This window comes from Enterobacter sp. C4G1 (assembly GCF_052886895.1).
The window spans coordinates 1,650,173-1,765,515 of the sequence record NZ_JBQVVV010000002.1 but is presented as its reverse complement, the minus strand read 5'-3'; the positions used below and the strand labels follow the sequence as shown (position 1 = coordinate 1,765,515).

The window sequence follows — 115,343 nt, the reverse complement described above, 5'->3', positions numbered from 1 at the left end:
CCATGAATATGGTAATGGCTCGGCGATCTTCACCCGTGACGGCGGCTGTGCGCGCCGCTTCTGCGAAGAAGTGCAGGCGGGCATGGTGGGGGTCAACGTGCCGATCCCGGTGCCGATGGCATTCCACAGTTTCGGTGGCTGGAAACGCTCTATCTTTGGTGCGCTCAACGTCCACGGCAACGACGGCGTGCGTTTCTACACCCGAATGAAAACCATCACCGCGCGCTGGCCGGAAATGCAGCAGGAGACAGGCGCTGCGTTCTCCATGCCAACGCTGGGCTGACAGGAGGTTTTATGCAAACCGAACGTATGACCATGGCTCAGGCGCTGGTCCGGTTCCTTAATCAACAGTACGTCAGCGTTGACGGCGACGAAACGCCCTTCGTGGAGGGCATCGCCACAATTTTCGGGCATGGCAACGTGCTCGGTATTGGCCAGGCGCTGGAGCAGGACCCCGGCCATTTGCAGGTGATGCAGGGCTGCAATGAGCAGGGGATCGCCCATATGGCGACGGGATTCGCCAAACAGCACCGCCGTCAGCGTATTTTTGCCGTCACCTCTTCCGTCGGGCCGGGCGCCGCCAATATGGTGACCGCTGCGGCAACCGCCACGGCGAACCGCATCCCGCTGTTGCTGCTGCCCGGTGATATCTACGCCAGCCGCCAGCCGGACCCGGTGCTACAGCAGATCGAGCAATATCACGATCTCAGCATCAGCACCAACGACTGCTTCCGCCCGGTCTCCCGCTACTGGGACCGCATCAACCGGCCGGAGCAGCTGATGAGTGCAATGTTAAGCGCGATGCGAACGCTTACTGACCCCGCCAATACCGGGGCGGTGACCATCTGCCTGCCGCAGGACGTGCAGGGCGAAGCCTGGGATTATCCCCTGAGCTTCTTCGCGCGTCGTGTGCATCACATCGAACGTCGTCCGCCTGACCCGCTGCGTCTGGCGCAGGCTCAGGCGCTGATCGCCCGCAAGCGTCGTCCGCTGGTAGTGTGCGGCGGCGGCGTACGATACTCCGGCGCGCATGAGGCGTTTCGTGAATTTGTCGAGACGTTACAACTGCCGTTTGCCGAAACCCAGGCCGGAAAGGGGGCGCTGGTAAGTGACCACCCACTTAATCTGGGCGGGTTGGGTGTGACGGGCGGAATGGCTGCCAACCAGCTTGCACCGCAGGCGGATTTAGTGATTGGCATCGGTACGCGCCTCACGGATTTTACCACCGGCTCCAAGGCGCTCTTTTCCCATCCTGACGTCGAATTTCTGCTGCTGAACGTGGCCGAATTTGACGCCCTGAAGCTCGACGCCACCGCGCTGATTGCTGATGCCCGGACCGGGCTGAAGGCCCTGAACCATGCGCTCAGGAATTACCGCAGCGGCTGGGGAGAAGAGATTGCCCAGGCGCAATCTGCCTGGCGCGATGAGTGCCGCCGTCTGTGGGATCGCCAGTGGCATCCGGCAGATATACCCGAAGTGGCGGGGCACCTGGATGCGCAACTGACGGAATACGGCGAGACGCTTAACACCCGCCTGACCCAGACGCGGGTGCTGGGGCTGATCAACCAGCATATTGAAGATAACGCCATTGTGGTGGGCGCGGCCGGTTCGCTGCCGGGAGATTTACAGCGTCTCTGGCAGGTCAAAACGCCGGACAGCTATCACCTGGAGTACGGCTATTCCTGCATGGGCTACGAGATTGCGGCCGCCATTGGTGCCAGGCTCGCCAGGCCAGAGCAGCCGGTGTACGCCATGGTGGGGGACGGCTCCTACATGATGCTGCACTCCGAGCTGCAAACCGCGGTGCAGGAGGGGATTAAGGTCACCATTTTGCTGTTTGATAACGCCAGCTTTGGCTGCATTAACAACCTGCAAATGGGGCACGGGATGGGCAGCTTTGGCACGGAAAACCGCCAGCGCAATCCAAAAACCGGGCGGCTTGACGGGCCGCTGGTGAAGGTCGATTTTGCGCAAAACGCGGAAAGCTACGGCTGCCGCGCGTGGCGGGTAAACGATGAGCAAAGCCTGCTGGCGGCGCTTGAGGCGTCACGCGCGCATCCTGGACCGACGCTGCTGGACATCAAAGTGCTGCCGAAAACCATGACCCACGATTACGCCGCGTGGTGGCGAACCGGCGATGCGCAGGTGGCAGAGTCATCTGCTGTGCGCGAAGCTGCTCTGCAAACGCAGGCGCAGGTGAAAAAAGCCCGTCAGTATTAAGTTTTCCCTCCTTAACGAAATTTTCATTTCATTTCCCCTCACCCTAACCCTCTCCCCAAAGGGGAGAGGGGATGGTTCGGTGCGGCCTTTTCTCCCTGGCCCACTTGGGGAGAGGGGGCGGCTCGGGGCTGTCTTTTCTCCCTCGCCCCTTTGGGGAGAGGGCCGGGGTGAGGGGAAGATGCCCTCCCTTCTATGTTGTGAGATTGATAACAGAATTTATCTCATTCATCTCAAAAGTGTTAACTCGCACTCAAAAACATAATTTTCACTATTTATAAAAATGAAATAAATGTTTTATTTATAGGGTCGTTAGTTCACAGCATTCACCAACACCGGGAGCCGTTATGTTTAACATTGCTTTACTGGGCGCTGGCCGAATTGGCCAGGTACATGCAGCTAACATCGCCAGCCACAGCGCGACCACGCTCTGGTCCGTGGTTGACCCAAATCAGGAATTTGCCACTCGCCTCGCGACGCAGTATCAGGCCCGCCAGCAGAGCCTTGACGAAGCGATGACCGACCCTAACGTTCACGCCGTGCTGATCGCCTCCGCGACCGATACTCACGCAGACCTGATTGAAATGGCCGCCTGCCACGGCAAGGCCATTTTCTGTGAAAAGCCGGTACACCTTGACCTCGCCCGCGTGCGCGACTGCCTGAAAGTGGTCAAAGAGTACGACGTGCCGTTGTTCATCGGCTTTAACCGTCGCTTTGACCCGCAGTTCCGCCGTGTGAAAACCGACGTCCAGGCCGGGCGCATCGGCAAACCGGAATCACTGCTGATCATCTCACGCGATCCGTCTCCGCCACCTGCAGAGTACGTGCGCGTCTCCGGCGGTATGTTCCGCGATATGACCATTCACGACTTTGATATGGCGCGCTTCATCATGGGTGAAGAGCCGGTATCGGTATATGCCCAGGGCAGCAACCTGGTGGATCCGGCGATTGGCGAGGCGGGGGATATCGATACCGCGTTTATCGTTCTGAAATATGCCTCCGGCGCGATGGCCACCATTGTTAACAGCCGCCGCTCCTCTTATGGCTATGACCAGCGCCTTGAACTGCACGGCTCCGAAGGGCTGCTGTGCGCGGGCAACATTCTTGAAAACCAGGTGCAGCACTACGGCCAACAGGGCTGCACCAGCGCGCTGCCGGAACACTTCTTCCTGCAACGCTACAAATCCGCTTACGCCGCGGAATGGGAACACTTTGTTGCGGTTCTGCGCGGCGAAGCGGTGCCTGATTGCAGCGGCGATGATGGTGAACGTGCGCTGTACCTTGCGGATAAAGCGCTGGAATCGCTGCGTAGCCAGCGCGAGATCGTCCTCTAAACACAACAACCCTACACAGAGAGACATAATAATGAAAAAACTGATCTTAGCCGCCCTCATCGCCATGACGTCCGGGGCCGCTCTCGCCGAAAACGAGCAAATTGTTTTCAGCACGCCAAACCTGGCCATGCCGTTTGAAGTTCACATGCAGCGCACGGCGGTGAAAGCCGCAAAAGAGATGGGCGTGAAGCTTCAGGTGCTGGACGGGCAGGGCAGCTCACCGAAACAGGTGGCTGACCTGGAAAACGCCATCACTCGTGGGGCGCAAGGTTTTATCGTCTCCCCGAACGACGTGAACGCGGTCTCCAGTGCGGTGGATGAAATTCAGGATGCGAAGCTGCCGGTCGTTACGCTTGACCGCTCCGTCGACAGCCAGAAAAAAGTGCCGCACTTTGGCGCCAACAATTACAAAGGCGGCCAGGCGGTTGGCGACTTCGTCAAAACCAAATTCCCCAATGGCGCGGACATTATTCTGCTCACCGGTCAGCCAGGCTCTTCTTCCAATATTGAACGCACTAAAGGGATCCGCGACAGCCTGAAGGCGGGCGGGGATAAGTACAAGATCGTCGCCGATCAGACCGGCAACTGGATGCGTTCAGAAGGGATGCGCATTGTTGAAAGCGTCCTGCCTTCACTGCCGAAACGTCCGCAGGTGATCCTCTCCGCCAACGACGATATGGCGCTGGGGGCGATTGAAGCCCTTCAGAGCCAGGGCGTGAAACCGGGCGAAATTCTGGTCACTGGTTTTGATGCCGTTCCTGAGGCGCTGGCCCGCGTGCGCGACGGCTGGCTGGCGGTAACGGCGGATCAGCGTCCGGGCTTTGCGGTGCAGACGGCGATGAGCCAGCTGGTGGCCAGCGTGCGTGAGAAGAAAGCGATAACCGGGGCAGACTACCCGCCGACGCTTATCACCAAAGAGAACCTGCAACAGGCTGAGCGTATCGGCGAAGCTGGCAATTGATATGTCCGCAGCCGCCGCGCAAGCGGCGGCTCACTCTAAAGGAGGAGCAGACTGATGTCGCAACCCTTACTGAAAGTGACCGACCTGGCCAAAAGCTTTTCCGGCGTCTGGGCGCTGAGCAGCGCTCAACTGACCGTCGGCAGCGGAGAAATTCACGCCCTGCTGGGGGAAAACGGGGCAGGAAAATCCACGCTGCTGAAAGCGCTCGCGGGCGCGCAGCCGCAAACGCGCGGCGATATCTGGTTTAACGGCGAAACGCTGCCGGTGGACGATTCCCCGGTGGCACGGCAGAACAAGGGCATTATCACCATCTATCAGGAATTTAACCTGCTGCCCAACATGACCGTCGCGGAAAACATGTTTCTCGGGCGTGAGCCGCGCAGGCGTAACCTGATCGTCGACGAAAAGGCGGTAAATCAGGAGGCGCAGGTCATTCTCGATTACCTGCAGCTGAACGTCGCCCCAACCACGCCTGTCGCCCGTCTGAGCGTGGCCCAGCAGCAGATGGTGGAGATCGCCCGGGCGCTGACCCTCAACGCCAGGTTAATCATTATGGATGAACCTTCCGCCGCGCTGAGCGACAGCGAGGTGGAAAGCCTGCACCGCGTGGTGCGTGAGCTTAAAAACCGCGGTGTGAGCATTATTTATGTTACCCACCGTCTGCACGAAGTTTTCCAGCTCTGCGATCGCTTCACCGTTTTCCAGGACGGCCGTTTCACCGGCACCGGCGCGGTGGCAGAGACCAACGTTGAACAGCTGATCCGCCTGATGGTCGGGCGCGACGTGGCCTTTAATCGCCGTCCGGCCAGCGAAACCCATCATGAAGATAAACCCATCCGCCTGGCGGTGAAGGGGCTGAGCCGCGAAAAACCGCCGCTGGATCCGCACGGCATTGCCCTGCACGACATCAGCTTCCACGTTCACGCCGGGGAAGTCTTAGGCATTGCCGGGCTGGTGGGCGCAGGGCGCACCGAGGTGGCGCGCTGCCTGTTTGGCGCAGACGCCTTTACCTCGGGCAGCTTTGAGCTGGACGGCGTGCCGTACCAGCCGCGCGACCCGCTTAATGCCCTTGATCAGGGCGTGGCGCTGGTACCGGAAGACCGCAAAAAAGAGGGGGCGGTGCTGGGGCTGTCGATTCGCGACAACCTGTCGCTCTCCTGCCTCTCCTCGCTCCTGCAGTGGCGCTGGTTCGTGAACACCCGCAAAGAGGACGACCTGATTGAGTCCTACCGCAAAGCGCTGCAGATCAAAATGGTCAACAGCGAGCAGGAAGTGCGCAAGCTCTCCGGCGGCAACCAGCAAAAAGTGATCCTCGCGCGCTGCATGGCGCTCAACCCGCGGGTGCTGATCGTCGATGAACCGACGCGCGGCATCGACGTGGGGACCAAATCAGAAGTGCACCAGGTGCTGTTTGATATGGCGAAAAAGGGCGTGGCGGTGATCGTGATCTCCTCCGATCTGCCTGAAGTGATGGCGGTGTCTGACCGGATCATCACGCTCAGTGAAGGCCGGGTGACCGGCGAGATCCACGGCGACGACGCTAATGAAGAACGGTTGATGACGATGATGGCCATCAACCACAACGCCCTGAACGCGGCATAACGGAGTTTCTCATGACGCAGATGATTTCTAAAACACAGGCCCCGGTCAAACGCGCCGGACGCATCGATCCCATCGCCTTCTTTGAGCGCTTCGGGGTACTGATTTTCATGATCCTGCTGCTGATTTTCTTCCAGTCGCAGAACAGTAATTTTTTCTCTGAACGCAATATTTTCAACATCCTGACCGAAGTCTCTATCTACGGAATCATGGCTGTGGGGATGACCTTCGTCATCCTGACTGCCGGGATAGACCTTTCCGTGGGCTCCATTCTGGCGGTGTGCGCCATGACCGCGGCGTACGTGATTAAGGGCGACAACTTCACCACCGTCGACCCGAACGCCTGGGGCGGCATGAGCTGGCTGATTGGGCTGGGGATTTGTCTGGCCATGGGTACGGCGATTGGCTTCCTGCACGGTCTGGGCGTGACTCGCCTGCGCCTGCCGCCGTTCATCGTGACCCTTGGCGGGATGACCATCTGGCGCGGCCTCACGCTGGTGATTAACGACGGCGCGCCGATTGCTGGTTTTGATCCTGGCTACCGCTGGTGGGGACGCGGGGAGCTGCTCGGCATCTCCATTCCTATCTGGATCTTCGCCATCGTTGCCATCGGCGGGTATCTGGCGCTGCATAAAACCCGCTGGGGTCGCTTCGTCTACGCCATTGGCGGTAACCCGGAGGCGGCACGCCTGGCGGGGGTGAACGTCAAACGCGTGCTGGTCAGCGTGTATGTATTGATTGGCTGTCTGGCGGGGCTGGCGGGCTTCATTCTGAGCGCGCGTCTGGGGAGCGCCGAGGCGGTCGCCGGGATCTCCTTTGAGCTGCGCGTCATCGCTTCGGTGGTGATTGGCGGCACCTCGTTGATGGGCGGTTACGGGCGCATTGGCGGCACCATTATCGGCTCCATCATCATGGGTATTCTGATTAACGGCCTGGTGCTGATGAACGTCTCGGCCTACTACCAGCAAATTATCACCGGATTAATTATCGTTCTGGCGGTGGCGTTTGATACCTACGCCAAAAGCCGTCGCGGCGCACTGTGAGGATCACGATGAAAGAGGTTCGTATTGGATTGATTGGCACCGGGTATATCGGCAAGGCACATGCCATCGCCTATGCCCAGGCTCCGACGGTATTCAACCTGCGCGGTAAGCTGGTGCGCGAGATGGTAGCCGAAGTGAACCCGACGCTGGCGGCAGAGCGTGCGCAGGCGTTTGGCTTCAACCGTTCAACCGGGGACTGGCGGGCGCTGGTGGCCGACCCGGCCATTGACGTGGTGGATATTTGTTCGCCTAACCATCTGCATAAAGAGATGGCGCTGGAGGCAATCCGCCACGGCAAGCACGTCTACTCGGAGAAGCCGCTGGCGCTGAATGCCCACGACGCGCGCGAGATGGTCGACGCCGCGAAGCGGGCAGGGGTGAAAACGCTGGTGGGGTTCAACTACATGAAGAACCCGACGGCGCAGCTGGCGAAAGAGATTATTGCGCGTGGCGAGATTGGCGAGGTGATCCATTTCTACGGCACCCACAACGAAGACTATATGGCCGACCCGCTTTCGCCCATTCACTGGCACTGCTTTAAAGAGACTGCCGGGCTGGGGGCGCTGGGCGATCTGGCGGCGCATATCGTCAATATGGCGCAGTACCTGGTGGGGGAGATTGAGCAGGTCTGCGGCGACCTGAAGATCGTGGTCCCGGAACGCCCGGCAAAGGCCGGATCGTCGGAGATGATTTCCGTCGAAAACGAGGATCAGGCCCACGCGATGGTGCGTTTTGCCGGTGGGGCGCAGGGGGTTATTGAAACCTCACGCGTTGCCTGCGGCCGCAAGATGGGGCTGTCGTACGTCATCACCGGGACCAAAGGCGCTATCAGTTTCACCCAGGAGCGCATGGCTGAGCTGAAGCTCTATCTGCATGACGATCCGGTGAACCGTCAGGGGTTCCGCACGCTGCTCGTTGGCCCGTCACACCCGGACTACGCCGCGTTCTGCATGGGCGCGGGCCACGGTATTGGCTTTAACGATCAAAAAACGGTGGAGGTGCGCGACCTGGTTGACGGGATTGCCGCCGACGCGCCGATGTGGCCGGACTTCGAAGAGGGCTGGAAAGTGTCTCGCGTGCTGGACGCGATTGCACTCTCGCATCTACAGGGCCGCTGGCTGAACGTGAACGACATTGTCTGATGAGGTATCAACGTGGAAAAGCAGTTTGATGTGATATGCATGGGCCGCGTGGCGGTAGACCTCTACAGTCAGCAGATTGGTGCCCGCCTGGAGGATGTGTCAAGCTTCGCCAAATATCTCGGCGGATCGTCCGGCAACGTGGCGTACGGCACCGCGCGTCAGGGTTTACGTTCGTCGATGCTGGCGCGCGTGGGCGATGAACATATGGGCCGCTTCCTGCGCGAAGAGCTCAACCAGGTGGGCTGCGATACCAGTCATCTGATTACCGATAAAGACCGCCTCACGGCGCTGGTGTTACTCGGCATTAAAGACCGGGACACTTTTCCTCTGATTTTTTATCGCGATAACTGCGCGGATATGGCGATTACCGCCAGCGATGTGGATGAAAGCTACATTGCCTCCGCACGTTGTCTTGCCATCACCGGGACTCACCTTTCTCACCCACAGACCCGCGAGGCGGTGCTAACGGCGCTGGGCTATGCCCGCCGTCACGGCGTTCGCACGGTGCTGGACATCGACTACCGTCCGGTACTGTGGGGGTTGACCGCCTTAGGCGATGGCGAAACGCGCTTTATCGCTGCCGATAAGGTCACCCGCGAATTGCAGGAGGTGCTGCACCTCTTCGACGTCATTGTCGGCACCGAAGAGGAGTTCCACATTGCGGGCGGCAGCACGGATACCCTACAGGCGCTGGGGCAGGTGCGTGGTGTGAGTCAGGCCTCGCTGGTCTGCAAACGTGGTGCGCTTGGCTGTTCGGTCTATACCGACGCCATTCCGCCCCGACTGGACGACGGCCTGACGGTGACCGGCGTGCGCGTGGAGGTGCTGAACGTTCTCGGCGCGGGGGATGCGTTTATGTCCGGTCTGCTGCGCGGCTACCTGAACGACGAGGGCTGGGAGCAGGCGTGTCGCTATGCCAACGCCTGCGGCGCGCTGGTGGTCTCGCGCCACGGTTGCGCCCCGGCGATGCCGAGCAAAATTGAACTGGATGATTATCTTTCCCGCGCCACCCTCGTTCCGCGCCCGGATCTTGACTCGCATCTTAACCATCTCCACCGCGTCACGACCCGCCGCCGCGAATGGCCGGAGTTGTGCGTGATGGCCTTTGACCACCGTAGCCAGCTGGAAGATATGGCAATGCAGTGTGGCGCGTCGCTCAAGCGCATTTCGGCGCTGAAACAGCTGATCCTGCAAGCCAGCCGTGAGGCGGCGAGCCGCGCCGGGCTGGAGGGCAAAGCTGGTCTGCTGTGCGACGGCACCTTTGGTCAGGACGCGCTGAACGCGATAACCGGCGAAGGGTGGTGGATTGGTCGCCCCATTGAGCTGCCGGGCTCCCGGCCGCTGGAGATGGAGCATGGCAACATCGGCACCCAGCTTATCAGCTGGCCGCAGGAGCATGTGGTGAAGTGCCTGGTCTTCTTCCACCCGGAAGACGCCCACGGCCTGCGCCTGGAGCAGGAGCAGAAAATCGCCGAGGTGTACCACGCTTGCTGTCAGTCCGGGCATGAGCTGCTGCTGGAGGTGATATTGCCCGCGACCATGCCGCGCAGTGACGAACTTTACCTGCGTGCTATCTCCCGTTTCTACAACCTGGGCATTTACCCCGACTGGTGGAAACTGCCGCCGCTCTCAGCCGAGGGCTGGACGGCATTGAGCGAAATCATCGAACGTCGTGACCCGCACTGCCGTGGGGTGGTGATCCTGGGTCTGGACGCCCCGGCAGAACAGCTGCGCGCCGACTTCAAAGCGGCCTCGGGGCAGGCGCTGGTCAAAGGCTTCGCCGTGGGACGCACGCTGTTTGGCGATGCCTCGCGCGCATGGCTGAAACACGATATTGACGATGCGCAGCTTGTGGCGCGCATTCGGGACAACTACCTGCAGCTTATCGCCTGGTGGCGCGAGCGCGGACACGCATAATGGAGACGACAATGAGTGTACAACTGGGCATTAACCCGCTGACGTGGACGAACGACGATCTGCCTTCACTCGGCGCGGAGACGTCGCTGGAAACTTGCCTGAGCGAAGGTAAAGAGGCCGGTTTCGCCGGTTTTGAACTGGGCAATAAATTCCCGCGCGAAGCACGTCTGCTCGGCCCCATCTTGCAGCGCCATGACCTGCAACTGGTCTCCGGCTGGTATTCTGGCCGCCTGCTGGAGCGCAGCGTGGAGGAGGAGATCGCCGCCGTGCAGCCGCACCTGACGCTGCTGCGCGAACTGGGCGCGAAGGTGCTGGTCTTTGCGGAAGTGAGCGGCTGCATTCACGGCGAGCAGCAGACCCCGGTGCATTTGCGCCCGCGTTTCCCGCAGGAGCGCTGGAAAGAGTATGGCGAGAAACTCACCGAATTTGCCCGCTATACGCAGCAGCAGGGAGTGCAGATTGCCTACCATCACCATATGGGCACGGTGATTGAGTCCGCTGACGACGTGGACAACCTGATGACCCACACCGGCGACGCGGTGGGGTTACTGCTGGATACCGGGCATCTGACCTTTGCCGGGGCCGATCCGCTGGCGGTGGCGCAGCGCTGGGCGTCGCGTATCGACCACGTTCATTGCAAAGACGTGCGTGCCGACATACTGGCGGACGTGAAAAACCGTAAAACCAGCTTCCTCGATGCGGTGCTGAGCGGCGTGTTTACCGTGCCGGGCGACGGCTGCGTGGATTACCCGCCGATCATGCGGCTGCTGAAAGCACAGGACTATCACGGCTGGCTGGTGGTGGAGGCCGAACAGGATCCGGCGATAGCCCATCCGCTGACCTACGCCCGTCTGGGGTATAACAATCTGAGCCGCCTGGCGCGCGACGCCGGACTTATTTGAGGAGGTGACATGTCACGTCTGTTATCACGCTGGCAGCAGCCGAACGGCGAGGGGCGCACCCAGTCGGTCACGCCGGAAAGCGCAGGTTGGGGGTATGTCGGCTTTGAGGCGTATGAACTACAGGAGGGGCAGCAGCTGACGCTGCCCGCCGTGAGCGAAGAGCGCTGTCTGGTGCTGGTGGCCGGACGCGCTTCCATCAGTACGCCTTCCGCGCAGTTTAACGACATCGGCGAGCGGATGAGCCCGTTCGAACGCATCAAGCCGTGGTCGGTTTACGTCACCCCGCAGGAGACGGTGCAGGTGAAGGCGCTGACAAAACTGGAGCTGGCGGTCTGCGCCGCTCCCGGCAAAGGCACGTACCCTACGCGGCTGATTGCCCCGCAGGATATCGACGGCGAAGCGCGCGGCAAGGGTAATAACCAGCGCTACGTGCATAATATTCTTCCGGAAGACAAACTGGCCGACAGCCTGCTGGTGGTGGAGGTCTGGACCAACGAAGGTTGTACCAGCTCGTACCCGAGCCATAAGCACGACACGGATAATCCGCCGAACGAAACCTATCTTGAGGAGACGTACTATCACCGTCTGAACCCGGAGCAGGGGTTTTGTATACAGCGCGTTTACACCGACGACAGAACGCTGGATGAGTGTATGGCGGTCTACAACCGTGATGTGGTCATGGTGCCGAAGGGCTATCACCCGGTGGCGACGATGGCCGGGTATGACAGCTATTACCTCAACGTGATGGCCGGGCCGGTGCGAAAATGGATGTTCACCTGGGAAGACGATCACGCGTGGATTAATCACGATTATCCCGCAGAGAGTGGGCGCTGAAGCGGGTTAACAACCAGAACACCAGCGCCAGCAGGCTGACCGAGGCGCCAAGCAGGCAGACGCCCGGCCAGCCGGCAAAGGCATACATCATCGTCGTGCCGAGCGCGCCGAGTCCACTGCCGACGGCATAAAACAGCATGTAAATCCCGACCAGTCGGCTGTGCGCCTCGGGACGGGTGCGAAAAATCATGCTCTGGTTGGTGACGTGCAGTGCCTGTCCGCCCAAATCGAGCAGGATGATGCCGATAAGCAGGATCCCGAGTGAACGGTCCATAAGCGACAACGGCCACCATGCCAACAGCAGAATCACCAGTGCCGCCGCGCTGGTGCGTTGAGCATAGCCCCGATCGGCCCATCGTCCTGCCCGGCCAGCCGCCAGTGCCCCCACCGCGCCAGCCAGTCCAAACGCGCCAATCGCGGTATGCGAGAAGCTAAAGGGCGGGGCGCTCAGCGGCAGCACCAGCGCGCTCCAGAAAATGTTGAACGACGCAAACATCAGCAGCGCCAGCACGCCGCGTATCTGCAGGATTTTTTCCTGGCGCAGCAGCGTCAACATTGAGCCCATCAGGCGCGGATAGCTTATCCTGGCAGAGACGGCTGGCAGAGCGGGAAGTCTCCACCACAGTGGTAATGCAATGATGAGCATCAGCGCGGCGGCACACAGATAGACCCCACGCCAGCCAGCGATATCGCTGATGCCGCCAGCAAAGACGCGCGCGAGCAACAGACCCATGAACACGCCCCCCTGCGCCGCACCGACAACACGCCCTTGTTCATGCGGCGACGCGGCGCTGGCGGCATAGGCAATCAGCCCTTGCGTCATTGCCGTACCCAGCATGCCGGTCGCAAGCATACCTGCGAGCAGGGCGGAGGAGGTCTGCGCCATGCTGACGTAAAACAGCGCGACTACCAGCCCCACCAGTTGTATTGCCATTAGTCGCCGGCGATCAACGTTGTCACCCAAAGGAACCACAAGCAACAGAGCCAGTGCGCAGCCCATTTGCGTCGCGGTCACCACGCCACCCACCGCCGCATGGCTGATACCGAAATCGCTCGCCAGCGCATCAAGCAAAGGCTGCGCGTAATAGACGTTAGCCACGCTTAAACCGCTGGCGATGGCGAACAGCCAGACCATGCTGCGCGGCATATCGGCTGAAAGAGGGGCTGATGTCAGTGACATATTTACTATTCCTCGCCTGAGTTAACCTGGTTTTAAAATGAAACTGGTTGAATGCTAGGTTATGTGGTTTTAAAATGCAACTGGTTATGGCTGGCCTTTGCGAGGAAAAAACGAGATGTCCCAAAAGACGGTTAAACAGGAATATTGTCCCGTTGCCCGCAGCGTCGAGGCGATCGGGGATCGCTGGTCGCTGCTTATTGTGCGTAATGCGTTTGACGGCATGACGCGCTTCGGGGATTTTCAGCGGAGCCTCGGAGTGGCGCGCAACATTCTTTCTGACCGGCTTCGCAAGCTGGTTGATGCGGGCATCCTGACGTTACAGGGGGCATCAGATGGCACGGCGTATCAGGAATATGTGCTGACCGATAAAGGTGAGAGTCTTTTCCCCGTGGTCGTGGCGCTGCGTCAGTGGGGAGAACAGCATCTTTTTGCGCAGGGCGAGCGCCACTCGCAGCTGGTCGACAGGCGGACGGGCAAGCCGGTTCCCTTTATGGCGCCAGCAGCGCAGGACGGCACTGCTCTGCTGCCGGGGGATACGGAAGTGCAGAAAGTCAAATGAGCCGCCTTTTCAGCAAACCATCGGTTCTGAATGATGTCGGACACAGATAACCGTATTTATGTATCAGAGAGATTTGCCGGAGGCGCCGTTTTGTACCCGTTAGTCAGCGTGGCGCGCTGGATACAGTGCGATGCAGTTAGCCTGCCGGGAAGACGGACAATCGCTATCGCCAGCCCGGTAATCACCAGCGTCAGGCCCGCTGAGACCCACATTGCGCCGACAACCCCCAGCGTTTTATTCAGCCACGCATAGGCAAACGGCGACACCGCCGCCATCAGTTGACCGGGAATAAGCAGTATGCCGGTACGGGCCGCATAGCTTTCGGGACTAAACAGTTCTAGCGGCAGGGTGGCTTTGACGAGGGTGACCAGCCCGTTTATCGCACCGTATCCCAGCACGAACCCGGCGGCGCACCAGACAAAAAGGGCGCTGCTTAACCCGACGAGAAAGCAGATCGGCATAGCGATCGCGGTGAAAAGGGTCAGATTGAACGGCGTTACGCGGGTGCCCGCCATCACTTCCATCGCGCGCGCGCCGGTCTGGCCGAATCCCCACAGCATGCCAACGGCCACCGGCAGCCCAAAGTGGGTGATAAACTCTGGCAGGTGGGTGGACGTTCCGTTAGAGACGAAGGTGATAAGGGCAATAAAGACAGCATAAAGCCAGCCGTTACGCCGCTCGTTATTCAGCGGCGGCGCGCTGACCTTTGTCGTCACCGTCAGCCGCTGCCGGGGAAGCGTACGTATCAGTGCCACGCTCAGCAGACCAAAGAGGGCATAGACGCGCAGCACGTCCTGCCAGCCCATGATGTGAAGCAGGCCATCACCCAGCGGCCAGAAGATGGCTGAGGCCAGCCCGCCCGCCAGCGTGACGCGCGAGATCGTTCTTCGCGCCTGCTGCCCGTACAGGTTCACCAGCGCGGCGAACAGCGCATCGTACAGCGACAGGCGCATCCCGACGCCGGTGACCAGCCAGGCACAGTACCAGCCAAAAAGCGTCTGGGTATACGCCATCACCGCGCAGCTTATGGCGATCAGTAACGTGCCGCCCATCACCACCTTCTGACCGCCAAAGCGTGCCAGCAGGCGGGCGACAAACGGAGAAACCGCCGCCATCACCAGCATCGCCAGCGTCAGGCCGAGGTAAATCTGTGGTGATGACCAACCCCGGTCAGCTGAAATCGATCGCGCAAGGGTGCCGGGCATATAAAACGAAATTCCCCAGTTGATGAGTTGATTGCATCCCGCCGTCAGGGCGAGTCGGCGAGGCAGAACAGGTGTTTCCATTATTTTTCATTCCGTTATGCAGTTGTCCTCAGCATAACGGGCGCGGTATTGTGCAGGCAGGCTCGCGACCTTATGACCTGTATAAGAGAAACTTTGAATGACGACGCTAAATCTGGGCAATCTGGCGACTTTTCGCCTGGTGGTACAGCGGGGCAGCTTTTCCGCCGCTGCGGATGTGCTTGGTATTTCTCAGCCTGCGGTTAGCCTGCAAATCCGCCAGCTAGAGCAATTTCTCCAGACGCGATTAATTGAGCGCACTGGGCGCGGCATTAAAGCCACTGCAGCCGGGCTGGCGTTGTTAAGCCACGGGGAGCGTATCGAACAAGTGGTGGATGAGGCCATTCGTTCCGTCAGCGAGTTTAACCGCGAGGTGAGCGGCACAATCACGCTCGGGACTGGGGCAACGGCCTGTATCCATCTTTTGCCTTCGCTGTTGCAGCAGCTACGAAACGACTACCCGTTGTTAAAGGTGGGCGTCACCACCGGAAATACGCTCGATATTGCGCGCGCGATTGAAGAAAATCGTCTGGACATGGGGCTGGTCACGCTGCCTGTCAGCGGGCGCGCGCTGGATGTTATGCCGGTGATGAACGAAGAATTCGTCTTTATTGTTTCTCAGGAGCAGCCCGGCGCGTGGGATTTGCTGACACCAGAGGTTCTGCACGCTCAGCCCCTGATTGCTTTCGAATCGGGAAGCGGTACACGCGCGTTGATTGACAGCTGGTTTGAGGCCTGCGGGATCGCGATAGCACCGGTCATGCAGCTCGGAAGCATTGAGGCTATCAAACGTATGGTGCGTGCAGGGCTTGGATACAGCATCGTGCCGCGAATGGCGGTGGAAAACCCAGCCGATTGCGAAGGGTTAAGCGTGCATTCGCTGACGCCGGTTTTGCAGCGCCAACTGGCTGTAGTGATGCGCCAGGATAAAATCCTGAGCAAAGGGATCTCTGCCATTATACGGATGCTGCAAAATAAGCCGCTGGTTTAGCGTTCGGAAGTATAGACGGACAGACTGGTTTGCTGAGATTGCATTTTATCCTGATGGTGATACCAGGCACCGATGGAAGAATAAACAAAGCGGCCAAAGAAAAAGAGAAAACTGATAAGCAGTATGATGCGGGTCATCCGAGTGTTAAATCGATGTCGTTTGTGCATACGCGTGGCCTGACTCACTGTGTTTATCCTGGGCATACCCTTTTGGGCGATACGGATATTAAGGCACAGTGGGAAGAGGGGGTCAATTCTGGAATGTGTAAAAAACCGTCAACGTTTACATTAACTAATGTTATTAAACATGGTTTATGCATTTACCGCTTTGATAAAATAAATAAAACGAGTTCCGAATTTCGTAAGAAAGCATTATTCGAATAAATTAGTTTGATTTAAGTCAACGGATTCCCTGGGCCTCGAACTAAAATCCATCCTCCAATATGCCCGCGCAGAAATTGACTGGCGGCATCTTCGTCAGGTTGGATGCCTGTCTTAATTTACCCACAGGAGCGAATGGGTTTTAAATCGGGCATCTATGAACATTCTCCTCTTCCTGAAAAACAACAAAGATCGCTGGTGGGCGCTTCCGCTCATTTTACCCAGCCTGTTGTTGCCGTTGCTGAGTGTGGCGAATACCTTTTCGCAACTGGGCGATGGACTGGCTGCGCTCTACTATCTCCCGCTCTTTTTCCTGCTGGCCATGATGTTGTTTTTTGGCCTGGCGGCGATCCCCGGGATTATTCTGGCGCTGTTTTTCCGCTACTACCCTTCGGTCGGGTTGTTTGAAACCGGCGCAGGTATTCTGCATTTTATCGTCCCGCTGGTGCTGAGCTGGGGAGGGTATCGCGTATTTACCCCCAGACGTAATATGACGGCCTACGGGGATGTGCGCCTGATGGCGCAGCGCATTTTCTGGCAGGTCTTTTGCCCGGCTACGCTGTTTCTGTCGCTGTTTCAGTTTGCGGTGTATCTGGGGGTGTATGAAAGTCGTCAGAGCATGGCAGGCCTGAATCCCCTGAATATCCGGACGCTTATCAATTATCAGGCGCTGCTGGTCAGTGGGCTGACGGGCGTACCGTTGAGCTATCTGTTGATTCGCCTTATCCGTAACCCGCGCTACATCAAAGCGTTGATCTCTCAGGTACGTGCGCAGATAGATAAGAAAGTCAGCGTCATGGAGTTCCTGATCTGGGCTGCGATGTTAGGTGGCTTGCTCTCTTTGCTGTTGCTCCCGATGAACGAAAACAGCTCCATTTTCAGTACCAACTACACCTTATCGCTGCTGATGCCGGTAATGCTCTGGGGCGCAATGCGGTTTGGCTATAAGCTGATGTCGATTATCTGGACGCCGGTACTGCTGGTATCCATTCACTACTATTACCGCTACATTCCACTGCATCAGGGATATGACGTGCAGCTGGCAATTACTTCGTCCAGTTATCTGGTCTTTTCGTTTGTGGTGACTTACATGTCCATGCTGGCGACACGCCAGCGGGCTATTAATATCCGCTCGCGCAGGCTGGCGCTACTCGACCCGGTGGTGCATATGCCAAACCTGCGGGCGTTGTCGCGCGATTTGGCCAAAAATCCGTGGTCGGCGCTTTGTTTGTTGCGTATCCCTGAACTTGAAGTATTAGGGCGTAACTATGGCGTGCTGCTGCGTATTCAGTACAAACAAAAGCTGGCGGAATGGATTAATGGCACGCTCCAGCCCAATGAACGGGTCTACCATCTTACCGGCTACGATCTGGCTGTGCGTCTGAATACCGAGTCGCACCAGCAGCGCATTGACACGCTGGATGAGCATATTAAACAGTTCCGGTTTATCTGGGATGGAATGCCGTTGCAGCCCCAGGTGGGCGTCAGTTACTGCTTTGTCCGATCGCCGGTCAATCATCTCTATCTCGTTCTGGGTGAACTGGGGGTCATTTCGGACCTGTCGCTGTCAACCAACCATCCTGAAAATCTTCAGCAGCGCGGCGCTGTGAATTTACAGCGGGATCTGAAGGGCAAAGTGGCCATGATGAATCGCCTCCAGCGCGCGCTGGAGCAGGATGAATTTACCCTGATGGTCCAGCCAGTGCGGGGACTGCGTGGCGATCATTACCATGAAGTGTTGCTGAGGATGCCCGATGAGCGGGGTGAGCTCATCTCGCCTGATCTGTTCCTGCCGGTGGCTCAGGAGTTTGGCTTGTCGTCGCGCGTTGATTTGTGGGTACTGGAACGTACGCTGCGTTTTCTTACTGAGCATCGCGACAAACTGCCAGGCAAGCGTTTTGCCATTAATCTGGCGCCGTCGACGGTGTGCCGGGCGCAACTGCCGCTGGAGGTCAACCGCCTGCTGAGGAAGTACAGCGTTGAGGCCTGGCAGTTAGTGTTTGAAATCACCGAAAGCAGTAGCTTCGGCAACTCGCCGCTGGCAGCGCAAACTCTCAGGCAGTTGCAGCAGATGGGCGTGCGCATTGCCATTGATGACTTTGGTACGGGATATGCCAGCTATGCGCGTCTGAAAAGCGTCGATGCCGATATTCTGAAGATTGATGGCAGCTTTATTCGCAATATTGTGAGCAACAGTCTGGATTATCAGATTGTGGCGTCAATTTGCCATCTGGCCCGGATGAAGAAAATGCTGGTGGTGGCGGAATATGTGGAAAGCGAAGAGATACGTAGCGCTGTGCACGCGTTAGGTATCGATTATGTTCAGGGATATCTGATAGGTAAACCGGTGGCGCTGGAATCATTACTCGAAGAGGAGGCGCCCTGTGAGGGCGCCTGAATCATTAGGCCGCAACGTTCGCGTCGGGCGAGTTCTCTTCTTCAATTTTAAGTAGCCAGCCGGTCACCGCTTCCCAGTACTGTTGCTCGCGTTCCAAATCCAGCAGCACCAGCGCATTCTGGCTAAACCAGTCATGCGGGAAGCTCAGCGTCCAGTGATGATCGTCCGTTTTCAGACGTAACGTTGGCGGCGTGGTGGTCGCCTGACGCTGGTTATTCAGCAGCACGCTTAAACGCAGTAGCTGAATCAACGGCAGGAACTGCTTTTTCTTAAACAGCGTAAAGCGCGGCAGCTCATCAAGCTTAATGGCTTTGCGATGGTAACGCACAAGCGTCGCCATCATGGTCTGTTGTTCCTGGTTGAAACCAGGTAAATCACTGTTTTGCAAAATATAAGCAGAATGGCGATGCATTCCGCTGTGGTTAATATTCAGGCCCACTTCGTGCAGCATGGCGGCCCATTTCAGCAGCGCGGCCAGCTGCGGGTGCGCAAGCTTAGGATTCTGCTCTTGCCACTGGTCATACATTTGGGTCGTGGTATCCAGCACGCGTTTGGCCTGTTCACGGTCAATGTTGTACTGGTTGGCCAGGCTTTGTGCCGTGCGGCTGCGGATATCCTGATGACGGAAGCGGCCTTCCATTTCATACAGAACACCTTCACGCAGCGCGCCATCGGAAAGACGCAGCTCCTTAATGGCCAGCGCATCAAACACGCCGCACAGGATAGCAAGGCCCGGCACAAACACCGCTTTTCGCTCTTCAGAAAGCCCCGGCAGGCTTAGTGCATTAAAGCTTTTATGCTTGAGCACCTCTTCGGTGAGCATTGTCAGGCGTTCCGGGGTAATAAAACCGTCTTTTTCACCCAAAGCCAGCAGCACTTCGTGAGCCGCTTTAATGCTGCCGGATGCCCCGAGTGCAACGTTCCAGCCCTGAATGCGATACTGCCAGGAAAGCGTTTCCAGCTTTTGAATAGCTGCCATGCGCGCGCGCTGGAAGTTTTCGCGGGTGATTGCCCCACCAGGGAAGTAGATCTGCGCGAAGCTGACACACCCCATGCGGCGGCTTTCCACCAGGCGGGGTTCAAAGTCTTCGCCAATCACCAGCTCCGTCGAGCCGCCGCCGATATCAATCACCAGCTTGCGGCCTTTTTCGGGCTGCGTGTGCTCTACGCCCATAAAAATCAGACGTGCTTCTTCGTTACCCGAGATGATTTCAATCGGGTAGGGGATCACTTTTTCAGCACGCTTGAGAAATTCCGGCGCATTCAGCGCCTGGCGCAAGGTATGTGTTCCCACAATACAAACGCTGGACGGAGAAAAGCCTTGCAGGCGTTCAGCGAACAGAGACAGGCAGTTTAGGCCGCGCTCTATCGCTTCTTCGCTGAGCATACTTCTCTCATCCAGACCGTCCGCCAGATGTACACGCTGCTTCAGACGACCGATTATCTGCAACGCGCCATCCACCTCACGGGCGATGACCATGTGGAAACTGTTAGAGCCAAGATCGACTGCGGCAAATTCCTGCGGTCGTGGGGTCTGATCATTTATCGGCATAGGTTAATCGGGTTGCTCGAGTGATTTGATATAGTCGTAAATCGCCAGCTGTGACCGCACTTTGCGGCGATTGCCGCGCGGCACATAGCGGTTACTGAGTTCTTTATCGATATGGCGTGCTTTCACCGTATCGCTAAACAAAATCTCGATAATGTCGAGGATCTGCTGCTTCAGTCGAGGATCAAGCAGCGGAGCCGCTACTTCAATTCTGTAATCAATATTGCGTGTCATCCAGTCCGCAGATGAAAGATAAACTTGTTTATCTCCCGCATTATCGAAAATGTAGATCCTGTCGTGTTCCAGATAGCGGTCAACGATGCTGATTACGCGGATATTTTCGCTAATGCCTTCCAGTTCCGGGATCAGGGAACACATGCCGCGAATGAGCAGATTGACCGGTACGCCCGAGCTGGATGCAGCGTAAAGTCTGTCAACCAGTCCTTTATCCACCAGGTTGTTAAGCTTCAGCGTGATGCCGGAAGACAACCCTTTTTGCGCATTGGCGATCTCTTTGTCGATCATCTCGTACAGCAGGCGGCGCGAGTTCTGCGGTGACACCAGCAGATAATCGAAGCTGACCGGACGGTACGGGTTCTCAATGAAGTTAAACACCCGGCGCACTTCGTTGGTGATGCGTGCATCGGCGGTCAGTAGCGAGTAGTCGGTATAAATGCGTGCGGTCTTCTCGTTAAAGTTACCGGTACCGATATGGGCATAACGCACCACGTCGTCACCCTCTTTACGGGAAACAAGGAACAGCTTGGCGTGAATTTTCAGGCCTGGAGCCGAGAAGATAACGTGCACACCCGCTTCCGTCAGACGACGAGCCCAGTGAATGTTGGCTTCTTCGTCGAAACGCGCCTGCAACTCAACGACCACGGTCACTTTCTTGCCGTTGTGCGCGGCATGGATCATGGCATCGATGATGCGTGAATCTTTGGCCACGCGGTAGATGTTGATCTTGATGGCCAGTACGTTCGGGTCGAAAGAGGCCTGGCGCAGCAGTTCCAGCACGTGTTCAAACGTGTGGTACGGATAATAAAGCAGCACATCGCGTTCGCGGATGGCATCGAATCCGTTACGGAATTTATCGAACCAGATATGGCGTAAACGCGGCAGCGGTTTGTTGACCAGGTTGGCTTTGCCGACGTTCGGGAAGCCAATAAAGTCTTTAAAGTTGTGGTAGCGACCACCCGGTACGATGGAGTCATAGCGGGAAATCGTCAGTTTTTCGCGCAGCATTTCAACCATGGCGTCTGGCATGTCACGCTGATAAACGAAGCGCACCGGCTCTGCCGTCAGACGCTGTTTCAGGCTGGATGACATCAGCTCCATCAGGCTGGCTTCCATCTCGTGCACCAGGTCATATTCGGCGTCACGGGTCATCTTCATGGAATAGGCGTTTAACGCATCGTAATCGAAGAAGCCTTTGAAGATATCATCCAGGCAATAGCGCAGAATGTTGTCGAGCAAGATCATCGGTTTGCGTCGGCGCGGCGTTTCCGGCGGCAGGTTCACAAAACGTGGCACCTTATCAGACGGGATTTCCAGCAGCGCGTAGCGAATAGATTCACCGCGAATGATCTCAACCGCCAGATAGGTGTAATCATCTTTCAGGAACTGCACCAGGTCAGTTTCGCGGTTAATCAGAATCGGGGTAATGTGCTGGCGCAGATATTGCTTGAAGTAGTGACGTAACCAGTTTTGCTGGTTGACGGAGAGCTGGCGTTCATTAATCAGGAAGATTTGGTTGCGTGCCATTTCCAGCAGCAGTTCGTTGTACAGACCGTCAAATTCCTGATCGGCTTTCAACACGCGGGCCTGGATTTTGCCAAGCAGATGCCGCGAGTGCGAGTTTAAGCCTTGCTCTTCACTGATGATGATTCGGCGCTTCAGCTCTGCAAAGCGAACTTTATAGAATTCATCCAGGTTGTTGGAATAAATACCCAAAAAACGCATACGCTCAATCAGCGGGTTACCTTTATCTGCCGCTTCCTGAAGGACACGCTCGTTGAATGCTAACCAGCTCAGCTCTTTCTCGATATATAACTTTTCCTGACCCATTACAGCTCACACTCCAGTTCAATCACAGGACGTGGTAAATCCGTCTCGTCCTTATTATGGCGAGCATTTCCACGATATGTCCAACAGTGCCAGAAAAGTATGACAGTTATTTTTTTTCTGGGGGATTTTAGAGGGTTGAGGGAAGGGAATATCGGGTAATGCAATGTGTAGGTCGGGTAAGCGCAGCGCCACCCGACATAACAAACTACTCGTCAGCCGCATAACCTTGTGCAGGAAGCTGAACGCCGTCCAGCCAGGCCGTGCCGTCGCGCATCTCCAGACGCCCGTCAACAAACCAGCTCACCACCAGCGGGTAAATAGCGTGTTCCTGCGCCTGCACGCGCTCAGTGACATCTTCTTCGGTGTCGCCGTCAAATACCGGAACCTTCGCCTGTAAAATAACAGGCCCGCCGTCGAGTTCGTCGGTGACGAAGTGTACGGATGTCCCATGCTCTTCATCGCCATTTTCCAGCACCTGGCGATGAGTATGCAGGCCTGGGTATTTAGGCAGAAGAGAAGGGTGGATATTGAGCAGACGCCCGGAATAGTGGGAAACAAACGCCGGGCTGAGAATACGCATATAACCTGCCAGCACCACAACATCCGGCGCATAAGCGTCTATTTCTTGCACCAGTTCGCGGTCAAAGGCTTCACGCCCTGAGAACTGGCTGGCTTCCAGCGCGTGCGCCGGGATATTTGCATCGCGGGCACGCTCAAGGCCGAATGCATCGGCCTTGTTGCTGAAAACTGCACGTATGGTGCCATTTATCTTCTTCTGTTTGCAGGCGTCAATGACCGCCTGCAAATTGCTTCCGTTACCGGAAATGAGCACCACGATGTTTTTCATTCAATGACCACACGCTGTTCGGAATCAGATGCTTTGATGATACCGATTTTCCACGCGTTTTCACCTTTCTCATTCAGAAGCGTAATGGCCTTATCAGCTTCGCTTGCAGGCAGTGCGATGACCATACCCACGCCGCAGTTGAAGGTACGATACATTTCATGAGAGCTGACGTTGCCTGCGGTTTGCAGCCAGTTAAATACGGACGGCCACTGCCAGGAAGATTCGTCGATCACGGCCTGGGTATTATCCGGCAGTACGCGCGGAATGTTTTCCCAGAAGCCGCCACCGGTCAGGTGGGCAATCGCGTGAACGTCGACGTTCTCGATAAGCTCCAGCACGTTTTTCACGTAGATGCGGGTAGGTGCCAGCAGGTGATCGGCCAGAGGTTTGCCATCCAGCTCAGTGGTCAGTGGGTCAGAACCGCTGACTTCAAGGATTTTTCGCACCAGAGAATAACCGTTGGAATGCGGGCCGCTGGAAGCCAGCGCAACCAGCACATCGCCGTCAGCCACTTTACTGCCGTCGATAATTTCTGATTTTTCTACCACGCCGACGCAGAAACCGGCGACGTCATAATCTTCACCGTGATACATACCCGGCATTTCAGCCGTTTCGCCACCAACCAGGGAACAGCCGGATTGCAGGCAGCCTTCGGCAATGCCGTTAATCACGCTGGCTGCGGTATCCACATCCAGTTTGCCGGTTGCGTAGTAGTCAAGGAAGAACAGCGGCTCTGCGCCCTGAACCACCAGGTCGTTTACACACATCGCCACCAGATCGATACCGATCGTGTCATGACGTTTAAGATCCATCGCCAGGCGCAGTTTCGTACCCACACCGTCAGTACCCGAGACCAGAACAGGTTCACGATATTTTTGCGGCAGCGCGCACAGTGCGCCGAATCCACCCAGACCACCCATCACTTCCGGGCGGCGGGTTTTTTTCACCACACCTTTGATTCGGTCAACCAGCGCATTACCTGCGTCAATATCAACACCGGCATCTTTGTAGCTGAGAGAAGTTTTGTTGGTCACGGCTTAAATCCCCACGCGATTGCATAGCTAGTAAGAAAAATCGGCGCAATTCTAACAGTCCAGGCAAACGTTTGCGAGCCTATTCTGCAACAGAAATGTGCACAGGGATTTTTTTAGCGCTGTGGTGATTGTTCACGCTCAAACTTGACTCTGTTCACGAAAATGAAACCGGTTTCGGGAAGTTGCTTGCAAGCGGTTTGTTGAATGAACATCATGAAACTGAAACCGGTTTCAGTTTCATTCAGGAGGGATGAACGTCATGAACATTGCCGCATTCGACATTGGTGGCACCGCATTAAAAATGGGCATCGTAACCACGCAGGGCGAGCTGTTGCACAGGGATAAAGCCGCTATTAAGAACAGCGACGGTGATGCCATTCTTTCAGAAATGCTGCAATGGGTGGCGTTACACCCGGACCTTGAGGGTATTGCCATCAGCGCGCCGGGCTACGTCAATCCCCATACCGGTTATATCGAAATGGGCGGGGCGATTCGCCGCTTCGATAACTTTGCGATGCAGGAGTGGCTGAGCGCGCAAACGGGTTTACCGGTCACCGTTGAAAATGACGCTAACTGTGTGCTTCTGGCCGAACGCTGGCAGGGGAAAGCGGCCGGTACTGATAATTTTCTGGTGCTGACCATCGGCACCGGGATAGGCGGCGCGATTTTCTGCAACGGCAAGCTGGTTCACGGTGCGCGTTTTCGTGCCGGGGAATTCGGCTACATGCTTACCGAGCGCGCAGACTCCAGAAAAGTCGCCCGTCACTCCATGAATGAAAACTGCACCCTGCGTACGCTTCGCAAGCGCTATGCCGACTATCACGGCCAGGGGCTTGATGATGTCACGGGGGAGACCATTTTTGATGGTTACGATGCGGGCGATGTGGTTTGCCGTCGTCTGGTCGATGACTTTCTTAACGGCATTGCAACAGGGCTTTACAACCTGGCAAATGTCTTCGATCCACAAACCATTTTTATCGGCGGCGGTATCGCAGAACGCCCAGGGTTCATGGATTTACTTCGTACGCATCTTACGTGGTTTGGCATCGCAGATATTGCCGATGTCGTGAGCCACGGCAACAGCGCCGGCCTGATTGGCGCGGTTTACCATTTCAGACAGCAGTATCCGTCAGCAATCAGCAACATCGAATGAGGGAAAGAGTATGTCAGGATTCAAAGAAGGTTTTCTGTGGGGCGGTGCGGTTGCAGCGCATCAGCTGGAAGGCGGCTGGAAAGAGGGCGGCAAAGGCGTCAGCGTCGCCGACGTAATGACCGCAGGGGCGCACGGCGTACCGCGTGAAATCACCAACGGCGTGTTGCAGGGAAAAAATTACCCGAACCATGAAGCCATCGACTTCTACCATCGTTATAAAGAAGACATCCGACTCTTTGCCGAAATGGGGTTCAAATGTTTCCGAACCTCTATCGCCTGGACGCGTATTTTCCCGAAAGGGGATGAACTGGAGCCTAACGAGGCTGGCCTGAAATTCTACGACGACCTGTTCGACGAGTGCCTGAAGTACGGCATCGAACCGGTCATCACACTCTCGCACTTCGAGATGCCTTTCCATCTGGTCACCGAATACGGCGGCTGGCGTAACCGCAAGCTGATCGATTTCTTTGTGCGTTTCTCAAAAGTGGTCTTCCAGCGCTATCAGCATAAAGTGAAGTACTGGATGACCTTTAACGAGATCAACAACCAGGCAAACTTCCACGAAGACTTCGCACCGTTTACCAACTCCGGGCTGAAGTACGAGCCGGGCGAAGACCGCGAACCGGTAATGTTCCAGGCGGCGCACTACGAGCTGGTGGCCAGCGCGCTGGCAGTAAAAGCCGGGCGCGAAATTAATCCGTCTTTGCAGATTGGCTGCATGATTGCCATGTGCCCAATTTATCCGCTGACCTGTGCGCCAGACGACATGATGATGGCGATGAATGCAATGCACCGTCGCTACTGGTTTACCGATGTGCACGTACGCGGCAAGTACCCGCAACACCTGCTCAACTACTTTGAGCGTCGTGGCTTCGCGCTGGATATTACCGCCGAAGACAAAGCTGCGCTGAAACAAGGCTGCGTGGATTACATCGGTTTCAGCTATTACATGTCATTCGCCACCAAAGCCACAGCAGACAACCCACAACTGGATTACGACGAGAGCAAGAGCCTGGTGTCCAATCCATATGTGCAAAAATCTGACTGGGGCTGGCAGATTGACCCGGTTGGCCTGCGTTATTCCCTGAACTGGTTCTGGGATCACTACCAGCTGCCGCTGTTTATCGTGGAGAACGGTTTCGGCGCAATCGACGTGCAGGAGAGTGACGGTACGGTGAACGATCAGTACCGCATTGATTATCTCGCGGCGCACATCAGCGAGATGAAAAAGGCGGTGGTGGAAGATGGCGTTGATCTGATGGGTTACACCCCGTGGGGCTGTATCGACCTCGTTTCCGCCGGTACCGGCGAGATGAAAAAACGCTACGGTTTTATCTTTGTCGATAAAGACAATGAAGGCAACGGTACGCTGAACCGCAGTAAGAAGAAGTCGTTCGAGTGGTATCAGCAGGTTATTGCCAGTAACGGGGAAAACCTTTAGTTGCCGGGTGGCGCTTACGCTTACCCAGCCTACACTTTGCGTAGGCCCGTGTAGCGTAGCGCCACCGGACAGAACCCCGTACCAAAGCCGGAGCTTGCCTCCGGTTTTTTTATCTCTAAATCATTTTGATTGATCGTAGTCAAGCAAGAGGGTGTGGCGCAATCCGAAAAAAGCGGTATAATCCCGCGATTTTTTTGCGGTTGCCACCTCAGAGGAGAAAGAGAATGAAGATTGTGGAAGTGAAACACCCACTCGTTAAACACAAGCTGGGCCTGATGCGTGAGCATGACATCAGCACGAAGCGTTTTCGCGAACTGGCATCGGAAGTGGGTAGCCTGCTGACTTACGAAGCAACCTCTGACCTGGCAACTGAAAAAGTGACCATCGAAGGCTGGAACGGTCCGGTTCAGGTCGAGCAGATCAAAGGTAAGAAAATTACTGTTGTGCCAATCCTGCGTGCTGGCCTTGGCATGATGGAAGGTGTGCTGGAGCACGTACCGAGCGCGCGTATCAGCGTGGTGGGTATCTACCGTAATGAAGAGACGCTGGAGCCGGTTCCGTATTTCCAGAAGCTGGTGTCTAACATCGACGAGCGTATGGCGCTGGTTGTTGACCCAATGCTGGCGACTGGCGGTTCTATGATCGCTACCATCGACCTGCTGAAAAAAGCGGGCTGTAGCAGCATTAAGGTTCTGGTTCTGGTTGCGGCACCTGAAGGTATCGCCGCGCTGGAAAAAGCGCACCCGGATGTTGAGCTGTACACCGCATCTATCGACCAGGGGCTGAACGAGCACGGGTACATTATCCCTGGGCTTGGCGATGCCGGCGATAAGATTTTTGGTACTAAATAATCGAATAACAAATGAAAAGCCGACTTTGATAGTCGGCTTTTTTTTGAATAAAACGTCCCACAACAAACAACACTTGAGGAAAACACTATGACGCGCCGTGCTATCGGGGTGAGTGAAAGACCGCCGCTTTTACAGACAATCCCGCTTAGTTTGCAGCACCTGTTCGCCATGTTTGGCGCAACCGTGCTGGTGCCAATCCTGTTTCACATTAACCCGGCTACCGTGCTGCTGTTTAACGGTGTCGGTACGCTGCTTTACCTCTTTATCTGTAAAGGTAAAATCCCGGCGTATCTGGGGTCGAGCTTTGCCTTTATTTCGCCCGTGTTGCTACTGCTGCCGTTAGGTTATGAAGTGGCGCTGGGTGGTTTTATCATGTGTGGCGTGCTGTTCTGTCTGGTTTCCTTCATTGTGAAAAAAGCGGGTACGGGCTGGCTGGATGTGATGTTCCCTCCTGCGGCGATGGGCGCAATCGTTGCCGTCATCGGTCTTGAACTGGCGGGTGTTGCGGCAAATATGGCGGGTCTGCTGCCTGCTGACGGCCAGTCACCGGATTCCAAAACCATCATTATCTCGATGGTAACACTGGGTGTGACGGTCTTCGGCTCTGTGTTGTTCCGTGGGTTTATGGCCATTATCCCTATCCTTATCGGCGTGCTGGCGGGCTATGCGCTCTCCTTCGTGATGGGGGTTGTGGATACTGCACCTATCGCTCAGGCGCACTGGTTCGCGCTGCCAACCTTCTACACGCCGCGATTCGAATGGTTTGCCATTTTCACCATTCTGCCTGCGGCACTGGTAGTTATCGCGGAACACGTGGGTCACCTGGTGGTGACGGCCAACATCGTTAAGCGTGACCTGATCCGCGACCCGGGTCTGCACCGTTCGATGTTTGCTAACGGCCTCTCTACGATTATCTCCGGTTTCTTCGGCTCTACGCCTAACACCACTTACGGTGAGAATATCGGCGTAATGGCGATCACCCGCGTATACAGCACCTGGGTTATCGGTGGTGCGGCGATTATCGCTATCCTGCTCTCCTGTGTGGGTAAACTGGCTGCGGCCATTCAGATTATCCCGGTCCCGGTCATGGGCGGTGTCTCTCTGCTGTTGTACGGGGTGATCGGTGCATCCGGTATTCGCGTACTGATTGAGTCCAAAGTGGATTACAGCAAAGCGCAAAACCTGATCCTGACCTCCGTTATCCTGATCATCGGCGTGAGCGGTGCGAAGGTCCACATTGGTGCGGCAGAGTTGAAAGGCATGGCGCTGGCGACCATCGTTGGTGTGGCGCTGAGCCTTATCTTCAAATTGATCTCTGTGATCCGCCCGGAAGAAGAGATACTGGACGCTGACGAAAGCGGAAAAGCGTCACACTGATCGTTTAACCGGGCGAAGGATCGCCCGGTTCTCTCCTTGCAGGTTCCGTGTTAAACTTCATGCCGATTATATGTAGGATCTCTGGTTGAGGTATTTCTGAACGGACCGGCACAGCTCTCTCTGCCACTTTATCTACCTGACGACGAAACTTTCGCGAGTTTCTGGCCGGGTGATAACCCCTCTTTACTGGCCGCACTGCAAAACGTGTTGCGCCAGGAACACAGCGGATACATCTATATCTGGTCACGCGAAGGCGCGGGGCGCAGCCATCTTTTGCACGCTGCCTGCGCGGAGCTGTCTGCGCGTGGTGATGCAGTAGGCTATGTGCCGCTGGATAAGCGTACCTGGTTCGTACCTGAAGTGCTGGAGGGAATGGAACACCTCTCTTTGGTCTGCATCGACAATATCGAATGCGTTGCGGGAGATGAGCCGTGGGAAATGGCGATGTTTAATCTCTACAACCGGATCCTGGAATCGGGCAAAACCCGGCTGCTGATCACCGGCGATCGCCCCCCGCGTCAGCTCAATCTGGGGCTGCCGGATCTGGCTTCACGCCTGGACTGGGGGCAAATCTACAAATTGCAGCCGCTGTCTGATGAAGACAAACTCCAGGCGCTGCAATTGCGGGCAAGACTGCGTGGATTTGAACTCCCGGAAGACGTAGGGCGCTTCCTGCTCAAGCGCCTGGACCGCGAAATGCGCACGCTGTTTGATACGCTCGACCAGCTCGATCGCGCCTCCATTACTGCCCAGCGCAAGCTGACCATTCCGTTTGTGAAAGATATTCTCAAGCTTTGAGTTTGTTCGCCCGGTGGCGCTGCGCTTACCGGGCCTACGAAAACCCGCCACGATCTGTAGGCCGGGTAAGGCGCAGCCGCCACCCGGCAACACATTCAGGCATCATCCCCCATCAGGTGCTCCATCAGCAGCGGAATCGGTCTGCCCGACGCCACGCTCCGTCCATTCTCACGCCACAATGCCGTACCGCTAATATCCAGATGTGCCCACGGGATCGTCGGTGGGCAGAAGTGATGCAGTAGCCAGGCTGCCGACGCGCTAATCGCCGCGTTGTTGGTGGGCGTGTTGCACAGATCGGCGATAGCGCTGTCGGTCTGTTTTTTCAGCCGCGCATCCAGAGGCAGTGACCACACTTCGTCGCCGCTCTGTTGGCCTGCCCGGGTAAGCGCATGGCGTAATGGCTCATCCTGGGTCATCAGTCCGCTTAGCTCATACCCCAGTGCTTTCACCACTGCACCGGTTAACGTCGCCATATCAATAATATAGCGCGCCTGCGGATGGCGCTTGCTGGCCCAGGCGATAGCGTCTGCCAGCACCAGCCGCCCTTCAGCATCGGTATTGTTGATTTCAACCGTGGTCCCGTTGCAGGCCGTCGCCACTGTGCCTGGCTGCATGGCATCCGGGCCAATCGCATTCTCTGCCAGGGCCAGCACACCCATGATCCGAACGGGCAGACCCTGCTCTGCAACGCTGAGCATCAAACCCAGCACGTTTGCCGCACCGCACATGTCATATTTCATGGTGTACATGCCCGCGCCTTCTTTCAGCCACAGACCGCCGGTATCAAACGTAATGCCTTTGCCCACGTAGCAGCGCACCGGGCCATCAGGTACACCGTTATAGTGGATGGCCAGCAGGCGCGGTGGGCAGGTGGCACCTTTGCCAACGGCGTGCAGCAGCCCCAGACCTTGCGCCACGATCTGCCGTTCATCAAGCACCTCGCAGTGCAGGGCAGGGAATGCGGCACACAGTTTTTGCGCCTCTTCGACCACAAACTGTGGGGTACAACGATCGGAAGGGAGATCGGCAAGGCGTCTTGCGGCGACCATGCCCTGTGCAATGGCCTGCTGCTGGCGGAAGAATGTTTCCAGTCGTGCCTGCTGTTCCGGCCGACAGAGAGCGGTAATGTGGCAAAGCCGGACGGCGGTTTCGTCGGTTTTCTTCAGCTGTAAATCGCTCAGGGAATGGGCCTGATTAAAGAGAAACCGCAGCACCTGTACCAGGACCGTATCGTGGATGTTCGTCACATCAAGTATGACCTCATGGCTGACGTGGGCGGCGAACAGGGCGCGCAGTGCGGCAAGTAAGCCCCCGGTCAGCGTCTCGTGCCAAAAAGGCTCTGGCAGCAGGGTTATCCGGGAAAACGGGGCGCAGCCAAAACGGGTATCGGCAACGGTTTTGTGTTCACGCATTTCAGCGATAAGCGCGGTGTCCGGCAGCTGTGAGCAGGATGTACAGGCAATCAGGTGACTCTGCGGCTTAGCCTGTGAAAGGGTGGTTATGAGTTGCCAGGTAATCATCATTATTCCTCAATCGGGGCGCGAATACGTGCGGCATAAGCCTGCATCCAGTCATCATCGACGGCCTGATAATGGGTTTTCTCCCGCAACCGCTCAGTGCGAAACACCGTGAGCGGCTGACGGGCGGTGGCCACCACGAACGAGAAGGTTTTGATGTTAGTCGCCGCGCCGAATTCGCCTTTGTTATTCATACAGACAACGGAGAGATCCCCCACGCGGCCAAAGCGGGACATCAGCTTATCTTCCAGCTCAAAAACCACCGAGTCAGCCGCCTGTTGCGGTGACATTCCCTGTGCCATCCGGCGCACAATTTCGTAGCTGGTGCAGCCTTTCATCAGATCTTCACCCACGCCGGTGGCGGTGGCTGCGCCGGTTTCACTGTCACAGTAAAAGCCGGAGCCAATGATGGGCGAATCACCAATGCGGCCACGCTTTTTCATAAACAGGCCGCTGGTAGAGGTCGCCACGCTCATCGAGCCCTGTTTATCCAGGCCGATAACGCCGACGGTATCGTGGCCATCGTACGGACTTAAGCCCTTATCTAGCGTTTCGCGGCAGCGTTTGCGGTAATGCTGCATGGCGCGGTCGGTCAGCATGGTTTTGTCGGCAAAGCCCTGGCTCAGCGCCCACTCGCGCGCGCCCTGGCCAACCAGCAGGCTGTTATAGCGCTGGCGGCTTAATGCGTGGGCAACACGCACCGGGTTGGCAATATCCACCAGATTACCCACGGCGCCAAAGGCCAGCGAATCGCCGTCCATGTAAGCGGCGTCGAGTTCGACTTCGCCATTCTCCGTGGGTAGCCCGCCATAGCCGACGGATTTATACAACGGGAAGTCCTCTACGGTGGCGACAGCATCCACAACTGCTGTTGCCACCGGTTTCCCCGCAGCCAGTGCAGACGCAGACTCCGTTACCCCTTCAAGCGCCATTCGCCAGGTCGCGATAATTCCCCACATGCTTTACTCCTGTTTAGCCAGTGTGGTTTCGGTTTGCGTAAGGGTGGCAATTTCCGCCGCGCGGTACTGTTTATCCACGATACGCATGAAAGGCAGGTACAGCATCGCGCCGATCAACAAATTGATAAGCTGCATGACGCTACCGCTGAGGTGTCCGGTGACGATGAAACCGCTGATGACGGGAGGCAGCGTCCAGGGAATAAAGACCCCGGTGGTGACAGCAACCGCACCGATTTTCATCGCCGCATACTGCACGGTGACCAGCACCAGCGGGACAAGATTGAAGGGGATAAGCATGATGGGGTTCATAATAACTGGCAGGCCAAACAGGATCGGCTCGTTAATGTTGAACACCGATGCTCCTGCGCCAAGCCGGGCCACTTCGCGCATATTTTTACTGCGGGCGAAAATCAGCATGGCTATCACCAGCGACAGGGTTGCACCTGCGCCACCCATCCAGATCATGTCAAAAAACTGTTCAGTGATAATGTGCGGCGGGGTTGTACCCGCCTGGATAGCGGCGATGTTATCGGTCTGGTTCTCCATCCACAGCGGGCGGATAATGCCGTTGATCATCGAGCCGGAGTTAATGCCCACTGACCACAGAATGGTAATACTGAACACCGTCATCAGCGCGCCAAAATAGGACGTGCCATAGTGGCGCACCGGCGTGGCGACGACCTCGTAAATAAACTGGTGAATGGTGTGGTAGTGGGTGTTTTCGAAGACAATGCGTATAACCAGCACCAGAATCATGACCAGCAGCGCCGGGATCAGCGCCGCAAACGACTCCTGCACCGCAGGCGGTACGCCATCCGGCATTTTGATGACCAGATTTTTGCGCTTCAGCCAGCAGAACAGCTCTGTCCACAGCAGCGAGCCAATCATCGCCACAAACAGCCCCTTACTGCCTATCCATTCTACCGGCATCACGGTAATACCCCCGTTTTCGGCCACCTTGATAAACGGGGTCAGGATCAAGAATGCCACCAGCGCAAGAATGCCGCAGGAGATGCGGTCTTCACCGTAATGTTCGGCCAGGCGGAAGGCGACCAGGAAGCTAATGAACAACGACATGGTCGAGAACACCGCATTGAACGGGATTTCGATAATTGAGCTCCAGCTCTCGCCAAAGGCTTGCGCCATAAAGTGCTGATAGGTTTGATTCGGGAACGACGAGATCACCAGCAGTATCGAGCCAACGATGATAAATGGCATGAATGAAACGTAGGCACCGCGAATGGCTCCAAGATGACGCTGTTGCGCCGTTTTCGCTGCCAGCGGCATCAGTTTTGCTTCAAGAAATCCCAGAACATTGTTCATTGTGAACTCCGTACAAGATTGAGTGGTGTTGTTTATGTTATGTCTGTGGATTATCAGTGAAGCGGGGTGGCTGAAAGGTGAAATTGGTCACATTGTATTCGCTTAGGTACTATAAATCTCATAAGATTGGTTATAAGAAAATTAACTGGAACACTCGCGATGGAAATCAAACTGCACGCCAACGCTACAACCACGCCGCGTATTCGTCGCTATCTTCAGCAGTCTGATAAGAGCGACAGGGAGCTGGCTATAGAGCTTGGTATCTCTGTGACAACCGTCAGGCGCTGGCGCAATCGCGAACAGGTTTCAGATAATCACACCACGCCAAAAATGATACACAAAGCGATGAGACAAGAGCAGGTTTCACTGGTGAATCACCTTCGCGATACCACTGGCGCGCCGCTGGATGAATTACTCCTGCTGGTCAATGAAGGGCTGGACATTGCCGTTTCACGCGCTACGCTGAACCGCTACCTGAAACCTGCGTCTGCAAAAACCAGAAACGCACCAGTGCAGGGTAAAAAGGCGTTAAAGGCAGGTGTTGTGCCCCGCCAGCTTGCGTTGCACCATCAGCCGTTATCACTGCATATGGATGATGGCGGAGAGCAACATCTGCTGTGGGCGCGTGAGCCTGTAAGCGGATGGCTGTATGCCCGTCTTTATGCCGGTGTTTCACCCCAGCTGCTGACGAACTGGACGCAGGCGCTGCTGGATGCCTGTCCGGCTGATATACAATCTCTTGAGACTTTTGGTTTTGACGTCGCTCTGCCAGGGCGCGATATCGCGGTGAAGGTCCATGCTGCTAAACACAATGCCGTCCAGGTGGCTGTTCCATTAGGGGAGATTATTCCGCGTGTGAATGTTGAACCTGCCGGGCAGCTTCTGATCCAGATGTGTGATTTCTACAACCAGGGAAAAACGCAGAAAAAGCTGGGGGATTGTACGCCGCAGGCCTTTCTCGAAGCGCTGCGGCGTAAGGATTAGAGGATTTCGAGCACGTCTTCCGGCGGGCGACCAATACGCGCCTGGCCGTTAGCCACGACTATCGGGCGCTCAATCAGCTTTGGATTTTCAACCATCGCCTGAACCAACTGATCTTCAGTAAGATGTGAATCATCCAGATTGAGCGACTTATACAGGTCTTCTTTCTGGCGCATCAGTTCTCTTGCGCTGCCCATTCCCAGCATGTGCAGCAGCTGGCGGATAGTCTGTGCATCCGGCGGTGTCTCCAGATACAACACCACGTCCGGGTCCAGACCGTTAGCCTTCAGCAGGCTGAGGGTGTCGCGGCTCTTGGAGCAGCGAGGGTTGTGGTAGATTTTTACCGCGTCTGTCATGACCTGATCTCTCCTTTATTACATCTTTTCATACGGCTTGAAGCGCTGCTGCAAACCGCGCAGCTGATCGATTCTGGCATCGTAGCGAGCCTGTTGCAGGCTGCCGAGCTTAACCTGCGAGCTAGCATTGCTTAACAGCGAAATCGCCTGATCGAGACGGCCGACCAGTGCAAAACCTTCAGCACGCGCAGCCAGCTCCTGATCGCGGTTGCCCAGCTGTGCTTCCGCTTGTGCCAGTAAATCCCAGCCGTTCTGGTCGTCTTTATTATTAAAGGTGTAGCGGTTAAGAATGTTTGCTGCTTCGTTTGGCTGGCCGCCCTGTAAGTAAGCATTCGCCAGGTTTAATTGCAGTACCGGGTTGGTACGCACATCTTTTGCGCCCTTCAGGCGATTAATGGCATCGGTGGCTTTCTTCTGCCCCAGGTCGATATCGGTGGCAAGGTCGAGATACCACGCATTATTCGGGTCTGCCGACAGAAGAGGTTGCAGTGCTTTGCGCGCCTCATCATATTTGTCGGCTTCCATCGCCTGCAACGCCTGGCCATACTGCGCCGCGTTTTTCTCGCGGACGTTGCCTTTGGCCAGCGCATCCAGCAGATCGCTGGTAAGCATATTACGCCCGGATTTGTACATCCCCAGCGTTCTGATTTTCGCCATGTAGAAATCCTGCGACGACTGTACTACCACCGGACGCATCTGGTTGGCACGGTTACGCGCATCTGACAGGCGGCTTTCCGGCAGGGGGTGAGTCAGTAAGATTTCAGGTGGTCGTGTTGAATAGCGTGCCTGATCGAGCAGTTTTTCCAGGAAGGTTGGCATGGCCTGGGGATCGAAGCCTGCACGTTGCAACACCTGAATACCGATTCGGTCCGCTTCTTGTTCGTTCTGCTGAGTAAAACTGATCATGCCCTGGCGCGTGCCGGCCAGCGTACCGGTTAACGCTGCCATCCCGGCCTGCGGGCTGGCCATTGCCAGCAAAATAGAGCCCAGTGCGCCAACCCAGGTGAGTGGGGCATTACGTTTCTGGTCTTCCATCGCGCGCGCCAGGTGGCGCTGCGTTACGTGGGAGATTTCGTGCGCCATTACCGAAGCGAGCTGGCTTTCGTTATCGGAGTAGCGGAATAACGCCGAATGCAGCACCACGTTGCCGCCGAAGAAGGCGAAGGCGTTGATTTCGTCGTTATTAATTAAATAGAAGTGGAACGGGGTTTTCACCGAGTTGGCGTGCGCGACAAGGCGCATCCCCAGGCCGTTGATGTATTGCACCAGCAGCGGGTCATTAATGAGCGGAGCACTGCCACGCAACTGGCGAACGTAGTAATCACCCATTTGCATCTCCTGTCCAATGGAGAGCGTGCTTCCTGCTGAGGTGCCCATATCCGGCAAAGTATCGGCAGAGTCAGCAAAAGCAGGCATGACCTGACCGACTGTCAGTGCGGCGATAAGTGTCGCAACCAGTGTTTTTCTCAACTGCCTGAACATAACCACTGTCCTGTATTTTGGGTGTGCTAATTTGACCGACGAACCCGTACTTCGTTCATCACCACTGCCCTGCGAGTGTAGCCGTGTTGCAGCGTGAAGAAAATCCCATTCATCAGGCTTTTGCGGATCGTTACCGTGATACAAAAAGCGAAAGTCTTTTTTGTGACAGTTAGATACAATTCACATTCTCACTCCCGCCATTCGATTCAGGGAAGGGTTGTATGCTCGAAATGTTAATGCAGTGGTACCGGCGTCGTTTTAGCGACCCGGAAGCCATTGCTTTGCTCGTCATTCTGGTTGCCGGATTCGGTATTCTGTTCTTCTTTAGCGGCCTGCTGGCTCCGCTGCTGGTGGCCATCGTTCTGGCGTATCTGCTGGAGTGGCCAACGGTGCGCCTGGAAAATATCGGCTGCTCACGTCGCTGGGCGACCAGCATCGTGCTGGTGCTGTTTGTCGGTATTCTGTTGCTGATGTCTTTTGTGGTGATGCCGGTTGCCTGGCAGCAGGGCATTAACCTTATCCGCGATATGCCCGGCATGTTGAATAAACTCTCCGATTTTGCCGCCACGCTACCGCGTCGTTATCCCGCGTTGATGGACGCCGGGATTATCGATGCGATGGCCGAAAATATGCGCGCCCGGATAATGACGATGGGGGATTCCGTAGTGAAATATTCCCTGGCGTCTCTGGTCGGGCTGCTGACGCTGGCGGTGTATCTGGTGCTGGTTCCGTTAATGGTTTTCTTCCTGGTTAAAGATAAAGAGCAGATGCTGAATGCGGTGCGGCGCATTCTTCCGCGCAATCGTGGTCTGGCCGGGCAGGTCTGGGAAGAGATGAATCAGCAAATCACCAACTACATTCGCGGCAAAGTGCTGGAGATGATTGTGGTGGGTGTGGCGACCTGGATTGGCTTCCTGATCTTCGGCCTTAACTACTCGCTGCTGTTGGCGGTGCTGGTAGGGTTTTCGGTGCTCATCCCGTATATCGGCGCTTTTGTGGTGACGATCCCGGTGGTGGGCGTTGCGCTGTTCCAGTTTGGTCTGGGCACCGAGTTCTGGAGCTGTTTCGCGGTGTACCTGATCATTCAGGGGCTGGATGGTAATCTGCTGGTGCCGGTGCTGTTCTCTGAGGCCGTGAACCTGCATCCGCTGGTGATTATCTTATCGGTGGTGATTTTTGGCGGGCTGTGGGGATTCTGGGGCGTGTTTTTTGCCATTCCGCTGGCGACGCTGATTAAGGCGGTGGTTCACGCATGGCCGGATGTGCCGGCGGTGGAAGAGACGTAGTTTTTGTGCGGCCTGATGCCCTCACCCCGGCCCTCTCCCACGGGGAGAGGGGGAAAACACTAAAAACGGCAACCAGGTTGCCGTTTTACATTTATCTTGTAGGTCGGGTAAGGCGAAGCCGCCACCCGACACTCACTTTCAGGCACTTTGTTTCAGCCAGTTCAACACCACATCGTGGTGGTTGCTGGTTTTGAAGTCATCAAACACATGCTCAACTTTACCGTCAGCGTCGACTAGGAAGCTGATGCGATGAATACCGTCGTAGGTTTTACCCATAAAGGTTTTCTCGCCCCAGACACCAAACTGCTCGCACACCTGGTGTTCTTCGTCGGAAAGCAGCGTGAAGTTCAGCAGCTCTTTCTCAGCAAAACGTGACAGTTTTTCTGGTTTGTCGGTGCTGATCCCCAGCACTTCCACACCGACTTTTTTCAACTCGTCCATGTTGTCACGTAAACCGCAGGCCTGTACGGTACAGCCCGGCGTCATGGCTTTCGGGTAGAAATAGACCAGAACACGCTGTCCCTGGAAGTCGGTTAAATTTACTTGCTCGCCGTCTTGATCTGGCAGGCTAAATTTCGGTGCGATGTCACCGGCTTTCAGTGGATTCATTAATCAACTCCATCTTGTTCATGCTGCGAATAATTGACGACGCTTATACTGCCTTGCGCGTGTAATTCTGTACAGAGGGCTTTAAACGCTTGCTCAATATTTGACGCATCCTGCGAAGCAGGGCAGTGCGCCGTAATCTGAATAAACAGCATTGGAAGGGCGCTGTCATCGCCGGTCTGGGTACGGGAAACCAGCTCAGCAATGTTCATCTGATGGCTGTCAAAAAGCGCGGTAAAGCGTTCAATAAGATGTGGTGAGTCAGGTACTTCAACCTGCACCCACACGGTCGCAGGCATAGCAGGACGCGGGCGTGCCGTGGTGCGTTTCATCACGATCAATAAATCCAGCTCCGCACCTTTTAGCGGCAGGGTCGATTCAATTAACGTGATGGCGTTCCATGTCCCTGAAAGCAACATAATAAATGTGAACTCTTCGCCCAGCATCGCCAGGCGGCTGTCTTCGATATTACAGCCGCAGCTGCTTACGTGGCGGGTGATGGTGTTCACGATACCCGGCCTGTCAGCACCCAGCGCAGTGATAACCAGGTAATGTTGTGATGAGGTTGTCAAACCCGTTCTTCCTTTGCTTGGTTAAGTCTTCCTAAGGAAAGCATAAAAAAAACATGCATACAACCGCCTGAGAGCCTCAGGTCGCTTGCTTTTATTACAGTTCCAAACGTAACATTGAGGCTCTTGTTCGCACAGAGGATGGCTCATGTTCACGGGAAGTATTGTCGCGCTTGTTACACCGATGGATGAAAAAGGTAATGTCTGCCGGTCAAGCATGAAGAAGCTCATTGATTACCATGTCGCCAATGGAACCTCGGCGATCGTTTCGGTAGGGACTACCGGTGAATCTGCAACGCTGAGCCATGAAGAGCACGGCGATGTGGTTATGCTGACCCTGGAGCTGGCCGATGGACGTATTCCGGTCATCGCAGGAACGGGCGCTAATGCAACCGCAGAAGCTATCAGCCTGACCAAACGTTTTAACGACAGCGGCATTGTTGGCTGTCTGACGGTAACGCCATATTACAACCGTCCTACTCAGGAAGGTTTGTTCCAGCATTTCAAAGCCATCGCTGAACATACTGACTTGCCACAAATTCTGTATAATGTGCCGTCCCGTACCGGGTGCGATATGCTGCCGGAAACAGTTGGCCGCCTCTCGAAAGTAAAAAATATTATCGGGATTAAAGAAGCGACCGGGAACTTAAGTCGCGTTCACCAGATCAAAGAGCTGGTTTCAGATGACTTTATCCTGCTGAGCGGTGATGATGCGACCGCGCTGGACTTTATGCAGCTGGGTGGCCATGGCGTGATTTCCGTAACCGCTAACGTTGCGGCTCGTGATATGGCCGAAATGTGCAAACTGGCTGCGGCCGGTCATTTCGATGAAGCTCGCGTGATTAACCAGCGTCTGATGCCGTTGCACAATAAATTATTTGTCGAACCCAATCCGATCCCAGTGAAATGGGCTTGTAAGGAATTGGGACTTGTAGCGACCGACACGTTGCGTCTGCCAATGACACCGATTACCGACCACGGTCGTGAAATCGTTGCAGCAGCGCTGAAACATGCCGGTTTGCTGTAAAGTTTAGGGAGATTTGATGGCTTATTCAGTACAGAAGTCGCGCCTGGCGAAGGTTGCGAGTGTTTCGCTTGTTATGCTGCTCGCTGCCTGTAGCTCAGATTCACGCTACAAGCGCCAGGTGAGCGGTGATGAATCCTATCTGGAAGCGACACCGCTTGCTGAACTTCACGCACCCGCGGGAATGATCCTGCCGATTCAGAACGGCGATTATAATATCCCCGTGACCAACGGTAGTGGTCAGGTTGGTAAAGCGCTTGATATTCGTCCGCCAGCTCAGCCTCTGGCTCTGGTGAATGGGGCGCGTACCCAGTTTACTGGTGATACGGCCTCTCTGATGGTTGAAAACAGTCGTAACAATACGTTGTGGCCGCAGGTTGTTAGCGTGATCCAGTCGAAGAACTACACGATTGCGAAACGCGATGACGCCAGCCAGACGTTAACCACTGACTGGGTTGACTGGAACCGCCTGGATGAAGATCAGCAGTACCGTGGTCGTTATCAAGTCTCCGTTAAACCTCAGGGTTACCAGCAGGCTGTTACCGTTAAACTGCTGAACCTGGAGCAGGCTGGTAAGCCGGTTGCCGATCCTTCCTCAATGCAGCGTTACAGCACTGAAATGCTGAACGTCATCGCTTCAGGGCTGGACAAAAATGCGACTGACGCTGCAAACGCTGCGCAGAGCCGCAACGGTGCAACCTTCGACGTTCAAAGCGCCGCAGATGATACCGGTCTGCCAATGCTGGTGGTGCGTGCACCGTTTAACCAGACCTGGCAGCGCCTGCCAGCAACACTTGAAAAAGTGGGCATGAAAGTGACCGACAGCACCCGTTCAACGGGTAGCATGACGGCAACCTACAAGCCGCTGTCTGATAGCGCATGGCAGGAACTGGGAGCACACGATCCAGATCTGGCCTCGGGCGACTACAAAATTCAGGTTGGCGACCTCGATAACCGCAGTAGCTTGCAGTTTATTGATCCGAAAGGTCACACGCTGACCCAGTCGCAGAATGATGCGCTGGTCGCGGTCTTCCAGGCTGCATTCAGCAAATAAAAAAGAGGGCTGGTTAATCCAGCCCTTTTTATTTTAGTGCCACGCAAACGTGTGCGTGGCATAATATCCCCAGTTTTGAACACAAATCATCACACCAGGAGTAATGAAGATGCAGAAGCAAGCTGAGTTGTATCGTGGCAAAGCGAAAACCGTATACAGCACGGAAAACCCGGATCTGTTGGTGCTCGAATTCCGCAATGATACGTCAGCAGGGGATGGCGCGCGCATTGAGCAGTTCGACCGTAAAGGCATGGTAAACAACAAGTTCAACCATTTCATTATGACCAAACTGGCCGAAGCGGGCATTCCGACTCAGATGGAAGCGTTGCTGTCCGACACGGAATGTCTGGTGAAAAAACTGGATATGGTTCCGGTTGAGTGTGTTGTACGTAACCGTGCCGCGGGCTCCCTGGTGAAGCGTCTTGGCATTGAAGAAGGTATCGAGTTGAACCCGCCGTTGTTTGACCTGTTCCTGAAAAACGATGCAATGCACGACCCGATGGTTAACGACTCTTACTGCGAAACCTTCGGCTGGGTGAACAAAGAGAACCTGGCTCGCATGAAAGAGCTGACCTACAAAGCCAACGACGTGCTGAAAAAACTGTTTGATGATGCCGGTCTGATCCTGGTCGACTTCAAACTGGAATTCGGTCTGTTCAAAGGTGAAGTGGTGCTCGGCGATGAGTTCTCTCCGGACGGCAGCCGTCTGTGGGACAAAGAAACGCTGGATAAAATGGACAAAGACCGTTTCCGTCAGAGCCTGGGTGGCCTGATTGAAGCCTATGAAGCGGTTGCTCGTCGTTTAGGCGTTAAGCTCGACTAAGTCCAGCCTCTGCCAAAGGATGTACGCATCCTTTGGCGTCTTACCTTTGTTTCCTATGGTAATCTTGCCGTTAACCGCCTACGATCATATCTATTGTTAATGGAATAGTTCGAGGTAGTTATGCGCTGGCAAGGGCGTCGTGAAAGTGACAATGTAGAAGACAGGCGCAGCAGCGGCGGCGGCCCTATGATGGGCGGCCCCGGTTTCCGTTTACCGGGCGGGAAGGGCGGCATTATTTTGCTGGTCATCGTGCTGATCGCGGGCTACTACGGCGTCGATCTAACCGGTTTAATGACCGGAGAACCGTTACAACAGCAGCAACAAACTCAGCGCTCCATCAGCCCGAATGAAGATGAAGCCGCTAAATTCACCTCTGTTATTCTGGCGACCACGGAAGATACCTGGGGCCAGCTTTTCGACAAGATGGGGCGAACCTATCAACAGCCAAAACTGGTGATGTACCGCGGTGCGACCCGCACCGGATGTGGCACCGGCCAGTCAGTGATGGGGCCTTTCTACTGCCCGGCTGATGGCACCGTCTATATTGACCTCTCTTTCTACGATGACATGAAACGCAAACTGGGCGCGGATGGCGATTTTGCCCAGGGCTATGTCATTGCCCACGAAGTGGGGCATCACGTGCAAAAATTGCTGGGAATTGAACCGAAAGTACGCCAGCTGCAACAAAATGCCTCTCAGGCAGAAGTGAACCGTCTCTCCGTCCGTATGGAACTGCAGGCAGACTGCTTTGCGGGCGTCTGGGGCCACAGTATGCAGCAGCAAGGTGTGCTGGAAACCGGTGATTTGGAAGAGGCATTAAACGCCGCGCAGGCTATTGGTGACGATCGTCTCCAGCAGCAAAGCCAGGGCCGCGTCGTGCCGGACAGCTTCACGCACGGAACATCCGAACAACGCTACACTTGGTTTAAACGCGGTTTCGCCAGCGGCGATCCGGCGCAATGTAACACCTTCGGCAAAGCACTGTAAGACATGCCTTTTGAACGTCTGACTGGCCAGTTACAGCGCAGAGGGCATCGTCATCTGGTGGTATTGAGCGGTGATGGACGCTGGGCGAAGGAGCAGGCGCTGGCCTTACGCGAACAGCTGCGAGGAGACTGGCTGTGGGTGGGGGAGCACGCTCCCGTTGAGCCACACAGCGCACCCAAGGCGTTAAGCGGGCTGTTGGGGCGTGAGTTCCTTCATGCCATCTTTGATGCCCGCAGTGGCTTTGACGTATCGGCTTTTGCCGCGCTGAGCGGCACGTTACGTGCCGGCAGCCTGCTGGTATTGCTTCTTCCTCCGCTTTCCAACTGGGCTAATCAACCTGACGCCGACTCCCTGCGCTGGAGCGACAGCGCAGAGCCTATTACCACTCCGCATTTTGTTCACCATTTTTGCCGTGTTATCGCGGCCGACCCGGATGTGGTGTTATGGCAGCAGCACTCGCCATTGCATCTCAGGCCACTTCCCCCATCGCACGACTGGCAGCCCGCTAACGGAGAGCCGCAGCGTGAACAGGCTGCGATCCTTGCGCAGCTTCTGGCTATGCAAGAGGGGGGCGCTGCCGTAACGGCAGCGCGCGGGCGCGGGAAATCCGCCCTTGCGGGGATGCTTCTGAATAGCATAGATGGCAGCGCCGTTGTAACCGCACCAGCCAAAGGGGCAACGGATGTCATTGCCCGTTTTGCCGGTGAAAATTATCGCTTTATGGCCCCGGATGCACTGCTGGCGTCTAGCGTTCAGGCTGACTGGCTGATCGTTGATGAAGCAGCGGCCATCCCGGGTCCACTACTTGAAAAGCTGGTGAGACGTTTCCCCCGTGTATTGCTCACCACCACCGTTCAGGGCTACGAAGGGACGGGCAGGGGCTTTTTACTGAAATTCTGCGCCCGGTTTAGCGGGTTGCAGCGCTTTACGTTATCCGCCCCGATCCGCTGGGCGGCAGGCTGCCCACTGGAGCGAGTCGTCGCGAAAGCGTTGCTGTTTGATGATGCGCTTATTGATTGTATTCCCAAAGGCGAGATACGTATCAGGGCGTTAGAGCCTCAGGCGTGGGAAAGCCACCCGGAATTAACCGCCAGTGTGTATGAGCTATTATGCGCGGCACATTACCGCACCTCTCCGCTTGATTTACGCCGCATGATGGACGCGCCAGGCCAGCATTTTTCAGTGGCAGAAACCGATGATGCCATCGCCGGGGCGCTGTGGCTGGTGGAGGAGGGCGGGTTAACGGCTGGGCTGAGCCAGGCCGTCTGGGCGGGATATCGTCGCCCACGCGGTAACCTTGTCGCCCAGTCTCTTGCCGCACATGGGGGCTCTCCTCTGGCCGCCACGCTCACGGGCAGAAGAGTCACCCGTATTGCCGTCCATCCGGCTCGCCAGCGCGAAGGTACAGGACATGCGCTCATTCACAGCGCAAAACAGTACACGCAACAGGATTACCTGTCGGTGAGTTTTGGTTATACCGATGAGCTTTGGCATTTCTGGCGGCAGTGCGGTTTTGTACTGGTACGAATGGGCAGCCATCGCGAGGCCAGCAGCGGCTGTTATACGGCGATGGCATTACTGCCATTAAGTGATGCGGGGCATCAGCTTTGCGCGCAGGCGCACCAGCAGCTTTGCCGGGATGCGCGCGTGTTGTCGGCCTGGAATACAGAAAAGATCCCAGTGGAAGATAGCTGGGAAGCTACCCTTAATAATGACGACTGGCTTGAGCTGGCAGGGTTCGCCTTTGCACATCGGCCATTTTCCACATCAGTGGCCGCGTTAACACGTCTGTTGCTGACGGTGGAGGCTCCGCTCCCGGCACTGCGCGGCAAAATCGAAGGGTATAAGGATGACACAACGCTCAGCGCTGAACTGGCGCTCGGCGGGCGAAAAGCACTGCTGGTCATGCTTCGTGCTGAAACGGCGCAGATGCTGGAATATCTGGACTCCGACCGCTGTCAGCGGCTGAAGCGCGACATTTTGCAATGGCAATTTTTTCAATGACTTCTTCAGTAAAGTGGCATGGTCATTACCCCAGAGAGGCGTAGAATCCAGGTCATCAATTAAGGAGACCGCCATGAAACACGACCATTTTGTTGTTCAACGTCCTGACAAACCGGCTAAACAGTTACTGCTTCTGTTTCATGGTGTTGGTGATAATGCCGTCAATATGGGTCAGATTGGCAGCTGGTTCGCGCCGCTTTTCCCGGACGCGATGATTGTCAGTGTCGGTGGTGTAGAGCCGTGCGGCCCGAACGGACGGCAGTGGTTTTCCGTGCAGGGCGTGACCGAAGAGAATCGTCAGGCGCGTATTGATGCCATTATGCCAACCTTTATTGAAACGGTTCGCTACTGGCAGCAAGAGAGCGGCGTGGGCGCGGAGGCCACTGCGCTTATCGGTTTCTCCCAGGGCTCGATTATGTCCCTTGAAAGCGTCAAAGCGCAGCCCGGGCTGGTATCCCGCGTGATAGCCTTTAACGGCCGCTTTGCCACCTTACCGCAAAGTGCAACCACGCAGACCACCATCCACCTTATTCACGGTGGTGAAGACCGGGTGATTGAGCTTTCTCATGCGGTTGCCGCTCAGGAAGCCCTGATTCGCGGTGGTGGTGATGTGACGCTGGATATTGTTGATGATCTGGGACACGCCATCGACGATCGCAGTATGCAGTTTGCGCTTGACCATTTGCGCTATACCGTGCCGAAGCACTACTTCGATGAAGCGCTAAGCGGCGGTAAGCCGAATGACGATAATATTGTCGAGTTTATGTGATGAAATTCAGCCCTCTCCCCACGGGGAAGAGGGCTGAGATAGAGAGGATTACTTCTTCTGGTCTTTCTTCGGCCAGTTGTCGTCATCGTCCCATTTGTCGTTAAAATCACGGTGTGGCGGGAGTTCCGGTTTGTTGGCAAGGAACTTTTTATGGTCAACACGTTTCAGATCTTTAATGACGTTGAGCAACACGCCGACCAAAAAAACCAACACCAGAATCCACCAATATTTCGCCAGCCAATCCATTCGCTATTCCTTCTCAGAGCATTCGTCAGGCGACGAGTTGCTCCATGATACGTTGATACATGCGGGCCAACAGCTGCAAATCTGCTGCATTTACACATTCATTAATTTTATGAATGGTGGCATTCACCGGGCCCAGTTCTACAACCTGCGCACCCATACGAGCGATAAAGCGCCCGTCTGATGTTCCGCCGGTCGTCAACAGTTGTGGCTTTATTTCATTATAGTGCGCGATAGCATTCACCACCGCGTCCACCAGTTTCCCGCGCTGCGTCAGGAATGGCTGACCCGAAAGCCACCAGTCGACGGTGTAGCGCAGTGAATATTTTTCCAGCAGCGCCACAACGCGGGCTTTGATCATCTCGTCGGTCAACTCGGTGCTGAAACGGAAGTTGAACTGCACGTAAAAATCACCCGGAATGACGTTATTGCTGCCCGTGCCAGCCTGCACGTTGGCGATCTGCATACTGGTCGGCGGGAAGAATTCATTGCCTTTATCCCACTCAATCGCGACCAGCTCATTCAGCATCGGTGCGGCACGGTGAACAGGGTTATCTGCAAGGTGCGGATAGGCAACGTGCCCCTGGACGCCATGAATGGTCAGATTACAGGTCAGCGAGCCACGACGGCCATTTTTCACCACATCACCGACCACTTCGGTGCTGGATGGTTCGCCCACCAGGCAGTAATCCAGGCGCTCGTTACGCGCCATCAGCGCTTCAACGACCTTCACGGTACCATTGTGCGCGCTGGCTTCTTCATCAGAGGTGATCAGAAACGCGAGGCGGTTTTTATGGTTCGGGTGTTGGGCAACAAAGCGCTCAGCTGCAACGACCATTGCCGCCAGCGAGCCTTTCATGTCTGCCGCGCCACGGCCAAACAGCATTCCGTCGCGGATAGTCGGTTCGAACGGTGGGTTGATCCAGCGGTCTGCATCCCCGGCGGGAACCACGTCGGTATGCCCGGCAAAGGCCAGCGTTTCACCCTGACCACGCCAGGCCCAGAAGTTCTGTGTATCGCCAAAATCCATACGTTCGACGGTAAAACCGATCGCACGCAGGCGCTCAATCATTAATGCCTGACAACCTGCGTCGTCCGGGCTGAGGGAAGGACGGCGAATAAGCTGCTGAGTCAGCTCAATGACCGGGCATGACATAGACTACACCTCAACGAAAAAAGTCTGATAAAGAGAATCACTAAAGCCCAGCAGCATAGGCTGCCCGGGCGCGCAGAGCAATGGGCGTTTGATAATTGCTGGCATTTCCAGCATCAGTTTAGCTGCGCTGGTCGCGTCGTTGATACTGGCGCGAAGCGATTCGTCCAGTTTTCTCCAGGTGGTGCCCCGGGTATTCAGCAGCGCTTCCCAGCCCAGTTCTGCGATAGCAGTATGCAGAAATTCTGCATCAAGACCGTCGGCGCGGTAATCATGAAAACGATACTCTACACCGTGCGTTTCCAGCCAGCGACGCGCTTTTTTGATGGTGTCGCAATTTTTAATGCCGTACATCACAACCATGTTGAATCCTTTTGTTCTTATGATGGTTAAACATTCAATTATTTCGAAGATATATCCTTAAATGGAATATAACACATTCAGGGAATCGCTGATTTACAATTCTTCTTAATTCAACGCACACCTGTAAGCTGAATATTCTTTCATCTTTTAAGCATAGATGTCCATATTGTTTAAATTCCTAATAAAGTCAGTGTTTAATTTAAATCTCATTCGCCCGCATGGTTATTTCAAAATATTGCTATTGGTCACATAAAATTTAAGAGTCTGCGCCCATATTTAGTTTAAATCCCGATGAGAAGCGGGCCTAATCACAGTAATTGGTTAAAATGTCTTCACAGTGATGATGGGTTTACGTAGAATGCGCATAATAATAAGAGAGGTCGTTATGATTGAACGTGAACTGGGGAACTGGAAAGATTTTATCGAAGGTATGCTTCGTAAATGACTTTCAGTAGAAATTGCAAGAGCACTAAAATAACTAAAATAATCATAGTGTGAATTAATCACACAATAAAAAGGCGGCCTTAAGAGCCGCCTTTTTTATACCTTTCATAAGCCAGATAGCCAGGGCGATGGCCTAACCTACGCACCGCCCGTCATACAACCCGAATTATTTCGGCTATATTTCATTGTGTTATTCAGGACGCTCCTTCAGCGGGAAGCGCCGACGCACCAGCACAAAGAACAGCGGAACAAAATAGATGGCCAGAATGGTGGCTGAAATCATACCCCCCATTACGCCTGTACCAACCGCATGTTGGCTACTTGAACCTGCGCCTGAGCTGGTCGCCATCGGCAAGACGCCGAACACAAACGCCAGTGACGTCATCAGGATCGGGCGTAAGCGCTGACGGCAGGCGTGCAGCGTGGCCGACATCAGATCGTGACCTTTGGCATTCATCTCGTTGGCAAACTCAACAATCAGAATGGCATTTTTCGCTGACAAGCCAATCACGGTGAGCAACCCGACCTGGAAGTAGACATCGTTTTCCAGCCCTCGCATCCAGGTCGCCAGCAGCGCACCGATCACGCCAAGCGGCACAACCAGCATGACGGAGAACGGCACTGACCAGCTTTCATAAAGCGCAGCAAGGCAAAGGAAGACCACCAGCAGTGAGAGGGCATAAAGGGCAGGAGCCTGGGCGCCAGAGAGCCGTTCCTGGTAAGACATTGCCGTCCATTCGAGGCCAAATCCGTTCGGCAACTGCTGCACCAGTTTTTCCATGGTGTCCATCGCGGTCCCTGTACTGACGCCCGGTGCGGCTTCACCGACGATTTCTACCGCAGAATAGCCATCGTAACGCTCCAGACGTGGAGAACCACTTTCCCAGTGCGAGCTAGCGAAAGCAGAGAAGGGCACCATGCTGCCCGCATTGTTACGCACAAACCAGCGGTTGATATCATCCGGCAGCATTCGGAACTGTGCATCGGACTGGACGTAAACCTTTTTCACACGCCCCCGGTCCATAAAGTCATTCACATAGCTGGAGCCCCACGCCGTTTGCAACGTGTCGTTAATATCATCGATAGAAACGCCCAACGCCTGCGCCTTGCGCTGGTCAATATCGACCTGTAGCTGTGGGCTGTCATCAAGGCCGTTATGACGAACACGGGTCAGAGTGGCGTCTTTGCTTGTCAGGTCAAGCAGCTGGTCGCGCGCCGCCATTAAGGCCGTGTGTCCGGCACCGGCATGGTCCTGAAGCTCCATATCAAAACCGGCGGAGCTACCCAGCCCGCTGATGGCCGGCGGACTGCTGGCAAAGACGCGCGCTTCCTTAATTTTGTTAAACGCTTTGGTGGCGCGTTCGATAATGGCAAACGAGGTGCCCGTTTTCGTGTCGCGCTCATCCCAGTCTTTCAGGCGCACGAACATGCGCGCCACGTTTTGACCGTTGCCGCCAGGCCCGGAACCGACGGTTGAAAACACCGACACCACGTTGTCTTTCTCTTTGGTGAAGAAGTAGTGCTCAACTTTCTCGACCACTTTCAGCGTCTGCTGTTGCGTTGCCCCGCTGGGCAACTGCACGGATGTGGTGAACATACCGCGGTCTTCCATCGGCAGGAATGACGTAGGCAGATGCAGGAACAGCCATACCATTCCGCCCAGCAGCACAACGTAAATCATCATCCAGCGCAGGCTTCGGTGCAGCACCCGGCCAACACCCGCTTCATAACGCGCCGCGTTACGATTAAACATGCGGTTAAACCAGCCGAAGAAACCTTTCTGGCCGTGCTGTTCACCTTTATGCAGCGGTTTAAGGATCGTGGAACATAAGGCCGGGGTGAGGATCATCGCCACCAGCACCGAAAGCACCATTGCCGACACAATGGTGATGGAGAACTGGCGATAGATTGCACCGGTTGTGCCGCCAAAGAACGCCATCGGAATGAATACCGCCGAGAGCACCATCGCGATACCCACCAGCGCGCCCTGAATTTGCCCCATCGATTTACGCGTGGCGTCACGCGGCGAAAGCCCTTCCTCGCTCATGATTCGCTCGACGTTTTCGACCACCACGATGGCATCATCCACCAGCAGGCCTATCGCCAGCACCATCGCAAACATGGTCAGGGTGTTGATACTGTAGCCAAACGTGTAAAGCACCGCGAAGGTACCCAGCAGCACCACCGGCACTGCAATGGTCGGGATAAGCGTGGCGCGAAAGTTTTGCAGGAACAAATACATCACCAGGAACACCAGCGCGATGGCTTCGAGCAGGGTTTTCACCACGTCCTCAATTGAGGCCTTCACGAAGGAAGTGGTTTCGTAGGCGACTTTGTACTCCAGCCCGTGCGGGAAATACTGCGAAAGCTCGTCCAGACGATCCAGCACCAGCTTCGCGGTGGCCATTTCGTTCGCCCCGGACGCCAGTTTAATCCCCAGACCGGACGCCTGATTGCCGTTAAAGCGGCTCAGGTAGTCATATTTTTCCGCCCCCATTTCTACCGTGGCGACATCCCCCAGGCGTACTTCAGAGCCGTCCTGATTCACGCGCAGCGTAATATTGCGGAACTGATCAGGCGTTTGCAGCAGCGACTGTGAGTTGATGGTGGCATTCAGCGCCTGCTTATCAACGGAAGGGGTACCGCCCAGTTGCCCGACGGCGATTTGGGCGTTCTGGGATTTGATGGCGTCGGTGACGTCTGTCGCGGTCATCTGGACGCTGTTCAGCTTATTGGGATCCAGCCAGATGCGCATGGAATATTGCGAGCCGTAGGCATCGATATCGCCGACACCGTTGATACGGCTAATAGGATCCTGAATATTACTGGCAACGTAGTCCGCAATATCCTGCTTATCCATTGAACCATCGGTGGAAACAAACGCAATGGTCAGAATGTTGGTATCACCGGTTTTACGTACTGTGACCCCTTGGTTCTGGACCGCCTGAGGCAGCTTACGCATGGCCGATTGCAGCTGGTTTTGCACCTGCTGTACAGCTTCATCCGGGTTAGTACCGGCGGTAAAACTCAGGGTGACCGTCGCCTGCCCGGTGGCGCTACTTTGCGAGGACATGTACATCAGGTTATCGAGCCCGGTCATGTTCTGCTCGACGACCTGCGTTACCGTATTTTCCAGCGTCTGTGCCGACGCACCAGGGTAGTTTGCCGTGATACGTACGTTTGGCGGTGCCAGGTCGGGATATTGCTCAACAGGAAGTGAAGTAATAGCCAGGACGCCAGTCAGACACAAAATAATTGCTAGCACCCAGGCAAAAATGGGGCGATCGATAAAGAAATTCGCCATGAAAATGTGACCTCTTTTTGCAGCACGTCATTATTGTATATTGCCCGCATCACTCTAGCGGTAAGGCGAGGGCCAAACGTGGAGAAATAAAGGAGATATTGTAAATTATCATGCCCTTTTACAGCGTTCCTCCCCGCAGGCGTAACGGGAAGTATCACGCATGGCAGTGGCGTGAGGGTGACATTAGTCGTTAATTTACCGTTATTTACCCGCAAGGCTCATCGGCGTTCTGAATGTCACGCTGACCTGGGTTCCGCCATTCGGCGGCTGAGAAAAGTGCAGAGTGCCGCCCAGCCTGCCTGCGCGCTCGCGCATAATGTTCAGCCCGTAGTGTCCTGGCGGCTCGCTTGCCTCGCCAATACCAATCCCGTTATCGCGAATATTCACGCTGTGCGTCCCGTCAGTAGAGGTAATACAGCTGACGGTTATCTCACTCGCCTGGGCATGTTTAATGGCATTCAGTACCGCCTCACGGACTATCTGTAACAGGTGCACCTGCTTTTGCGCATCCAGCGCCAGCGAAGAAAGACGGCAGTCGAGGATCAGTCTGGCCTGCGTCTGGCTTTGTAAGCTATCCAGCGACTCCTGTAACGCCCCCGGCAGGTTGGCGTGGTTAAGCGTCAGACGGAAGGTGGTAAGCAGCTCGCGCAGCTGATGCCACGCATTGTTAAGCTCACGGGAAAAGTCAGAAATAATGGTTTGCGCCGCAGCGTTCTCTTCCGGCACGGCATGTTTGAGCAACGTCAGCTGGATACGTAAATACGAGAGCACCTGCGCCAGCGAATCGTGCAGCTCGCGAGCGATGGTGGCGCGCTCTTCCATTAACAGCAGTTGTTGATAATGTTTTTGTGCCTGGTTGAAGTAAAGCCCGCGCCCCAGCATCGTGGCCACGCTTTTCATTAGCGGAACCGGAACCGTCCCCGTTTCACTTTGCCAGCGCAGCTCGCCGTAAAGCGTGTCCTGCATCAGTACCGGCAGGTTTTGCATTTTTAGTACGTCCTGCTCACTGCCTTCGCAAAGCTGCCAGTCGTCGCTGGTGCGCAACTCCAGATAACTCATCTGCGTGTACTCATGCACAATCTGCAAAATATGGCGGAAGCAGTGGCTGTCTATCTGCCCGGTATTCAGCGCCTGCGAGCACTTGAATAACATTTCGAGCTGCTGGTGGGCTTCATTCAGATGTTGGGTTTTTTCCGCAACAGAGTGCTCAAGAGAACGATACAGCGAGTGCAGCTCTGCCGACATATGGTTGAACGCGCGGGATAATTGGCCCAGTTCATTAGGCAGGTGGGTATTTGGGACCGGGGTACTAAAATCGCCCTGTTCAATACGCTCACTTGCCTCAACCAGATGGTTCAGCGGTGCCACAACCTGACGGCGGATGCCCCGCAAGGTAATGAGGGCGAGCAGTAAAATACCCAGCCCACCGGCGAGCGAAATCAGGATAACCAACTGGATCTTGTGTTCCGTATAGTGCTGAAGCGCCAGCACAAAGGCGTCGATACGGCCGACAAAGTCCTGAATATGTGTCTGATACCAGGCGATGTCCCCTTTTGCTATCTGCCTGTCCATCTCTTGCCAGGCAAGGTGTAGCTGTTGGTAGCGCTGTTTAACGTTGTCCGGTACATACCAACGGTCAAGCTTTTGCAGCGCGGGTGCGCTCAGGGTTTGCTGCCAGGTCTGGCGGTGTTTTTGCAGCTCCGGGCTTGCCCGCTGCATCTCGTAGCCCAGGCGATAGCTCTGCATTCGCAGGGAGCCTGCAATGTTAATGGCCTCAGCGTCACGCTGGCTGCTGGCGAGCGTCAGCAGCGCGATAGCGCTGGTGAAAACGGACAACAACACTATCGAAAAAAAAGCCCGAGCCAGGCTTCTGGAAACAGGTCGTTTAACGGTCACAAAACAGCTTCCTGAAAATAAAGGTAATCAGATGAAACGCAATTTCATCCCGAATGAAATAAATTGATCTGCCACAGGTTCACTGTAAATAGTTTGGCTTCCTGGGCATTTGAACATTGCCTGATAACACCGCACTCGGTAAATACAATATTCATATAAAGAATAAGGTTATTGAAGCCAAAACAGGTGTAGTTATGAATCGTTTTATTATGGCCAACAGCCAGCAATGTATCGGATGTCGTGCTTGCGAAGTCGCCTGTGTCATGGCGCACAACGACGAGCAACATGTCCTGAGCGAGCGCCATTTTCATCCCCGCATTACGGTACTCCGGTCGGGTGCCAGAAAAAGCCCCGTCACCTGCCATCATTGTGAGAATGCGCCTTGTGCGCAGAGCTGCCCTAACGGCGCTATCAGCAAAAACCATGACAGCGTACAGGTGAATCAACAAAAATGCATTGGTTGCAAAGCCTGCGTGGTGGCCTGCCCGTTTGGCACGATGGAAATCATCGTTACGCCACTGAACAACGGTAGCGTGAAGGCCACGGCCCACAAGTGCGATCTCTGTGTGCAGCGCCCGCAAGGCCCGGCCTGCATCGAAAACTGCCCGGCGGAAGTCCTGACGCTCGCCACGCCCGGGGTGTTGGATAACCTGGCAAAATCACGCCGCCAGCGCACCGCAAGGCTTGAAGCGCAGCCCTGGCATAGCGAGGCGGCACCGCGCCAAACGCCACCAACAAAATTGCAGCAGATGCAGGCGCTGGTACCCCGCGGTGAGCCGGACAAGCTTAGCCCTGAAGCCCGCGCCTGCCATTTTAACGAGATCTACCTGCCATTCCGGGCAGAGCAGGCGCATCGCGAGGCATCACGCTGCCTGAAATGCGGCGAACACAGCATCTGCGAATGGACATGCCCGCTGCATAACCACATCCCTCAGTGGATTGAGCGCGTGAAAGAGGGGGACATCGCCGGTGCGGTGGCGCTCTCTCATCAGACCAACTGTTTACCTGAAATTACCGGTCGCGTTTGCCCGCAGGACCGATTATGTGAGGGTGCCTGCACGGTGCGGGATGAATCTGGTGCAGTGACGATTGGCAATATCGAACGCTATATTTCCGATCAGGCGCTGGCCATGGGCTGGACACCAGATATGACTGGGGTCGTCCCGGTAGATAAACGCATCGCCATTATTGGCGCAGGCCCGGCCGGGCTTGCCTGTGCAGACGTGCTGGTGCGCCACGGGGTGAACGTCACCGTGTATGACCGACACCCGGAAATTGGCGGGCTGCTAACCTTTGGTATCCCGGCCTTCAAGCTGGACAAATCACTGCTGGCACGCCGCCGGGAGATATTTACCGCCATGGGGATCCACTTCGAGCTGAACTGCGAGGTGGGCAAAGACGTGTCGATGTCTCAGTTGCTGACTGACTACGATGCCCTGTTTATCGGCGTGGGCACCTATCGTTCGATGAAAGCGGGTATTCCTCATGAGGATGCACCTGGTGTGTACGATGCCCTGCCGTTTTTAGTGGCCAACACGCGTCAGGTGATGGGGCTTGAGCCGACAACCGCCGAGCCATACATCAACACGCAGGGGCTGAACGTGGTGGTGCTTGGCGGGGGCGATACGGCGATGGACTGCGTGCGTACTGCATTACGTCATGGTGCGGCGAAAGTGACCTGCGCCTACCGCCGTGATGAGGCCAATATGCCTGGCTCGAAAAAAGAGGTGAAAAATGCGAAGGAAGAGGGCGCCGGGTTTGAATTTAACGTGCAGCCGGTTGAGCTGACGCTGGCGAAAAACGGACAGGTGAACGGGATCAGAATGCTGCGCACTGAACTGGGCGAGCCTGACGCTCAGGGGCGGCGTCGGCCAGTTGCGGTTGCGGGCAGTGAGTTCGTGATGCCTGCGGATGCGGTCATCATGGCGTTTGGGTTTAACCCGCACGCGATGCCGTGGTTGCAGGCCCACGGCGTCAACACCGACGACTGGGGGCGCATTGTGGCTTCTGTTGACAGTCCTTATCGCTACCAGACAACCAACCCGCAAATTTTCGCCGGTGGCGATGCGGTGCGCGGTGCGGATTTGGTGGTCACTGCGATGGCGGAAGGGCGTCATGCGGCGCAAGGGATGATGGACTGGCTTGGGGTTCGCGCACCCAAAACGCACTAAATCAGGCGGGCGACAAAGCGGGTTTCGCGGCGTAGTATAAGTGCATTCATTGCGCCGTGGAGCCCGTATGACCCTGAAAATAGACGTTATCAAAGACAAAATTCTTTCTGAAAATTACTTTGTCCTGCGTAACATTACTTATGATTTAACACGTAAAAACGGTGAGGTGATCCGTCACAAGCGTGAGGTCTACGATCGCGGTAACGGTGCGACCATCCTGCTGTATAACCGTGAAAAACAGAGCGTGGTGTTAATTCGCCAGTTCCGGGTTGCGACATGGGTAAACGGCAATCCGGACGGACGACTCATCGAAACCTGTGCGGGTCTGCTTGATGACGACGAGCCAGAAGTCTGTATCCGCAAAGAAGCCATCGAAGAGACGGGCTTTGAAGTGGGCAAGGTGAAAAAAGTCTTTGAGTTATTTATGTCGCCAGGCGGCGTAACGGAATTAGTGCACTTCTTTATTGCGGAATACAGCGATGCGCAGCGCACTCACCGGGGCGGCGGCGTGGATGACGAAGATATTGAAGTGCTGGAAATCCCTTTTTCTCAGGCATTAGCAATGCTGCGTTCAGGGGAGATCAAGGACGGTAAAGCGGTGATCTTATTGCAGTATTTGCAAACAACCGGGTTAATGAACGGTTCTTTCGAACGGTAGTCTGATGACTTTCGGATAAATCTATCCGATAAATCCGATTGAGCCCGCCTGGTTGTAACACGAAGATACTGCCCAGATTTACGTTTTTGTTTCCGGGATTGTGCCATCCATGCGCTATTGCGTTTTTATTCTCTCGTTATGTTGCGTGCTACGTGCGCCTCTGGTGTGGGCTGCGCCTGCACAGCAGTCTTTCTCTGACTGGCAGGTAACCTGTAACAACCAAAACTTTTGCGTTGCACGCAATACCGGTGAACATCATGGGCTGGTGATGACGCTCAGCCGCAGTGCCGGTGCGAAAACAGACGCCACGCTGCGTATCGACCTGGGAGGGCTTGATTCCCCGTCGGTTAAAGAGCCTGATATCGCGCCGCGCCTTCTGCTGGATAACGCCCCGTTAAAGCTGGATCCACTGCACTGGCAGGTCACTGCGTGGCATTTAATGACGGATGACGCCACGACTATTACCGCCTTTTTGAAAAGCATTCAGGAAGGCAAAGCGCTTACCCTGAAAGGGGGAAGACAGATTATCTCCCTGGACGGGCTGAAGGCCGCTTTGCTGTTTATTGATGCCCAGCAAAAGCGCGTGGGCAGCGAAACCGCGTGGATTAAAAAAGGCGGCGAGCCGCCGTTAAGCGTGCCGCCTGCACCTGCCCTGAAAGAGGTGGCGGTCGTGAACCCCACGCCGACGCCGCTTTCCCATGATGAACTCAACGATCTGCTGGATTACGGCAGCTGGCGGATGAACAATAGCCAGTGCTCTCTTGATCCTAATCGCCGGGAAGTGCGGGTAACGGCATTAACCGACGACAAGGCGCTGTTGATGATCAGCTGTGAAGCTGGAGCCTACAACACCGTCGACCTGGCATGGCTGGTGTCACGTAAAAAGCCCTTTGCCGCCAGAAGCGTCAGGCTGCGACTGCCGTTTACGCCATCGAGCGACAGCAGTGAAATGGAGCTGATGAATGCCAGCTTTGATGAGAAAACCCGGGAGCTGAGCACGCTGTCGTTAGGGCGGGGGATTGCGGATTGCGGCATTCAGACCCGCTGGCGTTTTGACGGCCAGCATTTTCGCCTGGTGCGGTATGCAGAAGAGCCAAGCTGCGATAACTGGCATGGGCCAGATGCCTGGCCCACGCTGTGGATCACGCGTTAATCTTTACGGAAAAAGTCGTTATACAGCATGTACAGATGCGCCGCGCTCCACGAGAAGTTAGGTGCGCCTTGCTGTGCCCCTGTCAGTGGATTGTAGTTTTCCTGAATCGGGCCGTCTGACGTGAGCCCTTTCGCATGAGTAAAGAACGCCTGCGCCAGATGCTGCGCCTGCTGGCGATAACCGTAGCGCTCCATCCCTTTTAAACCAAACCAGAACTGATCTACCCAGACGCGACCACGCCAGTAAATATCCGGGCCGAACGCCGGGTTTGTCAGCGCGGCAGTCCCGAGCGGCACGTAAGTGTTGAACTCCTTTTCATCCAGCATCACTTTCACCACGGCATCAGCATGTTGCTGCGTTGCCGCGCCGTTAAACAGCGGTGACCAGCCTTCCGGCCCTTTACCACGCTCGACGATAGGTTTCCCCGCGCAGCCGTTTGCCAGCGGTTTGTCTTCGATACGAATGTCATAGTAAAAGCCGCTGGCGGCGTCGAACATGCAGGTATTGATATAGTTCGCGAGCTTATCTGCCAGCTGGCGATAGTGAGTTGCGTCCTGGGTTTTGCCAAGCACGGTCGCCATTTGCGCCAGATAGTGATTGTCGCTGTACATATAGCTCGCTTGATCGACCGACTCCTGCAACAGGGAATAGCCCAGCAGTGTCCCTTCTTTACTGCGGTTCTCTGCGAATTTCACCGTCCAGTCGCTGCGCTTCCCGCCGTTTTTCACGTATGCATCCAGCTGTTCTTTATCAATAAAGCCGAATACGGCGGCGTCATCGCGCCCGGATTCCCAGGACGCGGCCACCTGTGCCGGAATTTCAAGGCTGTCGTAATGGCCGCTGCTGACCACACTTTCGTACTTATCCAGTCCTGAAAGCGACGCTTCTTTTTGGCCTTTTTTGACCATAAACAGCATCTCACCGCCCGGCGTGTTATGGGCTTTGTCCCTGGTTGCGCCATATTCCGGCACACCGTTGCCGTTATGATCACGGTTACGCAGCCACCAGTCATGATACGCCGTCAGTTTTGGGTACATCTCGGCAAGCCAGGTTTTGTCGTGAGTGACGTTGTAAACCTCCATCACTGACCATGCCGCCAGGCTCGGTTTGGTGTTGCGTTCGTTCCAGTTACCGCCATCGCCGCCGCGTTCCGGGCTCAGGTTCCAGGCAATAAGGTCGGGCACAAAACCGGCGTCCTGCGGGCGTACCGGATCGTCGGGTTTGATTTGCCAGGAGAAGACCGCACGGATGTTCTCTTTAGCAATGTCTGGGTTGAAGTGCGACATGGCAAAGGCCTGTTTCCAGGTATCCCACGGCCAGGTCTGGTTGCCAGAGAACCAGCGCCCGGTGACGGACGGCGTAACCGTGTTGTAGCGCACTGCACCGCCCGGTGAGCGCCAGTTGCCGTTGAGGGTTTCAATAGCTTTTACCGCCACGCGAGTCTGCTCCTGCGTGGCGTTCGGATTGCTTAATCCTTTGCGCAGATACTCTTCCCAGCGCGTTTTTGAGGCGCTCATAAAGACGGCGGGGCGCGCCAGAATATCGCGGATTTGCGGCTGTTCGCGTTTCACTTCATCGGCATTCAGCAGATGGGAATAGGTGGTGTAGAGTGTGGTGCTGCCGGAAATGTGTGCCTTGCTGATAAAGCGGTGGCCATTCACGGTGGTCTGTGTGGCTATCGATTTATGGACCTGATATTCCGAACTGCCGGAGGTCAGCAGATCCCAGGTTGAACGCACTTTGCCGAAGGTGACTTTCAGCCCATCGCGGGTCGGGACAATCTGGCGCTGATAATCCGGGAACGCGCCGTCGATGGTTTTATCTGAGAGCGGCTTGCCACTTTTGGCTTCCAGTTTTTCCAGCAGTTCGCCGTCCCACACCAGGTCGAGTGGGGTGCTGCTGGTGATTCGGGTTTCCAGCACCGAGGTACGCGAAGAGGCGAAGCGCAGCGTCATCTCAATCTGCACGTCTTTGGCTGTGAGCTTTTGCACCAGCGCGCCGGGGAGACTGTAAGCCTCAAGCGTAAAGTCCACTTTCTTGCCGTTTTGCCAGACGGTCAGGCGGTCAAAATTGGTCGCCATAAAATTGATGTACTCTTCGGTGAGCAGCGCGACGCCGGGAAATCCCCCCTGGGTCTGCGGCCCGTCCGGCAACAGATGACCATGCCAGGCACCCAAATCGAAAAAGGGGTTAAAACGCTGGTGGTCATCATCATCGAAATCGTGCATGTATGCCGGCGCGCCGGTACGGTTTATGACATTTTTAAACGCGTCAGCCGTGGCGGCGTGTGCGGAGAGACTCAACGCGAGCACGCAGGCCAGCGGGGTCAGACAGGTCGATATTTTCATTGGCGGTGGTTCTCTTTTTACCAGTAGAAATATTGCATCAGGAAGACCCGGTCACTCGGATCGCCTGAGGCATTTTTCATATAGAAGCGGCTATCGGCAGCGGTGGCGAAGCGCCCGCCGCCGTATTCGTACCAGATACCAAACTGCATAAACGACGTAGTTTCGTCGGCCGCGTTGTCCGGGCGATGCCGGGCGTAGCTGTAGGCAGTGGAGAGATAGACACCCTTAAGCGCCTCTACCATGGCGCTGACCATGTACCCCGATTCCGTACCGGAGGTGTCCTTGCCGCTGGCGCGCCCGGTATGGTGCCAGGCGCGAGCGGCCAGGTTCGGGGACAAAATGCCGGTCAGAAAGAGCTGGCCGGTGCCATCGGTAAGTTCCAGTCCATTCATCCAGGTGACGTCTTTAACGATGTCATACTGGATATAGCCGTTCGCCATTGCCGGGTAGGTGTACTTATCGTCATAGCGATCGTATTTGCCAAAATGCAGCCAGGCCTTGCTTTCGTCATGGTGCCCCGCAGGCGTGGCGGTCACGCTGTAGCGCAGGTTACCCGAACGATTCTGCACCTTGAGGGCGTACATGATGTCGCGCGTATTGGGGATCACATACCCCATGTCCGGCGTGAAGTCGCCCCACCATTGCAGGTCATCAAGCGAGGAGTCCTGCCGCACGCTGAGCATGATTTCGGTGTCGTTATCGGTTTTATAACCGCCGTATAAACGGTTAAGCCCGCCTTCAAAACCGCCCCAGCTGTGATCGGGGACCCAGGCATTGCCCTGGCTGTCGGCCTGCACCGTCCAGCCTTCGCCGTAAATCAGCCCAAACCAATTGCCCTGTTTTATTTCCAGACCGCCCTCAATATAGGTCCCGTCGCTGTATTTGTGTTTTTCCTTGCCTTCCAGGTCCATATATCCGCCGATACCCAGCTCGCCATAAAAGCGGTATGACGGAGAACTTATCTGCGGTGTTTTCGTGTCATCGTGCTCTGCCGGCCGCGCGTCCTCTGCGGCAAATGACGGGCAGCAGAAAGAGAGGGCAGCGAGTGCCCCAGCATAATTTGCTTTAATTTTCATAAACTCATCCCAAAGAAATAAAATCCCTGCCTGCTGTATCAGGTAATATTTGAGGCGGGTGATGCTTCAACTTCTTGTTGTTCTTTTGATAATCCCTTTACGTATTTGCTGTATTTCCACCAGGCAAAGCCGAGGAATAAAACAATACCGCCGACGTTATAGAAAATAATGGTCAGTATATTGCCGCCGGTCGGGAAGGTTGAGGCAACAAAGCCGATGGCGAAAATAACAATCAGCATCGACACCACCACCATGCCCGTGGTACGTGACCCCATTTTGAAATCGCGCGGCAGATGATCGAGCTTACGCCGCAGGTTCAGGTACGCCAGCATGATGAACAGCGGTGGCAGCATAGAGGCTGCGGCGGTCATATTAATGACGGTGTTCATCAGATCCTGCGCGGTATTCGAGCCCATAGTCGGGATAATCATCAGCGGGATGACAATCAGAAATTGTATCCAGGCCGCGCGAGCCGGTACGCCGTTCTGGTTCAGGGCCACGGTTTTCGGGCCAAAAATCCCGGTTGGAATTTCAGAGAAGAAGATTTTTACCGGCGTGGCAGTCCACATCAGCAGCGAGCCAAACATCGCAGTAAAGGAGACCAGGCCCACAAAACGGTTCATCAGCACTTCAGGCAGACCAAACCAGACCGCCAGGCCGTGAAACACCTGCACTGAACCACCGGTAAATTTCAGCTCTTTGCTGCTGATAAAGACGTTAATCAGCACAGAAGTGATGGAGTACAGTACGCCGATAAAGATCCCCGCCAGGATGATGACCTTAACGAAAGATTTTGAGCCGCCCTTCACGTCGTTAACGTATACCGCAACGGACTCAGCGCCCCCGGCGGCCATAAAGATCCAGGTGGTAATGCCGAGGAATGCCCAGTTGAAATGGGGAATCATCGCATCGACGGTAATCGGATCGGCAGGCTGCACGCCGCCCATCAGCGCCGCACCGGCCAGCAGGATATAGGAGAGCGTCAGCAACAACATCAGCGTGGAGGTCACAGAGGTAATAGGCCCCAGCATTTTCGCCCCGTTAGTGGACACCCAGGTTGAGAAGGCGAAGAGCACCATGCTCAGTACCGTGGTGGCAAACGGCGTAAGAATGTACTCATAGCCCAGAAAGGCGTAAGAGGCGTAAGCGATAACGCGCGGTAATAATGAGGTGAAAAAGAACAGGTTAACAAACCAGTAGGTGTAGGCGGTGATAAATGCCCAGCGTCCGCCAAGCGAACTTTTCACCCAGGCATACACCCCGGCTTCGGAGTTTTTATTCAGCGACACAAACTCCGCGATGATTAAACAAAACGGAATGAAGTAGAACAGCGTGGCTAAAAAGAACATCGGGGCCGAGGCGAGCCCCAGTTCGATATTATTGTTGATAACGTTGTTAAAACTAAAAACGGCGGCAAACGTCAGCGACAGCAGGCCGAATTTGCCGATGGTATTGCGCTTGGTTGTTTCAGACATAACGTTTCTCCGGGTACGAGGAGGATAGCGGTGCTGCATTGGCACCGCTCGTGTTTTTTATTTGTTATGGAAGTAACCGTCTTCAATGGTCACATTGAGGACGACTTTTTTAACTGGCTCTTCACTGATGAAGCGGTAGGCTTCATGGTTTTCACAGATAACGAGTTGTCCCTCGTGCACCTGTTGGGTCTTGCCGACACCTTTCAGATACTCGCGGTCAGTGTCGTCGCGATAGCATTCAACGGGCTGGAGTTCCTGCCGGGGGGCATACTCAATCTTTTGTCTACCTTGCAGGTAGTAATGCACCTCGAAATAGCGGCGATGCCTTACGAATAATGCGTCCGTGGTGGTATCGCGGGTCACACGGTAGGCCAGCGAATCCCCAATCGAGTGGGCAACGCCTGCCGGGATGTTGTCGATGTTATTAATGGCTTCCACGCAGCGTTGCCATTTGCGGCCTGCGCGATAAAGCTGCTTAAACTGTTCCAGGCTATCGAGAACGATCATTGGTCTGCCTCGTTGTGCGAATTCGTCGAAACGAAACCTGCGCCAAACTGATGCTGCGCCAGGACGCGTGATGCGGTTTGCCCGCCCTCTAGCGGCAGCAGGGTAAATCCGTAGCTAAACGGCCTGAACCAGACGCGCCAGGAGTCCAGCACTTCACTGCCCCAGGAGTTTGAGCTTAACCCCAACAGCTGGTGGTCAAGATTCAGAGTGATGTCTTCGCTACGTTGCAGTTCATTGCAGTGCTGTGCCGCGTGAATGTTCTCCGGGGTGTAGTGCCACGCGCTAAAGTGAATAGGCTGCTCGGGAACCACCAGCACTCCGCTGCCCTGACGGTTCGCCAGGGATGTCCAGCGCACCTGCTGTCGGTTGCCGTTGTTCTGCGGGAAGGGATAATTTTCAAACATCTCATCCACCGTGGCGTGCCACAGATCGATGGTGCTGGCCTGCTGGCTGTCCGGGTAGTTTTCGCCCGGCCCGCGGCCATACCAGGTTACCTGGTCGAATTCCCCGTTGATGCCGAGGGTGACGCCGATGCACGGAATAATGTGCGGGTAGTCACCGTAGCGCTCCCCGCTCAGCTCGACGTTAATCTGCCCGTCAGCCGCAACCCGCCAGCGGTAGGTGCAGCGCATCCCAAAATCGAACACCGGTGGCGCAATCAACGTGCGGGTAGTTATCACCACCTCGCTGTCGCAGGTGTCTACCTCAAAGCCGCGAAGATGCTCCTGTAAGATGTGCAGATGATTGGGCTGCCACAGTCCTTCGTACTCTTGTTTGTGGTTATCAATCATCGGCTTGAAGAAATTAATCTTCGGTTCGCGGGTCAGTTTTTCTTCCCCGTTCACCTGCCAGGCGCTGAGCTTTCCGGTCAGTTTTGAGAAACTCACGCGGAAGTTGTGGCCGGTAACCGTGCAGCTCAGACGATCCTCTTTAAACGTCAGCGGGGTGGCGTTGCGATCGATAAATGGCGTTGCGCTGGCGGTACGCGCTTTTAGCGGGAACTGGTAGAGCGCGATTTCATGCCCGGCCTCGCTGTAAAGCGTGCGGCTGTTCTTGCGAACGTGAACGGTGAGAAAAGCTTCCCGTTCATCCAGCGCCGGCAAGGTGACCGCCAGGGTGTGCGTGCTGTTCGGGGCAATCCCGGCCAGGCTCAGCTGCTGGCTGTGCAGCGTTTCTCCCTCTGCGCGCACCTCGAGATGCAGGCTGTAGTCATCCAGGGTGGTGAACCACAGTCTGTTTTCAACCCGTAGCGCGCCGTTGTGCCATGCCAGTTTCACCGGTGCGATAACCTGTTTGTACTCGCGAAGGCCCGGCCCCGGGGTTTGATCTGAATAGATAAGCCCATCGAGGCAGAAATTGTAGTTGTTCGGGTAATCGCCGAAGTCGCCACCGTAGGCGTAGAACGTCCTGCCATTGGCATCGGTTGCCTGAATACCGTGGTCGCACCACTCCCAGACATAGTGCCCCTGAATACAATCGTGGCGATCGAACACGTTCTGGTATTCGGTCAACCCGCCAGGACCGTTCCCCATCGCATGTGCGTATTCGCAGATGATGCGGGGTTTCGGGTGCGGGAATTCGCCAAACAGATTCATCAGCGGCACGCGGGTATACATGGTGGAAATAATATCCACCACTTCGGCATCGCGATCTTCTTCGTAGTGAAGCAGGCGGGTATCGTCCAGTGCTTTCGCCGCACGCGCCATCGCGCGGATATTACAGCCGTAGCCGGATTCGTTGCCGAGTGACCAGATGATGACGGACGGATGGTTTTTCTGGGCGTGGATGTGGCGTACGATGCGCTCGACGTAAACATGCTCCCACACCGGATCGTCGGTGATGCGGCTCAAATCGCCTACGTTGGCAAAGCCGTGGGATTCAACATCCGTTTCTGCCATTACAAACAGGCCATAGATATCGCACAGCTCGTAGAAGCGCGGATCGTTCGGGTAGTGGGCAGTTCGCACCGAGTTGATGTTGTGTTGCTTCATCAGGACGATATCGCGCTCGACGCGATCCATCCCCACGGCACGGCCTTTGAGGTGATCGTTGTCATGGCGGTTGACGCCGTGCAGCTTCAGGTAATGGTTGTTGACGTAGAACAGGCCATTTCGCACGGTGATATCACGAAAACCAATGCGCTGAGGGATCACTTCCAGCGTCTGCCCCTGTTCATCTTTTAGCGTGATAACCAGGTGATACAGGTACGGTGATTCTGCTGACCACTGCTGCGGCTGCTTAACTGCGAAGCTTAACCCCGTTTCCGCTGTGCGGGTGAGCGTAAGGCTGCGGGTTGCGCCCTGGTGCAAGACCACGTCACTGTCATAGAGAGCATATTCCAGCGACACATTAACCGGCTGTGTGGCCAGGTTTTCCAGCACAAGCTGGCAGGCGAGGGTTGCATCCTGGTAGTTTTCATCAAACGTGGTTTTGACCGTGAAGTCCTGCACGTGGGCCTGATTTTTGCCGACCAGATAGACGTCGCGGAAAATACCCGCCGTCCACCACATATCTTGATCTTCAATGTAGGTTGAGTCTGCCCACTGCATGACGCGCACGCACAGCAGGTTTTGCCCGGTCACCACCGCATCGCTGATATCGAACTCGGCGGTTAGCCGGCTGCCTTTGCTAAAGCCGATATAACGGCCATTAACGTAAACCTCGAAATAGGTTTCTACGCCGTCGAACTTAATCAGGGTCTGTTTGTTCTGCCAGCCATCAGACAGGGTGAAAAAGCGCTGATAGGCTCCGGTGGGGTTATCGCTGGGCACCCAGGGCACATCAACCGGGAAGGGGAATCCTTCATCGGTATATTGCAGGTGGCCGTGACCTTCCATCTGCCACATGGCTGGCACGGCGATAGCGCCCCAGTCGGCCATATATTCAGAAGTGAAGTTTTCAGGTACCAGCAGCGGGTTGGTGAAAAAGCGAAAATTCCACTGGCCGCTTAATGACAAAAAGTGGCTACTGGCTTCGCGGGCAAAGGTTCGCGCCTGCGCAACATCGTCATACGAAAAGAAGTACGCACGCGGCGCAAGCCGGTTCTCATGCGTGATTTGAATATTTTCCCAGCGATTCATGTTATCTCCCTGTGGGGTAAAACATCATTGCTGAGTATTTTAGTAAAAGTTTTACTAAATAAAATCAGTAAAACCTATTTGCTTTAACTCGATCACGAAATAAATCTCTGCCGGGCGAACCCGGCAGTGTGTGGGGCAGGACGAAAAGTGGGGAGTTAGCGCGTGGTGCCGCGCAGTTTGAGCACGCTGGGAACAAAGACCTGAAGCGGCAGTGCACGGCCATCGCGGGATTTTTCCAGCAGCAGGTTTACGCCCTGGCTGCCCATCATTTCGGAATGAATGCGCACGGTGGAAAGAGGTGGGAAGGTAAAGCGGGCGGTCGGGATATCGTTCACGCTAATGAGCGAAATATCCTGCGGGATAGCCAGCCCTTTCTCATGGATGGCCCGCAAAACCCCAATGGCAATAGAGTCTGACGCTACAAACAGCGCAGAAGGCCAGCTTGCCTGTGAGAGCATTTTTTTCGCCAGCTCGTAGCCAGAGGAACTGGAAAATCCGCCGCGCCAGATATCGTCTTCAGACACTACGTTCTTGAGACGCCCGTATTCAACGAATGCAGCTTCACGAATATCCGCTTTACCGGGCTCATCTTCGCCGCCAATAAACCCAATACGCTCAACGCCTTGCTGGATAAAAAAATCGACAATTTGCTTGCTGATACGCGAAAGATCGATATCAACCGCATCGTACTCGCTACCCGGCTCGTGAAAATCAATAAAGCAGACGTTGTCGCTCAGCGCGGTGGCGGCGCGGCGTACGGCGGGGGAGGGTTTACCGACAATCAGCACGCCGGTGAGTTTTTTCGTCTCTGGTAGCGTGGCATTGGCGTAGCAATTAGAGAGCTCAACGCCGAGCTTTTCACACTGAGTTTCGATGCCGTGGCGAATAGCAAGGTAGTAAGGATCGTTGATTTCCAGCTCTTGCTGATAGCTGTAAAGCGCCAGAATATGCTGCTGTCCCACTGCCCCCGACTGCATCTTGCGGGAGGTGCTGCTTTTGTATTCCAGCTTTTCGGCAATCTCCAGAATACGGTGTTTAGTCTCTTCTTTTACATTAAGCGTTGGGTCGTCGTTTAATACCCGGGATACCGTCGCCAGCGAGACACCCGCTTCTGTTGCAATATCTTTGAGCGTTGCCATGTTTGTCCTTTTTCCCCACGTGATGTGCCCATTGTAAAGGATGCGTTCGCACATGCATCCGTTTTTAGTAAATATCCAACCTGTTGTTGATCGTAAATACCGTGCTAATATTTAGTAAAACTTTACCCGGGAGGAAATATGGAAACGGTAGCATACGATGATTTTGCAAAGCTTGAGATCCGCGTAGGGACCATAATCGACGTTAAACGCCATGCCAATGCCGATAAACTCTACATCGCGCAGATAGAGGTGGGCGGTAAAACGCTGCAAACTGTCACCAGCCTGGTGCCGTATTACCGGGAAGAAGAGCTGATGGGGAAAACGGTCGTGGTGTTGTGCAACCTGGCGAAAGCCAAAATGCGCGGTGAAACGTCCGAATGCATGTTGCTGTGCGCGGAAACCGATGACGCCAGCGAGAGCGTGTTACTGACGCCGGAGCGGGTGCTGCCGGCAGGGGTTAGAGTGGTTTGAAAAAAGCCGGGTGGCGGCTACGCCTTACCCGGCCTGCATGGTTTGTGCGTTAAATAATGCTCAACGCTTTCTCCACCACGTTCTCAACGGTAAAGCCGAAATACGGGAACAGTTTGTCGGCCGGGGCCGATTCGCCATAGCCGTACATCCCGACAATCGCGCCTTTCAGCCCGACATATTTGTACCAGTAGTCGGCGATCCCGGCCTCGACGGCCACGCGGGCGGCCACATTCGATGGCAGAACCGATTCGCGGTATGCCTCATCCTGGGCATCAAAAATATCCGTGGAGGGCAGGGAAACCACGCGCACCGCATGACCTTCGGCGGTCAGTTTCTCTGCGGCTTTAACCGTGATTTCAATTTCTGAGCCGGTCGCAATCAGAATAACATCAGGCTTGCCGCCGCTGTCTTTCAGGATGTACCCGCCGCGCGCGATGTTTTTCACCTGCTCTGGCGTACGCTCAATTTGCGCCAGATTCTGCCGTGACAAAATCAGCGCGGTTGGTCCGTTGTGGCGCTCCACAGCCAGCTTCCAGCCCACCGCCGCTTCAACCTGATCGCACGGACGCCAGGTACTGAAGTTTGGCGTCAGGCGCAGGCTTGCCAGTTGCTCGACCGCCTGGTGCGTTGGCCCGTCTTCGCCAAGCCCGATGGAATCATGGGTGTAGACCATGATCTGACGCGCCTTCATCAGCGCCGCCATACGCGCCGCGTTGCGGGCATACTCCACAAACATCAGGAAGGTGGCGGTGTAGGGCACAAATCCGCCGTGATGTGCGATGCCGTTGGCAATTGCGGTCATCCCGAACTCACGTACGCCGTAGTGAATGTAATTTCCGGAGATGTCTTCTTTCAGCGATTTAGAGCCCGACCAGATAGTCAGGTTACTGGGTGCCAGATCCGCAGAGCCGCCAAGCAGTTCCGGCAGAATGGGGCCAATAGCGTTGAGGGTGTTTTGCGATGCTTTACGGGTGGCAATTTTAGCCGGGTTAGATTGCAGATTTTCAATTAATGCCTGGGTTTTTGCTTCCCAGTCGTCCGGTAATCCACCACTCATGCGGCGGGAAAACTCGCGGGCCAGGTCCGGGTGTGCCTGCTTATAGGCGGCAAATTTGTCGTTCCAGGCGTGTTGCTCTTTTTCACCTGCTTCACGGGCATCCCAGGCCTTGTAGATTTCTTTTGGAATGTCGAATGCCGGGTATTTCCAGCCCAGTTTTTGCCGGGTAAGGGCCACTTCCTCTTCGCCCAGCGCCGCGCCGTGCGCTTCTTCTTTCCCGGCTTTATTCGGGGAGCCGAAACCAATAATCGTGCGGCAGATAATCAGCGACGGTTTATCCTTCACGCTCTGGGCTTCGAGGATCGCTTTTTTCAACGCCTCAGGATCGTGGCCGTCAATTTCATGCACCACATGCCAGTGGTATGCCTCGAAGCGTTTTGCCGTGTCGTCGGTAAACCAGCCTTCGGTTTCGCCGTCGATAGAAATGCCGTTGTGATCGTAAAAGCCGATCAGCTTGCCAAGACCCAACGTGCCCGCCAGCGAACAGGCTTCATGCGAGATGCCCTCCATCAGACAACCGTCGCCCATAAACACCCAGGTGTAGTGATCGACAATATCATGCCCTGGCTGATTGAACTGCGCGCCCAGCGTGCGTTCCGCGATGGCCATTCCCACGGCATTCGCCAACCCCTGCCCGAGTGGGCCGGTGGTGGTTTCCACGCCTGGCGTATAACCAATTTCCGGATGTCCTGGCGTTTTCGAGTGCAGCTGGCGGAAGTTTTTCAACTCTTCGAGCGGCAGGTTGTAGCCGGACAAATGCAGCAGGCTGTAGAGCAGCATAGACGCATGGCCGTTGGAGAGAATAAAGCGGTCTCTGTCGGCCCAGGTGGGGTCATTGGGGTTGTGTTTGAGAAAGTCATTCCACAACACTTCGGCAATATCTGCCATGCCCATGGGGGCGCCAGGGTGGCCGGAATTGGCTTTTTGCACGGCATCCATGCTGAGGGCGCGAATGGCATTGGCGAGCTCTTTACGGGACATAATTCACTCCATGGCAAGGTTAAAGTTTGGCGGCGAGCAGATCTTCAAGTTTGCGCTGGTCAACGGCGAAAAGACGGATGCCTTCCGCCAGCTTGTCGACGGCCATTGCGTCCTGATTGTGCTCCCAGCGGAACTCCGCTTCCGTCATTGCTTTTGGTTTCGGTAACAGGGTTGATGTCGGTATCAGCTTACGGACGACGGGTTCTTCTTTTTCCTGAAGCTCTTTCAGCAGAGCCGGAGAAATGGTCAGGCGGTCGCAGCCTGCCAGCGCGAGGATCTGCTCGGTGCGGCGGAAACTGGCGCCCATAACAATGGTTTCGTAGCGGTGTTGTTTGAAGTAGTCGTAGATATTACGCACGGACTTCACGCCGGGATCTTCATCAACGATGTACGGATCCATGGGCTGTCTGGACTGATACCAGTCGTAGATGCGCCCGACAAACGGCGAGACCAGAAATACACCGGCCTCAGCGCAGGCACGCGCCTGAGCAAAGGAAAAGAGCAGCGTCAGGTTGCAGTTGATCCCCTCTTTTTCCAGCACTTCCGCCGCACGAATGCCTTCCCAGGTTGAGGCCAGCTTAATCAGGATGCGGGATTTATCGATGCCTTGCTCCTGATACAGCTCAACCAGCCTGCGGGCTTTGGCGATGCTTTTTTGCTGGTCAAAAGAGAGGCGCGCGTCCACCTCGGTTGAAACCCGGCCCGGGACGCTTTTCAGGATCTCCACACCGAAATTGACCGCCAGCTTGTCGCTGGCTTCGGCAACTTGCTGTTCCTGGGTTTTACCGCGCTGCTTGCCGTAGGCGATGGCGTCATCGATCAGGTGGCTGTAATGCGCAAGCCCGGCTGCTTTTAGCAGCAGTGAAGGGTTGGTGGTCGCATCTTCAGGCTGATAATGGCGAATAGATTCAATATCACCACTGTCGGCGACGACGGTGGTGAATTGTTTGATGCCGTCTAATTGGTTCATTGAAAATTACTCCTTTGGAATAAAAGAGTTAGATGAGTGCGTTAGTTCACACTTCTGCGAAATACGAGAGGTACTTAACAAAAAAGCATAGCAGACGAGGGAGGCATTGCTTTCTGCGACGGGTAACATGGTCGTTATAAATTGATAACAATTTTTGCTTTCTGATGGCGAGAGTTTGGCAGCCTTCAAAGTTTGTCGCGCCTGCATTGGCGATACTAGCCGGCATTCCTGGGTGAGCATCAGGAGAGTTATTACGCCACCCTTTATGAACGATACGTGAAAGGAACGATAAGATGGACGATCAGTTAAAACAGAGTGCCCTCGATTTTCATGAGTTTCCTGTTCCGGGCAAAATCCAGGTTTCCCCTACCAAACCGCTGGCGACCCAGCGCGATCTGGCGCTGGCTTATTCGCCAGGCGTTGCCGCGCCATGCCTTGAAATCGAAAAAGATCCGCTGGCGGCCTACAAATACACTGCGCGCGGTAACCTGGTTGCCGTAATCTCTAACGGCACGGCGGTGCTGGGCTTAGGTAACATCGGCGCGCTGGCCGGTAAGCCGGTCATGGAAGGTAAAGGGGTGCTGTTCAAGAAATTCGCCGGTATCGACGTGTTCGATATCGAAGTCGATGAGCTCGATCCCGATAAATTTATCAACGTGGTGGCGGCACTTGAGCCAACGTTTGGCGGTATCAATCTGGAAGACATCAAAGCGCCGGAATGTTTCTACATTGAGCAGAAACTGCGTGAACGTATGAACATTCCTGTTTTCCACGATGACCAGCACGGTACGGCGATTATCAGCACCGCGGCCATTCTGAACGGCCTGCGGGTGGTAGAAAAAAATCTTTCTGACGTGCGCATGGTGGTGTCCGGTGCGGGTGCTGCAGCCATTGCCTGTATGAACCTGCTGGTGGCGCTGGGGATGCAGAAGCACAATATTGTGGTCTGTGACTCTAAAGGCGTTATCTACAAAAACCGTGAACCAAACATGGTAGAAACCAAAGCGGCCTACGCGGTGGAAGACGATGGTAAACGCACCCTGGACGATGTGATCGACGGTGCGGATATCTTCCTTGGCTGTTCTGGCCCGAAAGTGCTGACCCAGGAGATGGTGCAGAAGATGGCGCGCGCGCCAATGATCCTGGCCCTGGCTAACCCTGAACCGGAAATTCTGCCGCCGCTGGCGAAAGCGGTGCGTGAAGATGCCATTATCTGTACCGGGCGCTCTGACTACCCGAACCAGGTGAACAACGTGCTGTGTTTCCCGTTCATCTTCCGTGGAGCGCTGGATGTGGGCGCAACGGCGATTAACGAAGAGATGAAACTGGCGGCCGTTCGCGCGATTGCCGAGCTGGCTCACGCTGAGCAGAGCGAAGTGGTGGCTTCCGCTTATGGCGACCAGGATCTGAGCTTCGGCCCGGATTACATCATTCCAAAACCGTTCGACCCGCGCCTGATTGTTAAAATCGCTCCTGCCGTGGCGAAAGCGGCGATGGATTCCGGTGTGGCAACGCGTCCGATTAAGGATTTCGATGCTTACGTCGATAAGCTCACTGAGTTTGTCTACAAAACCAACCTGTTCATGAAACCTATCTTCTCTCAGGCACGTGCGGATGCGAAACGCGTGGTGCTGGCTGAAGGGGAAGAGGCGCGCGTGCTGCACGCCACGCAGGAGCTGATCTCACTGGGGCTGGCGAAGCCAATCCTGATTGGTCGCCCTAGCGTTATCGAAATGCGTATTCAGAAACTGGGCCTGCAAATCAAGCCAGGTGTGGATTTTGAAATCGTAAACAACGAATCCGATCCGCGCTTTAAAGAGTACTGGAACGAGTACTACGCCATCATGAAGCGCCGCGGCATCACCCAGGAGCAGGCGCAGCGGGCGGTTATCAGCAATACGACGGTGATCGGGGCTATCATGGTGCATCGCGGTGAGGCCGACGCGCTTATCTGCGGCACGATCGGTGATTACCACGAGCATTTCAGCGTCGTGCAGGAGATCTTCGGTTATCGCGAAGGGGTACACACCGCCGGGGCGATGAACGCACTGCTGCTGCCAAGCGGTAACACCTTTATTGCTGATACCTACGTCAATGACGATCCAACCCCGGAACAGCTGGCGGAGATCACCGTGATGGCGGCTGAAACCGTACGCCGCTTCGGCATTGAGCCAAAAGTGGCGCTGCTGTCGCACTCCAACTTTGGTTCATCTAAATCCCCGGCGGCCTGCAAAATGCGCCAGACACTGGAGCTGGTGCGCGAGCGCGCGCCGGAGCTGATGATTGATGGTGAGATGCATGGCGATGCAGCGCTGGTGGAGAGTATTCGTAACGAGCGGATGCCGGACAGCCCGCTGAAAGGCTCGGCAAACGTGCTGATTATGCCAAACGTGGAAGCGGCGCGAATCAGCTACAACCTGCTGCGCGTGTCCAGCTCTGAAGGGGTGACCGTGGGACCGGTACTGATGGGCGTGGCGAAACCGGTGCATGTGTTGACACCGATTGCGTCCGTGCGTCGTATTGTGAACATGGTGGCGCTGGCGGTGGTTGAGGCGCAGACACAGCCTCTGTAATTGTGGTGTGTCGGGTGGCGAGTTCGCTTACCCGACCTACAAAGCTTGCAGGCCGGATGAACTTAGCGCCATCCGGCTTACACCCAGTCCCGAACCTGAATAAACTCACGCAAGGCGGCCTCCGGGCTGCCTTCTTTTGGCTCAAAGCTGTACTCCCAGCGCACCAGCGGCGGCATCGACATTAAAATCGACTCCGTGCGTCCGCCCGTTTGCAGGCCAAACAGCGTACCGCGATCCCACACCAGGTTGAATTCCACATAGCGCCCGCGGCGATAGAGCTGGAACTCGCGTTCGCGCACGCCGTAGTCGGTGTTTTTGCGGCGTTCGACAATCGGCAGATAGGCATCGGTATAACCCTGGCCGACAGCCTGCATAAAGCGGAATGCGGTGTCAAAATCAGGCGTGTTCAGATCGTCAAAGAACAACCCGCCAATGCCGCGCTGCTCGTCGCGATGCTTGATGTAGAAGTAGTCATCGCACCACTTTTTGTATTTCGGGTAAACGTCTTCACCAAACGGCAGGCACAGGTCGCGTGCGGTGGTATGCCAGTGCACAGCATCCTCTTCAAAACCGTAGAATGGCGTTAAGTCAAAACCGCCGCCAAACCACCACACCGGGTCGGCACCGGGTTTTTCGGCGATGAAAAAGCGCACGTTAGCGTGGCTGGTCGGGACAAAGGGGTTAAGCGGATGCACTACCAGAGAAACGCCCATCGCTTCAAAGCTGCGGCCTGCCAGTTCAGGACGATGCGCCGTGGCGGAAGCGGGCATAGCATCTCCGTGAACGTGAGAAAAATTGACGCCCGCCTGTTCAAAGATACTGCCGTTACGCAGCACGCGGCTGCGCCCGCCGCCACCGGCTTCTCGCTGCCAGTTATCTTCCTGGAATTCAGCGCCGTCAACGGCAGCCAGTTTCTGGCAAATCTCATCCTGCAAGTGCAGCAGAAATTCTTTTACCCGCTCAGCATTGGGTTTCATTAACGTTTCCTGGAGTGCGCTTTCTGGTTATCGAACCAGTTGAAATAACTGATGATCCCGGAGGCGATCGCGTTGGCGATTTTCTGGCGAAACGCCGTGGTGCCAAGCAGACGCTCTTCGTCCGGGTTAGTAATAAAAGATGTCTCGACCAGCACCGACGGAATTGACGGCGATTTCAGCACCACAAACGCGGCTTGTTCCGTGCCACTGCTGTGCAGACGGTGGACGGGCTTAATCTTTTTCAGAATATGCGACCCGAGCGTCAGGCTGTTTTTAATGGTGTCGGTCTGGACTAAATCGAACAGCACCTGTTGCAGTAGGTGGTCTTTGTCAGTGGCTTTTTTCCCGGCGACTTCATCCGCGCGGTTTTCGCGGTCTGAGAGGTATTTCGCCATGGCGCTACTGGCCCCACGGTTAGAGAGCGCAAACACCGACGCCCCGGCCGCAGAGGGATTAGTAAAACCGTCAGCGTGAATCGACATAAACAGATCTGCGCCGTGCTGATGGGCAATCTCTACGCGATCGTAGAGCGGGATAAAGGTGTCACCAGAGCGCGTCAGACGGGCGTCAATGCCGTTGCTGCGTAAAATTGCGCGTACATTTTTTGCAATCGCCAGTACGACATGTTTTTCTTTAGAGCCATTTTTACCGATGGCGCCGGTATCAATACCACCGTGGCCCGGGTCGAGCATGACAATGCGTTTCCCGCCCGCTTTTTTAGCTTTTGGCTTACTGTGTCCGTTACTGGTTTTCAGCGCGGTCTCTTCTTTTGCCTGCGCCTGTGAAGCGATGCCCGTTAACGTTAAGGCCGCCAGCCCCGCTTTGAGAACCTGACGACGCGATGTGAGTGTTTTTAATGGTTTGAATGTGCTCATGCGGCCTGAATTGTAAAAAATTGGGGTCCTGGTGTTATATCGTATCGCGTTTCACGTTACGACAGTCCTTGTTGAGAATTGTTTTACTTTTCATTTCAATACGTGACAGAGTGACATTATGCCAAATTTTAGTGGGATTTTCGCCGGTTATTGGCTATTGACGGCGTTCGCGCCATAATCACTGTTTTTAAACCTGAAAAGGCGGTTAATACCATGGAGATACGCGTTTTTCGCCAGGAAGATTTCGAAGAGGTGGTCACCCTTTGGGAGCGCTGCGATTTGTTGCGTCCGTGGAATGATCCGGAAATGGACATTGAACGTAAGGTGAATCACGACGTCAGTCTGTTCCTGGTTGCCGAAGTGAACGGCGAAGTCGTTGGCACGGTGATGGGCGGTTACGACGGTCATCGCGGCTCAGCTTATTATCTGGGCGTGCACCCGGAATACCGCGGTCGCGGTATCGCCAATGCGCTGCTCAATCGCCTGGAAAAGAAATTGATCGCCCGAGGCTGCCCGAAAATTCAGATCATGGTGCGGGAAGATAACGACGTGGTGCTGGGCATGTATGAGCGCCTGGGTTACGAGCATTCTGATGTGCTGAGTTTAGGTAAGCGCCTGATAGAAGATGAAGAGTACTGAGATCCATCCGGCAGACTATGATGCGCAAGGGCGTGTCAGGCTGCCGTTTTTGTTCTGGTGCGTTTTGCTCTTGCAGGCACGCACCTGGGTGTTGTTTGTTATGGCCGCGGCATCACGCGGGCAGGGCGATACGCTGCTGACGCTTTTTTACCCCGATCACGACGCCTTTTGGCTGGGGTTGCTACCGGGCGTGCCGGCGGTCGTGGCGTTTCTGTGCAGTGGGCGACGCCATCTTATCCCGCGAATCTGGCAGGCGCTTCGCTGGCTGCTGATTGTGGCGCAAATTGCGCTGCTGTGCTGGCAGCCTGTACTCTGGCTCTATGGCGAGCCGCTCACCGGGCTGGGGATTGGGTTGCTGGTGGCGGATATCGTGGCGCTGATGTGGCTGTTAACTAACCCCCGTCTTCGCGCCTGTTTTACGCCTGAAAAAGATTAAGCGGCACTTTTTGCCGATGTTGCACTCCAACAAGCGTTGATTTAACAAGTAAGGACGTTTCAATGAAATCGCTGCGTTTACTTTTATGCGCTCTCCCGCTGGCATTAACCGGCTGCTCAACGCTCTCCTCAATTAACTGGTCGGCTGCTTATCCGTGGAACTGGTTTGGTTCTTCAACGGAAGTGACCGAGCAGGGCGTGGGCAAAATCACCGCGTCGACGGCGCTGGATCAGGACGCTATTCAGTCTGCGCTGAGTAGTGACTATCGCTTGCGTAGCGGTATGAAAACGGAAAATGGCACCATCGTGCATTATTTCGAAGCGCTGAAAGGCGACACGCTGGCGCTGGTGATTAACGGCGATAAAGGTACGGTAAACCGGGTTGCGGTAATGGACGAAGATATCCCGACCACAAGCGGTGTAAAAGTGGGCACACCATTTAGCGCGCTCTACAAACAGGCCTTCGGCAACTGCACCAGCGTGCCATCCGACGACAGCGTGGCGGTGGAGTGTAAAGCAGAAGGCAGCGAGCACATCAGTTACCTCTTTACCGGCACCTGGAGCGGCCCGGAAGGGTTAATGCCGTCAGACGATACGCTGAAAAACTGGAAAGTGAGCAAAATTATCTGGAAGCAGTAATTTGCGTCTGAACAAACCGACTCGCTGAAATCCAGGTATAATACCCGCCATGAATGCCACGTTGTCGTGGCATCTTTATTTCAGGAGGAGCGATGTCTCAGGTTCAGAGTGGCATTTTGCCAGAACATTGCCGCGCGGCGATTTGGATTGAAGCCAATGTAAAAGGGGATGTGGATGCCCTGCGTGCAGCCAGCAAAGTATTCGTCGATAAACTGGCCTCCTTCCAGGCCAAATTTCCTGACGCCCACCTGGGTGCCGTTGTTGCTTTCGGTAATAACGTCTGGCGTCAGCTGAGCGGCGGCGAAGGGGCTGAAGAGCTGAAAGACTTTATCCCTTACGGTAAAGGTCTTGCGCCAGCGACCCAGTACGATGTGCTGATTCATATTCTCTCTTTACGTCATGACGTGAACTTCTCTGTTGCGCAGGCGGCGGTAGCAGCGTTTGGCGACAGCATCGACGTGCAGGAAGAAGTGCACGGTTTCCGTTGGGTCGAAGAGCGCGATCTGAGCGGCTTTGTCGACGGTACTGAAAACCCGGCGGGTGAAGAAACGCGCCGCGAAGTGGCGGTGATCAAAGACGGTGTGGACGCAGGCGGCAGCTATGTGTTCGTGCAGCGCTGGGAGCACAACCTCAACCAGCTTAACCGCATGAGCGTGCACGACCAGGAGATGATGATCGGTCGTACCAAAGAAGCCAACGAAGAGATTGACGGCGACGACCGTCCGGTTACGTCTCACCTGACTCGTGTTGACCTGAAAGAAGACGGTAAAGGCCTGAAAATTGTTCGCCAGAGCCTGCCGTATGGCACAGCGAGCGGCACGCATGGCCTGTACTTCTGCGCGTACTGCGCGCGTTTGTACAATATCGAACAGCAACTACTGAGCATGTTTGGTGATACCGACGGCAAGCGCGATGCGATGCTGCGTTTCACCAAACCGGTGACCGGCGGCTATTACTTCGCTCCGTCCGTGGAGCGTCTGCTGGCGCTGTAATTGCCTTTCTCCCTCTCCCGCCGGGAGAGGGGATTTCCCCTTATTCTCTTTTCTGCTTGTAAATCACCAAACGGTATATAAAACCGTTACTCCTTTCGTACTCGTTATAAATATTATGACCATTAGATAGTCATCACATTTATAAGGGTGCTCAATGGCCGTTACTGTACTGAAAAAAGGATCTCTGGCGCTGGCAGGTTTACTGCTGGTGGCACAGGCGCAGGCAACTGAGCTGTTGAACAGTTCTTATGATGTGTCTCGCGAGCTGTTTGCCGCCCTGAACCCACCGTTTGAACAGCAGTGGGCGAAAGAGAACAACGGCGACAAGCTGACCATCAAACAATCTCATGCGGGCTCGTCCAAACAGGCGCTGGCGATCCTTCAGGGCCTGAAAGCGGATGTGGTGACCTATAACCAGGTGACGGACGTGCAGATCCTGCATGATAAAGGCAAGCTGCTCCCGGCGGACTGGCAGAGCCGCCTGCCGAATAACAGCTCCCCGTTTTACTCCACCATGGGTTTCCTGGTGCGTAAGGGCAACCCGAAAAATATCCACGACTGGAACGACCTGGTGCGTTCTGACGTAAAACTGATTTTCCCGAATCCGAAAACCTCCGGCAACGCGCGTTATACCTATCTGGCGGCGTGGGGCGCAGCGGACAAAGCTGACGGTAATGATAAAGCCAAAACCGAGCAGTTCATGACCCAGTTCCTGAAAAACGTCGAAGTGTTTGATACCGGCGGTCGCGGCGCGACCACCACCTTCGCGGAACGCGGTCTGGGCGATGTGCTGATCAGCTTTGAATCGGAAGTGAACAACATCCGTAAACAGTACGAAGCGCAGGGCTTTGAAGTTGTTATCCCGAAAACCAACATCCTGGCCGAGTTCCCGGTAGCGTGGGTGGATAAAAACGTTGCAGCCAACGGTACAGAGAAAGCGGCGAAAGCCTACCTCAACTATCTGTACAGCCCGCAGGCGCAGACTGTTATTACTGATTACTACTACCGTGTGAATAACCCAGAAGTGATGAACAAACTGAAGGACAAATTCCCGCAGACCGAGCTGTTCCGCGTGGAAGACCATTTCGGCTCCTGGCCTGATGTGATGAAAACACATTTTGCCAGTGGCGGTGAGTTAGACAAGTTGCTGGCGGCGGGGCGTAAGTAATGTTTGCAGTTTCTTCCAGACGTGTGCTGCCGGGCTTTACCTTAAGCCTCGGGACCAGCCTGCTGTTCGTCTGTCTGATTTTGTTGTTGCCGCTGAGTGCGCTGGTGATGCAGCTTGCGCAGATGAGCTGGTCGCAGTACTGGGAAGTGGTCACCAACCCTCAGGTGGTGGCCGCCTACAAAGTGACGCTGCTGTCGGCGTTTGTGGCCTCGATTTTCAACGGCGTGTTCGGCCTGCTGATGGCGTGGATTTTGACCCGCTACCGTTTCCCGGGCCGTACGTTGCTCGATGCGTTAATGGATTTGCCCTTTGCCCTGCCGACGGCGGTAGCCGGTTTAACCCTGGCGTCGCTCTTTTCCGTGAACGGTTTTTACGGCGAATGGCTGGCGAAGTTTGATATCAAAGTGACCTACACCTGGCTGGGTATTGCCGTGGCGATGGCCTTTACCAGCATTCCGTTTGTGGTGCGTACCGTTCAACCAGTGCTGGAAGAGTTAGGCCCTGAATACGAAGAAGCGGCAGAAACGCTGGGCGCCACGCGTCTGCAAAGCTTCCGCAAAGTGGTATTGCCAGAGCTGTCTCCGGCACTGCTGGCGGGTGTGGCGCTGTCGTTCACCCGTAGTCTCGGTGAGTTCGGCGCGGTTATCTTCATCGCAGGGAACATCGCGTGGAAAACAGAAGTGACCTCGCTGATGATTTTTGTGCGTTTGCAGGAGTTTGATTACCCGGCAGCCAGCGCTATCGCGTCGGTGATCCTGGCCGCATCGCTGCTGCTGCTGTTCTCGATTAACACTCTGCAAAGTCGCTTTGGTCGACGTGTGGTAGGTCACTGATGGCGGAAGTTACTCAATTGAAGCGTTACGACGCGCCCCGTATTAACTGGGGTAAATGGTTTCTGATCGGGACGGGCGTGCTGGTTTCTGCGTTCATTCTGGTTGTGCCGATGGTGTATATCTTTGTGCAGGCGTTCAGCAAAGGGCTGATGCCGGCGCTGGAAAACCTTGCCAACCCGGACATGTTGCACGCCATCTGGCTGACCGTGCTGATTGCGCTTATTACCGTGCCGGTCAACCTGGTGTTCGGTACGCTGCTGGCCTGGCTGGTGACGCGCTTTAACTTCCCGGGCCGTCAGCTGCTGCTGACCCTTCTGGATATCCCGTTTGCAGTATCACCTGTGGTGGCCGGTCTGGTTTATCTGCTGTTTTACGGCTCCAATGGCCCGCTGGGTGGCTGGCTTGATGAACACAACCTGCAAGTCATGTTTGCCTGGCCTGGCATGGTGCTGGTGACGGTGTTTGTGACCTGTCCGTTTGTGGTGCGAGAGCTGGTGCCGGTAATGTTAAGCCAGGGCAGCAATGAAGACGAAGCGGCGGTACTGTTGGGCGCATCTGGCTGGCAGATGTTCCGCCGCGTGACGCTGCCAAACATCCGCTGGGCGCTGCTTTACGGCGTGGTCCTGACCAATGCCCGTGCGATTGGCGAGTTTGGCGCGGTGTCGGTGGTATCCGGCTCGATCCGCGGAGAAACCCTGTCGCTGCCGTTACAGATTGAATTACTGGAACAGGACTACAACACCGTCGGTTCCTTTACCGCCGCAGCATTACTGACGCTGATGGCTATTTTGACCCTGTTTTTGAAGAGTGTGGTGCAGTGGCGTTTAGAGAATCAGGAAAAACGTCAGCATCAGGAGGGAAATCATGAGCATTGAGATTGCCAATATTAAGAAGTCTTTTGGTCGCACCCAGGTGCTGAATGATATCTCGCTGGATATCCCTTCCGGACAAATGGTGGCGCTGCTGGGGCCGTCTGGTTCCGGTAAAACCACATTGCTGCGTATTATCGCCGGGCTTGAGCATCAGTCCAGCGGGCACATCCGTTTCCACGGCACAGACGTGAGCCGTCTTCATGCCCGCGACCGTAAGGTTGGCTTTGTGTTCCAGCATTACGCGCTGTTCCGCCATATGACGGTGTTCGATAACATCGCTTTCGGTCTGACTGTGTTGCCGCGTCGTGAACGCCCGGATGCCGCCACCATTAAGGCGAAAGTCACCAAACTGCTGGAGATGGTGCAGCTTGCCCACCTGGCAGACCGCTTCCCGGCTCAGCTGTCTGGCGGGCAGAAGCAGCGTGTCGCGTTGGCGCGTGCATTAGCTGTTGAACCGCAAATTCTGCTGCTGGATGAACCCTTCGGCGCGCTGGATGCGCAAGTGCGTAAAGAGCTGCGTCGCTGGCTGCGTCAGCTGCATGAAGAGCTGAAGTTCACCAGCGTCTTCGTGACCCACGACCAGGAAGAGGCGATGGAAGTGGCCGACCGCGTGGTGGTGATGAGCCAGGGGAACATTGAGCAGGTTGATGAGCCAGAACAGCTCTGGCGTGAACCGGCGACCCGTTTTGTGCTGGAATTTATGGGCGAAGTGAACCGCTTACAGGGCACCATTCGCGGGGGACAATTCCATGTGGGTGCGCACCGTTGGCCTCTGGGCTATACCTCTGCGCATCAGGGGCCGGTCGATCTGTTCCTGCGCCCGTGGGAAGTGGATGTGAGCCGTCGCACCAGTCTCGACTCACCGCTGCCGGTGCAGGTTCTGGAAGCTAGCCCTAAAGGTCACTACACCCAATTGGTAGTACAGCCACTGGGCTGGTACACCGAACCTCTGACTGTGGTTATGCGTGATGAAGAGCCGCCGTTCCGGGGCGAGCGTCTGTTTGTTGGCTTGCAACATGCGCGGATTTACCACGGTAATGAGCGTATTGAAACGCGCGAGGATATTGCTCTGGCGGAGTCAGCCTGATAGGTTAAGGTCACGTAGTTTTGCCGGGTGGCGCTGCGCTTACCCGGCCTACAATCATGCTCTCTGTAGGCCCGGTAAGCGAAAGCGCCACCGGGCTTTTTATTGGGCAACGAGCATGAGTACATTAGAACACACCATCGGCAATACTCCTCTGGTCAAACTTCAGCGCATGGGGCCGGACAACGGCAGCGAAATCTGGGTCAAACTCGAAGGCAATAACCCGGCGGGCTCTGTCAAGGACAGAGCGGCATTGTCGATGATTGTCCAGGCGGAAAAACGCGGCGAGATTAAGCCCGGTGACGTGCTGATTGAAGCGACCAGCGGCAACACGGGGATCGCACTGGCGATGATCGCCGCGCTGAAAGGCTATCGCATGAAGCTGCTGATGCCGGACAACATGAGCCAGGAGCGCCGGGCCGCCATGCGAGCCTATGGCGCGGAGCTGATTCTGGTGACCAAAGAGCAGGGGATGGAAGGGGCGCGTGACTTAGCGCTGGAGATGGCCGAACGCGGCGAAGGAAAGCTGCTCGATCAATTCAATAACCCGGATAACCCGTACGCACACTACACCACCACCGGCCCGGAAATCTGGCAGCAAACCGACGGGCGCATCAGCCATTTTGTCTCGAGCATGGGGACTACAGGCACCATTACGGGGGTTTCCCGTTTTCTGCGTGAGCAGGCTAAACCCGTTACCATTGTTGGCCTGCAGCCGGAAGAGGGGAGCAGTATTCCCGGTATTCGCCGCTGGCCTGCTGAATACATGCCGGGGATTTTTAACGCGCAGCTTGTGGATCAGGTACTGGATATTCACCAGCGCGAGGCGGAAAATACCATGCGCGAGCTGGCTGTCCGTGAAGGTATCTTCTGCGGTGTCAGTTCAGGTGGCGCGGTAGCGGGCGCGATCCGGGTTGCACAGGCAAATCCGGGTGCAGTAGTGGTGGCGATTATCTGCGATCGCGGAGATCGTTATCTGTCTACCGGTGTCTTTGGTGAAGAGAGTTATTCGCAGGGGTCGGGGATTTAAGCATCATGGAGATGGTTTTATTTCGGGACACATCCCGGGCGCAGCAAACCGATATTGTCGCGGTGCAGTCACAGGTAGTGTACGGCAGCGTGGGTAACAGCATTGCGGTGCCGAACATCAGAACGCATCAGCTAAACGTCACCGCTATACCGACGGTCCTGTTCAGCAACACGCCGCACTACGATACCTTCTACGGCGGAGTGATCCCCGACGAGTGGTTTAGCGGCTATCTTAAAGCGCTGGAAGAGCGTGACATCCTGCGCGAGTTAAAAGCGGTTACCACCGGTTATATGGGCAGCGCCAGCCAGATTGCATTGCTGGCCCAGTGGCTCAACGCCATTAAGGTGCAGCATCCTGATTTACTGGTGTTGGTCGATCCTGTGATTGGCGATACAGATAGCGGTATCTATGTTAAGCCCGACATTCCAGACGCCTATCGTCAGCATTTGCTGCCGCTGGCGCAGGGGATCACGCCAAACGTGTTTGAGCTTGAAATCTTAAGCGGTAAACCGTGCCGGACGCCTGAAAGCGCCATTGAGGCTGCGCAGGGGCTGTTGTCAGAGACCCTGAAATGGGTGGCTATCACCAGCGCCCCGGTGGCTGGCGATCCTGAAAACATTCATGTTGTACTGGTGACCAAAGAGAGCGTAACGGTAAGCGCGCACCCGCGCGTAGAGACCGATTTAAAAGGGACAGGGGATCTGTTCTGCTCTGAGCTGGTGAGCGGTATTGTCGAGGGCAAAACGGTGGCGGATGCGATTCGCCGTGCAGGCGATCGCGTCACGGACGTGATGACCTGGACGCAGTCGAAAGGGTACGACGAGCTTATCTTACCTGCATAAACAAAAATGGCGCCCGAAGGCGCCATTTTTCTGTGCGGCAAGAATTACTTCTTGATGCGGATAACCGGAGTTTCACCCACGGTAACGCTGCCAGACAGTTTGATCAGTTCTTTGATTTCGTCCATGTTGGAGATAACAACCGGAGTCAGGGTAGACTTGGCTTTCTCTTCCAGCAGAGGCAGATCGAATTCAATGACCGGGTCGCCAACTTTAACGCGCTGGCCTTCTTCCGCGATACGTTTGAAGCCTTCGCCTTTCAGTTCAACGGTGTCGATACCGAAATGAACGAACAGTTCGATACCGCTATCAGATTCGATAGAGAACGCATGGTTGGTTTCAAAAATTTTACCGATGGTGCCGTCAACTGGAGCAACCATTTTGTTGCCAGTTGGTTTGATAGCAATGCCATCACCAACGATTTTCTCAGCAAACACTACATCCGGCACGTCTTCGATGTTGACGATCTCGCCGGAGAGCGGAGCAACAATCTCAATAGTTCCGGAGTCTTTCTTATCATCAGAAACCAGAGATTTCAGTTTATCGAACAAACCCATGATCTTCTCCTAAGCAGTAAATTGGGCCGCATCTCGTGGATTAGCAGATTGTTTTTTCTTCAATGAACTTGTTAACCAGCGTCATTAACTCGTCCGTTGTCGGTTGAGCAAGAGCTTGCTCTGCTAATACCTTCGCATCTTCGAAGTTCGTGTTACGGATAATCTTCTTAATGCGTGGGATGGAAATGGCGCTCATAGAGAATTCGTCCAGACCCATACCCAGCAACAGAAGTGTAGCACGTTCGTCGCCTGCAAGCTCACCACACATGCCAGTCCATTTACCTTCTGCATGAGAAGCATCAATAACTTGCTTAATAAGCGTCAGTACGGACGGTGACATTGGCTGGTAGAGATGTGAAATCATATCATTACCACGGTCAACTGCCAGGGTGTACTGCGTTAAATCATTGGTTCCGATACTAAAGAAATCAACTTCTTTGGCTAAATGACGCGCAATGGTCGCCGCAGCAGGTGTTTCCACCATCACGCCAACTTCGATGGTTTCATCAAAGGCTTTACCTTCGTCACGCAGTTCCTGTTTGTAGATTTCGATCTCTTTCTTCAGTGCACGCACTTCTTCAACAGAGATGATCATCGGGAACATGATGCGCAGTTTACCGAAAGCGGAAGCACGCAGGATAGCGCGAACCTGGTCACGCAGGATCTCTTTGCGATCCATGGCGATACGCACTGCACGCCAGCCCAGGAACGGGTTCTCTTCTTTCGGGAAGTTCATGTACGGCAGTTCTTTGTCGCCACCGATATCCATAGTACGGACGATAACTGCCTGAGAGCCACAGGCTTCAGCAACAGCTTTGTACGCAGCAAACTGCTCTTCTTCAGTTGGCAGCGCGTCGCGGTCCATGAACAGGAATTCAGTACGATACAGACCTACACCTTCCGCACCGTTGCGCTCAGCGCCGTCAACGTCACGTACGGTACCGATGTTTGCGCACACTTCTACCTGATGGCCGTCCAGCGTAATGGCTGGCAGGTCTTTCAGTTTAGCGAGTTCCGCTTTCTCGGTGGCAACCTGCTCCTGAACGGCACGCAGTTGCTCGATCTCTTCGTTAGTTGGGTTGACATAAACCAGGTTGTTTACGGCATCCAGAATCAGATAGTCGTCGTTTTTCACCTGCGCAGTGACGCTACCGGTGCCCACGATGGCTGGCAGTTCCAGAGAACGCGCCATGATAGAGGTGTGGGAGGTACGTCCGCCTGCGTCAGTGATGAAACCCAGCACCTTTTTCAGGTTCAGCTGTGCGGTTTCAGACGGCGTCAGGTCAGCGGCAACCAGGATAACTTCGTCCTGAATGGAGCTCAGATCGATGATGGCCAGACCCAGGATGTTGCGCAGCAGGCGCTTACCGATGTCACGTACGTCAGCCGCACGTTCTTTCAGGTATTCGTCATCCAGTTCTTCCAGGGCAGTCGCCTGACCTTCGATAACTTCATGTGCAGCCGCATCGGCCGTCATGCCTTTATCTTTAATCAGGGCTATGATTTCCTGCTCCAGCTCCTCATCTTCGAGCAACATGATGTGCCCTTCGAAGATGGCTTCTTTTTCTTCACCGAAAGTTTCGCCAGCTTTAGTTTTGATCGCTTCCAGTTGCGAAGATGCCTTGGCACGACCGCTCAGAAAACGTTCAACTTCCTGATCAACCTTGTCGGCAGAAATTTTTTTCCGGTCAATGACGATTTCGTCTTCTTTCAGCAGCAGTGCTTTGCCGAAAGCGATACCCGGGGATGCTAAAATGCCTGAAATCATAACCCTACCTTACTTGTGACTGATATTGAAAAGAACCCGGAAACTTACTCGAGCTCAGCCATCAGTTTTACCAGATGCTCAACTGCTTTCTGCTCGTCTTCACCTTCCGCAGAGATGGTGACTACGGTACCTTGAGTCAGGCCCAGAGTTTGCAGTTTGAACAGGCTTTTTGCGCTAGCGCTTTTGCCGTTGGAAGTCACAGTGATTTCAGAAGTGAAGCCTTTCGCTTCTTTAACAAACTGAGCAGCAGGGCGGGTGTGCAGACCGTTCGGAGCGGTAATGGTAACTTCTTGCTGGAACATTGTATTTCCCCAACTTATAGGTTTAGTGTTGTGGAACTAAAGTCTAGCCTGGCGACTGAACTTTAGCCTGTATTGTTAGCGCTGACGTTTCGATCGTCATTAAACATTATGCAGTGAAAGCAAGACTTGAACCAAATCATAAAATCGATTCAGCAAGGCTATTTCGTTCACCGATTAATTTCACGCATCAAAATAATTGCTGGTTTAAATACCAGACCCAACGAGGTGAATCAATGCCAGGAGGGGTAAAAGTTTGAAGCAGGCCACAAAAAAGCACCCAGAAAGGTGCTTTTTTACGCGTTTTTAACATGCTGGCATTACTGTTGCAGCTCTTTCTCAGTGAAGAGATCGGCAAACAGTGCAGTGCTTAAGTAACGCTCACCTGAGGAAGGAAGGATAACCACAATATTCTTATTGGTAAAGGTTTCATCTTCCAGAAGTTTGAGTGCAGCTGCAACAGCGGCACCGGAAGAGATACCAGCCAGAATACCTTCTTCATCCATCAGACGACGGGCGGTAGAGATGGCTTCGTCGTTGGTAATGGCAACAACCTTATCGATCAGCTTCAGATCCAGGTTACCTGGAATAAAGCCTGCACCGATACCCTGAATTTTGTGTGGGCCAGGTTTGAGCTCTTCACCCGCCAGCGCCTGGGCAATAACAGGGGAGTCGGTTGGCTCTACAGCAACGGTAATCAGGTCTTTTTTACCTTTTGTGCCTTTAATGTAGCGACTAACACCGGTCAGCGTACCGCCGGTACCCACGCCAGAGATAAACACATCAACCTGGCCGTCAGTATCTTCCCAGATTTCCGGGCCGGTGGTTTTTTCGTGAATTTCAGGGTTGGCCGGGTTGCTAAACTGCTGAAGCAGCAAATATTTTGCCGGATCGCTTGCGACAATTTCCTCGGCTTTCTGGATGGCGCCTTTCATACCTTTAGCGCCTTCGGTCAGAACCAGGTTTGCGCCCAGCGCTTTCAAAAGCTTGCGACGTTCAATACTCATGGTTTCAGGCATGGTTAGCGTCAGCTTGTAGCCGCGCGCGGCTGCAACGTAGGCCAGAGCAATACCGGTGTTGCCGCTGGTTGGCTCAACCAGTTCAATGCCCGGCTTCAGAACGCCACGTTTTTCAGCATCCCAAATCATGTTTGCACCGATACGGCATTTTACGCTGAAGCTTGGGTTACGGGATTCGACCTTCGCCAGAATGCGTCCATTACCGATACGGTTCAGTCGAACCAGGGGCGTATGACCGATAGTCAGCGAGTTGTCTTCATAAATCTTACTCATGGCCTGTCCTTAACTGTATGAAATTGGGATACCGACCCAGCATACCTGCTGAATAAGTATGGGGAAGTAAGGAATTCGCATATCTATATGCTGATGAGAAATAATGCCATCCAGTATGGAATAAGGGGTGGCATAAGCCACCCCTTGTTTACACATTTTTGCATTACTTCCATAACGCGTGTTTAGCGCGATAGCAGTCCACCCACATCGCCGTTGCGCCACAGACGGCCACCGGCATGATGAACAGGTTGAGAACCGGGATCATGGTAAACAGGCTGGTCAGAGCCCCGAACTGCATGTTCGCAACTTTCTGGGTGCGCAGGGCAGTGCGCATCTCTTTAAATGGCACTTTGTGGTTATCGAACGGGTAATCACAGTACTGGATTGCCAGCATCCAGGCGCTGAACAGGAACCACAGTACCGGGGCCACCGTCTGGCCGATGCCAGGTACAAAATAAAGGATAAGCAGCACAATCGCGCGCGGCAGATACCAGGCCAGTTTCTGCCACTCGCGCTTCATGATGCGCGGAATATCTTTCATGACTCCCAGCACGCCGGTATCTGGCGGTGTGGCACCGGTAAGACGCGCTTCTAATTGTTCTGCCAGCAGGCCATTAAAAGGCGCGGCTATCCAGTTGGCAATTGTCGAGAAGAAGTAGCCAAACACCAGCAGCACCGAGATAACGACAATAGGCCACAGCAGATAGCTTAACCACTGTAGCCAGTCCGGGACGTGGCCCATGATGGCCGGAACCCAGCTTTCCAGCTTCGTGAACAGCCACCAGAACGCGCCGCCCATCAAAATGATGTTGATTAACAGAGGCAAAATCACGAAGCGGCGGATGCCAGGCAGAGAAACGAGTTTCAAGCCCTGAGAAAAATAGTGAACGCCGCTGCGAGGGGCGGATGTTGATGTTGAAACCATGACCAGGCTGTACTCCTTTTTTCACAACCAGTGGAATTGCACGACTATATTATCCAGTTACGGACCAATGACCAGTTCGGAAATGTTCGAAAAAACAGCAAAAAGCACGATTTAACTCATCTTTATGCTGTGAATGCTCTGCACGCACTTGCACTTGACGTCAACGGCAAATACTCTTAGTGAGTAAATGTTTGCCGTGGTGGCAAGGTGTTAGAACAACAGAGAATATAATGATGCAGGATTTGCGTCTGATATTAATCATTGTTGGCGCGATCGCCATAATCGCTTTACTGGTACATGGTTTCTGGACCAGCCGTAAAGAACGTTCTTCTATGTTTCGCGATCGCCCACTGAAGCGCATGAAGTCCAGTCGTGACGAAGATGACGGTGAAGACGACATCGACGATAGCGAAGACGACGGTGTGGGTGAAGTTCGCGTTCATCGGGTCAATACTACTGCGCCCGGCGCAGGCCATGGGGAGCATGAAGCACCTCGCGCCGCGCAGCACCAGTATCAACCGCCGTATGCTTCTGCACAGCCGCGCCAGCACGCGCCGCAGCCTGTGGAAGAGCCGGTACGCCAGCCGCCGCAACAGCCTGTCCATCAGCAGCCTGCAGCACCGCAGCCAGTTCAACAGCAATCTGTGCAACAGCCTCAGCAGCCGGTACATCAACCGCAGCAGCAGTCTGTTCATGTGCAGCCTGCGCCGCAACCCGTGCCAGCACCACACGTTGAGCCTGAACCTGTTGTTGAAGAAGCCCCTGTGGTTGAAAAACCGCAGCGTAAAGAAGCCGTTATCATCATGAACGTGGCCGCGCATCATGGCAGTCACCTGAATGGTGATGTGCTGCTTAACAGCATTCAACAGGCTGGCTTCAAATTTGGCGATATGAATATTTTCCATCGCCACCTGAGCCCGGACGGTAGCGGCCCTGCGCTGTTCAGCCTGGCTAACATGGTGAACCCTGGCACGTTTGACCCGGAAATGACCGGTGATTTCGTGACGCCGGGTGTAACTATCTTTATGCAGGTGCCGGCCTACGGTGACGAACTGCAAAACTTTAAGCTGATGCTCCAGTCTGCTCAGCACATTGCCGACGAAGTGGGTGGTGTGGTGCTTGACGACCAGCGTCGCATGATGACGCCGCAGAAACTGCGCGAGTATCAGGACCGCATCCGCGAAGTTAAGGAAGCCAACGCGTAATTTCTGCGTTAACTTCAACTCTTCCTCAACCCCCGCATGTCGGGGGTTTTTTCTCATTGATGGTGCGATATGGACTCAATCGAACAACAACTGACTCAACTGCGAACCACGCTTCGCCATCATGAATATTTGTATCATGTTATGGACGCACCGGAGATCCCGGATGCGGAGTACGACCGCCTGATGCGCGAGCTGCGTGAACTGGAAGCGCAGCACCCGGACCGCATTACGCCAGATTCCCCCACGCAACGCGTGGGCGCTGAGCCGCTGGGTGCGTTCAGCCAGGTACGCCATGAAGTGCCAATGTTGTCGCTGGATAACGTTTTTGATGAAGAGAGCTTCCTGGCGTTCAACAAGCGCGTGCAGGACAGGCTGAAAAGCAGCGATACCCTGAGCTGGTGCTGTGAGCTGAAGCTTGATGGTCTTGCCGTCAGCATTCTCTATGAAAACGGCTTGCTGGTACGAGCTGCCACCCGTGGCGACGGTACAACCGGTGAGGACATCACCACTAACGTTCGTACCATCCGCGCCATCCCGTTAAAGCTGCGGGGAGAGAACATCCCGGCCCGTCTGGAAGTCCGTGGCGAGGTATTCCTGCCGCAGGCAGGCTTCGAAAAGATCAACGAAGAAGCGCGTCGCACCGGGGGCAAAGTCTTTGCAAACCCGCGTAACGCAGCCGCAGGCTCTCTGCGCCAGCTGGACTCCCGTATCACCGCGAAGCGACCGCTTGCTTTCTTCTGCTATGGCGTGGGAATTCTGGAAGGCGGTGAACTGCCTGATACCCATCTGGGGCGTCTGCTGCAATTCAGGGAGTGGGGATTGCCGGTGAGCAATCGCGTGCAGCTTTGCGACTCCCCCGAGGCGGTGCTGGCGTTTTATCACAAGGTGGAAGAAGACCGCCCAACGCTCGGCTTTGATATCGACGGTGTGGTGATTAAGGTCAACTCACTCGAATTGCAGGAACAGCTCGGTTTCGTGGCCCGTGCGCCGCGCTGGGCTGTGGCCTTCAAATTCCCGGCGCAGGAGCAGATGACCTTTGTCCGCGATGTGGAATTCCAGGTGGGCCGTACCGGGGCGATCACGCCTGTGGCACGTCTTGAGCCGGTCCAGGTTGCCGGGGTGCTGGTCAGTAATGCCACGCTGCATAATGCCGATGAGATTGAGCGTCTGGGTCTGCGTATTGGCGACAAAGTTGTCATCCGCCGCGCGGGTGATGTGATCCCGCAGGTGGTGAACGTTGTCGAATCAGAGCGTCCTGACGATACGCGTGCCATTGAATTTCCAACCCATTGTCCGGTGTGTGGATCGGACGTTGAGCGTGTGGAAGGCGAAGCGGTGACGCGTTGTACCGGCGGATTAATTTGCGGTGCCCAGCGTAAAGAAGCGCTAAAACACTTCGTGTCGCGTCGGGCGATGGATGTTGACGGCATGGGCGATAAAATTATCGATCAGCTGGTCGAGAAAGAGTATGTCCACACCCCGGCGGATCTGTTTAAGCTAACGGCAGGTAAGCTGACCGGCCTTGATCGCATGGGGCCAAAGTCGGCGCAAAATGTGGTGAATGCGCTGGAAACAGCAAAAGAAACCACCTTTGCGCGCTTCCTCTATGCACTGGGCATTCGTGAAGTGGGCGAGGCGACAGCAGCAGGGCTTGCGGCCTACTTCGGTACGCTGGAGGCGCTGGAAAAAGCGACTCTCGACGAACTGCAAAAAGTCCCGGATGTCGGCATTGTGGTTGCCACGCACGTCTTTAACTTCTTTGCCGAAGAGAGCAACCGTGAGGTGATTGGCAAGCTGCTGGAAGAGGGCATTAAATGGCCTGCGCCGGTGGTGGTGAATGCAGAAGAGATAGACAGCCCGTTTGCCGGTAAAACCGTCGTGCTGACCGGGAGCCTGAGCCAGTTATCGCGTGATGATGCCAAAGCGCGTCTGGTGGCGCTGGGGGCAAAAGTGGCGGGTAGCGTGTCGAAGAAAACCGACCTGGTGATTGCCGGAGAAGCGGCGGGCTCGAAGCTTGCCAAAGCCCAGGAGCTAGGCATTGCGGTTATCGACGAAGCGGAAATGCTGCGCCTGTTAGGAGAGTAATGTGGAAAAAGAACAGCTCATTGATATCGCCAACACCGAGATGCCGTTCGGCAAGTACAAAGGCCGCAGGCTGATTGATTTGCCGGAAGAGTATCTGCTGTGGTTTGCCCGTAAGGATCAATTCCCGGCCGGGCGGCTGGGTGAGCTGATGTCCATCACATTACTGATCAAAACCGAGGGGCTGACGCAATTGGTGCAGCCCCTGAAACGCCCTTAAGCTTTCGCGGCGCGGGTCTCTTCCTGCGCCAGCTTTTCTGCCTGTTGCTTGTAGCGACGCGCCAGTACAGCACAAACCATAAGCTGAATCTGATGGAAAATCATCAGCGGCAGCACCATCATCCCAATGACTGATGTCGGGAACAGAATGTTGGCCATCGGGATACCGTTTGCCAGGCTCTTTTTCGAGCCACAGAAGACAATCGTGATTTCATCCGCTTTATTGAAGCCGCATTTGCGGGCGACGACGGTGTTGACGACAATCACAATCGCCAGCAGCACGATGCTGACAACAACGATAAACAGTAACGACCCCACGCCAACCTTATGCCAGATGCCGTTCACAACGGCTTCACTGAATGCGGAATAGACCACCAACAGAATCGAGGTCTGGTCGGTTTTCGAGATCCATTTCTTGTGCTTCGCCACAAACGCGCCAGTCCACGGGCGAGAAAGATGCCCAAGCACAAACGGCAGCAGCAGCTGCAAGCAGATTTTACCCACTTGTTCCAGGTTACCTTCCGCACCGTGCATATTCATCAGCAGACCAACCAGCAGTGGGGAGACAAAAATCCCCAGCAGGCTTGATGCAGAGGCAGAGCAAACGGCCGCGGCGACGTTGCCGCCAGCAAGCGAGGTAAACGCAATGGCAGACTGAACAGTCGCGGGAAGAATGCACAGATACAGGAAACCGGTATACAGCGCAGGATCGACATTCACAGGTGCCCACCAGGCAAACAGCACGCCAAGGATCGGGAACAGAATGAAGGTGCTGCACATCACCCACAGGTGAAGCCGCCAGTGGCTACCGCCGGCGATAATGGCTTCACGGGACAGCTTGGCTCCATGCATAAAGAACAGCAGGGCGATAGCTGCGGTCGTTAAACCTTCAAAGAAAGGGACGAAGCCGCCGCGTGCCGGGAAAAAAGAGGCCAGTAAGACGGTGACGATAAGGGTAAGCGTAAACGGATCAAGGATACGAAAGAGTTTCATAATGACTCCTGAAAACAGATTTCGCTATTGTGCTTTTTTCTGTTTGAGAAATAAAATTGATTTATTGCATCCATTCATGAAAAAAACAGATGAATTATTCTTTACGTCAGCTTCGTGTTTTTGTGACCGTGGCACATGCCCGTAGCTTTAGCCGGGCAGGAGAAATAATCGGTTTGAGCCAGTCGGCAGTCAGCCATAGCGTGAAAGAGCTTGAGATGCAGACCGGAGTGCGACTGCTCGACAGAACCACGCGAGAAGTGGTGCTCACCGATGCCGGTCAACAACTGGCTTCCCGGCTGGAAAGGTTACTGGACGAACTGAACACCACGCTGCGGGATGTGGGCCGGCTCGGACAACAACTTTCCGGTACCGTAAGAGTGGCGGCCAGCCAGACTATCTCTGCGCATCTTATTCCGCAGTGCATTGCCGAAAGTAATCATCTCTACCCGGATATCGATTTTGTTCTCCATGACCGACCACAGCAGTGGGTGCTGGAGAGCATTCGCCAGGGGGAGGTGGATTTTGGGATCGTTATCGATCCTGGTGCCGTGAGCGATCTTGAAAGCGAAGTTGTGCTTTCGGAGCCGTTTTTGCTGTTATGCCGGGACGACGATCCGCTGGCATCGTTGGCGGAGGTAACATGGCAGGCGCTGGAAGGGGCGGATCTTGTGCTTCAGGACTATGCGTCGGGGAGTCGACCGCTGATTGATGCAGCGCTTGCAGAGCAGGGCGTCAACGCAACGATAGTGCAGGAAATCGGTCATCCTGCCACGCTGTTTCCGATGGTTGAGGCGGGGATAGGTATTAGTGTGTTACCCGCACTTGCGCTGCCGCTGCCTCAGGGAAGCCATCTGACAGTGAAACGGTTTACACCGACTATCGAACGTAAACTGATGCTGGTCAGGCGTAAAAATCGCTCTATCTCCGGTGCGGCACTCGCCATCTGGGAAGTGGTGCGTATGCAGGCTCAGCAATTAACCGCAGCACGGATACGCGACCCACTGTTTAACCCAACCGATTATCAGATGTAGATATCAATCTGATGTTCTGCGGACGGTTTATTCACGCCTTCTTCAACGGCCTGCTGAACCGGGCTTTGCTTCGGAGCGGATTCTTCAGCTTGCTGGCGCTGAAGCGCCTCCATCTGGGCCTGTAACATCGCCAGTTGCGACTCAAGCATCTCCTGCTGCTTTTGTTTTTCTTCCGCGGTGCCATCACCCGATGCCACCTCTTTTAACTGCTGGGTGACTTTCGTTATCTGTTTGGCCAGACGCGAAATTTGAGAAGCAATGTCATTACCACCGGAGCTATTATCAGCGCTGCCGATTTCCATCGCTGACAGAGATACTGCCTTGAGGGTTGTCATATAAAGATCCTTTTCGCCATAAATAAGGGATATCGGCACGGTGAGCAATAGCTTGAGGCCAGCCGGAGGACGTGGCCGAAGATATCGATACTGAAACAGTATTGATAACCCTGCAAAAGTGTATTGGTGATACACCCCAGGCTCCAGATATAAGACAAAGGTCATGCGATCTGCTATCGCAATCTTTGTCCTGAAGGAGCCTCTATGACCCTCTCAAATAATCCCTGGTACTGTGCGGATATCATTCACGCCCACAAACCAAATTTCACGCCACGCGTTGCTTTTATCCTGGGCTCTGGCCTGGGCGCGCTGGCAGAACAAATTGAAGATGCCGTGGCTATCTCGTATGCGAAATTACCCGGTTTCCCGGTCAGTACTGTACATGGGCACGCGGGGGAACTGGTATTAGGCCATCTTGCCGGAGTTCCGGTTGTCTGTATGAAAGGTCGCGGTCATTTCTATGAAGGCCGTGGAATGACCATCATGACCGACGCGATCCGCACCTTCAAACTGCTGGGCTGCGAGCTGCTGTTTTGTACCAATGCGGCAGGCTCTCTTCGCCCGGAAGTCGGGCCTGGTAGCCTTGTTGCCCTGAATGATCACATCAACACCATGCCCGGCACGCCGATGGTGGGGTTAAACGATGAGCGTTTCGGCGAGCGCTTTTTCACCCTGGCAAATGCTTATGACGCGCAATTCCGTGCTGTGCTGCAAACCGTCGCGGCTGAAGAGGGCTTCCCGCTGAGCGAGGGGGTATTTGTTTCCTACCCAGGCCCAAATTTCGAAACGGCGGCAGAGATCCGCATGATGCAGATTATCGGCGGTGATGTTGTGGGCATGTCGGTGGTCCCGGAAGTGATTTCCGCGCGACACTGCGACCTGAAAGTAGTTGCTGTGTCGGCAATTACGAATCTGGCCGAAGGGCTGGGCGATGTGAAACTGTCCCACGAGCAGACGCTGGCGGCTGCTGAACTCTCACGGCAGAATTTCATCAATCTTATCTGCGGCTTCCTGCGCAAAATCGCCTGATAAAAATACGTGGCTCTGAAAAGGGGCCACACCCTGCGAAAAGGAACAGGTTATGAACATCACGACCCGATTAAAGATGATGTCCTTTATGCAATATTTTATCTGGGGGAGCTGGCTGGTCACGCTGGGCTCCTACATGATTAATACCCTACATTTTACCGGCTCAGACGTGGGGCTGGTCTATAGCTCCAAAGGGCTTGCGGCGATCATTATGCCGTCCCTGGTGGGCATTATTGCCGATAAATGGCTGCGTGCAGACCGGGCCTATATGATTTGCCATCTCGTGTGTGCGGTTGCACTCTGCTATGCCGCGCATGTCAACGAACCCGGCCTGATGTTCTGGGTGATGCTGGTCAATGCGATGGCGTTTATGCCCACGATTGCGTTGTCGAATACGCTCTCTTATTCCTGTCTTGAGCAGGCCGGTCTAGATACGGTGAGCCATTTTCCACCGGTACGCGTGTACGGCACGGTGGGCTTTATAGTAGCGATGTGGGCAATCAGCCTGATGGGGGTTGAGCTAAGTAATGTTCAGCTCTACATTGCTGCGGGGGCCTCACTGGTGCTAGCCCTTTACTCCCTGACATTGCCTAAAATCCCGGTAGTGAAGAGCAAATCAGCCCCGACGCTTGCAAGCAAACTGGGCCTGAATGCTTTTGTGTTGTTCAGACAGCCGCGAATGGCCATCTTTTTCTTGTTCGCGATGCTGCTAGGTGCGGTGCTGCAAATCACCAATACCTTCGGCAGCCCCTTCCTGCACGATTTTGCGCGTAACCCGGAGTATGCGGACAGCTTTATCGTTAAATATCCGTCGATATTGCTCTCTGTTTCGCAGATGTCTGAAGTTTTCTTCATCCTGACAATTCCGTTTTTCCTGAAACGCTTTGGTATTAAAACCGTAATGCTGATGAGCATGGTGGCCTGGATGCTGCGTTTTGGGTTGTTTGCCTTTGGCGACCCGTCTGCGGTGGGATTTGTTTTGCTGATGTTGTCGATGATTGTCTATGGCTGCGCCTTTGATTTCTTCAACATCTCAGGTTCGGTATTTGTGGAGCAAGAGGTGACGCCGGACATCCGCGCCAGCGCCCAGGGCTTGTTTATGACCATGGTGAACGGCGTTGGGGCGTACGTGGGGTCGATCCTGAGCGGGATGGCGGTGGACTATTTCTCCGTTGATGGCGTGAAAGACTGGCAGACCATCTGGCTGGTATTTGCGGCTTACGCATTGATCCTGGCGGTGGTGTTTTTCCTGAGTTTTAACTATCGACACGCGGGTAAAAACAACGCGTTGCGCACAGCGACGCATTAAAACGGGTTGTTACTGACGCGAAAAGATTTAAGGTGAGGTATTCAGTGCTTTCTCCGGGATATGTTTTGATGGAACGCGTCTACCGAACCGACCTTAAACTCCTGCGCTATTTCCTGGCCGTGGCGGAGGAGTTGCATTTTGGGCGGGCAGCGGCTCGCCTGAATATGTCGCAGCCTCCGTTAAGCCTGCATATCAAGGAGCTGGAAAGCCAGCTCGGAACGCTGCTTTTTATTCGTCACTCCCGCAGCGTTGCGTTGACTCATGCCGGGAAAGTGCTGATGGAGGAGTCACGTCGGCTGCTGACCAGTGCGAATCAGGCGCTGGCCCGGGTCGAACAAATTGGTCGCGGTGAGGCAGGGCGCATCGAGCTTGGCATTGTGGGAACGGCAATGTGGAGTGAAGTGCGTTCAGTTATGCGAACGTTTTTAAAAGAGCACCCGAACGTGGACGTGGTTTTTCGCGAGAAATCACCGGTTATGCAGATGGCATTGCTTGAACGGTGTGAGCTGGATGTGGGGATCTGGCGTATGGCCACGGAACCTGCCCCGGGGTTTACCAGTATTCGCCTGCGCGATGCCGCGTTTCTGGTGGCGATGCCGGAAGATCACCGGTTAGTCAGCAGCTCGGCGATTTCACTTTCAGAACTGCAAAATGAATATTTTGTCACCATGCCGTCGGCACATTCAGACTGGGCTTTTCTCCAGCGAGTGTGCCAGCAGGCGGGATTCTCGCCGATGATTGTCCGTGAGGCCGTTGAGCCACAGACGGTGCTGGCGATGGTCAGTATGGGTATGGGGATTACGCTTGCGGCAGACAGTTACGCACAAATGCAGTGGCCCGGTGTGGTATTTCGCCCGTTGAAAGAGCGTATACCGGCAGATTTATACGTGGTGTATGACGAGAAGCAGGCAACACCGGCGGTGGAGAGGTTAGTCGCCACACTGGTTGAAGGATAAAGAATGTGAATTTTGTAGGCCTGAAAAGCGTAGCGCCATTGAGGCTCGAACCTGCGGCAGGTTCGAATCGTTCAAATTGCAGATAGCAAAAAAGCGCCTTTAGGGCGCCTTTTTACATTGGTGGGTCGTGCAGGATGACTCGCTTCGCTCGCCCTTCGGGTCGTCGCCGTAAACGGCTCCGCTGCCTCACGTTGTTCGGCTCGAACCTGCGGCAGGTTCGAATCGTTAATATCGCAGATAGCAAAAAGGCGCCTTTAGGGCGCCTTTTTACATTGGTGGGTCGTGCAGGATTCGAACCTGCGACCAATTGATTAAAAGTCAACTGCTCTACCAACTGAGCTAACGACCCGAAATGGTGGGCGATGACGGGCTCGAACCGCCGACCCCCTCCGTGTAAAGGAGATGCTCTACCAACTGAGCTAATCGCCCATTTCGGAACTGCTATCGATAAGGTGAGAATGGTGGGCGATGACGGGCTCGAACCGCCGACCCCCTCCGTGTAAAGGAGATGCTCTACCAACTGAGCTAATCGCCCATTCTCAATTCTTATCTACACTGCGAGTCTACGTGAAGTAGATGGTGGGTGATGACGGGCTCGAACCGCCGACCCCCTCCGTGTAAAGGAGATGCTCTACCAACTGAGCTAATCACCCCCGCTGTGTGGAGTCGCATTATAGGGAGAGTTGAAAATGAGTCAACGCATTTTCTAAAGTTTTTATTCGTTCGTCGTAAAATTAAACAAAACGATCGCGAAATGGACTATTGCGCATGATTTCTAAACAAAAACAGCAAACTCGAACCCGATACAGGGATCAACATTGAGGAATCGCCCCACAGTGATAGAATATTGCCCATTGTTTTTTTCCCAGGATTTGCCGATTGCCGGCATCTTTATAACGTAAGGCCATTTCATGAAAATCAAAACTCGCTTCGCGCCCAGCCCGACAGGCTATCTGCACGTCGGTGGTGCACGTACTGCTCTCTATTCCTGGCTTTTTGCACGCCACAATAAGGGCGAGTTCGTGCTGCGTATTGAAGACACCGATCTCGAGCGCTCCACGCCGGAAGCAATCGAAGCCATTATGGATGGGATGAACTGGCTGAATCTGGAATGGGATGAAGGCCCGTATTTCCAGACCAAACGTTTTGACCGCTATAACGCCGTGATTGATGAAATGCTGGTCGCGGGCACGGCATATAAATGCTACTGCTCTAAAGAACGTCTGGATGCTCTGCGTGAAGAGCAAATGGCGAATGGCGAAAAACCACGTTACGACGGCCGTTGCCGCCACGACCACAGCGAACATGCTGCGGATGAGCCGTGTGTTGTGCGTTTCGCCAACCCGCAGGAAGGTTCCGTTATCTTTGACGATCAGATCCGTGGCCCGATCGAATTCAGCAACCAGGAGCTGGATGACCTGATCATCCGTCGTACCGATGGCTCGCCAACCTATAACTTCTGCGTTGTGGTAGATGACTGGGATATGGAAATCACTCACGTTATCCGTGGTGAAGACCATATCAACAACACCCCACGTCAGATCAACATCCTGAAAGCACTGAATGCGCCTGTCCCGGTATATGCGCACGTTTCTATGATCAACGGTGACGACGGTAAAAAACTGTCCAAACGTCATGGTGCGGTTAGCGTAATGCAATACCGTGATGACGGCTATCTGCCGGAAGCGTTGCTGAACTACCTGGTTCGCCTGGGCTGGTCCAGCGGTGACCAGGAGATCTTTAGCCGTGAAGAGATGATCAATCTGTTCTCCCTGGGCGCGGTCAGCAAATCCGCCAGTGCGTTCAACACCGATAAACTGCTGTGGCTGAACCACCACTACATCAACACCATGCAGCCAGAGTACGTTGCGACTTACCTGCAATGGCACATCGAACAGGCAAACATCGATACCCGCACTGGCCCTGAGCTGGCGGAACTGGTGAAACTGCTTGGCGAGCGTTGCAAAACGCTGAAAGAGATCGCCGAAAGCTGCCGTTACTTCTATGAAGAGTTCGACGAGTTTGATGCCGATGCGGCCAAGAAACACCTGCGTCCGGTTGCGCGTCAGCCACTGGAAGTCGTGCGTGACAAACTGGCGGCGATTACCGAGTGGACCGCTGAAAATGTTCACCACGCGATTCAGGCGACCGCCGATGAGCTGGAAGTGGGCATGGGTAAAGTGGGGATGCCTCTGCGCGTGGCAGTAACAGGCGCTGGTCAGTCACCTGCACTGGATGTCACCGTTCATGCTATTGGTAAAACACGCAGCATCGCGCGTATTAACAAAGCACTGGGCTTTATTGCTGAGCGTGAAAGCCAGCAGTAATTGCGCGTAAGGTAAGAACAACGGCAGGGAAACCTGCCGTTTTTTATGCGTGCAATTCAGTAATTCCGAGGCGGGTAAGAAATCCCTGAAGACCTTCCCGGGTCAATAATACCTGAAGTCGTTCTTGCTCAATCAGCGTTAAATTTTCAAGAGAGTCGATGATTTGAGGAAGTAAGCCGGACGATTTTGGTTCCCCGTACAAAGAGGGGGCTTCTGCCAGTTGATAGATAGCCTGGCGGTTACGGATGGCCGGAATACTCATAATATGCTCGCGAACGCGGGCATCAATATGAATTAACCGTGCGCGTCCGCCTTTTACCCCGTTAATGCCTTCCGTTTTCCATCCTTGCTGCCGAATCCAGCGATTAACGGTTTGCCGGGCAACACCTAAACTATCGGCCAACTCTTCAGTCGTCATTTTACTGCGTAATCTTTTCATATCAGCTCTGTTCGCGTATCCCTAAACGTTGCAATAATCCGGTAATCCCTTCCCGCAGTAACAGAGATGTTAGCTGCTTTTGCTCATCCGGCGTCATTTCATTTGCCAGCGTCAGAAGTAACGTGTGCAGCGAACGGTCATGGTTTTCAGGCATATCAGGTGTGTCCGACGCCCGGCGAGCGCTGTGAATAAAATCCCGAACTTGTTCATTGACATGCACCAGCCGCGCCTTGCCACCCTGTACTCCTGGCTTAGGCGATGTAATCCAACCCTCTTTGCGTACCCATTTATTGATGGTCTGGCGGCTATAGCCAGTGAGCAGGGCTAACTCTTCTGGCGTCATTCGTTCCTTGATCATGCAATTGCCTGAATAATAGTAGGGTTAATTAGTGGTTCATTTTATAGCACCGTTTTACGTGAAAACGTGACAGGCTTAACTCCTGACTGCGAGCAGGTACGCAAAGTGATTCATTTGCATGATTTTTCGGCGATTGGTTCAAAGCGATCGATTTTGCCGTTGACACTCCGCGGCGGAATTCATATTATGCCGCCCGTCAACATGACAGCTTTACGATGGGGCTATAGCTCAGCTGGGAGAGCGCTTGCATGGCATGCAAGAGGTCAGCGGTTCGATCCCGCTTAGCTCCACCAAACTCTGAACCCAACAGAGTGCGGTATGTAAAGTAACATGTGGGGCTATAGCTCAGCTGGGAGAGCGCTTGCATGGCATGCAAGAGGTCAGCGGTTCGATCCCGCTTAGCTCCACCAAAATTTAAACCCTCGTCGAAAGACGGGGGTTTTTTTATGCTTTTGTAACATCCACGCGCGGCTTTTGTTGCAAGTGATGGTGTTTTCCTATACTTCGCCTCAATCCAGCTTAAGAAAGCGGTCTATTTATAGACTTGATCTTGCTTCGCGCAATTAATAAACCTATTATCCGTCCGGTCAATGAATAATAGCGGAAAATAGTTTATTCACCTTAATGAACAGTAAAAATGTCAATAATGTAAAGATATTTATGATAGCGTTGCTGCTTTGTCTGATTGCGGTTCCGTTTTCTCGTTATATCTCACCGCGAGCAATAGTTAACGGTCATGATGTTTATTTGGCATGGTTACCATTAAGTGTAATGCTGGCCGTGATTTTATTGTTTGGCCGCCGCGCAATTATTCCCATCCTGTTAAGTTTTACTGCTACTAATATTCACAGTATTAATTTAGCACCGCTACAATATTTAGTTTTGCTGTTTTGTCAGACTTTCTCCGTCTTTGCCGCTTGTGGTGTGATCCGTCTGGTGCTGGGCAAGCGCTGGCGCCACAGTGTGCCCAATAAGTACATCGGTCTTCGTATATTCTGGCTCGGATTTATGGTTCCGGTAGGCATTAAGCTATCGATGTATCTGGCTGGCTACTTATTTGATTTTCCTGTGACTATCTCCACCTACTTCGGCGAAGGTAGTGCAATTTATAACGTTGTTGATATTCAAAGTCTGATATGTGCGGCGCTCATATTTACAATGATGTTCTATTACCCCTTAAGAATGATAATTAGTCCCCGGTATGCAGTAGCATTCTGGCGGCAGAGTCTTAAACCATTACTCTTGAATAAAAAACCTATTTATAGAGTAATTTGGCTAATGGTTTTGGTGTTTATTGTTGCAGTTTTGTGCGCTCCACTGGAGTCACCGATAATTGCAGGATATTTAATGCCAATCATCTTTATCCTCTTTACGCTTGGGATCAGCCGCATGAGCTATGCGGTTATCTCGCTGCTGTGGGCGACATCGGCACTCTTACTGCTAACGTACAATTATAACTTCCTCAATGGGGTGGAATCGGGATACTCCCTCTCATTTATCCTGTCGGTGCTGATCTCTTTTGCTATTTGTTTGCTCTATATGTCGAGGATTTATCGGCACAGTGAATGGATGAAACAAGGCTGGCAGAAGAGGGCATTAACCGATCCTCTAACGGGTCTGCCCAACATTCGTGCGCTTGAGGATTACCTGTATCTCCACCCTGATGCGAAGATCTGTTGCCTGCGGATGGACAACCTGGAGTTCCTGAGTCGCCACTACGGCATTCTCATGCGTGTGCATTGCAAGCGCATGATTACGGCCTCCCTCCAGCCGCTAATGCAGAAAGATGAACAACTGTTCCAACTGCCAGGCAGCGAACTGGTGCTGGTTCTGCTGGGGCCGGGAACGGCTGAACGCTTGCAGCATATGGTTGATCAGCTGAACAGCCGTAAAATTTTCTGGAACAACACCGGGCTGGATATTGAGTTTGGTGCATCATGGGGCGAGATTGAAAACGGTGAAAAACTCCATCACACCCTGGGGCAGCTAAGCTGGCTCTCTGAACAGTCTTGTGCAACGCATAATGTGCTGGCCCTGACCAACAGCCTTGAAACTGTTTCAGGGCAAACCACCGATAGAGTGCTGATGTTGGGGCGTATCAAACGCGCCCTCGACGCGGGCGGTATCCGCTTGTACGCCCAGCCTATCCAGAATGCTGCCGGAAAGGGCTATCACGAGATCCTGACGCGGCTCGAGAGTGATGGTGAAATCATTACGCCTGACCGTTTTATCCCGCTGATTGCCCAGTTCAACCTGAGCCATCGGTTCGACCTGAGCGTGGTTGAGAACTTACTGGCATGGCTGCGTGATAACCCGGTATTGCATGACAAAACCCGGTTTTCCGTTAACCTCATGCCGTTGACGCTGATGCAAAAAGAGGTCGCGACCGAGATTATCTCGCTCTTCGAACACTATCTGGTTCCGCCTCATGCTGTTGTGATTGAGATAACCGAAGAGCAGGCGTTCTCGAATTCAGAAACCAGTATCAAGAACATTCAGCAATTGAGGGATTACGGTTTCCGTATTGCGATTGATGACTTTGGCACAGGATATGCCAATTACGAGCGCCTCAAGCGACTTCAGGCCGATATCATCAAGATAGATGGCTGTTTCGTAAAAGATATCTGTAGCGACAGCATGGATGCAATGATTGTGCAGTCAATTTGCAATCTGGCGAAAACAAAGTCGTTGTGTGTGGTTGCCGAATTTGTTGAAACGCCGGAACAGCGCGAGATGTTGCTCCGCTTTGGCGTGGACTATTTGCAGGGATATCTGCTGGGTAAACCTCTGGCGCTTAGCGAACTGCAGGCATAAAAAAACCAGGAGCACAGGCTCCCGGTTTTGTTTTCGATCCGGATTACAGTACCAGTGCTGCGATAGAAGCAGACAGTACGCTCACCAGGGTAGAACCATAAACCAGTTTCAGACCGAAGCGAGAAACCACGTTACCTTGCTCTTCGTTCAGACCTTTAATCGCACCCGCGATGATGCCGATAGAAGAGAAGTTGGCGAAGGAAACCAGGAACACAGAGATAATACCTTCAGCGCGCGGAGAGAGCGTGCCGGCAATTTTCTGGAGATCCATCATCGCAACAAATTCGTTGGAAACCAGTTTGGTGGCCATGATGCTACCAACCTGTAATGCTTCGCTTGCCGGAACACCCATTACCCACGCAATCGGATAGAAGATGTAGCCGAGGATACCCTGGAAGGAGATACCCAGAACCGCAGCGAACAGTGCGTTCAATGCAGAAATCAGCGCGATAAAGCCGATAAGCATAGCTGCAACGATAATCGCAACTTTGAAACCTGCCAGGATGTACTCACCTAACATTTCGAAGAAGCTCTGACCTTCATGCAGATTTGCCATCTGGAGGTTCTCTTCGCCCTCTTCAACGCGGTATGGGTTGATAAGAGACAGCACGATAAAGGTGCTGAACATGTTCAGAACCAGAGCTGCAACAACGTATTTCGGTTCCAGCATCGTCATGTACGCGCCCACAATAGACATGGAAACGGTAGACATTGCCGTGGCTGCCATGGTGTACATACGGTTGCGGGACATTTTGCCCAGAATGTCTTTATACGCAATGAAGTTCTCAGACTGACCCAGGATCAGGGAACTTACTGCGTTGAAGGATTCCAGTTTGCCCATACCGTTGACTTTAGACAGTACAGTACCAATAGCGCGGATAACGACAGGCAGAACACGGATGTGTTGCAGAATACCAATCAGCGCAGAGATGAAGACGATAGGGCACAGCACTTTCAGGAAGAAGAATGCCAGGCCTTCGTCGTTCATTTTACCGAAAACAAAGTTAGTCCCTTCGTTGGCGAATCCGAGCAGTTTTTCGAACATTTCGGAGAAGCCTTTCACGAAGCCAAGCCCCACGTTGGAGTTCAGGAAGAACCACGCGAGTAAAACTTCAATGACGAGAAGCTGAACAACATAGCGGATGCGGATTTTTTTGCGGTCATGGCTGACCAGCAATGCAAGCGCAGTAACGACAACGAGTGCCAGGACAAAGTGAAGGACGCGGTCCATATTTGCTCCAAATTTGAGGCAGGTTTAATTTCCGTGCACATTCTATGTAACAAGCGTAAAGAAAACGAGATCAAAGCCACACTATAGTCACATCCTGTGACGAGTCTCAAAAATAGTGATCAACAATACATTTTTGTTATGTTGAGTAAATTAGTGAAAAGTTAAGTTTGTGTGCTACGCTTCACAAAAGACTGCGCGAATCCACATTCTGTGGGGTCGCACCAGCGAAGCTGCCCTTCTATCGTTCAAAGCTATCAGAGAAATCACTCAAAACGTTTTAAATGATCTTGATAATCATTCTCATTTTGTTAGCATCAAACATAGCAAAGGCTATATTTCCAGAGGCAGAAATGACAAACAGTCGCGTAGAGGGTAGCAGTGGCAGAGCAGCGCGCAAGTTGCGGTTCGCATTAATGGGACCTGCGTTCATCGCTGCCATTGGCTATATCGATCCGGGTAATTTTGCGACCAATATTCAGGCCGGGGCGAGCTTCGGCTATAAGTTGCTGTGGGTTGTCGTCTGGGCGAACCTGATGGCAATGCTGATTCAGATGCTTTCCGCAAAGCTTGGGATCGCCACGGGTAAAAACCTGGCAGAACAGATCCGCGACCATTATCCGCGTCCCGCCGTCTGGCTTTACTGGATCCAGGCTGAAATCATTGCAATGGCAACGGATCTGGCTGAATTTATTGGGGCGGCTATCGGGTTCAAACTGATACTGGGCGTTTCTCTGTTACAGGGCGCGGTGCTGACCGGGATTGCGACTTTCCTTATCCTGATGTTGCAGCGTCGTGGGCAAAAGCCGCTTGAAAAAGTGATTGGTGGTCTGCTGTTGTTTGTGGCTGCGGCTTATATTGTTGAGTTAATTTTTTCGCGGCCTGACCTGGCGCAGTTAAGTAAAGGGATGGTTATCCCAAGCCTGCCAACCTCTGAAGCCGTATTCCTGGCTGCGGGCGTTCTGGGCGCTACTATAATGCCGCACGTGATTTACCTTCACTCTTCTTTAACGCAGCACCTGCACGGCGGGACGCGCCAGCAGCGTTATTCCGCAACCAAATGGGATGTTGGTATCGCAATGACGATTGCCGGTTTTGTGAATCTGGCGATGATGGCAACTGCCGCCGCCGCGTTTCATTTTAACGGGCACACGGGCATTGCCGATCTTGATGAGGCGTATCTGACGCTGGAACCCTTGCTGAGCCATGCGGCTGCCACCGTATTTGGGTTGAGTCTGGTTGCTGCGGGCCTGTCTTCGACCGTGGTGGGAACCCTGGCAGGGCAGGTGGTGATGCAGGGATTCGTGCGCTTTCACATTCCGCTGTGGGTGCGCCGTTCAGTCACCATGCTGCCATCATTTATCGTTATCCTGATGGGGCTTGATCCAACGCGTATCCTGGTAATGAGCCAGGTATTGCTGAGCTTTGGTATTGCACTGGCACTGGTTCCGCTGCTGATCTTTACCAGCGACAAATCCCTGATGGGCGATCTGGTGAACACTACGCTTGTGAAACGCACTGGCTGGGCCATTGTGGTTGTGGTGGTGGCGCTCAACCTGTGGTTGTTGGTCGGGACGATACTGGGATTATAGAAATAAGAAAGGAGCCAACAGGCTCCTTTCTGTTTTAGTGGTGGTGACCATGGCCGTGGCCACGACCCCATCCTCCGCGACGATCGTCACGGTCGTCCCACCCTTCGCGATAGCCGCGCTCGTAGGCTTTACGGTTATCCCAGCCACGATGGCGACCATTATCATGTCTCCACCAGCGATCTCTACGCCATTCATAATGACGATTCCAGTAATCACGGTCACGCCAGCCGCCACCGTCCCAGTAGTTACCGTAATTATCGCGATCGCCAATTTGTAATTTTACTGATGGCAACAGGGTGATTTCGCCCGCATTTGCAACCAGCGGTGCCGCAGCCATTAAAACCGCAGCCAGAATCAGTGACCTGAACATACTCTTCTCCTTCACGATCGGGGCCGTCGTGCGGCCTGTTAACGCAATATTACGGGGCGGTAAAGCCCCGTTTCATCGCCTCAACTCCTAAATCACAAATAAGAGCACGTTTTGCTAAAAATGGTTTTAATTTGACCGGTTCAGAATATCGTCGATGGTGGTCAGCTCTTGTGGGGAGAAATGACGATTCTCGAGCATCCCGACCGCATCATCAATTTGCGACGTTTTACTCGCGCCAATCAGTACGGACGTTACCGCATCGTGGCGCAATACCCACGCCAGTGCCATTTGCGAGAGTTTCTGGCCGCGCTTTTCCGCCAGCGTGTTCAGCGCGACGACCTTTAACCGTTTTTCTTCGGTTAACTGGTCGGGGTTAAGGAACTTACTGCCGCTCGCCGCGCGTGAATCCTGTGGAATTCCGTGCAGATAGCGGTTAGTCAGTTGGCCACCTGCCAGCGGCGAGAAGGGAATACACCCGACACCTTTCTCTTTCAGGACGTCCAGTAATCCCTCTTCCGGCGCGCGCTCAAACATGGAGTATTTAGGCTGGTGGATAACACAAGGCGTACCGAGATCGTTAAGAATATCGATCGCTTTACGCGCCAGTTCCGCCGGATAGTTCGATAAACCAACGTACAGTGCTTTCCCCTGACGCACCACGTGATCAAGTGCTTTCATTGTCTCCTGAAGTGGCGTTTCAGGATCTGGGCGGTGGTGATAGAAGATATCGACATATTCAAGCCCCATACGCTTCAGGCTCTGTTCCAGACTTGAAATCAGATATTTGCGTGAGCCCCAGTCGCCGTAAGGGCCGTCCCACATGGTGTAGCCTGCTTTGGTGGAAATTATTAACTCGTCACGCCAGGGCAGAAAATCTTCCTGCAAAATACGCCCGAAATTGCGCTCGGCTGAGCCTGGAGGTGGGCCGTAGTTGTTGGCCAGATCAAAATGGGTGATACCCAAATCGAAAGCCCGCTGTAAAAGTTGACGGCTGTTTTCAATGAGCGTGGTATCACCAAAGTTATGCCAAAGCCCCAGAGAGATGGCCGGTAACTTAAGCCCTGTCTGGCAGCAACGGCGGTACTGCATTGTCTGATAACGATTTTTGTCAGGCTGATAACCCATTCTCGTGACCCCTGGCGCTGAAAAGAAAAACGAGTGTATACGTTTACACTCGCATGAAGAAAAAGAGCATAACGCAGCCTTTTTTGTAAAGCATTCTTTCCATGCCCATCTTATTGCCAATTCTGGACAGCCATCACGCTTCTTTAATACTCAAAGTGAGGTCAACATAAGAAGGATACCTGTCATGCGTACCCCATACTGCGTCGCCGATTACCTGCTGGACCGTCTAACAGATTGTGGAGCCGATCATCTGTTTGGCGTGCCAGGCGACTATAATTTGCAGTTTCTCGACCACGTGATAGACAGCCCGGATATCTGTTGGGTGGGCTGTGCAAATGAGCTGAATGCATCTTACGCCGCTGACGGCTATGCCCGATGTAAGGGCTTTGCCGCGCTGCTGACGACGTTTGGCGTCGGCGAGTTAAGTGCCATGAACGGCATTGCTGGCAGCTTTGCTGAGTATGTTCCGGTGTTGCACATTGTGGGTGCGCCTGGCATGGCTTCTCAGCAACGAGGTGAGTTGTTACATCACACTCTGGGTGATGGAGACTTCCGTCATTTTTACCATATGAGTGAGCCTGTCACTGTCGCCCAGGCGATCCTTACCGAACAAAATGCCTGTTACGAAATAGACCGGGTACTCACCACGATGATGCGTGAACGCCGTCCTGGCTATCTGATGTTACCCGCTGATGTGGCAAAAAAAGCGGCCACCCCGCCTGTAACCGCTCTCACGTTTAAGCCTGCTCATGCGGATAATGGCTGTCTTAAAGCGTTTCGTGAGGCTGCCCAGAACCGGCTTGCCTGCAGCAAACGAACGGCTCTGCTGGCAGATTTTCTGGTCCTGCGCCACGGGCTGAAGCACTCGCTTCAGAAGTGGGTGAAAGAGGTACCGATGGCGCACGCAACCATGCTGATGGGCAAGGGGATTTTTGACGAGCGCCAGCCGGGCTTTTACGGTACGTACAGCGGGTCGGCAAGTGCTGATGCCGCGAAAGAGGCCATTGAAGGCGCGGATACGGTCTTGTGCATCGGCACGCGTTTTACCGATACGCTGACCGCCGGATTTACGCATCAGCTTACCCCGGCGCAAACCATCGAAGTTCAGCCTCATGCTTCACGCGTGGGGGATATCTGGTTTACCGGTATTCCGATGATCCAGGCGATAGAAACGCTGGCCGAGCTTTGCAAACAGCACATTACCGGGCCGGTTGCGCCTGCTATTCATCATTCATTTTCACCAACGGCGCAGAGCAGTGAACTGAACCAGGAAAGTTTCTGGAGCACGCTGCAAACCTTTATCCGGCCCGGTGACATCATCCTGGCCGACCAGGGGACCTCTGCCTTTGGTGCATTCTCGTTGCGCTTACCTTCTGAGGTGAATTTTATCGTTCAGCCACTCTGGGGATCGATTGGATACACGCTGGCCGCCGCATTTGGTGCTCAGACGGCGTGCCCTCAGCGCCGCGTGATTGTGCTTACGGGTGATGGTGCCGCACAACTGACCATTCAGGAGATGGGCTCTATGCTGCGCGATAAACAGCGGCCCATCATTCTGGTGTTAAACAACGAAGGCTATACGGTGGAAAGGGCGATCCACGGGCCAGAGCAGCGGTACAACGATATTGCCTTGTGGAACTGGACGCAGATCCCGCAGGCACTCAGCCTGAATCCGCAGGCCGAGTGCTGGAGAGTGAGCGAGGTTGAACAACTGGCGGACGTGTTGGAAAAAGTGGCGCACCACGAGCGGCTTTCGCTGATTGAGGTCATGCTACCGAAAGCCGATATCCCGCCGCTGCTTGGTGCAATTACTAAGGCCCTGGAGGCGCGCAACAGAGCCTGATTATTTGTCGTTTCGCCAGGCCATCATCATCGGTTTGCCCGCCAGCAGGAGCCAGGCGGGCAACATCACAATACATAACAGCGGGATAAGCGTGGCGTCCGGCACCACCACGGCGGCCATAAACAGGCTGAGCCATGCATCGCGCGTCACAACCAGAACCAGCCCCAGAATAGAACACGACACCGTAATCGCCGCCGGAACAGCATCCACGTGCTCGTGCAGCATCAGCCCCAGCGCCACGCCGACAAATACCGCCGGGAAGATACGCCCGCCACGAAAACCACACGCTGCCGCCACAACCAGCGCGGCCAGTTTCACCAGCGCAAACAGCAGATAATCTGACACGCTAAACACCTGACTGAAGGCCAGCTGCTGCATCTCATCCAGGCCTTTAAACAGCGTTACCGGTCCGCCGATAGCGCCAAGAATGCCAAGAATAAGACCGCCGACACCCAGCATCAGCACCGGATGTTTAAGTTTATGCATCAGGCGATGCAGGCGTGGAAGGCACCACACTGCAACCATCCCCAGTGCAATGGCAATGGCAACCACGATGGCGCCACTGAAAATATCGGCAATCTGCATTTGCCCGTAGTGGGGCAACGAGAGTGAAAAATGCGGGTGGTAAAACAGGCTGGTGGTTAACGCGCCTGCGGCGGCGGCCATCAATGGGGCAAAGAGTCTGTCCCAGAGGGGCACATCGCTATTGCCACTGAGCGTCTGAGAAAAAATCAGCGCAGCGGCAACGGGAGTACCAAACAACGCGCCAATGGTGCCTGCGGAGGCTAGGATCGTCCAGTCCAGCACGCCAACGCGAGGAAGGATACGCGAGCCAAGAAACACCGCCAGAGCGATATTCACCGCCATAATGGGATGTTCCGGCCCCAGGCTAACGCCACCCGCAAGGCCAATAATCAGCGCAATGATTAGCCCCGGTAGCGCCGATGGGTTGACTGGCGCGCTAATTAACGGCTCCAGAGCCGGGTCAGGCCCCGCATGACCTGGGCTAAACCGAATCACCAGGCCTACAGCAATACCGGTCAGCGTCAACATCACAACTATCCACATGGGGGAATCGAAGCTGATGCCGAATTTTGCCGGAATAGCAGTCCATAACATCGTTTGCAGCACCGACGCGACCTTCATCACGACGATGAGCACAAGGCTTGAGGCAATACCAATGATGAGCGCCGGGATAGCCAATAGCAGCATGGTTCTGGCTCGCGGGTGGAGCATGATGATTTCCTTGTACAAAACGTATGGTGTTACTTTGCACAATCAACTTTGTGGCAATAGTGCAAAAGATGCTGAAACGGTAAAGTTATTCTGTGACGAAGATCGATAATCCTGGGGCGGCTGCCTTCAGGTCGTTGTTGTTATTCAGCCTTGAATTTACAGTGTCCCAAAGATTTATTCTGACTTTAGCGGAGCAGTAGAAGAATGACAAAGTATGCTTTAGTAGGTGATGTGGGTGGGACCAACGCACGTCTTGCACTCTGCGATGTAAACACCGGTGAGATTTCTCAGGCGAAGACCTATTCAGGGCTGGATTATCCAAGCCTTGAGGCCGTGGTACGCGTCTATCTTGATGAGCATAAGATAAGCGTTGAGGATGGTTGTATTGCCATTGCCTGCCCGATTACTGGCGACTGGGTGGCAATGACCAACCATACCTGGGCATTCTCTATCGCAGAAATGAAAAAGAACCTCGGTTTTTCACATCTTGAAATCATTAATGATTTCACTGCGGTTTCGATGGCGATCCCGATGTTAAAGCCAGAACACCTGATTCAGTTCGGTGGCACCGCCCCAGTCGAAGGTAAACCGATTGCCGTCTATGGCGCAGGAACCGGTCTGGGTGTGTCGCATCTGGTGCACGTTGATAAGCGCTGGGTCAGCCTGCCGGGCGAGGGCGGTCACGTTGATTTTGCGCCAAACAGCGAAGAAGAGGGCATTATTCTCGAAGAACTGCGTGCTGAGATTGGTCATGTCTCCGCTGAGCGTGTGCTTTCTGGTCCCGGGCTTGTGAATCTCTATCGTGCGATTGTGAAGTCTGACGGTCGTCTGCCTGAAAACCTGCAACCGAAAGATGTCACCGAACGCGCGCTGGCAGACACCTGCATCGACTGTCGTCGTGCGCTGTCGCTGTTCTGCGTCATCATGGGGCGTTTTGGTGGCAACCTGGCGCTGAATCTCAGCACCTTCGGCGGCGTGTACATTGCGGGCGGCATCGTGCCGCGCTTCCTCGATTTCTTTAAAGCCTCTGGCTTCCGCGGTGGGTTTGAAGACAAAGGTCGTTTCAGAAGCTACGTTCAGGACATTCCGGTGTACCTGATTGTGCACAATAACCCAGGCCTGCTGGGTTCTGGCGCGCATTTGCGTCAGGTTCTCGGCCAGGTGCTCTGAGTCGTGTTCCCCTCTCCGGCGGGAGAGGGGACAGCCCTTACAGGTGCATGAGCTGGCGAAACTCTTTCACTTTGCTGCGGCTCACCGGCACCTGAAAATCGAGATCTTTCAGACGCAAAATATAGGTGTTGTTAAACCAGGGTTCGATCTCGCGGATCTTATTTAAATTCACGCAAAACGAACGGTGGCAGCGGAAAAAGTGCGCGGCCGGCAGTTTGCTGCAAAACTCGGTGATGTTCATCGCCATCACGTACGATTCGCGCCGGGTATAGACAAACGTCATCTTCTCATGCGCTTCGGCATAGTAGATATCGTCTATCGGCGTCACGATTATCCGCTCATCCTTGACCAGATTAATGGTGTCATTTTCACGCGTTGCCGGGCTTGTGTTCACGGGTGCTGCCTGCTGCTGCCATGCTGCTTCCAGCTTTTGCAACATACTCACAATTCGTGACTCCTGGTAAGGTTTGAGAATGTAGTCAAACGCTTCCAGTTCAAAGGCTTCTACAGCGTGCTCTTTCCAGGCGGTGACAAACACAATAAACGGCTTATGGGCGAATTGATTGATGTTCTGCGCCAGCAACACGCCGTCCAGCGAAGGGATGTTGATATCCAGAAAAATCGCGTCGACCCGGTTGTGCTGCAAAAATTTCAGTACGTCGAGGCCATCTTCAAAGGTGCCCACGATCTCCATCTGGCTGTGGGTTTTAATCAGCCAGCTCAGCTCTTGTTGAGCCAGAAATTCATCTTCTACGATGATGACTTTCATGCGTTACTCCTGCCTACGGCAACAGGGATGTCGGCGCATGAACGGGTGAGCGTTCATTCGGGACGTAAAAAGCGATTTCAGTGCCAGGCTCAAGACGGTGAATGTGCAGCCCATCGCCATACAGCAGTTTGACGCGGTGATGCACGTTCAGTAACCCAATCTTATTACCGGGCATTTCGTTGGACTTAACGCGCTCAATGACTTTGGGATCGATGCCGTGGCCGGTATCGCGAACCGAAATGCGGACGCGATTTCCGCTCTCGGCCACGCTAATTGTCACCACGCCTTTGCCTTTGCGCGGCTGGATACCGTGGACAATGGCGTTTTCGACCAGTGGCTGAATCAACAGGCTTGGGATCACACAGTTAACCTCTTCATCGATATCGTAGATGACCGTCAGCTTGTCACCAAAGCGTGCCTGCTCAATGGCGATGTAGTCTTTAATTTGATACAGCTCTTTTTTGATGTCTATCTGCTCATCGTCCTTCAGTTCGATGTTGTAGCGCAGATAGCGTGACAGATTGAAAATCAGCTGGCGCGCGGTGTCTGGATTCAGCCGGATGGATGAAGAAATTGCGTTCAGCGCGTTAAACAGGAAATGGGGATTAATTTTACTTTGCAGCGCGCGCAACTCTGCCTTATTTGCCATTTCGCGCAGTTGCTCGGCGCGAGAGACTTCAAGCTGGGTCGAAATGATTTGCGACAGGCCGATAGCCATTTCCTGAAGCGACGAGGTTATCTGGTGCGCATGGCAGTAGTAAATTTTCAGCGTGCCGGTCACCACACCTTTCTCCCACAGCGGGATCACCAGCATGGAGTGAATTTCAGGGGTTCTGTAGGCTTCATCATTGTTTTTAATAATGATTTTCCCGTAATTAATCGCCTGTCGTGTGGTAGGACTAACGGTGTCATCGTTATCGCGATAGTTATGCTCGCCCACACCTACGTAAGCCAGCACATGATCGATATTGGTGATCGCAACGGCATCGGCGTGAATATCGCGGCGGATAATATCGCAGACCTGACGCAGTGACTCGGCATTGACATGGCGGAACAGTGGCAGCGTTTTGTTGGCAATATCGAGCGCCAGCTTAGCCTGGCGCGCCGCGCTGGCCTCTTTCTCACCTTCAACGCTCTGCACCAGCAGCACGATAAAGCCGATGCAGACGCTGCCCAGAATCATCGGAATACCAATTTTCGAGACAATATCCAGCCCAAGATCCGTGGTGGGCGCCCAGGCCACCACCAGGATCATGGTCAGTGTTTCACACGCCATACCGGCGATGATCCCTGCGCGCCAGTGCTGCTTTTTCGGTATTTTGCGGTTGATACAGCCGGAAAGCACCCCGGCGATAATACTGGTGATAAAGCAGGGAATGGCGGTGACGCCGCCAATATCAATCAGGTAACGATGTGTCCCTGCGATGAGGCCTGTGATAATCCCCACCCACGGGCCAAATAAGATCCCGCCGGACATGACGGCGATGATGCGCACGTTCACCAGTGAGCCTTCAACCGGGACGCCGGACCAGGTGCTGAACAGGGCGAACATCGAGAAGATGGCTGTGACGGCCAGCAGCTCTTTGGGCGAGTGGGCGGATTTATGTAAAAGCTCGCGGAACAAGCGAATGCGGATCAGGAAAAACAGGCAGATCAGCATTAATGCCGCGCGGTCAAAAACCGCCAGGAGCATATCGAATATTTCGTGCACGGGTGAACCTGGGAAATCGGGAAAAAGCTATGATAAAAAACCTGGCACCTAATGACCAGCTATCCATCTGCTTTATCAAATGAGGAAAAACCATAATTTCCAAAGGGGATTATGAGAGTGTTCCTGAATCGTGCCGGGTTTATCGCACGCGGCAGAGTTAAGGTAACGTATTTGATATCATTGTGTTAAATAACAGGTATTAAAAATGCGTATTTAGACTTTGCTGTTCCGCTTTTATGCGCAGCAGCATTCCCGTTTTATCGCGAAATATTTTTTTTATTTTCCCTCTCGACAGCACGTTTTTTTTCAGGTTATTTTCTAAGCACGCCACATACGTGGCAGCGTCGCTCGGACGGTCCGGGCGCTAACGTGAATCTGAGGAACCTATGGCTGACTCCAGTCCTGAACGCCGTTTTACGCGTATCGATCGTTTACCCCCTTATGTTTTCAATATCACTGCTGAACTGAAAATGGCTGCGCGTCGGCGTGGCGAAGACATTATCGATTTCAGCATGGGTAATCCTGACGGCCCTACACCACCGCATATTGTCGAGAAATTATGTACGGTTGCCCAGCGTCCTGATACGCATGGCTACTCGACTTCCCGCGGTATTCCTCGTTTACGTCGTGCGATCTCCCGCTGGTATCAGGATCGCTATCAGGTCGATATCGATCCTGAAAGCGAGGCCATTGTGACCATCGGTTCAAAAGAGGGGCTGGCGCACCTGATGCTGGCAACGCTGGATCACGGTGATACCGTTCTGGTGCCAAATCCGAGCTATCCCATTCATATTTACGGGGCCGTGATTGCCGGCGCGCAGGTTCGCTCTGTGCCGCTGGTGGAAGGCGTAGACTTTTTCAATGAACTCGAACGCGCTATCCGCGAAAGCTACCCAAAACCGAAGATGATGATCCTCGGTTTCCCGTCAAACCCAACGGCGCAGTGCGTTGAACTTGAGTTCTTTGAGAAAGTGGTCGCCCTGGCAAAACGTTACGACGTGCTGGTGGTTCACGATTTAGCCTATGCCGATATTGTGTATGATGGCTGGAAAGCACCTTCAATTATGCAGGTGCCTGGTGCGCGCGATGTGGCAGTCGAGTTCTTCACTCTTTCCAAAAGCTACAATATGGCCGGCTGGCGTATTGGCTTTATGGTCGGTAACAAAACGCTGGTGAGTGCCCTGGCCCGCATTAAGAGCTACCACGACTACGGTACTTTTACCCCGTTGCAGGTGGCGGCAATTGCCGCGCTGGAAGGCGACCAGCAGTGTGTGAAAGACATTGCCGCGCAGTATAAACGCCGCCGCGATGTGCTGGTC

General features: G+C 54.6%; 99 protein-coding genes and 6 tRNA genes (2 of these 105 running past the window's edge). 57 read left to right on the top strand and 48 right to left on the bottom strand.

The window, feature by feature from the left end; translation table 11 throughout:
- From ACT9TW_RS22240 to iolB, 10 genes are all read left to right on the top strand, one after another.
- Positions 1-283, top strand: the final stretch of a protein-coding gene (locus tag ACT9TW_RS22240; protein WP_446493721.1) for a CoA-acylating methylmalonate-semialdehyde dehydrogenase. Its footprint begins 1,223 nt before the window's first position; the window shows 283 of its 1,506 coding nt (coding positions 1,224-1,506); its start codon lies off the left edge, out of view; its stop codon occupies positions 281-283.
- A gap of 11 nt (positions 284-294) precedes the next feature.
- Positions 295-2,220 (top strand): 3D-(3,5/4)-trihydroxycyclohexane-1,2-dione acylhydrolase (decyclizing), encoded by a 1,926-nt coding sequence (iolD, locus tag ACT9TW_RS22235; protein ID WP_446493720.1) that lies wholly within the window; start codon positions 295-297, stop codon positions 2,218-2,220.
- 344 nt (positions 2,221-2,564) lie between these two features.
- Positions 2,565-3,551 (top strand): inositol 2-dehydrogenase, encoded by a 987-nt coding sequence (gene iolG / locus ACT9TW_RS22230; RefSeq protein WP_446493719.1) that lies wholly within the window; start codon positions 2,565-2,567, stop codon positions 3,549-3,551.
- A 31-nt stretch (positions 3,552-3,582) separates the two neighbouring features.
- Positions 3,583-4,512, top strand: coding sequence for a sugar ABC transporter substrate-binding protein (locus ACT9TW_RS22225; protein ID WP_436353629.1), 930 nt, complete (start codon positions 3,583-3,585; stop codon positions 4,510-4,512).
- A 54-nt stretch (positions 4,513-4,566) separates the two neighbouring features.
- Positions 4,567-6,114: a sugar ABC transporter ATP-binding protein gene (locus ACT9TW_RS22220; RefSeq protein ID WP_446493718.1), complete on the top strand. Its 1,548-nt coding sequence runs from the start codon at positions 4,567-4,569 to the stop codon at positions 6,112-6,114.
- Positions 6,115-6,125: 11 nt separating this feature from the next.
- Complete coding sequence (locus ACT9TW_RS22215) at positions 6,126-7,154, top strand: ABC transporter permease (protein WP_010433895.1); 1,029 nt, start codon at positions 6,126-6,128, stop codon at positions 7,152-7,154.
- 8 nt (positions 7,155-7,162) lie between these two features.
- Complete coding sequence (locus tag ACT9TW_RS22210; protein WP_446493717.1) at positions 7,163-8,296, top strand: Gfo/Idh/MocA family protein; 1,134 nt, start codon at positions 7,163-7,165, stop codon at positions 8,294-8,296.
- Between the two features lie 12 nt (positions 8,297-8,308).
- Positions 8,309-10,213, top strand: a complete 1,905-nt coding sequence (locus ACT9TW_RS22205) for a bifunctional 5-dehydro-2-deoxygluconokinase/5-dehydro-2-deoxyphosphogluconate aldolase (RefSeq protein WP_446493716.1) — start codon at positions 8,309-8,311, stop codon at positions 10,211-10,213.
- A gap of 11 nt (positions 10,214-10,224) precedes the next feature.
- On the top strand, positions 10,225-11,115 hold the full coding sequence (gene iolE, locus ACT9TW_RS22200; protein WP_446493715.1) for a myo-inosose-2 dehydratase: 891 nt from the start codon (positions 10,225-10,227) through the stop codon (positions 11,113-11,115).
- 9 nt (positions 11,116-11,124) lie between these two features.
- Complete coding sequence (gene iolB, locus ACT9TW_RS22195) at positions 11,125-11,949, top strand: 5-deoxy-glucuronate isomerase (protein WP_446493714.1); 825 nt, start codon at positions 11,125-11,127, stop codon at positions 11,947-11,949.
- Here iolB and ACT9TW_RS22190 read toward each other — a convergent pair.
- Positions 11,915-13,129, bottom strand: a complete 1,215-nt coding sequence (locus ACT9TW_RS22190; protein WP_446493713.1) for an MFS transporter — start codon at positions 13,127-13,129, stop codon at positions 11,915-11,917. The genes iolB and ACT9TW_RS22190 overlap by 35 nt on opposite strands.
- Before the next feature lie 115 nt (positions 13,130-13,244).
- Here ACT9TW_RS22190 and ACT9TW_RS22185 point away from each other — a divergent pair, with 115 nt between their 5' ends.
- Positions 13,245-13,688 (top strand): winged helix-turn-helix transcriptional regulator, encoded by a 444-nt coding sequence (locus ACT9TW_RS22185; RefSeq protein ID WP_446493712.1) that lies wholly within the window; start codon positions 13,245-13,247, stop codon positions 13,686-13,688.
- A gap of 56 nt (positions 13,689-13,744) precedes the next feature.
- Here ACT9TW_RS22185 and ACT9TW_RS22180 read toward each other — a convergent pair whose 3' ends face one another.
- The gene (locus tag ACT9TW_RS22180) at positions 13,745-14,974 is read right to left on the bottom strand and encodes an MFS transporter (protein WP_446493711.1); all 1,230 of its coding nucleotides are present in this window, start codon (positions 14,972-14,974) and stop codon (positions 13,745-13,747) included.
- 97 nt (positions 14,975-15,071) lie between these two features.
- On the opposite strand from ACT9TW_RS22180, the gene ACT9TW_RS22175 reads away from it, so the two are divergent.
- Positions 15,072-15,962: a LysR family transcriptional regulator gene (locus ACT9TW_RS22175; protein ID WP_446493710.1), complete on the top strand. Its 891-nt coding sequence runs from the start codon at positions 15,072-15,074 to the stop codon at positions 15,960-15,962.
- On the opposite strand, the gene ACT9TW_RS22170 is transcribed toward ACT9TW_RS22175, so the two are convergent.
- A complete protein-coding gene (locus ACT9TW_RS22170) occupies positions 15,959-16,147 on the bottom strand; it encodes a YfgG family protein (protein WP_182061997.1) in 189 nt (62 codons plus the stop codon). The genes ACT9TW_RS22175 and ACT9TW_RS22170 overlap by 4 nt on opposite strands.
- A 352-nt stretch (positions 16,148-16,499) precedes the next feature.
- Between ACT9TW_RS22170 and ACT9TW_RS22165 the strand changes: the two genes are divergently transcribed.
- Positions 16,500-18,740 (top strand): EAL domain-containing protein, encoded by a 2,241-nt coding sequence (locus ACT9TW_RS22165; RefSeq protein ID WP_446493709.1) that lies wholly within the window; start codon positions 16,500-16,502, stop codon positions 18,738-18,740.
- Between the two features lie 4 nt (positions 18,741-18,744).
- Here ACT9TW_RS22165 and ppx read toward each other — a convergent pair whose 3' ends face one another.
- The 4 genes from ppx to purM form a co-directional block, all read right to left on the bottom strand.
- A complete protein-coding gene (gene ppx / locus ACT9TW_RS22160) occupies positions 18,745-20,292 on the bottom strand; it encodes an exopolyphosphatase (RefSeq protein WP_446493708.1) in 1,548 nt (515 codons plus the stop codon).
- A gap of 3 nt (positions 20,293-20,295) precedes the next feature.
- Positions 20,296-22,356, bottom strand: a complete 2,061-nt coding sequence (gene ppk1, locus ACT9TW_RS22155; protein ID WP_446493707.1) for a polyphosphate kinase 1 — start codon at positions 22,354-22,356, stop codon at positions 20,296-20,298.
- A gap of 205 nt (positions 22,357-22,561) precedes the next feature.
- Positions 22,562-23,203: a phosphoribosylglycinamide formyltransferase gene (gene purN / locus ACT9TW_RS22150; RefSeq protein ID WP_182061992.1), complete on the bottom strand. Its 642-nt coding sequence runs from the start codon at positions 23,201-23,203 to the stop codon at positions 22,562-22,564.
- Entirely contained in the window at positions 23,200-24,237 is a 1,038-nt protein-coding gene (gene purM, locus ACT9TW_RS22145; RefSeq protein WP_182061991.1) for a phosphoribosylformylglycinamidine cyclo-ligase, read from the bottom strand. The genes purN and purM overlap by 4 nt, the downstream gene beginning before the upstream one ends.
- A gap of 259 nt (positions 24,238-24,496) precedes the next feature.
- Here purM and bglK point away from each other — a divergent pair, with 259 nt between their 5' ends.
- The 5 genes from bglK (at position 24,497) to ACT9TW_RS22120 (ending at position 29,857) form a co-directional block, all read left to right on the top strand.
- Positions 24,497-25,390 carry a beta-glucoside kinase BglK gene (bglK, locus tag ACT9TW_RS22140; RefSeq protein WP_446493706.1) on the top strand — a complete coding sequence of 298 codons (894 nt, stop codon included), beginning with the start codon at positions 24,497-24,499 and terminating at the stop codon, positions 25,388-25,390.
- Positions 25,391-25,400: 10 nt separating this feature from the next.
- Positions 25,401-26,831, top strand: coding sequence for a 6-phospho-beta-glucosidase (locus ACT9TW_RS22135; protein ID WP_446493705.1), 1,431 nt, complete (start codon positions 25,401-25,403; stop codon positions 26,829-26,831).
- Between the two features lie 224 nt (positions 26,832-27,055).
- A complete protein-coding gene (gene upp / locus ACT9TW_RS22130; protein ID WP_014071296.1) occupies positions 27,056-27,682 on the top strand; it encodes a uracil phosphoribosyltransferase in 627 nt (208 codons plus the stop codon).
- An 87-nt stretch (positions 27,683-27,769) separates the two neighbouring features.
- Entirely contained in the window at positions 27,770-29,059 is a 1,290-nt protein-coding gene (gene uraA, locus ACT9TW_RS22125; protein WP_315686423.1) for a uracil permease, read from the top strand.
- 96 nt (positions 29,060-29,155) lie between these two features.
- The gene (locus ACT9TW_RS22120) at positions 29,156-29,857 is read left to right on the top strand and encodes a DnaA inactivator Hda (protein WP_217187534.1); all 702 of its coding nucleotides are present in this window, start codon (positions 29,156-29,158) and stop codon (positions 29,855-29,857) included.
- 95 nt (positions 29,858-29,952) lie between these two features.
- On the opposite strand, the gene ACT9TW_RS22115 is transcribed toward ACT9TW_RS22120, so the two are convergent.
- The 3 genes from ACT9TW_RS22115 to celB are packed head-to-tail and all read right to left on the bottom strand — an operon-like array spanning position 29,953 to position 33,656.
- Positions 29,953-31,377, bottom strand: a complete 1,425-nt coding sequence (locus ACT9TW_RS22115) for a leucyl aminopeptidase family protein (RefSeq protein ID WP_446493864.1) — start codon at positions 31,375-31,377, stop codon at positions 29,953-29,955.
- A gap of 2 nt (positions 31,378-31,379) precedes the next feature.
- A complete protein-coding gene (locus ACT9TW_RS22110) occupies positions 31,380-32,333 on the bottom strand; it encodes a N(4)-(beta-N-acetylglucosaminyl)-L-asparaginase (RefSeq protein ID WP_446493704.1) in 954 nt (317 codons plus the stop codon).
- Between the two features lie 3 nt (positions 32,334-32,336).
- On the bottom strand, positions 32,337-33,656 hold the full coding sequence (gene celB, locus ACT9TW_RS22105) for a PTS cellobiose transporter subunit IIC (protein WP_182061985.1): 1,320 nt from the start codon (positions 33,654-33,656) through the stop codon (positions 32,337-32,339).
- Positions 33,657-33,815: 159 nt separating this feature from the next.
- Here celB and ACT9TW_RS22100 point away from each other — a divergent pair, with 159 nt between their 5' ends.
- Positions 33,816-34,640, top strand: a complete 825-nt coding sequence (locus ACT9TW_RS22100) for an XRE family transcriptional regulator (RefSeq protein ID WP_446493703.1) — start codon at positions 33,816-33,818, stop codon at positions 34,638-34,640.
- Here the strand turns inward: ACT9TW_RS22100 and arsC are convergent.
- Complete coding sequence (gene arsC / locus ACT9TW_RS22095) at positions 34,637-34,993, bottom strand: arsenate reductase (glutaredoxin) (RefSeq protein ID WP_182061983.1); 357 nt, start codon at positions 34,991-34,993, stop codon at positions 34,637-34,639. The genes ACT9TW_RS22100 and arsC overlap by 4 nt on opposite strands.
- Positions 34,994-35,011: 18 nt before the next feature.
- On the bottom strand, positions 35,012-36,475 hold the full coding sequence (gene bepA, locus ACT9TW_RS22090) for a beta-barrel assembly-enhancing protease (RefSeq protein ID WP_182061982.1): 1,464 nt from the start codon (positions 36,473-36,475) through the stop codon (positions 35,012-35,014).
- A 221-nt stretch (positions 36,476-36,696) separates the two neighbouring features.
- On the opposite strand from bepA, the gene ACT9TW_RS22085 reads away from it, so the two are divergent.
- Positions 36,697-37,761, top strand: a complete 1,065-nt coding sequence (locus ACT9TW_RS22085) for an AI-2E family transporter (RefSeq protein ID WP_446493702.1) — start codon at positions 36,697-36,699, stop codon at positions 37,759-37,761.
- 138 nt (positions 37,762-37,899) lie between these two features.
- Here ACT9TW_RS22085 and bcp read toward each other — a convergent pair whose 3' ends face one another.
- Both bcp and ACT9TW_RS22075 read right to left on the bottom strand, forming a co-directional pair.
- Positions 37,900-38,370, bottom strand: coding sequence for a thioredoxin-dependent thiol peroxidase (gene bcp / locus ACT9TW_RS22080; RefSeq protein WP_446493701.1), 471 nt, complete (start codon positions 38,368-38,370; stop codon positions 37,900-37,902).
- Entirely contained in the window at positions 38,370-38,939 is a 570-nt protein-coding gene (locus tag ACT9TW_RS22075; protein ID WP_446493700.1) for a glycine cleavage system transcriptional repressor, read from the bottom strand. Before ACT9TW_RS22075 ends, bcp begins: the two co-directional genes overlap by 1 nt.
- Positions 38,940-39,084: 145 nt before the next feature.
- Here ACT9TW_RS22075 and dapA point away from each other — a divergent pair, with 145 nt between their 5' ends.
- From dapA to ypfH, 6 genes are all read left to right on the top strand, one after another.
- The gene (gene dapA / locus ACT9TW_RS22070) at positions 39,085-39,963 is read left to right on the top strand and encodes a 4-hydroxy-tetrahydrodipicolinate synthase (RefSeq protein WP_446493699.1); all 879 of its coding nucleotides are present in this window, start codon (positions 39,085-39,087) and stop codon (positions 39,961-39,963) included.
- A 16-nt stretch (positions 39,964-39,979) separates the two neighbouring features.
- Positions 39,980-41,014, top strand: coding sequence for an outer membrane protein assembly factor BamC (gene bamC / locus ACT9TW_RS22065; protein WP_182061977.1), 1,035 nt, complete (start codon positions 39,980-39,982; stop codon positions 41,012-41,014).
- 109 nt (positions 41,015-41,123) lie between these two features.
- Positions 41,124-41,837 carry a phosphoribosylaminoimidazolesuccinocarboxamide synthase gene (gene purC, locus ACT9TW_RS22060; RefSeq protein WP_446493698.1) on the top strand — a complete coding sequence of 238 codons (714 nt, stop codon included), beginning with the start codon at positions 41,124-41,126 and terminating at the stop codon, positions 41,835-41,837.
- A 120-nt stretch (positions 41,838-41,957) separates the two neighbouring features.
- Positions 41,958-42,824: a KPN_02809 family neutral zinc metallopeptidase gene (gene ypfJ / locus ACT9TW_RS22055; protein ID WP_446493697.1), complete on the top strand. Its 867-nt coding sequence runs from the start codon at positions 41,958-41,960 to the stop codon at positions 42,822-42,824.
- Between the two features lie 3 nt (positions 42,825-42,827).
- A complete protein-coding gene (locus ACT9TW_RS22050; RefSeq protein ID WP_446493696.1) occupies positions 42,828-44,828 on the top strand; it encodes a tRNA(Met) cytidine acetyltransferase TmcA in 2,001 nt (666 codons plus the stop codon).
- 73 nt (positions 44,829-44,901) lie between these two features.
- Positions 44,902-45,597 (top strand): esterase, encoded by a 696-nt coding sequence (gene ypfH / locus ACT9TW_RS22045; protein ID WP_182061974.1) that lies wholly within the window; start codon positions 44,902-44,904, stop codon positions 45,595-45,597.
- 48 nt (positions 45,598-45,645) lie between these two features.
- Here the strand turns inward: ypfH and ACT9TW_RS22040 are convergent, their stop codons facing one another.
- The 3 genes from ACT9TW_RS22040 to ACT9TW_RS22030 are packed head-to-tail and all read right to left on the bottom strand — an operon-like array spanning position 45,646 to position 47,356.
- Positions 45,646-45,843, bottom strand: a complete 198-nt coding sequence (locus ACT9TW_RS22040; RefSeq protein WP_059179411.1) for a YpfN family protein — start codon at positions 45,841-45,843, stop codon at positions 45,646-45,648.
- Positions 45,844-45,868: 25 nt separating this feature from the next.
- Positions 45,869-46,996 (bottom strand): succinyl-diaminopimelate desuccinylase, encoded by a 1,128-nt coding sequence (dapE, locus tag ACT9TW_RS22035; protein ID WP_259830914.1) that lies wholly within the window; start codon positions 46,994-46,996, stop codon positions 45,869-45,871.
- A gap of 3 nt (positions 46,997-46,999) precedes the next feature.
- A complete protein-coding gene (locus tag ACT9TW_RS22030) occupies positions 47,000-47,356 on the bottom strand; it encodes an ArsC family reductase (RefSeq protein ID WP_182061973.1) in 357 nt (118 codons plus the stop codon).
- A 385-nt stretch (positions 47,357-47,741) separates the two neighbouring features.
- Here ACT9TW_RS22030 and ypfM point away from each other — a divergent pair, with 385 nt between their 5' ends.
- Positions 47,742-47,801: a protein YpfM gene (gene ypfM, locus ACT9TW_RS22025; protein WP_015572204.1), complete on the top strand. Its 60-nt coding sequence runs from the start codon at positions 47,742-47,744 to the stop codon at positions 47,799-47,801.
- 189 nt (positions 47,802-47,990) lie between these two features.
- Here the strand turns inward: ypfM and acrD are convergent, their stop codons facing one another.
- Entirely contained in the window at positions 47,991-51,104 is a 3,114-nt protein-coding gene (gene acrD / locus ACT9TW_RS22020) for a multidrug efflux RND transporter permease AcrD (RefSeq protein ID WP_446493695.1), read from the bottom strand.
- 201 nt (positions 51,105-51,305) lie between these two features.
- Entirely contained in the window at positions 51,306-53,000 is a 1,695-nt protein-coding gene (gene narQ / locus ACT9TW_RS22015; RefSeq protein ID WP_446493694.1) for a nitrate/nitrite two-component system sensor histidine kinase NarQ, read from the bottom strand.
- Positions 53,001-53,194: 194 nt separating this feature from the next.
- On the opposite strand from narQ, the gene aegA reads away from it, so the two are divergent.
- The 3 genes from aegA (at position 53,195) to ACT9TW_RS22000 (ending at position 56,982) form a co-directional block, all read left to right on the top strand.
- The gene (gene aegA, locus ACT9TW_RS22010) at positions 53,195-55,171 is read left to right on the top strand and encodes a formate-dependent uric acid utilization protein AegA (RefSeq protein WP_446493693.1); all 1,977 of its coding nucleotides are present in this window, start codon (positions 53,195-53,197) and stop codon (positions 55,169-55,171) included.
- Positions 55,172-55,238: 67 nt separating this feature from the next.
- On the top strand, positions 55,239-55,829 hold the full coding sequence (gene nudK, locus ACT9TW_RS22005; protein WP_182061969.1) for a GDP-mannose pyrophosphatase NudK: 591 nt from the start codon (positions 55,239-55,241) through the stop codon (positions 55,827-55,829).
- Positions 55,830-55,938: 109 nt separating this feature from the next.
- On the top strand, positions 55,939-56,982 hold the full coding sequence (locus tag ACT9TW_RS22000; RefSeq protein WP_182061968.1) for a DUF1176 domain-containing protein: 1,044 nt from the start codon (positions 55,939-55,941) through the stop codon (positions 56,980-56,982).
- On the opposite strand, the gene ygjK is transcribed toward ACT9TW_RS22000, so the two are convergent.
- The 6 genes from ygjK to ebgR form a co-directional block, all read right to left on the bottom strand.
- Complete coding sequence (gene ygjK, locus ACT9TW_RS21995; RefSeq protein WP_446493692.1) at positions 56,979-59,330, bottom strand: alpha-glucosidase; 2,352 nt, start codon at positions 59,328-59,330, stop codon at positions 56,979-56,981. The genes ACT9TW_RS22000 and ygjK overlap by 4 nt on opposite strands.
- Before the next feature lie 17 nt (positions 59,331-59,347).
- Entirely contained in the window at positions 59,348-60,406 is a 1,059-nt protein-coding gene (gene ygjJ, locus ACT9TW_RS21990) for a protein YgjJ (RefSeq protein ID WP_446493691.1), read from the bottom strand.
- Positions 60,407-60,444: 38 nt separating this feature from the next.
- On the bottom strand, positions 60,445-61,881 hold the full coding sequence (locus tag ACT9TW_RS21985; RefSeq protein ID WP_446493690.1) for an amino acid permease: 1,437 nt from the start codon (positions 61,879-61,881) through the stop codon (positions 60,445-60,447).
- A 57-nt stretch (positions 61,882-61,938) separates the two neighbouring features.
- Positions 61,939-62,388, bottom strand: coding sequence for a beta-galactosidase subunit beta (locus ACT9TW_RS21980; RefSeq protein WP_315686393.1), 450 nt, complete (start codon positions 62,386-62,388; stop codon positions 61,939-61,941).
- Positions 62,385-65,468: a beta-galactosidase subunit alpha gene (gene ebgA / locus ACT9TW_RS21975; RefSeq protein ID WP_446493689.1), complete on the bottom strand. Its 3,084-nt coding sequence runs from the start codon at positions 65,466-65,468 to the stop codon at positions 62,385-62,387. The genes ACT9TW_RS21980 and ebgA overlap by 4 nt, the downstream gene beginning before the upstream one ends.
- Positions 65,469-65,623: 155 nt before the next feature.
- Complete coding sequence (gene ebgR, locus ACT9TW_RS21970; RefSeq protein ID WP_182061962.1) at positions 65,624-66,607, bottom strand: transcriptional regulator EbgR; 984 nt, start codon at positions 66,605-66,607, stop codon at positions 65,624-65,626.
- A 138-nt stretch (positions 66,608-66,745) separates the two neighbouring features.
- Here ebgR and ACT9TW_RS21965 point away from each other — a divergent pair, with 138 nt between their 5' ends.
- Entirely contained in the window at positions 66,746-67,078 is a 333-nt protein-coding gene (locus ACT9TW_RS21965; RefSeq protein WP_446493688.1) for a tRNA-binding protein, read from the top strand.
- 49 nt (positions 67,079-67,127) lie between these two features.
- On the opposite strand, the gene tkt is transcribed toward ACT9TW_RS21965, so the two are convergent.
- The gene (gene tkt / locus ACT9TW_RS21960) at positions 67,128-69,116 is read right to left on the bottom strand and encodes a transketolase (protein ID WP_446493687.1); all 1,989 of its coding nucleotides are present in this window, start codon (positions 69,114-69,116) and stop codon (positions 67,128-67,130) included.
- Between the two features lie 19 nt (positions 69,117-69,135).
- Entirely contained in the window at positions 69,136-70,086 is a 951-nt protein-coding gene (tal, locus tag ACT9TW_RS21955; protein WP_446493686.1) for a transaldolase, read from the bottom strand.
- A gap of 293 nt (positions 70,087-70,379) precedes the next feature.
- On the opposite strand from tal, the gene maeB reads away from it, so the two are divergent.
- Positions 70,380-72,659 (top strand): NADP-dependent oxaloacetate-decarboxylating malate dehydrogenase, encoded by a 2,280-nt coding sequence (maeB, locus tag ACT9TW_RS21950; RefSeq protein ID WP_182061958.1) that lies wholly within the window; start codon positions 70,380-70,382, stop codon positions 72,657-72,659.
- A gap of 77 nt (positions 72,660-72,736) precedes the next feature.
- Here maeB and hemF read toward each other — a convergent pair whose 3' ends face one another.
- Together hemF and amiA are read right to left on the bottom strand one after the other, a co-directional pair.
- Positions 72,737-73,636 carry an oxygen-dependent coproporphyrinogen oxidase gene (gene hemF, locus ACT9TW_RS21945; RefSeq protein ID WP_436353672.1) on the bottom strand — a complete coding sequence of 300 codons (900 nt, stop codon included), beginning with the start codon at positions 73,634-73,636 and terminating at the stop codon, positions 72,737-72,739.
- Positions 73,636-74,511: an N-acetylmuramoyl-L-alanine amidase AmiA gene (gene amiA, locus ACT9TW_RS21940; RefSeq protein WP_446493685.1), complete on the bottom strand. Its 876-nt coding sequence runs from the start codon at positions 74,509-74,511 to the stop codon at positions 73,636-73,638. The genes hemF and amiA overlap by 1 nt, the downstream gene beginning before the upstream one ends.
- A gap of 213 nt (positions 74,512-74,724) precedes the next feature.
- On the opposite strand from amiA, the gene ACT9TW_RS21935 reads away from it, so the two are divergent.
- From ACT9TW_RS21935 to pdxK, 10 genes are all read left to right on the top strand, one after another.
- A complete protein-coding gene (locus ACT9TW_RS21935; protein ID WP_014071258.1) occupies positions 74,725-75,150 on the top strand; it encodes a GNAT family acetyltransferase in 426 nt (141 codons plus the stop codon).
- Positions 75,137-75,586: a DUF2919 domain-containing protein gene (locus tag ACT9TW_RS21930; protein WP_315686381.1), complete on the top strand. Its 450-nt coding sequence runs from the start codon at positions 75,137-75,139 to the stop codon at positions 75,584-75,586. The genes ACT9TW_RS21935 and ACT9TW_RS21930 overlap by 14 nt, the downstream gene beginning before the upstream one ends.
- A 62-nt stretch (positions 75,587-75,648) precedes the next feature.
- A complete protein-coding gene (locus ACT9TW_RS21925) occupies positions 75,649-76,224 on the top strand; it encodes an RpoE-regulated lipoprotein (protein ID WP_182061950.1) in 576 nt (191 codons plus the stop codon).
- A 92-nt stretch (positions 76,225-76,316) separates the two neighbouring features.
- Positions 76,317-77,216 carry a Dyp-type peroxidase gene (locus ACT9TW_RS21920; RefSeq protein WP_446493684.1) on the top strand — a complete coding sequence of 300 codons (900 nt, stop codon included), beginning with the start codon at positions 76,317-76,319 and terminating at the stop codon, positions 77,214-77,216.
- Positions 77,217-77,370: 154 nt separating this feature from the next.
- The gene (locus tag ACT9TW_RS21915; protein ID WP_166716527.1) at positions 77,371-78,384 is read left to right on the top strand and encodes a sulfate ABC transporter substrate-binding protein; all 1,014 of its coding nucleotides are present in this window, start codon (positions 77,371-77,373) and stop codon (positions 78,382-78,384) included.
- Positions 78,384-79,217, top strand: coding sequence for a sulfate/thiosulfate ABC transporter permease CysT (cysT, locus tag ACT9TW_RS21910; protein ID WP_436353675.1), 834 nt, complete (start codon positions 78,384-78,386; stop codon positions 79,215-79,217). The genes ACT9TW_RS21915 and cysT overlap by 1 nt, the downstream gene beginning before the upstream one ends.
- Positions 79,217-80,092: a sulfate/thiosulfate ABC transporter permease CysW gene (gene cysW / locus ACT9TW_RS21905; RefSeq protein ID WP_014071252.1), complete on the top strand. Its 876-nt coding sequence runs from the start codon at positions 79,217-79,219 to the stop codon at positions 80,090-80,092. Before cysT ends, cysW begins: the two co-directional genes overlap by 1 nt.
- Positions 80,082-81,176, top strand: a complete 1,095-nt coding sequence (gene cysA, locus ACT9TW_RS21900; protein ID WP_446493683.1) for a sulfate/thiosulfate ABC transporter ATP-binding protein CysA — start codon at positions 80,082-80,084, stop codon at positions 81,174-81,176. The genes cysW and cysA overlap by 11 nt, the downstream gene beginning before the upstream one ends.
- Before the next feature lie 115 nt (positions 81,177-81,291).
- Positions 81,292-82,203, top strand: coding sequence for a cysteine synthase CysM (cysM, locus tag ACT9TW_RS21895; RefSeq protein ID WP_446493682.1), 912 nt, complete (start codon positions 81,292-81,294; stop codon positions 82,201-82,203).
- Between the two features lie 5 nt (positions 82,204-82,208).
- Positions 82,209-83,045 (top strand): pyridoxine/pyridoxal/pyridoxamine kinase, encoded by an 837-nt coding sequence (gene pdxK, locus ACT9TW_RS21890; protein WP_446493681.1) that lies wholly within the window; start codon positions 82,209-82,211, stop codon positions 83,043-83,045.
- Positions 83,046-83,089: 44 nt separating this feature from the next.
- Here pdxK and crr read toward each other — a convergent pair whose 3' ends face one another.
- The 5 genes from crr to cysZ form a co-directional block, all read right to left on the bottom strand.
- The gene (gene crr, locus ACT9TW_RS21885) at positions 83,090-83,599 is read right to left on the bottom strand and encodes a PTS glucose transporter subunit IIA (RefSeq protein ID WP_003861316.1); all 510 of its coding nucleotides are present in this window, start codon (positions 83,597-83,599) and stop codon (positions 83,090-83,092) included.
- 40 nt (positions 83,600-83,639) lie between these two features.
- Complete coding sequence (ptsI, locus tag ACT9TW_RS21880) at positions 83,640-85,367, bottom strand: phosphoenolpyruvate-protein phosphotransferase PtsI (RefSeq protein ID WP_182061942.1); 1,728 nt, start codon at positions 85,365-85,367, stop codon at positions 83,640-83,642.
- 44 nt (positions 85,368-85,411) lie between these two features.
- Entirely contained in the window at positions 85,412-85,669 is a 258-nt protein-coding gene (ptsH, locus tag ACT9TW_RS21875; RefSeq protein WP_000487600.1) for a phosphocarrier protein Hpr, read from the bottom strand.
- A gap of 317 nt (positions 85,670-85,986) precedes the next feature.
- Positions 85,987-86,958, bottom strand: a complete 972-nt coding sequence (gene cysK / locus ACT9TW_RS21870; protein WP_182061941.1) for a cysteine synthase A — start codon at positions 86,956-86,958, stop codon at positions 85,987-85,989.
- A gap of 163 nt (positions 86,959-87,121) precedes the next feature.
- Positions 87,122-87,883, bottom strand: a complete 762-nt coding sequence (gene cysZ / locus ACT9TW_RS21865) for a sulfate transporter CysZ (RefSeq protein WP_446493680.1) — start codon at positions 87,881-87,883, stop codon at positions 87,122-87,124.
- A gap of 230 nt (positions 87,884-88,113) precedes the next feature.
- On the opposite strand from cysZ, the gene zipA reads away from it, so the two are divergent.
- From zipA to ACT9TW_RS21850, 3 genes are all read left to right on the top strand, one after another.
- Entirely contained in the window at positions 88,114-89,088 is a 975-nt protein-coding gene (gene zipA / locus ACT9TW_RS21860) for a cell division protein ZipA (protein ID WP_446493679.1), read from the top strand.
- Positions 89,089-89,157: 69 nt separating this feature from the next.
- Complete coding sequence (gene ligA / locus ACT9TW_RS21855) at positions 89,158-91,173, top strand: NAD-dependent DNA ligase LigA (RefSeq protein ID WP_446493678.1); 2,016 nt, start codon at positions 89,158-89,160, stop codon at positions 91,171-91,173.
- 1 nt (position 91,174) lies between these two features.
- Positions 91,175-91,390: a DUF3820 family protein gene (locus ACT9TW_RS21850; protein WP_014071243.1), complete on the top strand. Its 216-nt coding sequence runs from the start codon at positions 91,175-91,177 to the stop codon at positions 91,388-91,390.
- On the opposite strand, the gene ACT9TW_RS21845 is transcribed toward ACT9TW_RS21850, so the two are convergent.
- On the bottom strand, positions 91,387-92,382 hold the full coding sequence (locus ACT9TW_RS21845; RefSeq protein ID WP_446493677.1) for a bile acid:sodium symporter family protein: 996 nt from the start codon (positions 92,380-92,382) through the stop codon (positions 91,387-91,389). The two genes, ACT9TW_RS21850 and ACT9TW_RS21845, sit on opposite strands and share 4 nt — an antisense overlap.
- Before the next feature lie 89 nt (positions 92,383-92,471).
- On the opposite strand from ACT9TW_RS21845, the gene ACT9TW_RS21840 reads away from it, so the two are divergent.
- Positions 92,472-93,413 carry a LysR family transcriptional regulator gene (locus ACT9TW_RS21840; RefSeq protein ID WP_446493676.1) on the top strand — a complete coding sequence of 314 codons (942 nt, stop codon included), beginning with the start codon at positions 92,472-92,474 and terminating at the stop codon, positions 93,411-93,413.
- Here the strand turns inward: ACT9TW_RS21840 and ACT9TW_RS21835 are convergent.
- Positions 93,404-93,748 carry a FlxA-like family protein gene (locus ACT9TW_RS21835; RefSeq protein WP_446493675.1) on the bottom strand — a complete coding sequence of 115 codons (345 nt, stop codon included), beginning with the start codon at positions 93,746-93,748 and terminating at the stop codon, positions 93,404-93,406. The two genes, ACT9TW_RS21840 and ACT9TW_RS21835, sit on opposite strands and share 10 nt — an antisense overlap.
- A 204-nt stretch (positions 93,749-93,952) precedes the next feature.
- On the opposite strand from ACT9TW_RS21835, the gene xapA reads away from it, so the two are divergent.
- From xapA to ACT9TW_RS21820, 3 genes are all read left to right on the top strand, one after another.
- Complete coding sequence (gene xapA / locus ACT9TW_RS21830) at positions 93,953-94,777, top strand: xanthosine phosphorylase (RefSeq protein ID WP_182061933.1); 825 nt, start codon at positions 93,953-93,955, stop codon at positions 94,775-94,777.
- A gap of 52 nt (positions 94,778-94,829) precedes the next feature.
- Entirely contained in the window at positions 94,830-96,086 is a 1,257-nt protein-coding gene (locus ACT9TW_RS21825; RefSeq protein ID WP_315686370.1) for a nucleoside permease, read from the top strand.
- A gap of 68 nt (positions 96,087-96,154) precedes the next feature.
- Positions 96,155-97,042 (top strand): LysR family transcriptional regulator, encoded by an 888-nt coding sequence (locus tag ACT9TW_RS21820; protein WP_182061931.1) that lies wholly within the window; start codon positions 96,155-96,157, stop codon positions 97,040-97,042.
- Between the two features lie 273 nt (positions 97,043-97,315).
- On the opposite strand, the gene ACT9TW_RS21815 is transcribed toward ACT9TW_RS21820, so the two are convergent.
- The 4 genes from ACT9TW_RS21815 to ACT9TW_RS21800 all read right to left on the bottom strand — a co-directional run bounded on the left by ACT9TW_RS21815 (position 97,316) and on the right by ACT9TW_RS21800 (position 97,695).
- A tRNA-Lys gene (locus tag ACT9TW_RS21815) sits at positions 97,316-97,391 on the bottom strand.
- Between the two features lie 4 nt (positions 97,392-97,395).
- Positions 97,396-97,471, bottom strand: a tRNA-Val gene (locus tag ACT9TW_RS21810).
- Between the two features lie 30 nt (positions 97,472-97,501).
- Positions 97,502-97,577: transfer RNA gene (locus ACT9TW_RS21805), tRNA-Val, on the bottom strand.
- A 42-nt stretch (positions 97,578-97,619) separates the two neighbouring features.
- Positions 97,620-97,695, bottom strand: a tRNA-Val gene (locus tag ACT9TW_RS21800).
- A 258-nt stretch (positions 97,696-97,953) separates the two neighbouring features.
- On the opposite strand from ACT9TW_RS21800, the gene gltX reads away from it, so the two are divergent.
- Entirely contained in the window at positions 97,954-99,369 is a 1,416-nt protein-coding gene (gene gltX / locus ACT9TW_RS21795; protein ID WP_446493674.1) for a glutamate--tRNA ligase, read from the top strand.
- Between the two features lie 43 nt (positions 99,370-99,412).
- On the opposite strand, the gene ACT9TW_RS21790 is transcribed toward gltX, so the two are convergent.
- Both ACT9TW_RS21790 and ACT9TW_RS21785 read right to left on the bottom strand, forming a co-directional pair.
- Entirely contained in the window at positions 99,413-99,808 is a 396-nt protein-coding gene (locus ACT9TW_RS21790; protein WP_182061929.1) for a YfeC-like transcriptional regulator, read from the bottom strand.
- Between the two features lies 1 nt (position 99,809).
- Entirely contained in the window at positions 99,810-100,166 is a 357-nt protein-coding gene (locus ACT9TW_RS21785; protein ID WP_182061928.1) for a YfeC-like transcriptional regulator, read from the bottom strand.
- A gap of 217 nt (positions 100,167-100,383) precedes the next feature.
- On the opposite strand from ACT9TW_RS21785, the gene ACT9TW_RS21780 reads away from it, so the two are divergent.
- From ACT9TW_RS21780 to ACT9TW_RS21770, 3 genes are all read left to right on the top strand, one after another.
- Positions 100,384-100,459 (top strand) — tRNA-Ala (locus ACT9TW_RS21780).
- 41 nt (positions 100,460-100,500) lie between these two features.
- Positions 100,501-100,576: transfer RNA gene (locus ACT9TW_RS21775), tRNA-Ala, on the top strand.
- 214 nt (positions 100,577-100,790) lie between these two features.
- Complete coding sequence (locus ACT9TW_RS21770; protein WP_446493673.1) at positions 100,791-102,980, top strand: EAL domain-containing protein; 2,190 nt, start codon at positions 100,791-100,793, stop codon at positions 102,978-102,980.
- 43 nt (positions 102,981-103,023) lie between these two features.
- On the opposite strand, the gene ACT9TW_RS21765 is transcribed toward ACT9TW_RS21770, so the two are convergent.
- Positions 103,024-104,211 (bottom strand): NupC/NupG family nucleoside CNT transporter, encoded by a 1,188-nt coding sequence (locus ACT9TW_RS21765; RefSeq protein ID WP_182061926.1) that lies wholly within the window; start codon positions 104,209-104,211, stop codon positions 103,024-103,026.
- Between the two features lie 350 nt (positions 104,212-104,561).
- On the opposite strand from ACT9TW_RS21765, the gene ACT9TW_RS21760 reads away from it, so the two are divergent.
- Positions 104,562-105,800 (top strand): Nramp family divalent metal transporter, encoded by a 1,239-nt coding sequence (locus ACT9TW_RS21760; protein WP_182061925.1) that lies wholly within the window; start codon positions 104,562-104,564, stop codon positions 105,798-105,800.
- A 34-nt stretch (positions 105,801-105,834) separates the two neighbouring features.
- On the opposite strand, the gene ypeC is transcribed toward ACT9TW_RS21760, so the two are convergent.
- Both ypeC and ACT9TW_RS21750 read right to left on the bottom strand, forming a co-directional pair.
- The gene (gene ypeC, locus ACT9TW_RS21755) at positions 105,835-106,170 is read right to left on the bottom strand and encodes a DUF2502 domain-containing protein YpeC (protein ID WP_182061924.1); all 336 of its coding nucleotides are present in this window, start codon (positions 106,168-106,170) and stop codon (positions 105,835-105,837) included.
- Between the two features lie 126 nt (positions 106,171-106,296).
- Positions 106,297-107,295, bottom strand: coding sequence for an aldo/keto reductase (locus tag ACT9TW_RS21750; protein WP_446493672.1), 999 nt, complete (start codon positions 107,293-107,295; stop codon positions 106,297-106,299).
- A gap of 184 nt (positions 107,296-107,479) precedes the next feature.
- Here ACT9TW_RS21750 and ipdC point away from each other — a divergent pair, with 184 nt between their 5' ends.
- On the top strand, positions 107,480-109,138 hold the full coding sequence (ipdC, locus tag ACT9TW_RS21745; protein WP_446493671.1) for an indolepyruvate decarboxylase: 1,659 nt from the start codon (positions 107,480-107,482) through the stop codon (positions 109,136-109,138).
- Here the strand turns inward: ipdC and ACT9TW_RS21740 are convergent, their stop codons facing one another.
- Positions 109,139-110,374: an ion channel protein gene (locus tag ACT9TW_RS21740; RefSeq protein WP_446493670.1), complete on the bottom strand. Its 1,236-nt coding sequence runs from the start codon at positions 110,372-110,374 to the stop codon at positions 109,139-109,141.
- Between the two features lie 204 nt (positions 110,375-110,578).
- On the opposite strand from ACT9TW_RS21740, the gene glk reads away from it, so the two are divergent.
- Positions 110,579-111,544: a glucokinase gene (gene glk, locus ACT9TW_RS21735; RefSeq protein ID WP_182061920.1), complete on the top strand. Its 966-nt coding sequence runs from the start codon at positions 110,579-110,581 to the stop codon at positions 111,542-111,544.
- A gap of 37 nt (positions 111,545-111,581) precedes the next feature.
- Here glk and ACT9TW_RS21730 read toward each other — a convergent pair whose 3' ends face one another.
- Together ACT9TW_RS21730 and ACT9TW_RS21725 are read right to left on the bottom strand one after the other, a co-directional pair.
- The gene (locus tag ACT9TW_RS21730) at positions 111,582-112,313 is read right to left on the bottom strand and encodes a LytR/AlgR family response regulator transcription factor (RefSeq protein ID WP_166716470.1); all 732 of its coding nucleotides are present in this window, start codon (positions 112,311-112,313) and stop codon (positions 111,582-111,584) included.
- A 13-nt stretch (positions 112,314-112,326) separates the two neighbouring features.
- Positions 112,327-114,024: a sensor histidine kinase gene (locus ACT9TW_RS21725; protein ID WP_182061919.1), complete on the bottom strand. Its 1,698-nt coding sequence runs from the start codon at positions 114,022-114,024 to the stop codon at positions 112,327-112,329.
- A 386-nt stretch (positions 114,025-114,410) separates the two neighbouring features.
- Between ACT9TW_RS21725 and alaC the strand changes: the two genes are divergently transcribed.
- Positions 114,411-115,343, top strand: partial view of an alanine transaminase gene (alaC, locus tag ACT9TW_RS21720; protein WP_182061918.1) — the 5' portion only. Its footprint extends 291 nt past the window's final position; the window shows 933 of its 1,224 coding nt (coding positions 1-933); it begins with the start codon at positions 114,411-114,413; the stop codon falls past the right edge of the window.

What these genes read in the sequence shown, in the direction of transcription:
- iolD (WP_446493720.1), top strand. Translation starts at nt 295, where the DNA reads ATGCAAACCGAACGTATGACCATGGCTCAGGCGCTGGTCCGGTTCCTT.
- iolG (WP_446493719.1), top strand. Translation starts at nt 2,565, where the DNA reads ATGTTTAACATTGCTTTACTGGGCGCTGGCCGAATTGGCCAGGTACAT.
- ACT9TW_RS22225 (WP_436353629.1), top strand. Translation starts at nt 3,583, where the DNA reads ATGAAAAAACTGATCTTAGCCGCCCTCATCGCCATGACGTCCGGGGCC.
- ACT9TW_RS22220 (WP_446493718.1), top strand. Translation starts at nt 4,567, where the DNA reads ATGTCGCAACCCTTACTGAAAGTGACCGACCTGGCCAAAAGCTTTTCC.
- ACT9TW_RS22215 (WP_010433895.1), top strand. Translation starts at nt 6,126, where the DNA reads ATGACGCAGATGATTTCTAAAACACAGGCCCCGGTCAAACGCGCCGGA.
- ACT9TW_RS22210 (WP_446493717.1), top strand. Translation starts at nt 7,163, where the DNA reads ATGAAAGAGGTTCGTATTGGATTGATTGGCACCGGGTATATCGGCAAG.
- iolE (WP_446493715.1), top strand. Translation starts at nt 10,225, where the DNA reads ATGAGTGTACAACTGGGCATTAACCCGCTGACGTGGACGAACGACGAT.
- iolB (WP_446493714.1), top strand. Translation starts at nt 11,125, where the DNA reads ATGTCACGTCTGTTATCACGCTGGCAGCAGCCGAACGGCGAGGGGCGC.
- ACT9TW_RS22190 (WP_446493713.1), bottom strand. Translation starts at nt 13,129, where the DNA reads ATGTCACTGACATCAGCCCCTCTTTCAGCCGATATGCCGCGCAGCATG.
- ACT9TW_RS22185 (WP_446493712.1), top strand. Translation starts at nt 13,245, where the DNA reads ATGTCCCAAAAGACGGTTAAACAGGAATATTGTCCCGTTGCCCGCAGC.
- ACT9TW_RS22180 (WP_446493711.1), bottom strand. Translation starts at nt 14,974, where the DNA reads ATGGAAACACCTGTTCTGCCTCGCCGACTCGCCCTGACGGCGGGATGC.
- ACT9TW_RS22175 (WP_446493710.1), top strand. Translation starts at nt 15,072, where the DNA reads ATGACGACGCTAAATCTGGGCAATCTGGCGACTTTTCGCCTGGTGGTA.
- ACT9TW_RS22165 (WP_446493709.1), top strand. Translation starts at nt 16,500, where the DNA reads ATGAACATTCTCCTCTTCCTGAAAAACAACAAAGATCGCTGGTGGGCG.
- ppx (WP_446493708.1), bottom strand. Translation starts at nt 20,292, where the DNA reads ATGCCGATAAATGATCAGACCCCACGACCGCAGGAATTTGCCGCAGTC.
- ppk1 (WP_446493707.1), bottom strand. Translation starts at nt 22,356, where the DNA reads ATGGGTCAGGAAAAGTTATATATCGAGAAAGAGCTGAGCTGGTTAGCA.
- purN (WP_182061992.1), bottom strand. Translation starts at nt 23,203, where the DNA reads ATGAAAAACATCGTGGTGCTCATTTCCGGTAACGGAAGCAATTTGCAG.
- bglK (WP_446493706.1), top strand. Translation starts at nt 24,497, where the DNA reads ATGAACATTGCCGCATTCGACATTGGTGGCACCGCATTAAAAATGGGC.
- ACT9TW_RS22135 (WP_446493705.1), top strand. Translation starts at nt 25,401, where the DNA reads ATGTCAGGATTCAAAGAAGGTTTTCTGTGGGGCGGTGCGGTTGCAGCG.
- upp (WP_014071296.1), top strand. Translation starts at nt 27,056, where the DNA reads ATGAAGATTGTGGAAGTGAAACACCCACTCGTTAAACACAAGCTGGGC.
- uraA (WP_315686423.1), top strand. Translation starts at nt 27,770, where the DNA reads ATGACGCGCCGTGCTATCGGGGTGAGTGAAAGACCGCCGCTTTTACAG.
- ACT9TW_RS22115 (WP_446493864.1), bottom strand. Translation starts at nt 31,377, where the DNA reads ATGATTACCTGGCAACTCATAACCACCCTTTCACAGGCTAAGCCGCAG.
- ACT9TW_RS22110 (WP_446493704.1), bottom strand. Translation starts at nt 32,333, where the DNA reads ATGTGGGGAATTATCGCGACCTGGCGAATGGCGCTTGAAGGGGTAACG.
- celB (WP_182061985.1), bottom strand. Translation starts at nt 33,656, where the DNA reads ATGAACAATGTTCTGGGATTTCTTGAAGCAAAACTGATGCCGCTGGCA.
- ACT9TW_RS22100 (WP_446493703.1), top strand. Translation starts at nt 33,816, where the DNA reads ATGGAAATCAAACTGCACGCCAACGCTACAACCACGCCGCGTATTCGT.
- arsC (WP_182061983.1), bottom strand. Translation starts at nt 34,993, where the DNA reads ATGACAGACGCGGTAAAAATCTACCACAACCCTCGCTGCTCCAAGAGC.
- bepA (WP_182061982.1), bottom strand. Translation starts at nt 36,475, where the DNA reads ATGTTCAGGCAGTTGAGAAAAACACTGGTTGCGACACTTATCGCCGCA.
- ACT9TW_RS22085 (WP_446493702.1), top strand. Translation starts at nt 36,697, where the DNA reads ATGCTCGAAATGTTAATGCAGTGGTACCGGCGTCGTTTTAGCGACCCG.
- bcp (WP_446493701.1), bottom strand. Translation starts at nt 38,370, where the DNA reads ATGAATCCACTGAAAGCCGGTGACATCGCACCGAAATTTAGCCTGCCA.
- dapA (WP_446493699.1), top strand. Translation starts at nt 39,085, where the DNA reads ATGTTCACGGGAAGTATTGTCGCGCTTGTTACACCGATGGATGAAAAA.
- bamC (WP_182061977.1), top strand. Translation starts at nt 39,980, where the DNA reads ATGGCTTATTCAGTACAGAAGTCGCGCCTGGCGAAGGTTGCGAGTGTT.
- purC (WP_446493698.1), top strand. Translation starts at nt 41,124, where the DNA reads ATGCAGAAGCAAGCTGAGTTGTATCGTGGCAAAGCGAAAACCGTATAC.
- ypfJ (WP_446493697.1), top strand. Translation starts at nt 41,958, where the DNA reads ATGCGCTGGCAAGGGCGTCGTGAAAGTGACAATGTAGAAGACAGGCGC.
- ACT9TW_RS22050 (WP_446493696.1), top strand. Translation starts at nt 42,828, where the DNA reads ATGCCTTTTGAACGTCTGACTGGCCAGTTACAGCGCAGAGGGCATCGT.
- ypfH (WP_182061974.1), top strand. Translation starts at nt 44,902, where the DNA reads ATGAAACACGACCATTTTGTTGTTCAACGTCCTGACAAACCGGCTAAA.
- ACT9TW_RS22040 (WP_059179411.1), bottom strand. Translation starts at nt 45,843, where the DNA reads ATGGATTGGCTGGCGAAATATTGGTGGATTCTGGTGTTGGTTTTTTTG.
- dapE (WP_259830914.1), bottom strand. Translation starts at nt 46,996, where the DNA reads ATGTCATGCCCGGTCATTGAGCTGACTCAGCAGCTTATTCGCCGTCCT.
- ACT9TW_RS22030 (WP_182061973.1), bottom strand. Translation starts at nt 47,356, where the DNA reads ATGGTTGTGATGTACGGCATTAAAAATTGCGACACCATCAAAAAAGCG.
- acrD (WP_446493695.1), bottom strand. Translation starts at nt 51,104, where the DNA reads ATGGCGAATTTCTTTATCGATCGCCCCATTTTTGCCTGGGTGCTAGCA.
- aegA (WP_446493693.1), top strand. Translation starts at nt 53,195, where the DNA reads ATGAATCGTTTTATTATGGCCAACAGCCAGCAATGTATCGGATGTCGT.
- nudK (WP_182061969.1), top strand. Translation starts at nt 55,239, where the DNA reads ATGACCCTGAAAATAGACGTTATCAAAGACAAAATTCTTTCTGAAAAT.
- ACT9TW_RS22000 (WP_182061968.1), top strand. Translation starts at nt 55,939, where the DNA reads ATGCGCTATTGCGTTTTTATTCTCTCGTTATGTTGCGTGCTACGTGCG.
- ygjK (WP_446493692.1), bottom strand. Translation starts at nt 59,330, where the DNA reads ATGAAAATATCGACCTGTCTGACCCCGCTGGCCTGCGTGCTCGCGTTG.
- ygjJ (WP_446493691.1), bottom strand. Translation starts at nt 60,406, where the DNA reads ATGAAAATTAAAGCAAATTATGCTGGGGCACTCGCTGCCCTCTCTTTC.
- ACT9TW_RS21985 (WP_446493690.1), bottom strand. Translation starts at nt 61,881, where the DNA reads ATGTCTGAAACAACCAAGCGCAATACCATCGGCAAATTCGGCCTGCTG.
- ACT9TW_RS21980 (WP_315686393.1), bottom strand. Translation starts at nt 62,388, where the DNA reads ATGATCGTTCTCGATAGCCTGGAACAGTTTAAGCAGCTTTATCGCGCA.
- ebgA (WP_446493689.1), bottom strand. Translation starts at nt 65,468, where the DNA reads ATGAATCGCTGGGAAAATATTCAAATCACGCATGAGAACCGGCTTGCG.
- ebgR (WP_182061962.1), bottom strand. Translation starts at nt 66,607, where the DNA reads ATGGCAACGCTCAAAGATATTGCAACAGAAGCGGGTGTCTCGCTGGCG.
- ACT9TW_RS21965 (WP_446493688.1), top strand. Translation starts at nt 66,746, where the DNA reads ATGGAAACGGTAGCATACGATGATTTTGCAAAGCTTGAGATCCGCGTA.
- tkt (WP_446493687.1), bottom strand. Translation starts at nt 69,116, where the DNA reads ATGTCCCGTAAAGAGCTCGCCAATGCCATTCGCGCCCTCAGCATGGAT.
- tal (WP_446493686.1), bottom strand. Translation starts at nt 70,086, where the DNA reads ATGAACCAATTAGACGGCATCAAACAATTCACCACCGTCGTCGCCGAC.
- maeB (WP_182061958.1), top strand. Translation starts at nt 70,380, where the DNA reads ATGGACGATCAGTTAAAACAGAGTGCCCTCGATTTTCATGAGTTTCCT.
- hemF (WP_436353672.1), bottom strand. Translation starts at nt 73,636, where the DNA reads ATGAAACCCAATGCTGAGCGGGTAAAAGAATTTCTGCTGCACTTGCAG.
- amiA (WP_446493685.1), bottom strand. Translation starts at nt 74,511, where the DNA reads ATGAGCACATTCAAACCATTAAAAACACTCACATCGCGTCGTCAGGTT.
- ACT9TW_RS21935 (WP_014071258.1), top strand. Translation starts at nt 74,725, where the DNA reads ATGGAGATACGCGTTTTTCGCCAGGAAGATTTCGAAGAGGTGGTCACC.
- ACT9TW_RS21930 (WP_315686381.1), top strand. Translation starts at nt 75,137, where the DNA reads ATGAAGAGTACTGAGATCCATCCGGCAGACTATGATGCGCAAGGGCGT.
- ACT9TW_RS21925 (WP_182061950.1), top strand. Translation starts at nt 75,649, where the DNA reads ATGAAATCGCTGCGTTTACTTTTATGCGCTCTCCCGCTGGCATTAACC.
- ACT9TW_RS21920 (WP_446493684.1), top strand. Translation starts at nt 76,317, where the DNA reads ATGTCTCAGGTTCAGAGTGGCATTTTGCCAGAACATTGCCGCGCGGCG.
- ACT9TW_RS21915 (WP_166716527.1), top strand. Translation starts at nt 77,371, where the DNA reads ATGGCCGTTACTGTACTGAAAAAAGGATCTCTGGCGCTGGCAGGTTTA.
- cysT (WP_436353675.1), top strand. Translation starts at nt 78,384, where the DNA reads ATGTTTGCAGTTTCTTCCAGACGTGTGCTGCCGGGCTTTACCTTAAGC.
- cysW (WP_014071252.1), top strand. Translation starts at nt 79,217, where the DNA reads ATGGCGGAAGTTACTCAATTGAAGCGTTACGACGCGCCCCGTATTAAC.
- cysA (WP_446493683.1), top strand. Translation starts at nt 80,082, where the DNA reads ATGAGCATTGAGATTGCCAATATTAAGAAGTCTTTTGGTCGCACCCAG.
- cysM (WP_446493682.1), top strand. Translation starts at nt 81,292, where the DNA reads ATGAGTACATTAGAACACACCATCGGCAATACTCCTCTGGTCAAACTT.
- pdxK (WP_446493681.1), top strand. Translation starts at nt 82,209, where the DNA reads ATGGAGATGGTTTTATTTCGGGACACATCCCGGGCGCAGCAAACCGAT.
- crr (WP_003861316.1), bottom strand. Translation starts at nt 83,599, where the DNA reads ATGGGTTTGTTCGATAAACTGAAATCTCTGGTTTCTGATGATAAGAAA.
- ptsI (WP_182061942.1), bottom strand. Translation starts at nt 85,367, where the DNA reads ATGATTTCAGGCATTTTAGCATCCCCGGGTATCGCTTTCGGCAAAGCA.
- ptsH (WP_000487600.1), bottom strand. Translation starts at nt 85,669, where the DNA reads ATGTTCCAGCAAGAAGTTACCATTACCGCTCCGAACGGTCTGCACACC.
- cysK (WP_182061941.1), bottom strand. Translation starts at nt 86,958, where the DNA reads ATGAGTAAGATTTATGAAGACAACTCGCTGACTATCGGTCATACGCCC.
- cysZ (WP_446493680.1), bottom strand. Translation starts at nt 87,883, where the DNA reads ATGGTTTCAACATCAACATCCGCCCCTCGCAGCGGCGTTCACTATTTT.
- zipA (WP_446493679.1), top strand. Translation starts at nt 88,114, where the DNA reads ATGATGCAGGATTTGCGTCTGATATTAATCATTGTTGGCGCGATCGCC.
- ligA (WP_446493678.1), top strand. Translation starts at nt 89,158, where the DNA reads ATGGACTCAATCGAACAACAACTGACTCAACTGCGAACCACGCTTCGC.
- ACT9TW_RS21845 (WP_446493677.1), bottom strand. Translation starts at nt 92,382, where the DNA reads ATGAAACTCTTTCGTATCCTTGATCCGTTTACGCTTACCCTTATCGTC.
- ACT9TW_RS21840 (WP_446493676.1), top strand. Translation starts at nt 92,472, where the DNA reads ATGAATTATTCTTTACGTCAGCTTCGTGTTTTTGTGACCGTGGCACAT.
- ACT9TW_RS21835 (WP_446493675.1), bottom strand. Translation starts at nt 93,748, where the DNA reads ATGACAACCCTCAAGGCAGTATCTCTGTCAGCGATGGAAATCGGCAGC.
- xapA (WP_182061933.1), top strand. Translation starts at nt 93,953, where the DNA reads ATGACCCTCTCAAATAATCCCTGGTACTGTGCGGATATCATTCACGCC.
- ACT9TW_RS21825 (WP_315686370.1), top strand. Translation starts at nt 94,830, where the DNA reads ATGAACATCACGACCCGATTAAAGATGATGTCCTTTATGCAATATTTT.
- ACT9TW_RS21820 (WP_182061931.1), top strand. Translation starts at nt 96,155, where the DNA reads ATGGAACGCGTCTACCGAACCGACCTTAAACTCCTGCGCTATTTCCTG.
- gltX (WP_446493674.1), top strand. Translation starts at nt 97,954, where the DNA reads ATGAAAATCAAAACTCGCTTCGCGCCCAGCCCGACAGGCTATCTGCAC.
- ACT9TW_RS21790 (WP_182061929.1), bottom strand. Translation starts at nt 99,808, where the DNA reads ATGAAAAGATTACGCAGTAAAATGACGACTGAAGAGTTGGCCGATAGT.
- ACT9TW_RS21785 (WP_182061928.1), bottom strand. Translation starts at nt 100,166, where the DNA reads ATGATCAAGGAACGAATGACGCCAGAAGAGTTAGCCCTGCTCACTGGC.
- ACT9TW_RS21770 (WP_446493673.1), top strand. Translation starts at nt 100,791, where the DNA reads ATGAACAGTAAAAATGTCAATAATGTAAAGATATTTATGATAGCGTTG.
- ACT9TW_RS21765 (WP_182061926.1), bottom strand. Translation starts at nt 104,211, where the DNA reads ATGGACCGCGTCCTTCACTTTGTCCTGGCACTCGTTGTCGTTACTGCG.
- ACT9TW_RS21760 (WP_182061925.1), top strand. Translation starts at nt 104,562, where the DNA reads ATGACAAACAGTCGCGTAGAGGGTAGCAGTGGCAGAGCAGCGCGCAAG.
- ypeC (WP_182061924.1), bottom strand. Translation starts at nt 106,170, where the DNA reads ATGTTCAGGTCACTGATTCTGGCTGCGGTTTTAATGGCTGCGGCACCG.
- ACT9TW_RS21750 (WP_446493672.1), bottom strand. Translation starts at nt 107,295, where the DNA reads ATGGGTTATCAGCCTGACAAAAATCGTTATCAGACAATGCAGTACCGC.
- ipdC (WP_446493671.1), top strand. Translation starts at nt 107,480, where the DNA reads ATGCGTACCCCATACTGCGTCGCCGATTACCTGCTGGACCGTCTAACA.
- ACT9TW_RS21740 (WP_446493670.1), bottom strand. Translation starts at nt 110,374, where the DNA reads ATGCTCCACCCGCGAGCCAGAACCATGCTGCTATTGGCTATCCCGGCG.
- glk (WP_182061920.1), top strand. Translation starts at nt 110,579, where the DNA reads ATGACAAAGTATGCTTTAGTAGGTGATGTGGGTGGGACCAACGCACGT.
- ACT9TW_RS21730 (WP_166716470.1), bottom strand. Translation starts at nt 112,313, where the DNA reads ATGAAAGTCATCATCGTAGAAGATGAATTTCTGGCTCAACAAGAGCTG.